Origin of the sequence: Pseudomonas subflava (assembly GCF_023823685.1) — a bacterium.
Classification (GTDB): domain Bacteria; phylum Pseudomonadota; class Gammaproteobacteria; order Pseudomonadales; family Pseudomonadaceae; genus Aquipseudomonas; species Aquipseudomonas subflava.
On sequence record NZ_JAMXBF010000006.1, the window covers coordinates 389,199 to 478,085 of the forward strand.

The 88,887-nt window shown below is 66.9% G+C and carries 79 protein-coding genes and 2 pseudogenes (1 of these 81 cut by a window edge); 30 read left to right on the forward strand and 51 right to left on the reverse strand.

What is annotated here, in order from left to right:
• From NF616_RS10990 to NF616_RS11000, 3 genes and pseudogenes are all read left to right on the forward strand, one after another.
• Positions 1 to 341, forward strand: partial view of a trimeric intracellular cation channel family protein gene (locus NF616_RS10990; RefSeq protein ID WP_252273307.1) — the 3' portion only. It extends 283 nt beyond the left edge of the window; only the last 341 of its 624 coding nucleotides appear in the window; its start codon lies beyond the left edge, outside the window; the stop codon is at positions 339 to 341.
• A 78-nt stretch (positions 342 to 419) separates the two neighbouring features.
• Complete coding sequence (locus NF616_RS10995) at positions 420 to 1,061, forward strand: paraquat-inducible protein A (RefSeq protein ID WP_252273308.1); 642 nt, start codon at positions 420 to 422, stop codon at positions 1,059 to 1,061.
• Positions 1,048 to 1,665 (forward strand): annotated as a pseudogene (locus NF616_RS11000) (paraquat-inducible protein A); the annotation flags it as partial. The gene NF616_RS10995 and the pseudogene NF616_RS11000, both read left to right, overlap by 14 nt.
• Positions 1,666 to 1,749: 84 nt before the next feature.
• Here the strand turns inward: NF616_RS11000 and NF616_RS11005 are convergent.
• Positions 1,750 to 1,920: a con-10 family general stress protein gene (locus NF616_RS11005; protein ID WP_252273309.1), complete on the reverse strand. Its 171-nt coding sequence runs from the start codon at positions 1,918 to 1,920 to the stop codon at positions 1,750 to 1,752.
• A 424-nt stretch (positions 1,921 to 2,344) separates the two neighbouring features.
• On the opposite strand from NF616_RS11005, the gene NF616_RS11010 reads away from it, so the two are divergent.
• On the forward strand, positions 2,345 to 2,788 hold the full coding sequence (locus NF616_RS11010; RefSeq protein WP_252273310.1) for a phosphotransferase system, HPr-related protein: 444 nt from the start codon (positions 2,345 to 2,347) through the stop codon (positions 2,786 to 2,788).
• Positions 2,789 to 2,790: 2 nt separating this feature from the next.
• On the opposite strand, the gene NF616_RS11015 is transcribed toward NF616_RS11010, so the two are convergent.
• Positions 2,791 to 3,159, reverse strand: coding sequence for a Rho termination factor N-terminal domain-containing protein (locus tag NF616_RS11015; protein ID WP_252273311.1), 369 nt, complete (start codon positions 3,157 to 3,159; stop codon positions 2,791 to 2,793).
• A 137-nt stretch (positions 3,160 to 3,296) separates the two neighbouring features.
• On the opposite strand from NF616_RS11015, the gene NF616_RS11020 reads away from it, so the two are divergent.
• The 7 genes from NF616_RS11020 (at position 3,297) to NF616_RS11050 (ending at position 12,364) form a co-directional block, all read left to right on the forward strand.
• Positions 3,297 to 3,473 carry a PSPA7_2676 family Cys-rich small protein gene (locus NF616_RS11020; protein ID WP_252273312.1) on the forward strand — a complete coding sequence of 59 codons (177 nt, stop codon included), beginning with the start codon at positions 3,297 to 3,299 and terminating at the stop codon, positions 3,471 to 3,473.
• Positions 3,473 to 3,961: an MgtC/SapB family protein gene (locus NF616_RS11025; RefSeq protein WP_252273313.1), complete on the forward strand. Its 489-nt coding sequence runs from the start codon at positions 3,473 to 3,475 to the stop codon at positions 3,959 to 3,961. The genes NF616_RS11020 and NF616_RS11025 overlap by 1 nt, the downstream gene beginning before the upstream one ends.
• Positions 3,962 to 3,973: 12 nt before the next feature.
• On the forward strand, positions 3,974 to 4,216 hold the full coding sequence (locus NF616_RS11030; protein WP_252273314.1) for a hypothetical protein: 243 nt from the start codon (positions 3,974 to 3,976) through the stop codon (positions 4,214 to 4,216).
• Positions 4,217 to 4,312: 96 nt separating this feature from the next.
• Entirely contained in the window at positions 4,313 to 6,304 is a 1,992-nt protein-coding gene (locus tag NF616_RS11035) for an alpha-1,4-glucan--maltose-1-phosphate maltosyltransferase (protein WP_252273315.1), read from the forward strand.
• Positions 6,305 to 6,316: 12 nt separating this feature from the next.
• Positions 6,317 to 9,610 carry a maltose alpha-D-glucosyltransferase gene (gene treS / locus NF616_RS11040; protein ID WP_252273316.1) on the forward strand — a complete coding sequence of 1,098 codons (3,294 nt, stop codon included), beginning with the start codon at positions 6,317 to 6,319 and terminating at the stop codon, positions 9,608 to 9,610.
• Positions 9,607 to 11,775: a 1,4-alpha-glucan branching protein GlgB gene (gene glgB, locus NF616_RS11045; RefSeq protein ID WP_252273317.1), complete on the forward strand. Its 2,169-nt coding sequence runs from the start codon at positions 9,607 to 9,609 to the stop codon at positions 11,773 to 11,775. The genes treS and glgB overlap by 4 nt, the downstream gene beginning before the upstream one ends.
• A 145-nt stretch (positions 11,776 to 11,920) precedes the next feature.
• Positions 11,921 to 12,364: a PA2169 family four-helix-bundle protein gene (locus tag NF616_RS11050; protein ID WP_252273318.1), complete on the forward strand. Its 444-nt coding sequence runs from the start codon at positions 11,921 to 11,923 to the stop codon at positions 12,362 to 12,364.
• A gap of 48 nt (positions 12,365 to 12,412) precedes the next feature.
• Here NF616_RS11050 and NF616_RS11055 read toward each other — a convergent pair whose 3' ends face one another.
• From NF616_RS11055 to NF616_RS11090, 8 genes and pseudogenes are all read right to left on the reverse strand, one after another.
• The gene (locus NF616_RS11055) at positions 12,413 to 13,744 is read right to left on the reverse strand and encodes a cation:proton antiporter (protein WP_252273319.1); all 1,332 of its coding nucleotides are present in this window, start codon (positions 13,742 to 13,744) and stop codon (positions 12,413 to 12,415) included.
• Positions 13,741 to 13,878 carry a DUF2474 domain-containing protein gene (locus NF616_RS11060; RefSeq protein WP_252273320.1) on the reverse strand — a complete coding sequence of 46 codons (138 nt, stop codon included), beginning with the start codon at positions 13,876 to 13,878 and terminating at the stop codon, positions 13,741 to 13,743. The genes NF616_RS11055 and NF616_RS11060 overlap by 4 nt, the downstream gene beginning before the upstream one ends.
• On the reverse strand, positions 13,859 to 14,866 hold the full coding sequence (gene cydB / locus NF616_RS11065) for a cytochrome d ubiquinol oxidase subunit II (RefSeq protein WP_252273321.1): 1,008 nt from the start codon (positions 14,864 to 14,866) through the stop codon (positions 13,859 to 13,861). The genes NF616_RS11060 and cydB overlap by 20 nt, the downstream gene beginning before the upstream one ends.
• Positions 14,826 to 16,273, reverse strand: a pseudogene (locus NF616_RS11070) (cytochrome ubiquinol oxidase subunit I); the annotation flags it as partial. The gene cydB and the pseudogene NF616_RS11070, both read right to left, overlap by 41 nt.
• A gap of 18 nt (positions 16,274 to 16,291) precedes the next feature.
• Positions 16,292 to 16,795: a DUF4142 domain-containing protein gene (locus tag NF616_RS11075; protein ID WP_252273323.1), complete on the reverse strand. Its 504-nt coding sequence runs from the start codon at positions 16,793 to 16,795 to the stop codon at positions 16,292 to 16,294.
• Positions 16,796 to 16,863: 68 nt separating this feature from the next.
• The gene (locus NF616_RS11080; protein WP_252273324.1) at positions 16,864 to 17,634 is read right to left on the reverse strand and encodes an alpha/beta hydrolase family protein; all 771 of its coding nucleotides are present in this window, start codon (positions 17,632 to 17,634) and stop codon (positions 16,864 to 16,866) included.
• The gene (locus NF616_RS11085; protein WP_252273325.1) at positions 17,618 to 18,718 is read right to left on the reverse strand and encodes a DUF3182 family protein; all 1,101 of its coding nucleotides are present in this window, start codon (positions 18,716 to 18,718) and stop codon (positions 17,618 to 17,620) included. Before NF616_RS11085 ends, NF616_RS11080 begins: the two co-directional genes overlap by 17 nt.
• Positions 18,715 to 19,143 carry a hypothetical protein gene (locus NF616_RS11090; protein WP_252273326.1) on the reverse strand — a complete coding sequence of 143 codons (429 nt, stop codon included), beginning with the start codon at positions 19,141 to 19,143 and terminating at the stop codon, positions 18,715 to 18,717. Before NF616_RS11090 ends, NF616_RS11085 begins: the two co-directional genes overlap by 4 nt.
• Positions 19,144 to 19,292: 149 nt before the next feature.
• Between NF616_RS11090 and NF616_RS11095 the strand changes: the two genes are divergently transcribed.
• Positions 19,293 to 19,622: a DUF2513 domain-containing protein gene (locus tag NF616_RS11095; RefSeq protein ID WP_252273327.1), complete on the forward strand. Its 330-nt coding sequence runs from the start codon at positions 19,293 to 19,295 to the stop codon at positions 19,620 to 19,622.
• 13 nt (positions 19,623 to 19,635) lie between these two features.
• Positions 19,636 to 22,074, forward strand: a complete 2,439-nt coding sequence (locus NF616_RS11100; RefSeq protein WP_252273328.1) for a glycogen/starch/alpha-glucan phosphorylase — start codon at positions 19,636 to 19,638, stop codon at positions 22,072 to 22,074.
• A 16-nt stretch (positions 22,075 to 22,090) separates the two neighbouring features.
• Here the strand turns inward: NF616_RS11100 and NF616_RS11105 are convergent, their stop codons facing one another.
• The 10 genes from NF616_RS11105 to NF616_RS11150 all read right to left on the reverse strand — a co-directional run bounded on the left by NF616_RS11105 (position 22,091) and on the right by NF616_RS11150 (position 29,292).
• The gene (locus NF616_RS11105; protein WP_252273329.1) at positions 22,091 to 23,200 is read right to left on the reverse strand and encodes a hybrid sensor histidine kinase/response regulator; all 1,110 of its coding nucleotides are present in this window, start codon (positions 23,198 to 23,200) and stop codon (positions 22,091 to 22,093) included.
• Positions 23,190 to 24,953, reverse strand: a complete 1,764-nt coding sequence (locus tag NF616_RS11110) for an ATP-binding protein (RefSeq protein WP_252273330.1) — start codon at positions 24,951 to 24,953, stop codon at positions 23,190 to 23,192. The genes NF616_RS11105 and NF616_RS11110 overlap by 11 nt, the downstream gene beginning before the upstream one ends.
• A complete protein-coding gene (locus NF616_RS11115) occupies positions 24,946 to 25,920 on the reverse strand; it encodes an ATP-binding protein (protein WP_252273331.1) in 975 nt (324 codons plus the stop codon). Before NF616_RS11115 ends, NF616_RS11110 begins: the two co-directional genes overlap by 8 nt.
• On the reverse strand, positions 25,917 to 26,315 hold the full coding sequence (locus tag NF616_RS11120) for an ATP-binding protein (protein ID WP_252273332.1): 399 nt from the start codon (positions 26,313 to 26,315) through the stop codon (positions 25,917 to 25,919). The genes NF616_RS11115 and NF616_RS11120 overlap by 4 nt, the downstream gene beginning before the upstream one ends.
• Entirely contained in the window at positions 26,275 to 26,700 is a 426-nt protein-coding gene (locus tag NF616_RS11125; RefSeq protein ID WP_252273333.1) for an STAS domain-containing protein, read from the reverse strand. Before NF616_RS11125 ends, NF616_RS11120 begins: the two co-directional genes overlap by 41 nt.
• Before the next feature lie 10 nt (positions 26,701 to 26,710).
• Entirely contained in the window at positions 26,711 to 27,553 is an 843-nt protein-coding gene (locus NF616_RS11130; protein WP_252273334.1) for an STAS domain-containing protein, read from the reverse strand.
• Positions 27,554 to 27,746: 193 nt separating this feature from the next.
• On the reverse strand, positions 27,747 to 28,142 hold the full coding sequence (locus NF616_RS11135) for a hypothetical protein (RefSeq protein ID WP_252273335.1): 396 nt from the start codon (positions 28,140 to 28,142) through the stop codon (positions 27,747 to 27,749).
• Between the two features lie 89 nt (positions 28,143 to 28,231).
• Complete coding sequence (locus tag NF616_RS11140; RefSeq protein WP_252273336.1) at positions 28,232 to 28,474, reverse strand: hypothetical protein; 243 nt, start codon at positions 28,472 to 28,474, stop codon at positions 28,232 to 28,234.
• A 12-nt stretch (positions 28,475 to 28,486) separates the two neighbouring features.
• The gene (locus NF616_RS11145; protein WP_252273337.1) at positions 28,487 to 29,077 is read right to left on the reverse strand and encodes an NAD(P)H-binding protein; all 591 of its coding nucleotides are present in this window, start codon (positions 29,075 to 29,077) and stop codon (positions 28,487 to 28,489) included.
• 2 nt (positions 29,078 to 29,079) lie between these two features.
• Positions 29,080 to 29,292, reverse strand: a complete 213-nt coding sequence (locus NF616_RS11150; protein ID WP_252273338.1) for a hypothetical protein — start codon at positions 29,290 to 29,292, stop codon at positions 29,080 to 29,082.
• 146 nt (positions 29,293 to 29,438) lie between these two features.
• Here NF616_RS11150 and NF616_RS11155 point away from each other — a divergent pair, with 146 nt between their 5' ends.
• Genes NF616_RS11155 through NF616_RS11170 form a run of 4 tightly spaced genes read left to right on the forward strand, consistent with a single transcriptional unit; the run spans position 29,439 to position 33,961 of the window.
• Positions 29,439 to 29,579, forward strand: coding sequence for a PSPA7_2676 family Cys-rich small protein (locus NF616_RS11155; RefSeq protein ID WP_252273339.1), 141 nt, complete (start codon positions 29,439 to 29,441; stop codon positions 29,577 to 29,579).
• Positions 29,580 to 29,638: 59 nt separating this feature from the next.
• A complete protein-coding gene (gene ku / locus NF616_RS11160) occupies positions 29,639 to 30,520 on the forward strand; it encodes a non-homologous end joining protein Ku (RefSeq protein ID WP_252273340.1) in 882 nt (293 codons plus the stop codon).
• A 10-nt stretch (positions 30,521 to 30,530) separates the two neighbouring features.
• A complete protein-coding gene (ligD, locus tag NF616_RS11165; protein WP_252273341.1) occupies positions 30,531 to 33,086 on the forward strand; it encodes a DNA ligase D in 2,556 nt (851 codons plus the stop codon).
• A 17-nt stretch (positions 33,087 to 33,103) separates the two neighbouring features.
• On the forward strand, positions 33,104 to 33,961 hold the full coding sequence (locus NF616_RS11170; RefSeq protein WP_252273342.1) for an SDR family oxidoreductase: 858 nt from the start codon (positions 33,104 to 33,106) through the stop codon (positions 33,959 to 33,961).
• A 248-nt stretch (positions 33,962 to 34,209) separates the two neighbouring features.
• On the opposite strand, the gene NF616_RS11175 is transcribed toward NF616_RS11170, so the two are convergent.
• Together NF616_RS11175 and NF616_RS11180 are read right to left on the reverse strand one after the other, a co-directional pair.
• Positions 34,210 to 34,983: an SDR family oxidoreductase gene (locus NF616_RS11175; protein WP_252273343.1), complete on the reverse strand. Its 774-nt coding sequence runs from the start codon at positions 34,981 to 34,983 to the stop codon at positions 34,210 to 34,212.
• A complete protein-coding gene (locus NF616_RS11180; protein ID WP_252273344.1) occupies positions 34,980 to 35,309 on the reverse strand; it encodes a nuclear transport factor 2 family protein in 330 nt (109 codons plus the stop codon). The genes NF616_RS11175 and NF616_RS11180 overlap by 4 nt, the downstream gene beginning before the upstream one ends.
• Positions 35,310 to 35,426: 117 nt before the next feature.
• Between NF616_RS11180 and NF616_RS11185 the strand changes: the two genes are divergently transcribed.
• Positions 35,427 to 36,326, forward strand: a complete 900-nt coding sequence (locus NF616_RS11185) for a LysR family transcriptional regulator (RefSeq protein WP_252273345.1) — start codon at positions 35,427 to 35,429, stop codon at positions 36,324 to 36,326.
• A gap of 15 nt (positions 36,327 to 36,341) precedes the next feature.
• Here NF616_RS11185 and NF616_RS11190 read toward each other — a convergent pair whose 3' ends face one another.
• Positions 36,342 to 37,781 (reverse strand): HD domain-containing phosphohydrolase, encoded by a 1,440-nt coding sequence (locus NF616_RS11190; RefSeq protein WP_252273346.1) that lies wholly within the window; start codon positions 37,779 to 37,781, stop codon positions 36,342 to 36,344.
• 89 nt (positions 37,782 to 37,870) lie between these two features.
• Here NF616_RS11190 and NF616_RS11195 point away from each other — a divergent pair, with 89 nt between their 5' ends.
• Positions 37,871 to 38,644 (forward strand): alpha/beta hydrolase, encoded by a 774-nt coding sequence (locus NF616_RS11195; RefSeq protein ID WP_252273347.1) that lies wholly within the window; start codon positions 37,871 to 37,873, stop codon positions 38,642 to 38,644.
• Between the two features lie 61 nt (positions 38,645 to 38,705).
• Positions 38,706 to 40,244, forward strand: a complete 1,539-nt coding sequence (locus tag NF616_RS11200) for a GMC family oxidoreductase (RefSeq protein WP_252273348.1) — start codon at positions 38,706 to 38,708, stop codon at positions 40,242 to 40,244.
• 72 nt (positions 40,245 to 40,316) lie between these two features.
• On the opposite strand, the gene NF616_RS11205 is transcribed toward NF616_RS11200, so the two are convergent.
• The 12 genes from NF616_RS11205 to glgA form a co-directional block, all read right to left on the reverse strand.
• Positions 40,317 to 41,300: a lysylphosphatidylglycerol synthase domain-containing protein gene (locus NF616_RS11205; protein WP_252273349.1), complete on the reverse strand. Its 984-nt coding sequence runs from the start codon at positions 41,298 to 41,300 to the stop codon at positions 40,317 to 40,319.
• Complete coding sequence (gene clsB, locus NF616_RS11210; RefSeq protein ID WP_252273350.1) at positions 41,297 to 42,508, reverse strand: cardiolipin synthase ClsB; 1,212 nt, start codon at positions 42,506 to 42,508, stop codon at positions 41,297 to 41,299. The genes NF616_RS11205 and clsB overlap by 4 nt, the downstream gene beginning before the upstream one ends.
• Entirely contained in the window at positions 42,505 to 43,287 is a 783-nt protein-coding gene (locus tag NF616_RS11215) for an endonuclease/exonuclease/phosphatase family protein (protein ID WP_252273351.1), read from the reverse strand. Before NF616_RS11215 ends, clsB begins: the two co-directional genes overlap by 4 nt.
• Positions 43,284 to 44,183 (reverse strand): DUF72 domain-containing protein, encoded by a 900-nt coding sequence (locus tag NF616_RS11220; protein WP_252273352.1) that lies wholly within the window; start codon positions 44,181 to 44,183, stop codon positions 43,284 to 43,286. Before NF616_RS11220 ends, NF616_RS11215 begins: the two co-directional genes overlap by 4 nt.
• 8 nt (positions 44,184 to 44,191) lie before the next feature.
• Positions 44,192 to 45,502: a zinc-dependent alcohol dehydrogenase gene (locus NF616_RS11225; protein WP_252273353.1), complete on the reverse strand. Its 1,311-nt coding sequence runs from the start codon at positions 45,500 to 45,502 to the stop codon at positions 44,192 to 44,194.
• 7 nt (positions 45,503 to 45,509) lie between these two features.
• On the reverse strand, positions 45,510 to 45,923 hold the full coding sequence (locus tag NF616_RS11230) for a CBS domain-containing protein (RefSeq protein ID WP_252273354.1): 414 nt from the start codon (positions 45,921 to 45,923) through the stop codon (positions 45,510 to 45,512).
• A gap of 62 nt (positions 45,924 to 45,985) precedes the next feature.
• Positions 45,986 to 48,112 (reverse strand): glycogen debranching protein GlgX, encoded by a 2,127-nt coding sequence (glgX, locus tag NF616_RS11235; protein WP_252273355.1) that lies wholly within the window; start codon positions 48,110 to 48,112, stop codon positions 45,986 to 45,988.
• An 8-nt stretch (positions 48,113 to 48,120) separates the two neighbouring features.
• A complete protein-coding gene (locus NF616_RS11240; protein WP_252273356.1) occupies positions 48,121 to 48,396 on the reverse strand; it encodes a DUF2934 domain-containing protein in 276 nt (91 codons plus the stop codon).
• A complete protein-coding gene (locus NF616_RS11245; RefSeq protein WP_252273357.1) occupies positions 48,393 to 51,194 on the reverse strand; it encodes a malto-oligosyltrehalose synthase in 2,802 nt (933 codons plus the stop codon). Before NF616_RS11245 ends, NF616_RS11240 begins: the two co-directional genes overlap by 4 nt.
• Positions 51,187 to 53,250, reverse strand: coding sequence for a 4-alpha-glucanotransferase (malQ, locus tag NF616_RS11250; protein ID WP_252273358.1), 2,064 nt, complete (start codon positions 53,248 to 53,250; stop codon positions 51,187 to 51,189). The genes NF616_RS11245 and malQ overlap by 8 nt, the downstream gene beginning before the upstream one ends.
• Positions 53,247 to 55,001, reverse strand: a complete 1,755-nt coding sequence (gene treZ / locus NF616_RS11255) for a malto-oligosyltrehalose trehalohydrolase (RefSeq protein ID WP_252273359.1) — start codon at positions 54,999 to 55,001, stop codon at positions 53,247 to 53,249. Before treZ ends, malQ begins: the two co-directional genes overlap by 4 nt.
• Entirely contained in the window at positions 55,001 to 56,539 is a 1,539-nt protein-coding gene (gene glgA, locus NF616_RS11260; RefSeq protein ID WP_252273360.1) for a glycogen synthase GlgA, read from the reverse strand. The genes treZ and glgA overlap by 1 nt, the downstream gene beginning before the upstream one ends.
• 267 nt (positions 56,540 to 56,806) lie before the next feature.
• Between glgA and NF616_RS11265 the strand changes: the two genes are divergently transcribed.
• On the forward strand, positions 56,807 to 57,289 hold the full coding sequence (locus NF616_RS11265; protein ID WP_252273361.1) for a CinA family protein: 483 nt from the start codon (positions 56,807 to 56,809) through the stop codon (positions 57,287 to 57,289).
• A gap of 21 nt (positions 57,290 to 57,310) precedes the next feature.
• Here NF616_RS11265 and NF616_RS11270 read toward each other — a convergent pair whose 3' ends face one another.
• From NF616_RS11270 to NF616_RS11295, 6 genes are read right to left on the reverse strand one after another with little or no spacing between them, the layout of a single operon-like run.
• The gene (locus NF616_RS11270; protein WP_252273362.1) at positions 57,311 to 58,435 is read right to left on the reverse strand and encodes a mechanosensitive ion channel family protein; all 1,125 of its coding nucleotides are present in this window, start codon (positions 58,433 to 58,435) and stop codon (positions 57,311 to 57,313) included.
• Positions 58,428 to 59,552 (reverse strand): lactonase family protein, encoded by a 1,125-nt coding sequence (locus tag NF616_RS11275; RefSeq protein ID WP_252273363.1) that lies wholly within the window; start codon positions 59,550 to 59,552, stop codon positions 58,428 to 58,430. The genes NF616_RS11270 and NF616_RS11275 overlap by 8 nt, the downstream gene beginning before the upstream one ends.
• Positions 59,553 to 59,556: 4 nt before the next feature.
• Entirely contained in the window at positions 59,557 to 61,920 is a 2,364-nt protein-coding gene (locus tag NF616_RS11280) for a glucose/quinate/shikimate family membrane-bound PQQ-dependent dehydrogenase (RefSeq protein WP_252273364.1), read from the reverse strand.
• A 13-nt stretch (positions 61,921 to 61,933) separates the two neighbouring features.
• Positions 61,934 to 63,343 carry a homospermidine synthase gene (locus NF616_RS11285; protein ID WP_252273365.1) on the reverse strand — a complete coding sequence of 470 codons (1,410 nt, stop codon included), beginning with the start codon at positions 63,341 to 63,343 and terminating at the stop codon, positions 61,934 to 61,936.
• Positions 63,340 to 63,987, reverse strand: coding sequence for a phosphoribosyltransferase (locus NF616_RS11290; RefSeq protein ID WP_252273366.1), 648 nt, complete (start codon positions 63,985 to 63,987; stop codon positions 63,340 to 63,342). The genes NF616_RS11285 and NF616_RS11290 overlap by 4 nt, the downstream gene beginning before the upstream one ends.
• 1 nt (position 63,988) lies before the next feature.
• Entirely contained in the window at positions 63,989 to 65,323 is a 1,335-nt protein-coding gene (locus NF616_RS11295; protein ID WP_252273367.1) for an erythromycin esterase family protein, read from the reverse strand.
• A gap of 132 nt (positions 65,324 to 65,455) precedes the next feature.
• Between NF616_RS11295 and NF616_RS11300 the strand changes: the two genes are divergently transcribed.
• On the forward strand, positions 65,456 to 65,683 hold the full coding sequence (locus NF616_RS11300) for a PLD nuclease N-terminal domain-containing protein (RefSeq protein ID WP_252273368.1): 228 nt from the start codon (positions 65,456 to 65,458) through the stop codon (positions 65,681 to 65,683).
• 37 nt (positions 65,684 to 65,720) lie between these two features.
• On the opposite strand, the gene NF616_RS11305 is transcribed toward NF616_RS11300, so the two are convergent.
• The gene (locus NF616_RS11305; RefSeq protein ID WP_252273369.1) at positions 65,721 to 66,272 is read right to left on the reverse strand and encodes a DUF4142 domain-containing protein; all 552 of its coding nucleotides are present in this window, start codon (positions 66,270 to 66,272) and stop codon (positions 65,721 to 65,723) included.
• 163 nt (positions 66,273 to 66,435) lie between these two features.
• On the opposite strand from NF616_RS11305, the gene NF616_RS11310 reads away from it, so the two are divergent.
• Entirely contained in the window at positions 66,436 to 66,906 is a 471-nt protein-coding gene (locus NF616_RS11310; protein WP_252273370.1) for a PA2171 family ribosome-binding persister protein, read from the forward strand.
• A 17-nt stretch (positions 66,907 to 66,923) separates the two neighbouring features.
• Here the strand turns inward: NF616_RS11310 and NF616_RS11315 are convergent, their stop codons facing one another.
• The gene (locus NF616_RS11315; protein WP_252273371.1) at positions 66,924 to 68,039 is read right to left on the reverse strand and encodes a carboxylate-amine ligase; all 1,116 of its coding nucleotides are present in this window, start codon (positions 68,037 to 68,039) and stop codon (positions 66,924 to 66,926) included.
• Between the two features lie 113 nt (positions 68,040 to 68,152).
• On the opposite strand from NF616_RS11315, the gene NF616_RS11320 reads away from it, so the two are divergent.
• The 3 genes from NF616_RS11320 (at position 68,153) to galU (ending at position 71,446) form a co-directional block, all read left to right on the forward strand.
• Positions 68,153 to 69,505, forward strand: coding sequence for an iron-containing redox enzyme family protein (locus tag NF616_RS11320; protein WP_252273372.1), 1,353 nt, complete (start codon positions 68,153 to 68,155; stop codon positions 69,503 to 69,505).
• 2 nt (positions 69,506 to 69,507) lie between these two features.
• A complete protein-coding gene (locus NF616_RS11325) occupies positions 69,508 to 70,449 on the forward strand; it encodes a methyltransferase (RefSeq protein WP_252273373.1) in 942 nt (313 codons plus the stop codon).
• Between the two features lie 106 nt (positions 70,450 to 70,555).
• A complete protein-coding gene (galU, locus tag NF616_RS11330; RefSeq protein WP_252273374.1) occupies positions 70,556 to 71,446 on the forward strand; it encodes a UTP--glucose-1-phosphate uridylyltransferase GalU in 891 nt (296 codons plus the stop codon).
• Between the two features lie 58 nt (positions 71,447 to 71,504).
• Here galU and NF616_RS11335 read toward each other — a convergent pair whose 3' ends face one another.
• From NF616_RS11335 to NF616_RS11345, 3 genes are all read right to left on the reverse strand, one after another.
• The gene (locus NF616_RS11335) at positions 71,505 to 72,464 is read right to left on the reverse strand and encodes an HlyD family secretion protein (protein WP_252273375.1); all 960 of its coding nucleotides are present in this window, start codon (positions 72,462 to 72,464) and stop codon (positions 71,505 to 71,507) included.
• A gap of 3 nt (positions 72,465 to 72,467) precedes the next feature.
• On the reverse strand, positions 72,468 to 72,830 hold the full coding sequence (locus tag NF616_RS11340) for a DUF3302 domain-containing protein (protein WP_252273376.1): 363 nt from the start codon (positions 72,828 to 72,830) through the stop codon (positions 72,468 to 72,470).
• 100 nt (positions 72,831 to 72,930) lie between these two features.
• Positions 72,931 to 73,932, reverse strand: a complete 1,002-nt coding sequence (locus tag NF616_RS11345) for an acetoacetate decarboxylase (ADC) (RefSeq protein ID WP_252273377.1) — start codon at positions 73,930 to 73,932, stop codon at positions 72,931 to 72,933.
• 263 nt (positions 73,933 to 74,195) lie between these two features.
• Between NF616_RS11345 and NF616_RS11350 the strand changes: the two genes are divergently transcribed.
• The 4 genes from NF616_RS11350 to fhuB all read left to right on the forward strand — a co-directional run bounded on the left by NF616_RS11350 (position 74,196) and on the right by fhuB (position 80,325).
• Positions 74,196 to 76,460: a tetratricopeptide repeat protein gene (locus NF616_RS11350; protein ID WP_252273400.1), complete on the forward strand. Its 2,265-nt coding sequence runs from the start codon at positions 74,196 to 74,198 to the stop codon at positions 76,458 to 76,460.
• Positions 76,461 to 76,688: 228 nt separating this feature from the next.
• The gene (locus NF616_RS11355) at positions 76,689 to 77,456 is read left to right on the forward strand and encodes an ATP-binding cassette domain-containing protein (protein ID WP_252273378.1); all 768 of its coding nucleotides are present in this window, start codon (positions 76,689 to 76,691) and stop codon (positions 77,454 to 77,456) included.
• Complete coding sequence (locus NF616_RS11360; protein WP_252273379.1) at positions 77,456 to 78,313, forward strand: ABC transporter substrate-binding protein; 858 nt, start codon at positions 77,456 to 77,458, stop codon at positions 78,311 to 78,313. The genes NF616_RS11355 and NF616_RS11360 overlap by 1 nt, the downstream gene beginning before the upstream one ends.
• Entirely contained in the window at positions 78,310 to 80,325 is a 2,016-nt protein-coding gene (gene fhuB, locus NF616_RS11365; RefSeq protein WP_252273380.1) for a Fe(3+)-hydroxamate ABC transporter permease FhuB, read from the forward strand. Before NF616_RS11360 ends, fhuB begins: the two co-directional genes overlap by 4 nt.
• A 279-nt stretch (positions 80,326 to 80,604) precedes the next feature.
• On the opposite strand, the gene fhuF is transcribed toward fhuB, so the two are convergent.
• From fhuF to NF616_RS11390, 5 genes are all read right to left on the reverse strand, one after another.
• A complete protein-coding gene (fhuF, locus tag NF616_RS11370) occupies positions 80,605 to 81,354 on the reverse strand; it encodes a siderophore-iron reductase FhuF (protein WP_252273381.1) in 750 nt (249 codons plus the stop codon).
• 16 nt (positions 81,355 to 81,370) lie between these two features.
• Entirely contained in the window at positions 81,371 to 82,663 is a 1,293-nt protein-coding gene (locus NF616_RS11375; RefSeq protein WP_252273382.1) for a lysine N(6)-hydroxylase/L-ornithine N(5)-oxygenase family protein, read from the reverse strand.
• Between the two features lie 151 nt (positions 82,664 to 82,814).
• Positions 82,815 to 83,813 carry a GNAT family N-acetyltransferase gene (locus tag NF616_RS11380; RefSeq protein ID WP_252273383.1) on the reverse strand — a complete coding sequence of 333 codons (999 nt, stop codon included), beginning with the start codon at positions 83,811 to 83,813 and terminating at the stop codon, positions 82,815 to 82,817.
• Complete coding sequence (locus NF616_RS11385) at positions 83,803 to 85,950, reverse strand: TonB-dependent siderophore receptor (RefSeq protein ID WP_252273384.1); 2,148 nt, start codon at positions 85,948 to 85,950, stop codon at positions 83,803 to 83,805. Before NF616_RS11385 ends, NF616_RS11380 begins: the two co-directional genes overlap by 11 nt.
• Positions 85,951 to 86,059: 109 nt before the next feature.
• Positions 86,060 to 88,887: condensation domain-containing protein (locus NF616_RS11390; RefSeq protein WP_252273385.1), on the reverse strand; the 2,828-nt coding region annotated here is incomplete at its 5' end.

Genomic DNA, 88,887 nt, shown 5'->3' on the forward strand with positions numbered 1-88,887 from the left:
CCGACGCCTTCGGCCTGGCGGTGTTCACCGTGATCGGCACCGAGGTGGCGCTGCAGCACAACGTCCCGTACAGCACCGCGGTGATCATGGGCGTGATGACCGGCGTGGCCGGCGGGGTGATGCGCGACGTGATCTGCAACGAGATCCCGCTGATCTTCCAGAAGGAGATCTACGCCACCGCCTGTATCCTCGGCTCGCTGGTGTTCATCGCCCTGCGCGAACTGCAGACGCCGCATTGGCTGGACACCGGCATCGCCATGTTGACCGTGTTGCTGACGCGCCTGGCCGCCATCCGCTGGCACCTGTCGCTGCCGCGCTTCCACCTGCTGGACCGCGACTGACCGAGCGTTGGCCTTTCGCCGGTCACTGGCGCTAATCTGCGTTGTCCAACTCGAGCATTAGCCGACGCGAGGTACGGGATGACTCAATCGCTGCCGCCACTGGAAGAGCTGATCGCCTGCCATGAGTGCGATCTGCTGATGCGTCACCCGCGCGTCGGCCTTGAGCAGAAGGCCTGCTGCCCGCGCTGTGGCTTCGAGCTGGTCACCCACCGCTCGCACATGCGCCGTCGTTCCCTGGCCCTGGTGCTGACCGCGCTCATCCTGTTCGTGCCGGCCAATTTCCTGCCCATCATCAGCCTCAATCTGCTCGGCCAGAACGCCGTGGATACGGTCTGGAGCGGGGTGCTGGGACTGTACAACGCGGGCATGGAGGGCATCGCCCTGGTAGTGCTGCTGTGCAGCATGTTGGTGCCGCTGATGAAGCTGCTGTGCCAGCTGTTCGTCCTGCTGGCGATGCCATACGCCGAGCTGCGCCCTGCAGCCTGCTATTGGTACCGGGTCTACCACCACATGCGCGAGTGGGGAATGCTTGAGGTCTATCTGTTCGGCATCCTGGTGTCGGCGGTCAAGCTGCTGGACATGGCCGAGCTGCATCTGGGCGTGGGCCTGGGCTGCTTCGTCGCGCTGATGCTCACCCAGGTGTGGCTGGAGGTCACCATGTCGCCGCACCAGGTGTGGGACGCCCTGAGCGAGAAGGAGGACGGCCATGCGCGCACTTGATGCCGGCATCATCGTCTGTAGCGAATGCCACAAGCTGGAATACCTGCGCCAGGGCGAGGTTCAACACTGCACCCGCTGCGGGGCGCGCCTGCATGCGCGCAGGCCCGACAGCATCGCGCGCACCTGGGCGCTGCTGGTGACCGCCGCCATCCTCTATATCCCGGCCAACGTGCTGCCGATCATGACCGTGAATTTTCTCGGCAAGGGCGCGCCCTCGACCATCATGGCCGGGGTGCTGGAGCTGGTGCACGCGGGCATGGTGCCGATCGCGCTGGTGGTGTTCGTCGCCAGTATCCTGGTGCCGACTTTCAAACTGGTCGGCATCGCGTTGCTGCTCTATTCAGTGCAGCGACACCAGCCGATGTCGGCCCGGCAGCGCATCCTGATGTACCGCTTCATCGAATGGATCGGCCGCTGGTCCATGCTCGACATCTTCGTCATCGCCATCCTCGTGGCGCTGGTCAACTTCGGCAATCTCGCCAGCATCGAACCGAACCTGGGGGCGGCGGCCTTTTCCTGCGTGGTGATCCTGACCATGCTCGCGGCAGTCACCTTCGACCCGCGACTGATCTGGGACAACACGTTCGGCGAAGAGGAGATCGAGAGAGAAGAGGGGGAACCGGTGTCTGGGGACAATGACACCGGCCGCGAGAGCGAAGCATCTGCTCCGCCCTCGAACTACTAGGACTCAGTTACGGCCGCCGTGGCTGTTCTGGCCACCCTTGCGACCGGCCTCAGAGGCGCGCTGAGGATCGTTTCTGAAGTTGCCACCGCTCATGCTCCCGCCTTTCTTGCCGGCTTCAGAAGCGCGCTGCGGGTCTTCAGCGAAGTTACCTTTACCACCTCGATGTTCAGCCATTTTCATACTCCTTGAGAGTCTTTGAGAATGAGCGCCCCGGAAGGGCTCCCTTATTCGGAGGCGATTGGCTGAAGAGGTGTTCCTTTTTTTTTGATTACTTAAAAGCATAAGGAAAGCGGCGTCGGCCCATGCGGCGTGACGTACCGGTCATAACACCTTTGGTTTGGGCCTAACCGGCCGCCTTGCTAGTCCGAATCGGCATTTATCCCTGCCGGATGGGGCACAAGGCCAGCATTGGCAGACGTTCGCCTGCGCCGGGAGTCGCTCCATTTCTGCATCTGCGAACCACCGATCCAGCGCACCGAGCACTGCATTCGGGAGAGCGCTCGCCCGCCCGCCGAGCAACTGCGCGCGGCAAAAGCTTGAATCATCGTCCGGCAGGCAAGTCGACAGGAAGACCACGCCTGGAAAGGGGAGTTTGCAGATGAACAAGCACAGAACAGTCGAGATCGACGATACCGAAGATCGCATGGGCTCCATGCGCGAGCTGGATTTCAGTGAGGAACGCGACGAGCGTCAGGGGCGGGTAGGTGACGAGCGTCCGCTCGAGGAGGTAGGTCAGGAATTCCCCCGTGATCGCGAAGCCCAGGCCGGCCTGAGCGGTGGCGAAGCCCTCACCGACAGCACCCACGAAGACAACGTGACCCTGGACGATCTGAGCCCCGATACCCTGTTCGACGAGACCGGCGGCTATTCACCCGACGATCACAGCGCCAACCATCCCATCGACAAGGAGTTGAGCGTGGTGGATGAATCGCAGATCGGCGGCGGCATCGGCCTCGACGAGGCCGAGCTGGCGCGCTCGGCCCCGCTCGACGGCAAGCCCTGGACAGACCAGGTCACCCCCGAGCGGGACGAGCGCGACTGACCTCAGCGCAGCGCGGCGATGAGCTCGTCCTTGCGCATGGTGGAGCGCCCGCGGATGTCGCGCTTGCGGGCCATGTCCAGCAGCTCCTGCTTGTTCATCGACTCCAGCTTGTTGCCCGGCCGCGGCGAGCCCTTGCGGGTGGCCACGGCCCTGCGAGCCGATGACTTGCGCGAGGCCTGCTTGGCCTGCGGGCTCTTGCTCTGGCCCGAGCCGCCCTTGCGCTCGCCGCCGCCGGACTGCTTGTTCACCGTGGCCCAGGCGCGCGATTCCGCCTCGCCCTTGGAGACACCGCGGGACTCGTAGCTTTCCTCGATGTGCTCGGCTTTACGCTTCTGCTTGTCGGTGTACTTGTCTTTGCTACCGCGTGGCATGGTCTTCTCTCCGATGGCGCCGCCGCAGCGGCCTGTTCAGTAAAGAAGCGCGGTATGGCGGTTAGTTCGAAATTTCCTCAAAACCTTCGGTGGGGCGCAGCGGTCATTTGCTAGAGACCCTGTGGAGCGAACCCGCCATGACTCTTCTGTGCCTGATTTCCGGCTGCCATTGGTTCCCGTCCTGTGCCGAAGCGGTGCGCCTCGGCGGCTCCGAGCTGCTGCACGAAAGCTGCAGCCGCTGCGGCACTCGTCGATATCGGCGCCCGGGTGACGATGCGCCGTTGTTCAGCCTGCGCCCCACGCGCATCCGCTGATGGAGCTGAGCGCGACACTGTCGGTGATGTTGCAGCAGGAGTTCGCCGACCTAGACAACACCCAGCAGATGCTACGCGCCGGGTTGCGCCTGTTTACCGCGGCGCTGCTCGGCGGCCTGCTCGGCTTCGAGCGCGAGGCCAAGGGCAAGGCGGCGGGCCTGCGCACCCACATGCTGGTCACCCTCGGCGCGGCCATGTTCGTCATGCCGCTGCAGATGGAAAACGCCGAGCACGATGCCCTCAGCCGGGTCGTCCAGGGCATTGCTGCCGGCATCGGTTTCCTCTGTGCCGGCACCATCCTCAAGGGTGATCGCTGCAGCCAAATCAAGGGCCTCACCACCTCGGCCTCGCTCTGGTTCGCCACCGCCATCGGCATCACCGTCGGCCTGGGGCATGTCGGCACCGCCGTGCTCGGCGTGCTGTTCGCCCTGATCATCCTGCATGCCCTGCCGTTCCTGGAACGGCCGGACAAAGAGACACCGCGTTAAGAGGACTGCCTCATGTTTCGCGAATTCGAACACTGCACGGCCTGGACCGACTCCATGTACAGCGGAGCCGGTTTCGTCGGCCTGATCGAATACCAGCCCAAGCGCTACGGCAGCGAGGTCACCGTGCTCTGGGTGATCGACCCGACCTGCCTCTGCGAGCGCGAGGCCGAGAACTCCGCCGAACGCATGCTGCAGGCCATCCTCGACATCCATCCGGACCGCGGAGTGCTCTACGCCGACGGTATCCCGCTGTAAGGCCGCCTGAACTTTTGTCTTCGCGCCGGGCTCGGAGACAGAGGGGCCCGAGGCCTCCCTCCGTTCCTCAATCCAGGCCCAAGGAGAGCCGTCGCGATGCCTTCGATTCACCAGGCCGACCCGCATACCAGCGCCACCCACGCCGCCGCCGTCGCGCGCATTGCCATCGAATCCGTAGCGCCCCAGGTCGAGGGCGGCCGCTTTGCCGCCAAGTGCCTGGCGAACGAGGCGCTGGAGGTGACCGCGGTGATCTTTACCGATGGCCATGACCAAATCGCCGCCGCGCTGCTGTGGCGCGGCCCCGACGAGGCGGAATGGAACCGTGTGCCGATGCGCGCACAGGGTAACGATCACTGGCAGGCATGGATGGTGCCGGGCACCCTGGGCAGGACGGAGTTCTGCATCGAGGCCTGGCAGGATGTTTACGCCACTTACCATCTCGAGCTGAAGAAGAAATACGCGGCCGGCGTTCCCGTGACGCTGGAGGTGCAGGAGGGCGAGCAACTGCTGCGCCGCATCGCTGATGAGGCGCCGGAGCATCTCGGCGAGCGCTTCGACGCGCTGCTGACACGCTTCGCCGACTGTGAATCCCTGGAGCAGCGCGTGGCCGTGCTGCTCGACCCGCTCACCGGCGAGCTGATGAGCAAGGGCGAACACCGCCCGCACCTGACCCGCAGTGCCATCTACCCGCTGGACGTCGACCGCTCGCTGGCCCAGTTCGCTAGCTGGTACGAGCTGTTCCCGCGCTCGGAGAGCGGCGACCCGCATCGCCATGGCACCTTCAAGGATGTGCACCGGCGCCTGCCGGACATCGCCGCGATGGGCTTCGACGTGCTGTATTTCCCGCCGATCCACCCCATCGGCAGGACCCACCGCAAGGGCCCGAACAACAGTCTCAAGGCCAGCGCCGGCGACCCCGGCAGCCCGTATGCCATCGGCAGCGAGGAGGGCGGGCACGAGGCGGTCCATCCCGAGCTGGGTACGCTCGAGGACTTCCGCGAGCTGGTGCAGGCGGCCCGCCAGCACAATCTGGAAGTGGCGCTGGACTTCGCCATCCAGTGTTCGCCCGACCATCCCTGGCTGAAGCAGCATCCGGGCTGGTTCAGCTGGCGCCCGGACGGCACCATCCGCCACGCCGAGAACCCGCCGAAGAAGTACGAAGACATCGTCAACGTCGACTTCTACGCCGAGGCGGCCGTACCGGATTTGTGGCTGGCGCTGCTGGACGTGGTGCTGGGCTGGGTGGAGCAGGGCGTCACGCTGTTTCGCGTCGACAACCCGCACACCAAGCCGATGCCGTTCTGGGAGTGGCTGATCGCCGAGGTGCGTCGCGAGCATCCCGAGGTGATTTTTCTCGCCGAGGCCTTTACCCGTCCCGCGATGATGGCGCGCCTGGGCAAGCTCGGCTTCGCCCAGAGCTACACCTACTTCACTTGGCGCAATACCAAGCAGGAACTGGCCGAGTACTTCACCGAGCTCAACCAGTCGCCCTGGCGCCACTGCTACCGGCCGAACTTCTTCGTCAACACGCCGGACATCAACCCCTATTTCCTGCAGCGCTCCGGCCGCGCCGGATTCCTCATCCGCGCCGCGCTGGCCACCATGGGCTCAGGCCTGTGGGGCATGTATTCCGGCTTCGAGCTGTGCGAGGGCGAGCCGGTGCCGGGCAAGGAAGAGTACCTGGACTCGGAGAAGTACCAGTTGCGCACCCGCGACTACCACGCGCCGGGCAACATCGTCGGCGAGATCAGCCGGCTGAACCAGATCCGCCGCGACAACCGCGCGCTGCACACGCATCTCGGCTTCCAGGCCTACAACGTCTGGAACGACAACATCCTCTACTTCGGCAAGCGCACTGCCGAGGGCGACAACTTCATTCTGGTCGCCATCAGCCTCGACCCGCACAACGCCCAGGAGGCGAATTTCGAGCTGCCGCTCTGGGAATTCGGCCTGCCCGACGATGCCCCCCTGGAAGGCGAAGACCTGATGAACGGACACCGCTGGACCTGGCACGGCAAGGTGCAGTGGATGCGCATTGAACCCTGGCATTTGCCGTTCGGCATCTGGCGCGTGCGCCCGGTGCGCTGATAGGAGCTACGCATGGCCCGAGCCAAGCCCTTCCTCGACGACCCGCAGTGGTACAAGGACGCGGTCATCTACCAACTGCACGTGAAGTCTTTCTACGATGCCAACAACGACGGCATCGGCGACTTCGCCGGCCTGATCGACAAGCTCGACTACATCGCCGACCTGGGCGTGAACACCCTCTGGCTGCTGCCGTTCTACCCCTCGCCGCGACGTGACGACGGCTACGACATTGCCCTCTACAAGGGCGTGCACCCGGACTACGGCACCCTGGCCGATGCCCGGCGCTTCATCGCCGAGGCGCACAAGCGCGGGCTGCGGGTGATCACCGAGCTGGTCATCAACCACACCTCCGACCAGCATCCCTGGTTCCAGCGCGCGCGGCGCGCGAAGAAGGGCTCCAAGGCGCGCGACTGGTACGTGTGGTCCGACACCGACGACAAATATCCGGGCACGCGCATCATCTTCCTCGACACCGAGAAGTCCAACTGGACCTGGGATCCGGTCGCCGGCCAGTACTTCTGGCACCGCTTCTATTCGCACCAGCCGGACCTCAACTTCGACAACCCACAGGTGCTGCGTGCCGTGCTCGGGGTGATGCGCTACTGGCTGGACATGGGCGTGGACGGGCTGCGCCTGGACGCGATTCCCTACCTGATCGAACGCGACGGCACCAACAACGAGAACCTGGCCGAGACCCACGTGGTGCTCAAGCGCATCCGCGCCGCACTGGACGAGCGCTATAGCGACCGCATGCTGCTGGCCGAGGCCAACCAGTGGCCGGAAGATACCCGCCCGTACTTCGGCGGCGAAGACGGCGGCGAGGGCGATGAATGCCACATGGCCTTCCACTTCCCGCTGATGCCGCGCATGTACATGGCCATCGCCCAGGAAGACCGCTTCCCGATCACCGACATCCTGCGCCAGACCCCGGAAATCCCGCCCAATTGCCAGTGGGCGGTGTTCCTGCGCAACCACGACGAGCTGACCCTGGAGATGGTCACCGACGACGAGCGCGACTACCTGTGGAACTACTACGCCGCCGACCAGCGCGCGCGCATCAACCTGGGCATCCGCCGACGCCTGGGGCCGCTGGTCGAGCGTGACCGGCGCCGGGTGGAGCTGCTCAACAGCCTGCTGCTGTCGATGCCCGGCACGCCGGTGCTGTATTACGGCGACGAGATCGGCATGGGCGACAACATCTACCTGGGCGACCGCGACGGCGTGCGCACGCCGATGCAGTGGTCAATGGACCGCAACGGCGGCTTCTCCCGCGCCGACCCGGCCAAGCTGGTGCTGCCGCCGATCATGGACCCGCTGTACGGCTACCAGACCATCAACGTCGAGGCCCAGTCCCGCGACAACCATTCGCTGCTCAACTGGACACGGCGCATGCTTGCCGTGCGTAACCAGCAGAAGGCCTTCGGTCGCGGCAGCCTGAAGATGCTCGCGCCGAGCAACCGGCGCATCCTCGCCTACCTGCGCGAATACCGTGGGCCGGACGGCCGCGAAGACAGCATCCTGTGCGTGGCCAACCTGTCCCGCGCGGCCCAGGCGGTGGAACTGGAGCTGGCCGCCTACGACGGTCGGGTACCGGTGGAGATGGTCGGCGGCGCCTCGTTCCCGCCGATCGGCGAGATGACCTATCTGCTGACGCTGCCGCCTTACGGCTTCTATTGGTTCTACCTGGCCGACGCCTCGCAGATGCCCAGCTGGCACGTGGCGCCGGTGGAACGCATGCCGGAGCTGCCGACCCTGGTGATCAAGCGTGACCTGCAGGAACTGGTGCAGGCGCCGGCGCGCCGCGTGCTGGAAAACGACGTGCTCGCCACCTACCTGGGCAAGCGCCGCTGGTTCTCCGCCCACGCCGAGGCGAGCGGCACACCGACCCTGGACTACGCCTTGCCCTTCGGCGACCTGCGCGCCCTGGCCGAGGTCACGCTGGGCGGCGAGCGCTACCAGCTGCCGCTGGCCTATGTCGACGAAAAACCGAGCGGCAGCCCGCTGCCGCAGCAGCTGGCCCTGGCGCGTCTGCGCCGCGGCCGCCAGGTCGGCCTGCTGACCGATGCGTTCAGCGTGCCGGACTTCACCTACGAGGTGCTCGCTCACCTGCACGGGCACCAGGTGCTGCCGGCCGGCGATGGCGAGATCCACTTCCTGCCGACGGCGAAGTTCGCCGAGTACCCGGCGGTGCCGGGCGAGGAGGTGCAGGTGATCTCCGCCGAGCAGTCCAACAGCTCGGTGATCATCGGCGAGCGCATGGTGCTCAAGCTGGTGCGCCGCCTGTTCCCGGGCGTGCACCCGGAGGCGGAGATGGGCGGCTTCCTCACCGCCCGCGGCTACGCCAATGTCGCGCCGATGCTTGGCGAGGTGCGTCGCGTGGACGCGCAGGGCCAGCCTCACACGCTGATGATCCTGCAGGGTTACCTGAGCAACCAGGGCGATGCCTGGAGTTGGACCCTGAACAACCTCGAGCGGGCCATTCGCGACGAGCTGAGCGGCGGTGGCGCCGGCGAGCACGAATACGACGCGCTGGCCGAGCTGCAGACCTTCGCCGCCGTGCTCGGCCGCCGCCTGGGCGAGATGCACCAGGCGCTGGCCCAGCCCAGCGACGATCCCGCTTTCGGCGCGCGGCCCAGCGACGAGCAGGACAGCGCGCAGTGGGGCGAATCCATCAGCGCCCAGCTGCAGCAGGCGCTGGACGCCCTCGACCGCGGCCGCGAACACCTCAATGAGGCCGACATGGCCGAGCTGGACGGGCTGCTGAACCAGCGCGAGGCGCTGCAGCGGCTGGTCACCGACCTCGCCAGCCTGGCGGCCGGCGGCATCCGCATTCGCGTGCACGGCGACCTACATCTGGGCCAGGTGCTGGTGGTGCAGGGCGATGCCTATCTGATCGACTTCGAGGGCGAACCGAGCCGTACCCTGGAGCAGCGCCGCGAGCGCCACAGCCCGATGAAGGATGTCGCCGGCATGCTGCGCTCCTTTGACTACGCCGCGGCGCTGGCGCTGCGCAATGCCCAGGGCGCCGACTCGTCGGCGGAAACCGAGCAGCTGCGCCAGCGCCTGGTGGCGCGTTATCGCAGCGAGGCACGCACGGCCTTCTACGACGCCTACCGCCTGGCGGCCGCCGATCTGCCGCACGAGTGGCATGCGCGTGAGGGCGAAGGCGCCGCGCTGGCGCTGTTCAGCCTGGAGAAGGCGGCCTACGAGGTGCTCTACGAAGCGGCCTATCGCCCCGACTGGGTGGGCGTGCCGCTGCATGGATTGCTCGAACTGATTCATCAATTGCAAGGACATCGTCGATGAACGATTTGGAACGCCTGCGCCGCGCAGAGCACGGGGACCCGTTCAGCTATCTCGGGCCCCAACGCGACGAGCAGGGGGCGCTGGTGCGCGCGTGGCTGCCCGGCGCCCTGGCGGTGGAACTGATCGCCGCCGACAACGGCGAAGTGATCGGCGCCATGCGTCTGGAAGACGCCGCCGGGCTGTTCAGCCTGCGTCTGGACGAGCCGCGCCGTTATCGCCTGCGCATCCACTGGCCGGAGAGCGAGCAGGAGATCGAGGACCCCTATTCCTACGGCCCGCTGCTGGGCGATATCGACCTGTACCTGTTCGCCGAAGGCAACCACCGCGACCTCGGCCGCTGTTTCGGCGCCCAGCTGACGGAAATCGACGGCGTGCCTGGCGTGCGTTTCGCCGTGTGGGCGCCGAATGCTCGGCGCGTCTCGGTGGTGGGTGGCTTCAACGGTTGGGACGGCCGTCGCCATCCGATGCGCCTGCGCTACCCGAGCGGGGTGTGGGAGCTGTTCATCCCGCGCCTGGCCGTGGGCGAGGTGTACAAGTACGAGATTCTCGGTAGCGACGGCGTATTGCCGCTCAAGGCCGATCCGCTGGCGCTGCAGGGCGAGGCGCCGCCGGCTACCGGCTCGCGGGTCGCGGCGCCGCTGCAATTCGAATGGCACGACCAGGACTGGCTGGCGCGGCGCAAGGAGACGCAGGGCCACGACCGTCCGCTGAGCATCTACGAGATGCACGTGGGCTCCTGGCAGCATGTGGACGATCGCCCGCCGAGCTGGGCCGAACTGGCCGAGCGGCTGATCCCGTACGTGCAGGACATGGGCTTCACCCATATCGAGCTGCTGCCGATTATGGAACACCCGTTCGGTGGCTCCTGGGGCTACCAGCCGCTGTCGATGTTCGCGCCGACGTCGCGCTACGGCTCGCCAGCGGATTTCGCCGCCTTCGTCGATGCCTGCCACCAGGCCGGCATCGGCGTCATCCTCGACTGGGTGCCGGCGCATTTTCCCACCGACGAACACGGCCTGGCGCGCTTCGACGGCACGGCCCTGTACGAATACGCGCACCCCTTCGAGGGGTTCCACCAGGACTGGGATACCTACATCTACAACCTCGGCCGCACCGAGGTGCACGGCTTCATGCTGGCCTCGGCGCTGCACTGGCTGCGCATCTATCACATCGACGGCCTGCGCGTGGATGCGGTGGCCTCGATGCTGTACCGCGACTATTCGCGCAAGGACGGCGAATGGATTCCCAACCGCCATGGCGGCCGCGAGAACCTGGAGGCCATCGAGTTCCTCCGGCGCCTCAACGACGTGGTGGCCAGCGAGGCGCCGGGCGCCCTGGTGATCGCCGAGGAATCCACCGCCTGGCCGGGCGTGAGCCGGCCGAGCGGCGAGGGCGGGCTGGGCTTCGCCTACAAATGGAACATGGGCTGGATGCACGACAGCCTGGCCTACATCCACGAAGACCCGGTGCACCGCAGCTTCCACCACCACCAGCTGACGTTCGGCCTGATCTACGCCTTCTCCGAGCATTTCGTCCTGCCCATCTCCCACGACGAGGTGGTGCACGGCAAGGGTTCGCTGCTGGGCAAGATGCCCGGTGATCGCTGGCAGCAGTTCGCCAACCTGCGCCTGTTCCTGTCCTACATGTGGATGCACCCGGGCAAGAAGCTGCTGTTCATGGGCTGCGAGTTCGGCCAGTGGCGCGAGTGGGACCACGACCAGCAACTGGACTGGTACCTGCTGCGCTATGGCGAGCACAGCGGCGTGCAGACGCTGGTGCGCGAGCTGAATCGTTTGTACCGCGAGCGCCCGGCGCTGCATCGCCAGGACAGCCGCGCCGAGGGCTTCCAGTGGCTGATCGGCGACGACCAGCGCAACAGCGTGTTCGCCTGGCTGCGACACGCCGAGGGCGAGGCGCCGCTGCTGGTGGTGCTGAATTTCACCCCGGTGCCGCGCAACGGCTACCACGTCGGCGTGCCGCAGCGTGGGCGCTGGCAGGTGCTGCTGAACAGCGATGATGAACGCTTCCTGGGCTCCGGTGCCGGCAGCCGTGGCGAGCTCGATTGCTCGATAGAGGCGGCCCACGGCCAGGCCCAGTCGCTGAACCTCGATCTGCCGCCGCTGGGCCTCCTGGTGCTCGCGCCGATGCCCGAGCACAACGGCTAAGTGCTTGATCTAGAGGCCCTACCGCCCATCGGGTAGGTGGAACGTCCATCGAAGCGGCCGAGTCGATTCCTTCAAGCGGCGCAGGCAACTGCGCCTCTCCAGTCATCCAACCAGCCGCCGGCAAGCCCGGCAAAGGAAGAGAGTGATGAGCGACACCATCAAGATCCTCAACAACCTGATCGAGACCAGCAAGGACGGCGAGGCCGGTTTCCGCACCTGCGCCAAGGACGTCAAGGACACGCAGCTGCAGTCCCTGTTCAACAACCGCGCCCGCGAGTGCGCCGCTGCCGCCGGTGAGCTGCAGGGCCTGGTGCTCGAGCTGGGCGGCAAGCCGGAAGACAGCACCAGCGTGGGCGGCGACATGCACCGCCGCTGGGTAGACCTCAAGTCGCTGATCACCGGCAAGAGCGACGAGGCCATCCTCAACGAGTGTGAGCGTGGCGAAGACGTGGCCAAGAAGCACTATGCCGAGGCCCTGGAAAAGGATCTGCCGCCGAATGTGCGCGAAGTCGTGCAGCGTCAGTACGCCGGCGTGATCCGCAACCACGATCAGATCAAGGCCCTGCGCAACGTCGCACGCGCCAGCTGATCGAACCTGCGGTAACCAAGGCCCATGAGCTTCGGCTCATGGGCCTTTTTATTGGCGCCGTTCGTAGAGCCCGAGCAGCGGCTGGGTGGTCAGGCCGTGCAGCAGGATACTCAGCGCCACCACGCTGAGCACCAGGTCGGTGGCCTCGCGGCCGCTCAAGGGCGGCAGGTCATGGTTCACGGCATAGCTGAGGTAGTACAGGCTGCCGATGCCGCGAATGCCGAACCAGCCCACGAAGAGGCGCTGGCGCAGCGGCAGCAGGCGCTCGCGGACCAGCAGCACGACCATGGCCGGGCGCACCAGGCAGAACAGCGCGAGACCCAGCGGCAGGGCGCGCCAGTCCCAGTGCTGGACCAGCAGTGCGCCGAGCAGCGTGACCATGAACACCTCCAGCAGGCGCTCGAGCAGCCCGCCGAAGGAGAGGATGTCGGCCATCACCGCGCCCGCGGCGATCTGCGGGTGTTCGCCGGGGTTGCTGCCGAACTCCACTACCGGGGCGGCCTGGCCTTCCTCGCGCAGGGTGCCGGAGGCGGCTTCCTCGGCCGGCACGGCGTCGTGGCCGCTGGTGTCCACCTCGGCATGGCGCAGGCCCACGCCGGCGCAGAAGGTGGCGAGAAAGCCCCAGGCGCCGATGGTCTCGGCGCAGGCGTAGGAGATGGCGATCAGCGCCAGGGCGAGGAAGTCGTTGGCGCTCACCACCGTGTCGTTGTGCCGGGCGCGCAGATAGATCACCAGGCGGCCGGTGCCGCGGCCCAGGAGGTAGCCGAGCAACAGCGCGGCCGGCACGGCCCAGAGCACGTCCTTGGCGAACCAGAACAGCCACTCGTTGGCATTCGGGCTTTCGAACTGCAGCAGCATGATGCCGGCGATCACGAAGGGAAAGGCGACGCCATCGTTCAGTCCGGCCTCACCGGAGATGCTGTAGCGCAGGCGGTCGACATCCCCCGCGCCACTGACCTGCACCAGGCTGGCCAGCACCGGGTCGGTGGGCGAGAGGATGGCAGCCACCAGCAGCGCAAGTCCCCAGCTCATGTCGAGCAGCGAATGGCCGATCAGCGTCAGCCCGAAGATGGTGCCGACGAGCACGGGCGCCGCCAGCAGGTAGGCGGTCCGCCATTCCGGCGCCCGCAGTGGCAGGCGCAATTTGAGGCCGCCGATGAATAGCGAGATCAGTACCGCCGATTCCGCCAGGTGCTCCAGCCAATGGCTGATGTCGCCGATATCCTGTTGCCACAGGCCGAGGCCGATCGGCCCCACGCCCAGGCCGAACAGCAGGTAGAGCACCGAGGAGGAGACGGGCAGCAGACGCAGATAAGCCGAAGCCAGGGCAAGCACCAGTAGCAGGGTGCCGAGCACCAGCAGCCACTGGCTGAAGGTCATGGCGTAGTCAGGCCCGCGGCGCTCATGAACTGACGCAGCAGCCAGGCGAACCCGGCCAGGGTCAGGACACTGGCGGTCCAGATGCCCAGCAGCCAGGCCAGCCGGCGCAGGGTTTCAGTGGTAGCCCTGGTCATGGGTCACCTTGCCGCGGAAGACGTAATAGCTCCAGGCCGTATAGCCGAGAATGAAGGGGATGATCAGCAGCGCACCGACCAGGGCGAAGCCTTGGCTCTGGGGCGGCGCGGCGGCGTCCCAGAAGGTCACGTCCGGTGGCACGATGTTCGGCCACAGGCTGATGCCGAGGCCGGCGTAGCCGAGGAAGATCAGCACCAGCGTCAGCACGAAGGGCTTGGCGTTGTCGTAGCGCGCCACCGAGCGCAGCAGTTGTTGAAAGGTCAGCAGCACCAGCAGCGGCACCGGCATCAGCCAGAACAGGTTCGGCAGGCTGAACCAGCGTTCGGCGATGGCCCCGTGGGCCAGCGGCGTCCACAGGCTGACCACGCCGATCACCGCCAGCAGCACCAGCGCCAGCGGCCGGGCCAGGTCATGCATGCGTTCCTGCAGCGGACCTTCGGTGCGCATGATCAGCCAGGTGCAGCCGAGCAGCGCATAGGCCGCCACCAGGCCGAAGCCGCAGAAGATGGGGAAGGGCGCCAGCCAGTCCAGCGAGCCGCCGGCGAACTGGTCGCCTTCCACCGGCAGGCCGTTGATGAAGGCGCCGAGCACCACGCCCTGGGCGAAGGTGGCGACCAGCGAGCCGCCGATGAAAGCCTTGTCCCACACGTGGCGCCAGTGTTCCGAGGCCTTGAAGCGAAACTCGAATGCTACGCCGCGGAACACCAGGCCGATCAGCATGAACATCAGCGGCAGGTACAGCGCCGAAAGCACCACCGCGTAGGCCACCGGGAAGGCGCAGAACAGCCCTGCGCCGCCCAGCACCAGCCAGGTCTCGTTGCCGTCCCAGATCGGCGCCACCGTGTTCATCATCACGTCGCGGTCGCCGCGCTCCCGGAAGAACGGGTAGAGCATGCCGATGCCCAGGTCGAAGCCATCCATCACCACGTACATCATCACGCTGAAGGCGATGATCACGGCCCAGATCAGCGACAGTTCGATGCCCATGCGTCAGCCCTCGTCCACGCGTTCTTCGGGGGCCGACAGCGGCCGTGCCGGCGTGCGCGGCCGACCGGCGCCGCCATCGTTGGTCTCGCGGCCTTCGTGCGGCACCGGCCCCTTGCGCACCAGGCGCAGCACGTAGACCAAGCCGATGCCGAAGACGAAGAAGTACACCACCACGAAGGTCACCAAGGTCACGCTCAGCTGCGTCACGCTGTGCGCCGACACCGCGTCGCGGGTGCGCATCAGCCCATACACGATCCAGGGCTGGCGGCCGATCTCGGTGGTGAACCAGCCGGCGAGGATCGCGATCAGGCCGCTGGGACCCATGGCCAGCACCAGACGCAGGAAGGCACGCGACTGGAACAGGCGTCCGCGCCAGCGCAGCCACAGGCTCCACAATCCGGTGAAGATCATCAGCAGACCGAGCGCGACCATGATGCGGAAGGTCCAGAACACCACGGTGGAGTTGGGACGGTCTTCCGGCGCGAAATCCTTCAGGGCGGGAATCGGCTCGGTCAGGCTGTGGTTGAGGATCAGGCTGCCGAGTACCGGGATCTCCACCGCGAAGCGCGTTTCCTCACGCTCCATGTCCGGCCAGCCGAACAGGATCAGCGGTGTGGGCCCGGGCTCGTCGTTGCTCCAGTGGCCTTCGATGGCGGCGATCTTCGCCGGCTGGTGCTGCAGCGTGTTGAGGCCGTGGGCGTCGCCGATCACTGCCTGAATCGGCGCCACCAGCAGGGCCATCCACATGGCCATCGAGAGCATCTTGCGCACGCCGGGGTTGTCGTTGCCGCGCAGCAGGTGCCAGGCGGCCGAGGCGCCGACGAAGAACGCGGTGGCGAGGAACGCCGCTACTGCCATGTGCGTCAGTCGGTACGGGAATGAAGGGTTGAAGATCACCGCCAGCCAGTCCACCGGAATGACCCGGCCATCGATGATCTCGTAGCCCTGGGGCGTGTGCATCCAGCTGTTGGACGCGAGGATCCAGAAGGTCGAGATCAGCGTGCCGATGGCCACCATCACCGTGGCGAAGAAATGCAGGCGCGGGCCCACGCGGTTCCAGCCGAACAACATGACGCCGAGGAAGCCGGCCTCGAGGAAGAAGGCGGTGAGCACTTCGTAGGTCAGCAGCGGTCCGGTGACGCTGCCGGCGAAGGTGGAGAAACGGCTCCAGTTGGTGCCGAACTGGTAGGCCATGACCAGGCCGGAGACCACGCCCATGCCGAAGTTGACCGCGAATATCTTCAGCCAGAAGTGGTAGAGGTCGCGGTAGACCTCCTTCTCCGTCTTCAGCCAGAGCGCCTCGAGCACGGCCAGGTAACTGGCCAGCCCGATGGTGATGGCGGGGTAGAGGATGTGGAAGGAGATGGTGAAGGCGAACTGGATTCTTGCCAGGTCCAGGGCTTCCATGGAGTGCTCCCGGAGCGGCTATGGGCGGTTTCGTGCCAGCAGGCGGGCTGTTTGCAATTGAGCCTTGAGCACTGGCAGCTTGGTTCGGGCAAAAGATTGCAGTTCGGTATCGCCCTTTTCGGCGGCCTGGCTGAACAGTTCGACGCGCTGTTCGTAGCTGCGCACCTGCAACTCGGCGAAGCGCGCATCGAAGTCGTCACCGTCGAGCTGTTTCACCTCTTCCTTGGCGGTCTTCTGCAGCTGCTCGTCGCTGGGCAACTGCAGCTGCCGTTCACGGGCGAAGGTTTCCAGGTCGGCATTGTTGCGCGGATGGTCGGCGACCACGTCCTGGGCGAAATCCTTGATCTCGGCCGATTCGCTGGTGCGCAGCGCCACCTCGGCCGCCTCGTTGGCGGTGAGGTTGGCGGTGACGGCTTGCTCGACGAAGCGCTGTGCGTCGACCTCGTCGGCCGCGGCCAGAGGGGCAAATAGAGACAGCAGCAGCCAGATACCGACGCCGCGTGGAATGCCCGAAAGAACCATGGCAATGCCTCCTCCGTTGTTCATTGCAAGGACTGTGACGAGGGCGAGCGGCCAGGGTTCAACGTTTCTCAGGAGTAGATCGCCAGGTGATGCGGGTAATCGCCGATGCGCGCGCCGATGACCATCTCGCTGATCCAGGTGGTGAGCACGGTCGTATAGGCCCGCTGGGCGCTGTCGCTGCTCAGGGAGTGATCGGCGCCATCGACGATGCGATGGGTCAGCGAATGGGCCTTGATGAAGGCCGCGCGATAGCTCATCAGCGTGGTATGCGGCACGAAGTCGTCGTGCTCGGACTCCACCAACAGCACGTCGCCCTCGAATTCCGAGCAGGCCGACAGGGCGCGGTTGCCCTGGGGCGGGACGAAGGTGTGGCGGTACTCGGCCAGGCGCTGGCGGTCCAGGCTGTCCTTGGGCGCGTCCCATTCCTCGTCCCAGTACAGCGCCGGCACCCGCAGTGCCAGCCATTTGACCGGGCGCAGGGTGCTGAGGATGGCGGACAGGTAGCCACCGTAGCTGGTGCCGATCACGGCGATCGACTCGATATCGGTGGCCGGGTGGCTGGCGAGGCGGTCATAGGCGGCCAGGATGTCGGTGAGATTCTGCTCGCGGGTCACGCTCTGCTTGCGGTCGCGGGTCAGCTCGTGGCCGCGCAGGTCGAAGGTCAGGCACACGCAGCCGAGCCCGGCAATGCCCTTGGCCCGCGCCAGGTCGCGCTCCTGGCTGCCGCCCCAGCCGTGCACGAAGAGGATGCCGGGGACCTTGGTCCTGGGCGACACCATGGTGCCGGCGATCACTTCCTCTTCCACCTGGATCTCCACCTTTTCACTGCAGGATGTCATGGGACTCCACCTTGACGTATTTGCCGAGCAGACCGACTTCCGGCTCCTCGCCGCGATACAGCAGCAGGGCGTCGTCCGGCGGCGTGCTCTCTCCGTAACATTCGTAGGTCGAGGCGCGCAGGCTTTTCAGCTGCGGGTCGGCGGCGAAGGCCTCGAGGGCGAAGATTTCCGCCGCACTGGCGCCGCCGATGCGCCACGACTGCTCCAGTACGCCGGAGCGCTGCCGGCCTTGGCAGTCGACGCCCTGGGCCACGTCATAGTTGCGCCGCGAGGCGAGCAGGCCGAAGGCGTCGATGGCCGCGCGTTCGTACAGCTGCGCCTGGGACACGGCCAGGCGGATGGGCTCGGGCATGTCCAGGCGCATCAGCTGCGCGTAGTCGCCGCGTACCAGCGTCAGGTCGGAGCCGCCGTACACCTCGGCGCCGGTATTGTCGCGAGTCAGGCGCTGGCTGCCGTAGTAGCTGGCGACCAGGCCGGCGACATGCACCTGGCCGACGCTGTAGGTCACCACCTCGGTGAGGTTCTCCTCCAGCACCAGGCCCCAGGTCGCGATCTCGTTGGCGTCCTGCTCGGCCAGGCACTCGGCCAGTTCGGTGGCGTTGCGGATCACCTCCTGGCCGCGCCCGGCCTTGCCGCGCACCGGCTTCAGGCGGATGGCGCCCTGTTCCAGCAGGCGTTCGCCGGCGCGCTGAGCGTGCTCCAGGTCGAACAGCGTGCTGCCGCCGAGAATGGCGCCCGCCACCTGCTCGGAAAACGCCTTCGACCAGCCCGGCGGTTCCCGACCGTCGGCGGCGAGCGGGTGGCTGATGGCCTTGGTTCCCATGAATGGCTGCTCCACCATGCCGCCAAAGAAATCCTCGACGCCACCGATGCCCAGCTCGCGACAGCGTCGTGCGCCTATTAGCGTCTCGCTCGGAATCCAGTAGAAGGTGCCGCCGGCCCCGCGCCCGGCCTCGTGCTCGCCGAGGAAACGGGTGCCGAGCAGGGCCGCGATCTTGCGCCCCAGCACCTGATGCACGGCCCGCTCATGCTGGCTTACGCCGGCCTCGTCGGGCAGCAGGAGAACGCCGTCCCTATGCTTCATCGATCTTTCCATTCGCCCCCGCTCACTTCGCAGTCCTTACGGGCCTGGGTGCGATCCTCCAGGCCGTAGTAATAGGTAACCACCTGGGCGTCGTCCGGCACGTTCGCCTCGTTGGGCTCCGGGTTGTTGCTCGACGACTTGTGGTTGGCGAGCGCTTCCTGGGTCAAGGCGGCGGTGCAGCTGGCCTTGTAGTCGCCCTCGCATTGGGCGACCTTTTCCTTGCGGCTGCCGAGGGTCGCCTGACTCTCGTTGCTGCACGACCAGTTGATCGAGCCCTCCGGCATGCCCTTGAACTCGTAGCAGCTCTCGGTTTCGACGGGCTCCACGCCGGGGCTGGCGGAGCGGGTTAGGATGTGGCAGCCCTCGGCCATGGCCAGCGGGGCGAGCATGCTGCCGATCAGCAATAACGCGGTCTTGGCGATCATTCGATGCCTCCGGTTCGGTACGCGGTCCTAAGGTTGTGAGCCGGACGGCGCTTCGGGAGTTCCGCCTTTCTGGCCGCGCGCAGAAAGGTGGAACTAAGCGGGCCCGTGCGCACCCTTAGCTCAGTAGTACCTGAGGAGGGAACGCCGTAATGAAGAGAGACAAGCAATTGATCAAGGCCCTGCTGCTGGAGATCGAAAGCCGTGACCACGGCCATTACTTCGAGCCGCAGGCCTTTGCCGGCCACGACATCGATTCGGTGAAATACCACCTGCACCTGCTGCACCAGGCCGGGTTGGTGGAGTGCGAGCTGGAGCAGACCTGGGACGGCGAGCCGGCACTGATCGCCCACAACCTGACGTTGCCCGGCCACGATCTGCTGGACAGCCTGCGCGACGACGACGTGGCCAATGCCCATCCGGCGCCGCTGATGACGCAACCGGCCGACGCGGCTCGGGAGTCGCTGCGCCGCATCGCCTGAGGAGGAGGTGGCCATGGCTGCGGAGAACGAGGTCGCCGCGTTCAAGCAGAGCATCCTCGCCAAGCTCAAGTACGCGGTGGGCAAGGACGCGGGTAACGCCTTCGATCACGACTGGTTCGAGGCCATCGCCCTGGCCGCCCGTGATCATGTGATCGACCGCTGGGAGGAAGCCTCGGCGCAGATGGACCGACGCGGGCAGAAGCGCGTCTACTACCTCTCGCTGGAGTTCCTTATCGGCCGTTTGCTGGTGGACAACCTGAGCAACCTCGGCCTGCTCGAGGTGGCGCGCAAGGCTCTCGACGAGCTGGGTGTCGACCTCGAGCGCATCCGCCAGGTCGAGCCGGATGCGGCCCTCGGCAACGGCGGCCTCGGCCGGCTGGCGGCCTGCTTCATGGAGAGCATGGCCACCCTCGGTCTGGCCGCCCACGGTTACGGCATCCGTTACGAACACGGGCTGTTTCGTCAGGCGCTGGCCGATGGCTGGCAGCTAGAGCAGACCGAGACCTGGCTGGACTTCGGCAACCCGTGGGAATTCGAGCGTCCCGAGGTCGCCTACAACATTGGCTTCGGCGGCGCGGTGCTGAGCCAGCCGGACGAAGACGGCGTTCCGCACCATGTCTGGCAGCCCCTGGAGACCCTGCGCGCCATCGCCTATGACACGCCGGTGATCGGCTGGCGCCGTTCGGCGGTGAACACCCTGCGCCTGTGGCGGGCCCGTGCCGAGGAAGATCTGCAGCTCGACCGCTTCAACGCCGGTGACCATATCGGTGCGGTGGTCGACGTGGTGCGCGCCGAGAGCATCTCGCGGGTGCTGTACCCGGCCGACAGCACCGAGGCGGGCCAGGAGCTGCGCCTGCGCCAGGAGTTCTTCTTCGTTTCCGCCTCGCTGCAGGACCTGTTGCAGCGTCACATGCGCGAGCACGGCGACATTCACCAGCTGCCGGAGCGGGCGGCAATCCAGCTCAACGACACCCACCCGGCGATCGCCGTGGCGGAGCTGATGCGCCTGCTGGTCGATGAGCATCGGCTCAGCTGGTACGACGCCTGGCAGCTGACGGTGGCGACCCTGTCCTACACCAACCACACGCTGCTGCCCGAGGCCCTCGAGTCCTGGCCGGTGTCGTTGATGGAGCGCCTGCTGCCGCGGCACATGCAGATCATCTATCTGATCAACGCGTATCACATAGACGCGCTGCGGGCCCAGGACATCCATGACTTCGACCTGCTGCGCTCGGTATCGCTCATCGAGGAAGACCACGGCCGCCGCGTGCGCATGGGCAACCTGGCGTTCCTCGGAGCGCACAGCATCAATGGCGTGTCGGCGCTGCACACGGATCTGATGCGCAAGACGGTGTTTCGCGACCTGCACGACCTGTACCCGACCAGGATCAACAACAAGACCAACGGCGTGACCTTCCGCCGCTGGCTGTTCCAGGTCAATCCAGGGCTGACCGGGTTGCTGGTCGAGACCCTCGGCGAAGAGGTGCTCGATTCGCCGGAGACCGTGCTGCGCGGGCTGGAAAGCCACGCCGGCAAGAAGACCATGCACAAGCGCTATGCCGCCCTGCGCCAGCAGAACAAGGCGGCCCTGGCGGCCGTGGTGCAGGATCGTCTCGGCGTAGTGCTGGACACCTCGGCGATGTTCGACGTGCAGGTCAAGCGCATCCATGAGTACAAGCGCCAGCTGCTCAACCTGATCCACACCGTGGCGCTGTACCAGGCGATCCGCAACGAGCCGACCACCGACTGGGTGCCGCGGGTGAAGATCTTCGCCGGCAAGGCGGCGGCCAGCTACCACCAGGCCAAGCTGACCATCAAGCTGGCCAACGACATCAGCCGCACGGTCAACGACGACCCCACGGTGCGCGGCCTGCTCAAGGTGGTGTTCATTCCCAACTACAACGTCAGCCTGGCCGAGACCATCATCCCGGCGGCGGATCTGTCCGAGCAGATATCCACCGCCGGCCTCGAGGCCTCGGGCACCAGCAACATGAAGTTCGCCCTCAACGGCGCGCTGACCATTGGCACCCTGGACGGCGCCAACGTGGAGATGTCGGAACTGGTTGGGCGGGAAAACATGTTCATCTTCGGCATGACGGCGCAGCAGGTGGAGATGCGCAAGCGTTCCGGCGAGCTGAACATGACCTCGGTCATCGCCGGCTCCGAGCGGTTGTCGACGGCGCTCGAGGCGATCCGCTCCGGCGTGTTCTCGCCGGACGACCCGGCGCGCTACGTCGGCCTGATCGATGCGCTGGTGTACGACGACCGCTTCATGGTCTGTGCCGACTTTGACGACTACTGGGACACCCAGCGCCGGGTAGACGAGCTGTGGCAGGACCCGGCCCGCTGGTGGCGCGCGGCGATCCTCAACACCGCGCGCATGGGCTGGTTCTCGTCGGACCGCACCATTCGCGAGTACGCCAAGGAAATCTGGCGCGCCTTGCCCGGCTGAGTGCCGGGCAGGGCCGTCAGTCGCCGACGGCCAGGGGCAGCAGCACCTCGACCCGTGCCTGCTCGCCCTCGTTGCCGAAGCTGACCTGGCCGCCGAAGCTCTCGGTCAGTGCCTTGACGATCGGCAGGCCCAGCCCCCAGCCCTTGGTATCGCTCTGGCTGGAGATGAAGTAGGGCGTGGCCAGGTTGGCCAGCACCTCGGCCGGGAACGCGCCGTGATTGGTCACCACCAGCTTGATGGCCTTGTCTTCCAGGCTCTGCTCGATGCGAATGGGGGCCTCCGCCTTGCCGTGCTTGGCCGCGTTGCCCACCAGGTTGTCGAGGATGCGCAGGAAGGCCGAGCGGTCCCAGACCACCTGCGCGCCGGACTCGTCCATCTCCAGCTCGAGCGGATTGTTGAGCTGCAGGGCGAGATTGGCCACGGCGTCGCGCAGCAGGGTGGCCAGGTCCATGGGCTCGCTGATCAGGCGGATGCCGCCGCCCACACTGACGTGGGAGATATCCAGCAGGTTGGCGACCATCTGGTCGATGCGCTGCAGGTTGTCCTGCAGCACGCCGAGCAGTTCCTCGGTACGACGCTCGGGCTTGCGCTGCATCAGCCCTGTGGCCATCACCGCCGCCGACAGCGGCGAGCGCAGGTCGTGGCTGAACGAGCGCATGAAGCGCTCGAGCATGATCTTTTCCTTGCTCAGCTGCTCGTTGCGCGCCTCGGCCCAGTTGCGCTGGCGTTCGACGCGCTCGAGGCGGGTATTGCTCTTCATCAGGCTGGCGATGGTCGCCAGTACCTCGTCCGGGTTGATCGGGTGGGTGAGGTAGGCGCGGGCGCCGGTATTCAGGCCGGTGGCCTTGTCCTTGCCGCTGACGAAGGTGGCTGAGATGTTGATGATCGCCGGCAGTCGCGCGGGGCCGAGGGTCTGCTCGGCCTTCTGGATCAGCTCGAAGCCGGTCATATCCGGCAGGTTGATGTCGAGGATCACCAAATCCACGCCGTCGATCATCAGCGCCAGGCCCTCGGCGCCGGTGCCCGCTTCAAGAACCTGGAAGTTCGACTCGCTGGACAGAATCCTGCGCAGGACATAGCGGTTGGCTTCCATGTCGTCGACGATCAGGATCCGTCTAGTGCGCATCGCGTTGCTCCTCGGTCAGACGCCTCACCTGGTTCAGGACCTGTTCAGCGTAGTCGGGATGGGACTTGTGCAATATCGCCCGGCTCTGCCGTTGCAGGCGTTCGAGCAGCGGGCCTTCGAGCGGTTTGGCGGTGTTGATCAGCACCCGCGCGTGCATGCTCCAGTCCATGCTTTCGAGCAGGTCCTCGCCGGAAATATCCGGCAGGTCCAGGTCGAGGAAGATGATGTCCGGCCGGATGGCATGCAGCTTGTCGATGCTGGACGTGGCGCTGACCGCCTCGATGATTACCGGGTGGTAGGGCTGCAGCAGGCGCGACAGCAGATAGCGGTCGGCCTCATTGTCGTCAATCAGCAGCACGTTGATGCCGCTCAGGTCCAGCGGCGCCGGCTCCGCTCCGTTCTCGTCGTAGCGGCGGGCGAATCGCAGCAGGAAACGGCTGCCGCGTCCCAGCTCGCTGTCCAGGCTGATCTCGCCGCGCAGCAGCCCGGCCAGGCGCCGCGCCAGCGGCAGGCCTAGCCCGGTGCCCTGTACTTGGGACATGCCGGGGCCGCGCACCCGCAGGAACTCCTCGAACACTCGCGCATGGTTCTCCGGCGCAATGCCGACGCCGGTGTCCTCGACCATGAATTCGGCGCTGTGCTCGTCCGGCAGGTAGGTACGCACGACCACCTTGCCGGCCGGGGTGTACTTGAAGGCGTTGCCGATCAGGTTGCGCATGATCTGGAACAGGCGGTGGCGGTCGGTCTCCAGCGCCACTTCTTGGGAGGCGCCGACGATTTCCCACTCCACGCTCGGATGGCGCAGGCCCAGCGCGCCGGCGAACTGGCGCAGCTGCTCGACGAAATCGGAGAGTTCGAACTTCACCGGGGTGATCTCGATCCGGCCGGATTCGGCCTCGGAGAGGTCGAGCAGTTCGTTGACCAGCTCGGACAGCTCGGCGGCAGCATCGCTGATGAACGCCACCTGCTTGTACTGCTCGGGATTGAGCGGTCCGTCCATGCCCTTGAGCAGCAGCTTGCTGATGTTCTCGACGATGTTGATCGGCGTGCGGATCTCGTGGGTCATGTTGGCGAAGAAGCGGCTCTTCGATTCGCCGGCCTCGCGCAGTTCCTCGGTGGCCTTCTCCAGCTCCGAGTAGAGCGCGACCACGCCCTTGTTGGTGTTCTCCAGCTCGACGTTGGTGGCCTCCAGCTCCAGCTGCTTGCTCTGCAGCTCGGCGGTGGTCAGCAGCAGCTCCTTGCCGCGCACCTGTAGCTCGACGTAGGGATCGGCCACGCCGTCGCTCTGCAGCTGCTCGCGAATGGCCTTGAGCGAGGCGGGCGAGGGGAAGGGGCGCGGCGGGTGGATCGCCTTGCGGCCGCGTATGTGGGTGCCGGCGGCGGAGGTCTTGATGTCGAAGTCGTCCATCAGCCGCTGCGCGCCGCGCAGGCCGACGCCCATGCCAGTCGGCGAGACGTAGCTGCCGTCGAGGATCTGCTCGATGTGGGCGATGCCCGGGCCATGGTCTTCGGCGGTGAAGGTCAGCGCGCAGAGCTGTTCGACGGCGTTCTGCGCCAGGTCGAAATGGAAGAAGCCGCTGCCGGCGTACTGATAGATGTTGCGCGCCAGCTCGGAAACCGAGGTGGCGAAGCGGATCTGCTCCAGCTGCGACAGGTCGAGCCAGGCGGCAATGCGCTTGGCGCTCTGCCGGCAGTTGACCACGTCGACTTCTTCACGGATCTCGATCGAGACTATTCGCCTCGTTTTATGCATGTCTCACCACCACCAGGGTTGCGTCGTCGTTGTGCCGACGGAAGTCGCGGTGCAGCACCGCCGCGATGACCGCCGGATGGCGCCCGGCGAGGCGCGGATAACTGCCCAGATCGTGACGCGTGCTGATGCCGTCCGACGACATCATCAGCAGCGTCGTCGGCGACCAGGGGTAGCTGAAGCTCTGGATGCGGCCGATGCGGTAGCCTACCGTGCCGTTGCCGGACACCATGCTGCGGCTGCGACCGTCGTGCAGCACCCCGGCGATATTGCCCATGCCGCAGAAACGCACCTGGGCCTGCTCGGGCTGGATTTCCGCCAGCGCCACGGCGCCGCCGCGGGTCGGCATCAGCGCACGGTGCATGCGCTCGAGCAGGGTTTCCAGCGGCAGCGTGTCGTCGTGGTCGAGGAACAGGTCGCGGGCGCGGCGGCTGGCCTCATGGGCGGCATGGCCATGGCCGAGGCCGTCGCAGACCATGATGCGGTTGTCGCGGATCGCCCAGGCGTCGCCGCAGACCTCCTCGCCGGGGTAGGGCGTGCTCACGCCGGCCGAGATCAGCGGGCTGGTGGCCGGGTTCAGGCGGAACTGGGCGAACACCACGGTGCCCTGGCCTGGCTGGGAGTAGATGTCGAAGTGGTCGGACAGCCGGCTTATGGCGCCCAGGCCGGCGCCCATGGTGCCCTTGGAGGAATAGCTGTCGGCCAGGCAGCGAGCCACGTCGTCCATGCCGGGGCCCTTGTCGACGGCGAGCAGATCCAGCCGCTCGTCGTCCTGATAGAAGAGCAGCTCGCCGCCACCGGCATGCAGCACCAGGTTGCGCGCCATCTCCTGCACCACCACGCTCACGCGCCCCAGCAGGGTCTCGTCGGTCGTGAGCCGGCTGGCCTCGCGGATGACGACCCGGCGCGCGGCGTCGGCATGGGCGGTGTGGCTGACCGCATAGGAAAACTGCTTGATAACCTCGGTCATTTCCACTTCCACAGTTCCACCGTCGTGCCGGCGCCGGGCTGGCTCTTCAAATCGAATTCGTCAACCAGGCGGCGCGAGCCGCTCAGGCCCAGGCCCAGGCCGCTGCCCGATGTGTAGCCGTCGACCAGCGCGCGCTCGATATCGGCGATGCCCGGGCCCTGGTCGGCAATGACCAGGCGCACGGCCGCGCGACCGTCGCGGTTGGCGAGCTCGATCAGGCATTGGCCGCCACCGCCGTAGATCAGCGCATTACGCGCGATCTCGCTGGCCGCGGTGACGATCTTGGTCTGCGAGACCAGGCCCAGACGGGCTTCTTCGGCCGCCTTGCGCACCCGCTGGCGGATGATGACGATGTCAGTTTCCTGTTTCAGAGGGAGCGTCTGTGTCTTCGTCACTCTCGGGCTCCCCGGCGATTTCATCCTCGTTCACGCTGTTTTCCAGCCAGCGCATGCCTTTCTCGATATTCAGCGCGGTGGCGATGCCCTCCAGGGACAGGCCCAGTTCGACCAGGGTGATGGCCACGGCCGGTTGCATGCCCACCACGATCACCTTGGCGTCGAGGATGCGCGACACGTTGGCGATATGGGACAGCATGCGGCCGATGAAGGAGTCGACGATCTCCAGCGAAGAGATGTCGATCAGCACGCCCTTGGCCCTGTGGCGCACGATCTGCTCGGTGAGGTCTTCCTGCAGGTCCAGCGCCAACTGGTCGTGCATGTCGACCTGAATGCTGAGCAGCAGGTATTTGCCCATCTTGAGGATTGGAATGCGGTCTACCATGGCCGGGTCCTCAGCGCGCGTTGCCGACCAGACGGACGTTCAGCTCCTTGAGCGACAGCTTGAAGGCGTCGGCCAGGGAGGACTTGGTCACCACGTCGCCCAGTTCCACGCCCAGGTGGACGATGGTCGCGGCGATCTGCGGACGGATACCGCTGATGATGCAGCGGGCGCCCATCAGCTTGGCGGCGGTAATGGTCTTGAGCAGGTGCTGGGCGACCATGGTGTCCACGGTCGGCACGCCAGTGATGTCGATGATGGCGATGTCGGACTCGGTCTCGACGATCTTCTGCAGCAGCGATTCCATGACGATCTGGGTGCGGTTGCTGTCCAGCGCGCCGATCAGCGGCACGGCCAGCACGCCGTCCCACAGCTGCACCACCGGTGTGGAGAGTTCCAGCAGGCTTTCCTGCTGCTCGCGGATCACCGCCTCACGGCCGGCCATGTAGTACTCGACGCTGAACAGGCCGAGCTTGTCGACCAGCTTGTTGACCAACCAGACCAGATCGACTCTGTTGTCGTATTGGCTCTGGTTCTGGATCAGCTCGAACAGCGGCTCCTTGAGCGAAAACACGAAGGTCGCCGTCTCGGAGGCGGAGAAGCCCTGCCTGGCCTGGGTGCGGGAGAGTCGCTCAAGCTGTGCCTTGAGCGGCTTCCAGGCCGGCGCGTCGAAGTCGTCCGCGTCTTGTGCTAACGCCATGATCACGGCCTTGAGCAGGTCCCTGGAGTTGTCCTGGACATTGCGTTCGTCGATCAGGTCGAAGCGGATCCCAGCGGCGCGCTGGGCGCTCAGCCACTTGTCCAGGATCTGTTCTTCGTTCTGTTTGAGTAGCTCGGCAAGCTGAGAGACGGACATCGCTGATTTCCTTATGCGGAAGGTAGATTGAAACGCTAGTCAGGCCAGGCCCCTTATAACCGTATCAGGGGAAATGATCTATCCAACGGCAATATGAGATGGCTCAGGGACCGGCTGCCAGGGAAGGGAGTTCAACCTTTTCAGCGAAGCGGCGCAATGATCGGGGGCAGCCGTTCGGCGGCTGCGCCTCTGTTCAGATGAATCCGGGCTGATGTCGTTCGGCAACATAGTCCAGCGGCAGGGCGGCGGCCTTGATGAAGAAGGCGGCCAGTTCGGTTTCTATCAAGGTGTCGTTGATCGAGTCGAGCGCCGCCTGCAGACGCTGAACCTCGGCGCCGTAGGTCTTCTCGTGCAACACCAGACGGCTGTCGGGCACGGCGCGGATACGGTAGCAGCAGGGCGTGTTGTCGCTGGGGCGGCGCAGGGTCAGGCACAGTTCCAGGTGCTCGCCGTTGCGCAGTTCGGTGCTGGCCTGCAGGCCGTTGAGGTGGGCGTAATCCGCCGCCTGCTCGAAGTGCTGGGCGGCGCAGCTCACCAGGACCTGCAGCAGGGCATCGCGGAAGGCCGGCTCGGTCGCGGGTTGGTTCATGGTCGATTCCTCGTCTACATCGGTTCGACGTACGACCGGCGCGGGCGAGGGCGAGTGCCGGACATTTTTTGCGCGTGTTTTATAGGCGCTCAGCGGTGGGCGAAACGGTGTGCGGCGCGGTAGGCGGGGGCAAAGGCCGGGCGCGGCTGCTTGTGCCGGCGCGGCTTGCTGCGCCGCGCGGGCGGCGGCGCCAGACGCACCAGCGTCTCGGCCTGGCGCTCGTCGGCGTCGCGCGCATGGCGGCGGGCGATGCGCAGCATGCCCCAGAGCATGGCGGCGGCAACCAGGAACCAGGATGAAATGGCGAGGAGAATGACGGCTTCGGCTTCCATCGACCTTTCCTCCTACAGATCTATCTGCAGTCGTTGGTGGTGATGCAGCGCCAGGTCCAGCTCGTCGAGCATGGCCATGGCGAAGCGATGAAGGGGCAGGGCGGACGCGCCCGGCTGCTTGAAATCGTCGATGCCGAGGTCCTCATCGGACGACGGCGGCGCCTGTACCAGGGTCCAGGCTACCCTACTGGCCTTCAGCCGGTCGGTCAGGTGATGTACGGGCGACTCGGGCGCCAGGTCGCGGTCCAGCCAAGCGAAGTCGTCGACCACCATCAGGCGCTTGACCCCGGCGGTCTCCAGCCCGTCCAGCAGCGCGATCAGCGTGTTGAAGCGCAGGGCGAAGTCGTCCTGATCCTTCAACGCCACATCCAGCAGGCAGATGACGCCGTGCATGCCGGCCACGCTGCGGCTGACCTCGATAGGGTCGCTCAGCCCGCCACTCTTGGCCCGCAGGCCCGGTCGGGCGCGCTGCTCGTTGAGGTCGTCGAGCACCGCCGTGGCCTCGAACTGGCGGTGCAACGCCTCCGCCAGAATCGCACTGCCGAGGCTGCTGTCGCCGCCATAGACCAGCAGCTTGTACGTCGGGGTTTCCATGTTTCTCATGGTCAGGGCTGCTGGTAGTGGCCCGGGGTGAAGGCGGTGCGCTCGGGGTCGATATGGGTCACCTGCACGTCGGTGATCGTGGCGCCGCCGTGCTGCGTCTGCAGTCGCGCCAGCGCCTGTTCCGGCGTCATCGATTCGGCCTCATCCTCCACCGTGACGGACTGCGGCTGGTTGTCGAGTATGTAGCTGACCAGAAAGGCATTTTTCTTCGCCATTGCACTTCTCCCTGATGGCACGTAAGCGGTAGACCGTCGAACGGGCGCGCAGGGTCCATCAATTTATGGATAAAACCTTCGGCCGCGCCGCAGGGTCGATTGCGATAAGGAAACCTGGCGGCGCGTGCCGCGAAGGAGACTGGCAAATGAAACTCGCATGTCTGATCAACGGGTGTACATGGACCGCCGGCACCCTCATGGATATGGGCAAGGAAACCTTGCTGTGCCAATGCTGCAGCCGCTGCGGCAGCTTCCGCTATCTGCCGGGAGGCGACGCCTCCAGTTAGGTGAAACTTTCCCAGGCGGCGGCGGGTCGGCCATGTAGGTATCCCCAGGAACTACCGCCATGGCTCGAGCAATCTGGAAAGGCGCGATCAGTTTCGGCCTGGTGCACATTCCCGTCGCACTGGTGTCGGCCACCTCCTCGCAGGGCGTGGACTTCGACTGGCTGGACAAGCGCAGCATGGACCCGGTCGGCTACAAGCGGGTCAACAAGGTCACCGGCAAGGAGGTGACCAAGGAACACATCGTCAAGGGCGTGGAGTACGAGAAGGGCCGCTACGTGGTGCTGAGCGAGGAGGAAATCCGCGCCGCCCACCCGGAGTCGACCCAGACCATCGACATCTTCGCCTTCGTCGACAGCCCGCAGATTCCCCTGCAGAACATCGATACACCCTATTACCTGGCACCCGACCGGCGTGGCGAGAAGGTCTACGCGCTGCTGCGCGAGGCGCTGGCCTCCACCGGCAAGGTTGCCCTGGCCCATGTGGTGCTGCACACGCGCCAGTACCTGGCGACGCTGATGCCGCTGGAGTCGGCGCTGGTGCTGGTGAAGCTGCGCTGGCCCGCCGAGGTCCGCGGGCTGGAGTCGCTGGAACTGGGCCCGGCGGTGACCAAGGCCAAGCTGGCCAAGAGCGAGCTGGACATGGCCAAGCGCCTGATCAAGGACATGAGTGGCGACTGGCAGCCCGAGGAATACCAGGACAGTTTCCAGGACCGCATCCTCGAACTGGTTGAGCGCAAGGCCAAGGCCGGCAAGATCGAGGAGGTCGAGAAGGTCTCCGGCGGCGAAGAGCGCCGCAGCGCCGACGTCATCGACCTCACCGAACTGCTGCGGCGCAGTCTCGGCGGTGGTTCCGACGAGGAAACCAAGAAGCCCGCCCGCCGCCGTTCGACGACGGGCTCCGCCAAGACCACCAGCAAGACCGCCAAGACGGCGCGCAAGTAGGGGACCCTAGATGGCCAGGGCGCAGAGCGAATACAACCGCAAACGCAACTTCGAACAGACCAGCGAGCCCCGCGAGCAGCCGCGCAAGCGGCGTAGCAAGGCCGGTGCGCTGCGCTTCGTGATCCAGAAGCACGACGCCCGGCGCCTGCATTACGACTTTCGCCTGGAACTGGACGGCACGCTGAAGAGCTGGGCGGTGCCCAAGGGTCCGAGCCTGGACCCGCGCGACAAGCGCCTGGCCGTGCACGTCGAGGATCACCCGCTCGATTACGCCACCTTCGAGGGCAGCATTCCCGAGGGCAACTATGGCGCCGGCGACGTGATCGTCTGGGACCAGGGCATCTGGCAGCCTCACGGCGACCCGGCGGCGGCGTACAAGGCCGGCAAGCTCAAGTTCGCCCTGGTGGGCGAGAAGCTGTCCGGCGACTGGAGCCTGGTGCGCACCCACCTGCGCGGCAGCAGCGACAAGGAACAGTGGCTGCTGATCAAAGAGCGCGACGACATCGCCCGCCCCTCGGAGGAGTACGACATCGTCGAGGCGCAGCCGCAGAGCGTGATCAGCGGCGCCCTGGTGGGCGGGCCGAGCAAGAAAGCCACGCGGCAGGCCGCCAGCGTCCGCGCGGCGAGCAAGCCGAAGGCCGCCAAGCCCAAATCCAAGGCCACGGCGGAATTTCCCGACACCCTGGCGCCGCAGCTGGCCATCCTCGCCGAGCGCCCGCCGGAAGGCGACTGGCTCTACGAGGTCAAGTTCGATGGTTACCGCGTCATGGCGCGCATCGCCGACGGCGAGGTGCGCCTGTTCACCCGCAACGGCCACGACTGGACCGCGAAGATGCCAAAACAGGCCGAGGCCCTGGCCAAGCTGGACCTGCGGGACAGCTGGCTGGACGGCGAAATGGTGGTGATGAACGAGCAGGGCTTGCCGAGCTTTCAGCTGTTGCAGAACGCCTTCGAGATCGGCCGCAGCCACGACATTCTCTATTACCTGTTCGACGCCCCGTTCATCGACGGCGAGGACCTGCGCCAGACCCCGCTGGAAGAGCGCCGCGCCAGGCTCAAGCAGGCGCTGGGCTCGACCCGCGGCACTCCGCTGCGCTTTTCCGCCGCCTTCGCCGCCCAACATCAGGACATCGTCGAAAGCGCCTGCGCCATGTCGCTGGAGGGCGTGATCGGCAAGCGCGCCGGCAGCCTCTACGTGTCGCGGCGCAGCCAGGACTGGATCAAGCTCAAGTGCCGTCTGCGCCAGGAATTCGTGGTCATCGGCCACACCGCGCCCAAGGGCAGCCGCAGCGGCTTCGGTGCGCTGCTGCTGGCGATCAACGACGACCAGGGCCTGCGCTATGCCGGCCGGGTGGGCTCCGGCTTCGGCGAGGCGATGCTCAAGGATCTGCATCAGAAGCTGCGCCAGCTGGCGCGGGACGACTCGCCGCTGGCCGCGCCCCTGCGCGGCCCGGACGCGCGTGGCGTGAGCTGGGTCGAACCGCAGCTGGTGGCTGAAGTCGAATTCGCCGAATGGACGAACGAAGGCATCGTCCGCCAGGCCGCTTTCGTCTCCCTGCGCAGCGACAAGTCGGCGAGCGAGATCGTTCGCGAGCGGCCACGCCAGCCCGAGCAAGCGACGAAAAAGCCCGCCAAACCGGCGGCCAAGGCGAGCAAGGGCAAGCCCGGTCGGCAGGACATCGCCGGCGTGTCGATCAGCAACCCGCAGCGGGTCATCGACCCGGAGAGCGGCTCCACCAAGCTCGAGCTCGCGCAATTCTACGCGGGCGTTGCCGACTGGCTGCTGCCGTACCTGGACAACCGCCCGGTGTCGCTGGTGCGCGCGCCGGACGGCGTGGGTGGCGAACAGTTCTTCCAGAAACATGCCGAACGCCTGGCCATCCCCAACATCAAGCACCTGGACAAGAGCCTCGACCCCGGCCACGCGCGGCTGATGGAGATCGACAGCCTGCCGGCGCTGATCGGCGCCGTGCAGATGGGCACCATCGAGCTGCACACCTGGGGCGCCACCAGCGACCGCATCGATACGCCCGACCACTTCGTGCTCGACCTCGACCCGGACCCCGCGCTGCCCTGGCGCAGCATGCAGGAGGCGACCCGGCTGACGCTCACGGTGCTCGATGAGCTGGGCCTGCAGGCCTTCCTCAAGACCAGCGGCGGCAAGGGCATCCACATCATCGTGCCGCTGGCGCGCCGCGCCGGCTGGGACGAGGTCAAGGGCTTCGCCAAGGCCGTCGCCCAGTTCATGACCCGCCAGCTGCCGGAGCGCTTCACCGCCACGTCCGGGCCGAAGAACCGGGTCGGCAAGATATTCATCGACTACCTGCGCAACGGCCGCGGCGCCAGCACCGTGGCCGCCTATTCGGTGCGCGCCCGTCCGGGCCTGCCGGTGTCCGTGCCCATCGCCCGCGACGAGCTCGACGGGCTGCGCAGCGCCCAGCAATGGACCATCCACAACCTGCAGGAACGTCTCGACGGCCTGCGGGACGACCCCTGGAAGGGTTACGCCAACCGCCAGCGCCTGACCCGCGCCATGTGGCAGCGGCTGGACGCCGACCCCTCCTGAATCGAGAGGAAACTTTCATGATCGAAAAACAGAACATGCCCGCCCAGCACCAGGACATCCCCCACGGCAGCGAGGCGCACATGCACCCGAAGCCGATCTACATCGACGAACGCTACCGCGGCTCCGGCAAGCTGGAGGGCAAGGTGGCGATCATCAGCGGTGCCGACAGCGGCATCGGCCGCGCCGTGGCCGTGCACTTCGCCGAGGAAGGCTGCGACATCGTGCTGCTGTACCTCGACCGCGACGAAGACGCCAGGCTGACCCAGGCGGAGATCGAGAAGCGCGGCCGCCAGGTGCTGCCGCTGGCCGGCGACGTGGCCGATGCCGCGTTCTGCCAGAAGGTGGTCCGCGAGACCATCGGCAAGTGGGGCCGCCTCGACATCCTGGTCAACAACGCCGGCGAACAGCAGCCGCAGGAAGGCCTCGAGGACATTCCGCAGGAGCAGTGGGAGCAGACCTTCCGCACCAACATCTTCGCCATGTTCCAGCTGACCAAGGCGGCGCTGCCACACCTGGAGGAGGGCGCGGCGATCATCAACACCACCTCGATCACCGCCTACAAGGGCAACGCCATGCTGCTGGACTACTCGTCCACCAAGGGCGCCATCACCACCTTCACCCGTTCGCTGGCGCTGAACCTGGTCAAGCGCGGCATCCGCGTCAACGCCGTGGCCCCAGGGCCGATCTGGACGCCGCTGATCGTCTCCACCTTCCCGGCGGACAAGGTCGCCGGCTTCGGCTCGGACACCCCCATGCAGCGCCCCGGCCAGCCCTCGGAGGTCGCACCGGCCTTCGTCTACCTGGCCAGCAACGACTCCAGCTACGTCAGCGGCCAGGTGTTGCACGTCAACGGCGGCACCGTGGTCAACGGTTGAGCGGCAGATACCAGAACAGGGCGACCTCTCGGGTCGCCGGGTTCAGGCCGCATCCGCGAAGAGAACGAATGACAGGACAACCGTCCTGCATGAGTGCAGGCCGAGGGCGCCTAGATAAATGGTCTTCCGCGGCCATCGCCTTATCTCGATGCCTTCCGGGGCACAAGGCGATGGCTTGGTGCGAATGCTGCAAAGGCATACCGCGCAGGGCCTGCGGCAATGCTCCACTGTGACCTCAAGTAATACCCCTATACCGTTGGCACCGTTCCGCCATCGATTACGAACTCACTGCCCGTGATGGCGGCCGCGCGGGACGAGGCGAGGAAGGCAATGAGGTCAGCCACTTCGTCCGGTCTGGAGGGTCGTCCAAGGGGAATGCCGCCCAAGGCCTGCATGATGATTCGCTTGCCGCGTTCATAGTCGGTACCTGCTTCCTGCGCCAGCCGTTCGGCCAGGGCGACCGACGCGTCGGTTTCGACCCAGCCCGGTGACACCCGAACCACACGCACGCCTTGTGGCGATACCTCCTTCGACAGGCTCTTGCTGTAGGTAGAGAGCGCCGACTTGGCTGCGGCATAGGCGGTGGTGGCTTCCGGCAGCGGCAGACGGTTCTGAATGGAAGTCACATGGATGATGACGCCCGCTTTGCGTTCGAGCATCTGCGGCAGCAGGGCGCGGTCCAGGCGCACGGCCGGGAGCAGGTTGAGGTCGAACTCGCGCTGCCACTGCGTGTCGTCCAGCGCGGCGAAGCCACCTCCGGGGGCCGACGAGCCGCCCAGCACATGGACGATGATGTCCACCGTGCCCAGGCACTGCCGGGTCGCTTGCACCAGGGTGTCGCAGCCTTCACGGGTCGACAGGTCGGCCTGCACGAACAGCTCGCTCGGCAGGTCTGCATCCGCCTGCCGTGCCGAGGTCAGTACCGTCGCGCCTTCCGCGAGAAAGCGGCTGACCACCGCGCGACCGACGCCTTTGGTGCCGCCTGTGACCAGTACGTGCTTGCCAGTGAGGTCGAGGTTCATGGGGCGATCTCCAGCGAGCGGATCTGCCCGTTCTGCAACACGAACACATGCTTGAGCTGCACCGGGCTGCCAGGGAAGTCGCCGACCACGCGGGCGGTTACGGTCAGTGCGTCGTCCTGCTGCGTGGTGCCCTGGGGCTCGACGCGGTAGCTGAAGGCTTGCTGCGCTTCCCGGTGCCAGGCTTCGATAGCGGCAAGGCCCTGGTGCGTGCGGTTCTCGTCGGTCACCGTGGCGTCCGGACAGAAGCAGGTGGCAAGGCGCGAGGCGTCGCCGCCATTGCTGATATCGAAGTAGGTCTCTACGGCTTCAGGCAGGTGCAGGTTCATGGCCTATCTCCTCTCTCACAGGTGGGTGGGGTTTACGGCTGTGATCTTGCCGCTCGCAGGATAATTTGCTCAACTGGGACAGAATTAACGACCTATCCTGAATTTCAGGACAATCCGATGGCCGACCCACGACTGGGCCTCAACGAACTGGAAGCGGTGCTTGCCGTGGCGCGCCGGGCGTCGTTCCGGCAGGCGGCCATCGACCTGGATGTGTCCACTACCGCATTGAGCAACACCATCGCCAAGCTGGAGGCGAGCCTCGAAACGCGCCTGTTCAATCGCACTACCCGCAGCGTGTCGCTGACCGAGGCCGGGGCGATGTACCTGGAGCGGGTTGGGCCGGCGCTGCAGGACGTGCGCGCCGCGCTCGAAACGGTGCGCGCGCACAGTGCCGGGCCGTCGGGCGTGCTGCGCATCAACGCCTTCGCCAGTGCCGCCCGTTCGACGCTGCTGCCTCTGGTGCTGGAATTTCTGCGGCGCTACCCCAAGGTGCACATCGACCTGGTGACCGAAGGCCGCCTGGTGGACATCGTCGCCGACGGCTTCGACCTCGGGGTGCGTTCGGCGAACCTGGTCCCCAGCGACATGATCGTGATTCCCCTCGGCCCGCGGCAGCGCTACGCCGTGGTCGGCACGCCGGGCTACTTCGCGCAGCACGGGCGGCCGCGCACGCCGGCTGATCTGCTGCGGCATGCGTGCATCCGCGTTCGCCTGCCGAATGGCGCGATCTACCCCTGGCATTTCGAGCGGGCGGGGGAGGTGACGCGGCTCGATGTCAGCGGGCCGCTGACCCTCGATGAGCCCGGCGTGGTCAAGGCCGTGGTGCAGGCCGGCGTGGGGCTTGGCTTTTTCATGGAGCAGGACGTGCAGGCGGAAATCGAGGCCGGTCAGTTCGAGCGGGTCCTGGACGACTGGACGCCGCCTCGGGACAGGCTGTGCCTGTACTACCCCAATCGCCGCAATCCGTCCGCCGCGCTCAAGGCCTTTACCGCCCTGGCCCGGGGCAACCTGGCCTGAGGGCCGGCCCGGGCGTCAGGCGATCAGGCCCAGGGTCAGGCCCTTCAGCGTGGCCGCCGCGCGGGTGGAGCAGCCCAGCTTGCGGAAGATGCTTTCCATATGGGTGCGCACCGTGCTCGGGCTGATGTCCAGCCGCCGCGCCACTTCCTTGTTGCTGGCGCCCCGGCTGATTTCCAGCAGGATGGAACACTCGCGGGCCGTCAGCAGCGTGCTCTTGGGTTGCGGCAGCCGGCGTTCGCCCCTTGCGGCAGCGATTACCGCCTCGCAGATGTCGGCGTCGAACAGCCCGCGGCCGGCATCCTGTTTCAACAGCCGCGCCGCTTCCGATTCGCTGTGGGCCGGGCGCCAGGGCCGGTCGCTGCGCAGCGCCACCCAGGCGACCGAGGCGGCGAGCAAGCGGCATTCGGCGCATTGGGCATCGCCCAGGGCGCCGCGAAAGTAACCGCTGCCGTCGAGCCGTTCGTAGGCGTGGGCGGCGATCTCGCCGGGCGCCGTCAGCTCACTGATCTGCCGTGAAGCCTTCTGCGTCCAGTAGGGCACCAGGTGGATGCGCTCGGTGGCGCCGTAGGGCAGGGGGCCGGCGGTGTTCCACAGCTGGTTGGACACCGCCGCCCGGCCCAGGCCGTGGATCAGCGCCGCCTTGCCGAGGTTGCTCCGGGTCGCGTCGGGCAGCCCCCACAGGCGGGCGGCCTCCACGGCGAGCTGCGACACCTGCCGCGAATAGCCCGCCAGCCACGGCAGCTTGAGGTCTATCACATCACCCACCAGGGTCAGCGACACCGGGCGTTCGATGGCGCTGGTGCTCACCGCGTCGGGTGTGGCCTGCAGCTCCGCCAGCCAGTCCTTGGCATGGTGCACCAGCAGCGCGGCGAGGGCGGCGGGGTAGCGGCGGTCGGACTGCTCGCGGATCCAGTTCAGCGCAGCGTCCACGCCGTGCGCGCGGCTGAGAATGTCCAGGTCCCCGGCCAGCACCACCTGGTAGGCCACTTCCGGGATGTGCTCGTGGGTCAGGCCCAGCGGGCGGCCGGTGCCGTCGTAGGTTTCGAACACCCGGCACAGGCCGGACTCCACATCCGCACCCAACTCCAGGGTCCTGGCGATTTCACCGGACACCTCGCAGTGCACCACCGCCAGCGGCGTGGCCTTGTGCACGGCGTTCATCGCGTCGGCGCCCAGGGTCAGGTCGAGCATCGCGCGGCGGCCGTCGACGTCGTCACCCAGCAGGTGGGCGAAGCCATCGGCGTTGGCGGTGCACCCCGACCAGCGCAGCAGCGCCACCTGCTCCGCGACCTGGAGGTGTTCGCCGGTGCCATGCCCGGCCTGGGCCAGCAGCCGCGCCAGCCGGGCAACCCGCTGGGAGTGGCCCAGCGGCTGCCCCATGCTCAGGTCGCCGACCTGGGAAATCGCCGCCAAAGCCCCGCTCAACGAAATGTCGAATCGCACCGCGCCATCCATGAAAAAGTCCCCGGGTCGGATAAATGACCGATACCCGCCAGGCAGGCCCGTCAGCAGAATTTGAACTCCAAACACAGGAGTTCACTCCCATGAAAACCTTCAGCAAGCACCTCATCACCGCCGCTTTTGCCCTGACCAGCACCTTCGTGGCCGGTGTCGGCCAGGCCGACGATACACTGCCTTCGGTGGTCATCGTACATGGCGCCTTCGCCGACGGCTCCGACTGGGCCAAGGTCGTACCTTACCTGCAGGCCGAAGGGGTTTCGGTGACGGTGGTACAGAATCCGCTCACTTCCCTGGCCGACGACGTGGCCGCCACCCAGCGCGCGCTGAACAACCAGCAGGGCGACGTGGTGCTGGTCGGCCATTCCTGGGGCGGCACGGTGATCAGCGAGGCCGGCGCCCATGACAAAGTCGGCGCCCTGGTGTATGTCGCCGCCTTCGCCCCCGATGCCGGCCAGTTCAGCGGCGAGCAGGGCAAGGGCGCACCGACGCCGCCGGGCATCAGCCAGATCCAGGCAGACAGCAACGGCTTCCTGTACATGACGCCGCAAGGCATGGCCAAAGACTTCGCCCAGGACCTTCCGGCCGAACAGACTGCCGTGATGACCGCGACCCAGGGCCCGATCAAGGCGTCCGCCTTCGATGACCGCACCACCGTCGCCGCCTGGAAGACCAAGCCGTCCTGGTACCTGCTGGCCAGCGAAGACCGGATGATCCACCCCGACGTCCAGCGCTCCGCCGCCAAGCGCATCGGCGCCACCTTGACCGAACTGCGCACCAGCCACGTGCCGCAGCAGTCGCAGCCGGCCGCCGTGGCCAAGGTGATTCTCGAAGCGGTCCGCAGCGTCGATGCGCAGTGAGAGCGGCCCGTCGACACCCTGAACGGCCTTGGCTTTCACCCGCTGCAGATGGAAGGGACGCATGAACCAACAGAGTTACGACTTCATCGTGTGTGGCGCCGGTACGACGGGCTGCGTGGTCGCCGCCCGCCTTGCCGAGCAACCGGACGCCCGCGTGCTGCTGATCGAAGCCGGCGCGGGCTACACCGGCCCCGAGGTCGTCGAGCCGGGGCAATGGCCCCTCAACCTGGGCTCGGCGCGGGACTGGGCCTTCGAAGCACAACCCACCGCCCAGCTGAACGGCCGGCGCCTGTCGTTGAACATGGGCAAGGGCCTTGGCGGAGGATCGAGCATCAACGTCATGGTCTGGGCCCGCGGGCACCGCTCGGACTGGGAACATTTCGCCGCCGAGTCCGGCGACCCGGCCTGGGGCTACGAGTCGGTGCTGGGCTACTACCGGCGCATCGAAAGCTGGCAGGGCAGCCCCGACGCCTGGCGCCGCGGTTCGAACGGCCCGGTGCATGTCGGCCAACCCGCTGCACCCCAGCCCCTGGCCTGGGCCACCCTGAAGGCCGCCGGCCAGCTGGGCATTCCGCGCTTCGACAGCCCCAACGGCGAAATGATGGAAGGCCCCGGCGGCGTGGCGATTGCCGACCTGCGCATTAACCAGGGCAAGCGCGAGTCCGTCTACGACTCCTACATCGCACCGCGCCTGCACCAGCCGAACCTGACGGTGCTCACCGGTGCCCTGGTAGCCCGCTTGCTGTTCGAGGGCAAGCGGGCAACGGGCGTCGAGGTGCTGATCGACGGCCAGCGCCAATGCTTTTATGCGGCAGGCGAAGTGGTGCTGTCCCTCGGCGCGGTGAACACGCCCAAGGTCCTGATGCAATCCGGCATCGGCCCGGAAAGCGAGCAGCGCAGCCATGGCATCGAAGTGATCGAACACCTGCCCGGCGTGGGCCAGAACCACCAGGATCACGTGGCCTTCGGCTGCACCTGGGCATACCGGCAGCCGCAGGACGTGGGCGGTGGCGGTTGCGAGGCCACGCTGTACTGGCGGAGCGATGCGCGCCTGGATTACCCCGACCTGCTGCACTGCCAACTGGAGTTCCCGGTGCCGTCGCCAGCCGAGGTTGGCATCGCGCCGCCGGCGCATGGCTGGACCATGTTCGCCGGCCTGGCCAGACCGCAGAGCCGAGGGCGCTTGCGCCTGTCCGGCGCCGGGCCGCTGGACGCCATGCTGATCGAGCCGAATTCACTGAGCGCCCCCGAAGACATGGCCGCCGCGTTCGCCTCCGTCGAGCTGTGCCGCGAGCTGGGCAACCACGGCGCCTTCGATGCGCTGGTCCAGCGCGAGGTCGTGCCCGGGCCAGGGGATCGCCGGGCGATGGAGCAATTCATCCGCAACTCGGCCGTGACCTACTGGCACCAGTGCGGTACCGCGAAAATGGGCCGTGACGCGCTGTCAGTGGTCGATCACCAGCTCAAGGTGTACGGCATCGAGCGACTGCGTATCGCCGATGCCTCGATCATGCCGCGTATCACCGTCGGCAACACCATGGCGCCCTGCGTGGTGATCGGCGAGCGCGCGGCGGACATGATCCGGGAAGCCCACACCTAAGAGAAGCAAGGACGGTAGAGAGCCGATGAGCCCGGTTCCCATACGTCCTCAGCTAGCTGAGCTGGGGTGACGTCACGCCCCCTCGGTCTTCAGCCGGCCGGCCTGTTCGGACTTTTGGCGCAGTTTTTTCGCGCGTTTTTCCAGTACCAGATAGACCACCACGGCCACCAGCAGCGGCAGCAGCAGGTAGATGGCGCGGTAGCCGATCAGGGCGGCGAGGACGGCGCCTTTGGAGGCCTGGCCTTCGAGCATGGCGATGAACACCGCCTCCAGCACGCCCAGGCCTGCGGGGATGTGGGTGACGACGCCGGCGATGCTGCTGACCAGCATGATGCCGAGCACGGTGGGGTAGTCCACGCCCTTCGGCAGCAGCAGGAAGATCAGCAGGCTGGACAGCGACCAGTTGCACATGGACATGCCCGCCTGGGCCAGCGCCAGTTTCAGCGAGGGCAGGGTGACTTCGTGGTCGCGCCAGGACCAGGAGCGGCGGCGGGCGAAGCGGCAGGCCAACAGGTAGGTGGCGCAGACCAGCAGCAGGCCGATGCCGATGGCCTGTAGCGCGGTGGCGCCGATCTGCCAGTTCTCCGGCAGTTGCACCAGGCGCAGGGAGAAGACGATGCCGGCGAGGATCATGTAGCCCAGCCAGTTGGTGATCAGGCTGAAGGTGAGGATGCGCGTCACGGTCGCCACGCCCAGCCCCAGCCGCGAATACAGGCGGTAGCGCAGGGCGATGGCACCGACCCAGGAGCTGAGGTTGAGGTTGAAGGCGTAGCAGACGAAGGTCAGCGGTAGGATCTGCTTGGCGGGCAAGTGATGACCGGTGTAGGCGCGGCCGAGCAGGTCATAGCTGGCGAACAGCGTGAAGCTGACGGCGGTGATGCCGACACAGGCCAGTAGCATGGGCATGCTGTAGCTCTGCAGGGCCTGGACCACCTCGTTCCACTCCAGGTTCTTCACCAGCATGAACAGCAACACCGGCACCATGATGAAGAAGAACACGGTGAGCAGGCGCTTGCCCCATTTGATCCAGGGTTTGGGCTGGTTTTGCTGGGTCATGAGGTCTTTCCCTGATCACAGAAGGCTTGGCTGTTCTCTTCGAGGTGCGGTCGCAGCGATTTGAGGCGCGGCGAATGGGCCGGAAACTTGCCGGCGATGGCGGGGAAGAGGCGGGTGAAGTGGAAGCACAGGAAAATCAGCGGCGCACGCCACCAGTAACCGCGAACGGCTTTTTCCAGGTCGATGCGCTTGCAGTGTTCGTCGGCCAGGCCGTTCAGGTGCTGATATAGCTGCTGGTTGAAGCGCGCGTCGCGGATGACCAGGTTGGCCTCGAGGTTGAGTGCCAGGCTCAGTGGGTCGAGATTGCTCGAACCCACGGTCGACCACTCGCGGTCGATCAACGCCACCTTGCCGTGCAGCGGACGCTGGCAGTACTCGAAGATCTCCACACCATCGCGCAGCAGGTAGTTGTAGAGCATGCGCGAGAAGCCGCGGGCCCAGGGCATGTCGGGCTGGCCCTGGAGAATCAGGGTGACGCGCACGCCACGGCGGGCGGCGTTGCGCATCTCGCGCAGCAGCCGGTAGCCGGGGAAGAAGTAGGCGTTGGCGATGATCAGCCGGTAGTTGGCTGCGCGAATGGCCTGCAGGTACTGCTGCTCGATGTCACGGCGGTGCTCGGTGTTGTCGCGCACCGACAGCAGCATGCGCGCGTCGCCGGCCGGGCGTGCGACGGGGCGCACCTGGCTCGGTTCTTCCAGCGCCGGGCGCATGATGCGCAGGCTGGAGGCGTGGATGTCGGCGACGATCGGGCCGACCACTTCCACCGCGTAGTCCTGCTTGGCCATGGGGCCGAAGTCGCCCAGGTGATCGGCGGAATAGTTGATGCCGCCGATGAAAGCGCGCTCGCCGTCGATCACCACCACCTTGCGGTGCAGGCGGCGGAACAGGTTGGTGCGCATGCCGAGCCAGCGCGGCGCCGGGTCGAAGATGTGGACGTGGACGCCGGCGCTGGTCATCGCCGCGACGAATTCCGGGGTCAGGTCGGCGGTGCCGTAGCCATCCGCCGTCAGCTCTACCCGCACGCCGCGGCTGGCGGCCTCGATCAACACCTGCTGCAGTTCCTGACCGACCTTGTCGTCGAAGATGATGAAGGTCTCGATCAGCACCTCGCGGCGCGCCGCACGGATGCACTCGAACACCCGTGGGTAGAACTCTTCGCCGTTGATCAGCAGGTTGACCTGATTACCATCGCGCCATTGGTACTTCATATGTGGATCTCCACGGCCAAGGGAGCATGGTCGGAGAGGTGCGACCAGGGACGGGTGGACAGCACGGTCGGCTGGTGGCTGGTGACGTTGCGCACGTAGATGCGATCCAGGCGCAGCAGCGGCCAGCGCGCCGGGAAGCTCTTGGCCGGCTCGCCCAGTTCGCTGGCGAACACCTCGTGCATGCCCTGTTCGGCGAGCACGCCGCTGGCGCGCAGGCGCCAGTCGTTGAAGTCGCCGGCGACGATCACCGGCTCGTCCTTGGGCAGGCCGTCCAGCAGCTTGCACAGCAGGTTCAGCTGCTGGCGACGGTGCACCTCGCGCAGGCCCAGGTGCACGCAGATCGCATGGATGTTGCGCGGCCCCGGCACCTGCAGCGCGCAATGCAGCAGGCCGCGCTGCTCGACGACGCCGATCGACACGTCGAGGTTCTCGTAATGGCTGATCGGAAACTTGCTGAGCAGGGCGTTGCCGTGGTCGCCGTCCGGGTAGACGGCGTTGCGCCCGTAGGCGAACTGCGGCCACATGCTGTCGGCGAGGAACTCGTATTGCGGCGTTTCCGGCCAGTTGCGGTGGCGCTTGGCGTGGCGCTGGTGGGTGCCGAGCACCTCCTGCAGGAACACCAGGTCGGCTTCCGTGGCGCGCACGGCTTCGCGCAGCTCGGGGAGGATGAAGCGCCGGTTGAGGGCGGTGAAGCCCTTGTGCATGTTGATGGTCAGAATTCTCAGGCGGTGAACCGCCGGAGCGCTTTCCACGGTCATGATCTGAGCGGGCTCGGTCATGCAATGGCCTCCTGGCAATGGTCGGGGGCGACGCCCAGGCCTTCCATCAGATGGCGGGCGTCGTAGGGCGCGCGCACCTTCACATCGTTATCGAAGTAGCAGTACAGGTCGCGCGGGCGTCGCGCGGGCTTGTGTGCGGGGTCGATGAGCTGGGCGTCGTCGGGCTGCTCGCCGGTGGTCCAGGCCTCGATGCGCGCCTGCCAGCGCTGCAGGGCCTCGGGCGAATAGCCGCTGGTGTAGAGCTTCACGTCGCCGTGCAGGCGCAGATAGAGGAAGTCGGCGGTGATGTCCTCGGCGTAGGGCCACTTGCCGGCGGTGTCGGCCACCACCAGCGCCACGCCGTGGCGGCGCAGCTGTTCGACGAAGGCCGGGCAGCGGAAGCTGTCGTGGCGAATCTCCACCGCGTGGCGCAGTTTCTGTCCCTTCGCCGCCTCCAGATAACCGGGCTGGTGCAGGCGGGCCTCGGCGTGGCGGGCGCAGCTGCGGGCCTGCTCGGTGTCGTGGGGCAGGTGGGCGAGGAAATCCTCGAATAGCGCCTCATCGAAGCGGAAACTCGGCGGAAACTGCCAGAGGAACGGGCCGAGCTTGTCCTTGAGCTGCAGCGGGCCGGAGGCGAAGAAGTTGGCCAGCGGCTGCTCGATTTCGCGCAGGCGCTTCACATGGGTGATGTAGCGCGGCGCCTTGACGCTGAAGACGAAGCCCGGCGGCGTGGTGTCGTACCAGCTGGCATAGCGCTGGGGCGTCTGCAGGCCGTAGAAGGAGCCGTTGATCTCGATGCTGCCGACCTGGCGCGAGGCGTACTCGAGCTCCCGCCGCTGGGGCAGGCCCTTGGGGTAGAAGTCGCCACGCCATGGGCCGTAGCGCCACCCCGAAATCCCGATGCGGATGTCGCTCATGGATCTCCCTAGGAGCGCTTGGGCACCGTCATGGCCGGCGGGTCGCTGGCCGGAAAGGAATCTTCGATGGCCTCGTCGAGCCGCTCGTCCTCGGTGTTGTCCGCCTCGCCGATGCCAATCTGCATCTGCGGGTGCAGCTCGACCTTGACCCAGCCCTCGTCGCGCCGGTCAAAGGCCTTGAAGGCGTCGATCGCATCGCTCATCGGCCGAACCTGCGTGAGGATCTTGGTCGGGTTGATGCGCCGTTGCTGGATCAGCTCGATCAGCCGCGGGATGTACTTGCGGTGGTGGCAGTTGCCCATGTTGATGGTGAGGTTCTTGTTCATCGCAGCGCCGATGGGGAAGCTGCGCGCCTGCTGCGGATACACGCCGATGATCGACAGGGTCCCGGCCTTGTCCAGGGCTTCCACCGCCCACTGCATGGCCTGGCTCGGTGCGCTGCCCGGATGCCAGTTGGAGCCGTCCGGATGGGTCTTGGGGGTGATCGCCGCCATTTCCTGATGGAACTGCGCGGCCTGGGGCTGCGCCGTGTGGCAGGGGCACTCGGCATCCACGCCGACGGCATCGATGGCGCGGTCCACGCCGATGCCGTTGGTCAAGCGGCGCAGCGTTTCGACCGGATCTTCCCGATCGAAGTTGATGATCTCGGCGCCTTGCTTCTGCGCCATGCGCAGGCGATCGTCGAGGCGGTCGATGGCGAACACCCGGGCCGCGCCCAGCAACTTGGCGCTGGCGATGGCGAACTGGCCCACCGGTCCGCAGCCGAACACGGCCACGGTGTCGCCGGGCGTGACCTCCGCCATCTCCGCGCCGAAGTAGCCGGTCGGGAAGATGTCCGAGAGCAGGATGGCCTGGTCGTCGCTGATCTCGCTGGGCAGCTTGACCAGCCCGACATGGGCAAAGGGAATGCGCGCCTTCTCCGCCTGCAGCCCATGGAAGGGCCCGGTGGGCTGCGGGCCGCCATAAAACGCCGTGCCGGCTTCCTTGCCGTTGGGGTTGGCATCGTCGCACTGGGCGTAATAGCCGGCACGGCAGTAGGAACAGTTGCCGCAGGCGATGGTGGACGGGATCACCACCCGGTCGCCGACCTGCAGGTTGCGTACGTCTTCGCCCAGGGCCTCGACGATGCCGACGCCCTCGTGGCCAAGGATGGTGCCGGCGGCCATGCCCGGAACCGTGCCGCGCACGAAGTGCAGGTCGGTCCCGCAGATGGCCGAGGCGGTGATCCGCACAATGGCGTCGGTGGGCGCCTGCAGCACCGGCTCCGGCACGTCGTCGAGGCGGATGTCGCCCACGTCATGGAAGACTACGGCTTTCATGGGCGCCTCAATGGGCCTGGGCCACACCGCGCAGCACGGTGCTGCTGGTCGTTTCGCTGCGGGCGCTGGCGATGTTGCCGAGCGAGACCACGCCGATCAGGTGCTTCTCGCGGCTCAGCACCGGCAGGCGGCGCTTCTGGATATCCGCCATGTTCTGCGCCACGTGCTGCACGTCCTCGTCCTCGAAGCAGTAGCGCACGTTGCCGCTCATTACCCGGCGCACCGGCGTATCGCCGTCGAGGCCTTCGGCCACGGCGCGGATGGTGATGTCGCGGTCGGTGACCATGCCTACTAGGCGATCATGGTCTTCCACCAGCAGGGCGCCACTGTCGATGCGCGCCATCAGCGAGGCGGCCTCGCGGATGGTCTGTTCGGGGCGGACGGTCTGTACGTTGCGGGTCATGATGTCGCAAATCTTCATGCTGTCCTCCTGGGCGTTGAAATCAGCCTACTGAGGTTGGGACTGGAGGCGACCAGGCCGGTTCAGGCTTTTTTCCCGCCACCGGTCTGCAGCTCGAACAGCAGCAGCGAGCGCGGCGCCACGTCGTACAGGCTGCCGAACTCGAAGGGCTCGGTACCGCGCAGCTGCGGCTGGCTGCTGTCCAGCAGGCATTGCCAGGCCTGGCCTTCGGCCACTTCGGGCAGGAGGAACTCGAGGTCCTCGTGGTGCGCGTTGAGTACCAGCAGCAGGGTGGCCTGCTCGCCGCGGCGGCGAATGCCGGTGGGCTGGGCGCGGCCGTCCATCAGCATGCCCATGCAGCGGGAGCCGGGGTCGTGCCAGTTTTCCTCGCCCATCTCGCTGCCGTCCGGGTTCAGCCAGGTCACGTCCTTGACCCCCAATTCCTCGTTGTAATGACCGACCAGGAAGCGCCCGCGGCGCAGGATGGGGTAGGCGCGGCGCAGGGCGATTACCCGGCGGGTGAACTCGATCAGCCCGCGGCCTTCCTCGTCGATGTCCCAGTTCACCCAGCTCAGCTCGGTGTCCTGGCAGTAGGCGTTGTTGTTGCCGTGCTGGGTGCGGCCGAACTCGTCGCCGGCCAGCAGCATCGGCGTGCCCTGGGCGAACAGCAGGGTGGCCAGCATGTTGCGCATCTGGCGCAGGCGCAGCTCGCGGATCTCCGGGTCGTCGGTAGGGCCTTCGCAACCGTGGTTCCAGGAGATGTTGTTGTCGGTGCCGTCGCGGTTGTCCTCGTCGTTGTCCTCGTTGTGCTTGTGGTTGTAGGAGACTAGGTCGCGCAGGGTGAAGCCGTCGTGGGCGGTGATGAAGTTGACCGAGCTGAACGGCCGGCGGCCGCGCTGGTTGTACAGGTCGCCGGAGGCGGTGAGGCGGCTGGCCAGCTCCGCCAGCTCGCCCTCGTCACCCCTCCAGAAGGCGCGCACGTTGTCGCGGAACTTGTCGTTCCACTCCGCCCAGCCGGGCGGGAAGCCCCCCACCTGGTAGCCGCCGGGGCCGCAGTCCCAGGGTTCGGCGATCAGCTTGACCTTGCTCAGCACCGGGTCCTGGCGACAGGCGACGAGGAAGCTGTGGCGTTCCTCGAAGCCGGTGGCGTAGCGGCCGAGGATGGTCGCCAGGTCGAAGCGGAAGCCGTCCACGCGCATCTCGGTGGCCCAGTAGCGCAGCGAGTCGGTGACCATTTGCAGCACGCAAGGGTGCGACAGGTCCAGCGTGTTGCCGGTGCCGGAATCGTTGATGTAGTAGCGGCGGTCATCCGGCATCAGGCGGTAGTAGCTGGCGTTGTCGATGCCGCGCATGCACAGGGTCGGGCCGCGTTCGTTGCCCTCGGCGGTGTGGTTGTAGACCACGTCGAGGATCAGCTCGAGGCCGGCGTCGTGCAGGTGCGCGACCATCTCCTTGAACTCGCTGACCTTGCCGCTGGCGAGATAGGCCGGATGCGGCGCGAAGAAACCGATGCTGTTGTAGCCCCAGTAATTGTTCATGCCTTTTTCCAGCAGGTGCTGGTCGTTGACGAAGGCATGGATCGGCAGCAACTCGATGCTGGAGACGCCGAGGGAACGTATGTGGCGCAGCAGCTCCGGGTTCATCAACCCGGCGCAGGTGCCGCGCAGGTGCTCGGGTACCGCTGGGTGCAGCATGCTGATGCCGCGCAGATGGGTCTCGTAGAGGATGGTGGAGTCCCACGGCACGCGGATCGGCGTCTGCTCGCCCCAGGTGAAGGCCGGGTCCAGCACCTTGCACTTGGGCACGAAGGGGGCGCTATCTCGCTCGTCGAAACTGAGGTCGCCATCCGGGTGGCCGATGGTGTAGCCGAACAGCGCCTCGGACCACTTCAGCCGGCCCACCAGCTGCTTGGCGTACGGGTCGATCAGCAGCTTGTTGGGGTTGAAACGGTGGCCGGCCTCCGGCTCGTAAGGGCCGTGGACCCGATAGCCGTAGACCTGGCCGGGATGGGCGTCGGGCAGGTAGCCGTGCCAGATTTCGTCCGTGTATTCGGGCAGCTCGATGCGTTCGAGCTCGGTCTCGCCTTTCTCGTCGAACAGGCAGAGCTCGACCTTGGTGGCGTGGGCCGAGAATAGGGCGAAGTTGACGCCCAAGCCGTCCCAGGTGGCTCCGAGGGGAAAGGGGTGACCTTCGGCGATGCGTGAACCCATGATTGACCTCAGAGTTTCGGAGTCTTGGTGCTGGCGCGCGGCGCGCGGGGCTTCTTCAGCAGGGCTGGTTTCTCGGCCTCGGCTTCCGCCTCGGCCAGGGTCACCGCCTTGGGCTTGCTGATGCGCTTGGGCTTGAGCGGCTGCTGCAGCTGGTCGCCGGCCTTCTCGGCTTCGGCGAGCTTGCACGCCATCTGCCAGTGGCGCTCTTCCTGGCCGGCGGGGCGGCCTTCAGATTCCCAGATCTGGTAGGCGAATTCGCGGATGCGCTGTTCATCGGTGTTCATGACGAGGCTCCTGGGGCAGGGAGGGGTTTGAGGCAGAAGAGATTGACGGGGAAATCCGCCAGCACCTCGGCCAGCGGCAGTTCGCCGCGGCTGTCCGGCTGGTGGGGTGGAAAAATGCCGGTCAGGTGAAGGTCGGAGAACTCCGGCGGCAGTACCACGCGGGTATCGCCCCAGCGTTCGGCGGGCACATGCGGAACAGCGCGGTTACCCAGCAGGCCCGCGGCCAGGCGCGGCACCACGGCCACCAGGTGCACGTCGCCCAGGCTGCGGGAAAAGGCCAGCACCCGGTCGGCCTGTTCGCCGACGACCTGCAGCGGGCGATAGTCGCCCTCGGTGAATAGCTGGGGCCGGGCATGCCGGATGGCCAGCAGATTGGCGATCAGCCATTGCTTGATGCGACCGTCGCGCCATTGCCGCAACAGCTCGCCCGGCTCTTCCAGGCCGCTGAGCGAGTCCACCCGCGCGTCGAAGTCCACCGGCCGACGGTTGTCCGGGTCGACCATGCTGAAGTCCCAGTATTCGCAGCCCTGGTACAGATCGGGCACGCCCGGCGCGCTGAGGCGCAGCAGGCATTGCACCAGCGAATTGAGCGCGCCGGCAGGCGCCAGGCTGTCCACCGCGGCGACCAGTTCCCGGCGCAGCTCGAGGCCCTCGGGCGCGGTCAGCAGCCGCTCGAGGAAATCGCCGCAGGCGGCCTCGTGCTCGGCATTGGGCGCGCTCCAGCTGCTGTTGAGCTTGGCCTCGCGCAGGGCCTTCTCCTGCCAGCCGCGCATGCGCTGCAGGTAGGCCTGCAGGCCCGCCTCGTCGTCGGCGCCGAGTTGCAGCGGCCAGCTGCCGAGCAGGGCCTGGTAGAGAATCAGTTCCTCACCGGCGCTGGGTGCTTCGGCGCTGGTGCGCAGCGGCTCGGCCAGTTGCCGCCAGTGGCGCACCCGCTCGGCGAACCAGTCGGCGCGCTCGCTGATCACGGCGAGCCGAGTTCGGCTGTCCTCGCCACGCTTGTGGTCGTGGGTCGCGGTGCCGAGCAGGCTGGTGGGAAAGTGCTGCGCGCGTTCCTGGCAGCACTGGTGGAAATGCTCCGGCGGGCGGCTGAAATGCTCGGCCTCGAAGCCCACGTCATAGCGCGACAGCAGCAGGCCGCTGCGATAGAACGCGGTGTCTTCCACGGCCTTGGCGGCCACCGGCGAGGTCAGCTGCTGGAAGCGGCCCATCACCCGGGCGCGCAGCTTGCGCGGGCGGCCCGGCGGCAGTTCGAACAGCGGCTGGCCGCCGAGCCAGCGGTCCAGGTGATCGAGCATCGGCCAGTCGGTTTCGGCCAGGGTCTGGCGTGCGCCGTCCAGCGCCTGCTGGAAGATGCGCTGGTCCTGCTCGGAGCGGCCGCAGGCGCTGACGTAGGTGCGGTACACCGGGAAATGCACGATCAGTTCGACGAGCGCGCGGCGAATCGAGCCGAGGGTCAGGTCGCGGGTGGCGATGTCGTTGCGCGCCACCTGCAGCAAGCCTTGCGCCACTTCCTCCAGGTCGCCGGCCAGGTTGCTGCCCAGCACTAGGCGTCTCGCTTCCAGCACTTCCTCGGCGAACTCCGCGGTGCGGCCGCTCAGCTCGCTCCACAGCGCGCGCAACGTTTGCTCGCCCTGCGGGTCGTGCTGCAGCAGCGACACCTGGTTCATGAATTCGTAGCCGGTGGTGCCGTCGACGTTCCAGTCAACGGGCAGGTGCTCGCCGGCACCGAGGATCTTTTCGACGTAGATCGGGAAATGCTGGCCGAACATCGCCTGCGGGCGCTTCTCCAGCAGCCCGTCGATGCGCCGGCGCAGGCGGCGGCAGTAGGCGCGCGGGTTGGCCAGGCCGTCGACGTGGTCAATGCGCAGGCCGTCGACCAGGCCGCGCTCGACCAGCTCGAAGATCTTCTCGTGGGTCAGCTCGAAGACTTCCGGCCGCTCGACGCGCAGGCCGCCCAGTTCATTTATGTCGAAGAAGCGCCGCCAGTTGATGTCGTCCGCCGCGGTGCGCCAACTGGCCACCCGGTAATGCTGGCGCTCGAGCAAACGGTGCAGGCGTTGCAGACCTTCCTCGCTGTCGCAGCGGTAGCGCGCCAGGGCCCGCGGGATGGCGTCGCCGGTCACGTCCGGGGAGCCGAGCCGGCTCAGTTCGGCGAACAGTTCGTGGGCATTCTGCCAGGCGTCCGCCGCGCCGCGCAGGGCGTCGAAGCGGCCGGCCAGTTCGCTCAGCTGCGGCTGGTCGGCGCCGCGCAGGATCTCGCCGAAGCTCGGCGGAGTGATCGGCAGGCGATGCTCGAAGTGCTGGGCATAGAAGGCGCCGCGGTCGCGGTCGAAATGCAGGCCGATGCTGCCCTCGCTCAGCGCCTGGCCGTAGTCGCAGCGCAGGAACGGCACCAGCAGCTGGCCGGCCAGCAGCGGGTCGTGGGAGTGCCACTGGATGTCGAAGAACTTAGCGTAGGGGCTGTTCTGGCCCCATTCCAGCAGGTCCAGCCACCAGGGATTGGCGTCGCCGCCGACGGCCATGTGGTTGGGCACGATATCCAGGATCAGGCCGATGCCGCGGCCGTGCAGCGCCTCGACGAAACGCAGCAGCCCGGGCTCGCCTCCCAGCTCGGGGTTGATCCGGGTCGGGTCGACCACGTCGTAGCCATGCATCGAGCCGGGGCGGGCGGTGAGCAGTGGCGAGGCGTAGACGTGGCTGATGCCCAGGCGCGAAAAATAGGGCACCAAGGGCACCGCGTCGTCCAGGGTGAAGCCCTGGTGGAACTGCAGGCGCAGGGTGCCGCGCAACTCAATCATCGACGGCCTCCTTGCGCACCTTGGCCAGCAGCTCCAGGCGCTGCAGGGTCGCCGGCTGCTCGAGCAGCTCGCGGGCCGGCAGCTCGTAGCGCCGCCGCCAGTTGGGATGGTCGTCGCCGGGGCCGGGCAGGTTGGGTTGCTGATCCAGGCCCACGGTATCCTCGAGCGGCAGCAACACCAGCGGCGCCGGCGTACTGCCGATGTAGGCGATGCCCGCCTGCAGCGCCTGCTCGGCATCGTCCTTCTGATCGGCCTGCAGCAGGTCGGCGTCATGCATGGCCTGGCGCAGCGCGTCGGTCTCGCGGCGGCGCTCGGCGCGGTCGTCCTGTTCCTGCTCGGGGCGGCTGTGGCCGGCGCGCAGGCGCCAGTCGATGTCGTGGCCGGCGAACCAGCCCTTGAGGCTGGGCAGGTCGTGGGTGGCGGTGGTGGCCAGGGCGTCGCGCGGCCAGTGCCGCGGCGCGATGAAGCGCCCGTCCTGCTGCTCGAAAAGCAACACGCGCATGCCGAGGATGTTGCGCCGCGCCAATTCCTCGCGCAGCCCTTCGGGCACGGTGCCGAGGTCTTCGCCGATGATCAGCGCGCGATGCCGGTGGGACTCCAGGGCCAGCAGGCGCAGCATGTCGTGCAGCGGGTAGCGCAGATAAGCGCCGTCCTGCGGCTCGCCGCCCTGGGGAATGACCCACAGGCGCTGCAGGCCCATGACGTGGTCGATGCGCACGCCGCCCGCGTGGGCCAGGTTGGCCTGGAGCATCTCGATGAAGGCGCGGAAACCGTGGCGGCGCAGCCCCTCGGGCGAGAAGGCGGAGACGCCCCAGTTCTGCCCGTTACGATTGAGAATGTCCGGCGGCGCGCCGACCGTCACCTCCGGCAGCAGCTCGTCCTGGCGGGTCCAGGCCTGGCTGCCGGCCACGTCGGCGCCCACCGCCAGGTCGGCGATCAGGCCGATGCCCATGCCCGAGCCGCTGGCTACCGTCTGGGCGCTCTCCAGGCCACGGGCGATCAGCCACTGGCCGAAGGCGTGCAAGCCCACCTCGTCGGCATGCTCGGCGGCGAAGCGGATGACCTCGGGATTGCGCGGGTCGCGCAGGGTTTCCGGCCAGTTGCGCCAGTCGCCGGACTGCCCGCTGCGCAGCATGTGCCCGTGCAGGGCCTCGAAGCGGCAGTGCTGCAGCAGCGCATCGCCGCCCACGTCGCAGAACGCGGTGAAGTCGCCGAGCAGGGCGCCGTCGCCCTCGCGGAAGTCGCGGTACAGCTGGCTCAGCAGGCGCTGACGGGTGGCGGTCACGCCCGGCCAGTCGATCAGATCGAGGCGCTCCAGCCGCGCCATTTCCTCCTGCAGGCCGCAGGCCGCCACGGCGCGGGCCACGGCGTCGCTGCCCAGCAGATTGGCCGGGGCCGCGTGCAGCACGTTGAAGAACAACCGACTGGACGGCGAGTAGGGGCTGTAGCGGTCGGGCGCGGCGCCGAACATGGCGTGTACCGGGCTGATGGCCAGCGCGTCGGCGCCAAGGTTGGCGGCATGACGGGCCAGGTCCTCCAGCGCGCGGGTATCGCCCAGGCCGCCGTCGCCGTGGCGGCGCAGGCCGTAAAGCTGAGTGGTCAGACCCCAGGCGTGGGGCTTGCCACAGAGGTCTTGCACGCTGCGGCAGTTCGGCGGGGCCACCGCCAGGGTCAGGCGTACATCGCCGACTTCCAGCAGGTGATAGCCGGGGACATCCGGCACCGGCAGGCCGCCGTCGCTGTTCAGCCGACCGGTCAGGATCTGGCCGTCTTCGCGGGTCAGCTTGTAGGCGGCGTCGGCCTTCTGTCCGGCGATGGCCGCTACGCTGCCCAGTTCCAGGGGCAGCAGCGGGCTCTGTTGCGGCTGATCGGCGGCGTGACGCAGCGCGCCCAGGCTGGCCTGGATCTGCTGCGGGCTCTGCGCCGGATAGCCGAGCGATTCCAGCAGGCGGCGCTGGGCCTCGGGCGTGACCCGTTGCGGACGGCCGTTGGCGTCCACCCAGTCGACGGCGATGCCGGCGGCAGCCGAGAGTTCGGCGAGCAGGGCGTCACTCATGGCGCCACCTCCAGCGTCGCGATGGCGCTGCGTGCCGGCAGCAGGCCGCGGCGATATTCCTCGTCATTGACCCGGTGCGCGGCGATCAGCTCGGCAGCCGGTGAGCGGGCACCGGTCTCCAGCGCCGTTTCACTCAGGTTGAGGTCGATGCGCAGCACGCGGCGGTCGCCCAGGCGCCAGCTGGCGGAAAGCGCGCCCGGAGCGAGCATCTCCACGCCGAGGGCGTGCGCGCCGGGCAGACCGGGCACCACATGGCGTTGACGCAGGCGCAGCAGGCTGCGGTAGAAGCTCAGCCACTCGCGCTGGCGTGGTTGGGCTGTGAGGTTCAGGTCCGGCTGCGAACGATTGAAGGTGTCCGCATCGTTGGGATCGGGGATGCGCAGCAAGGTGGCCGGGTCGGAGAAGCGCGAGAACTCGGCGAACTCGCCGCGGCGGCCATCGCGCACGGCGTCCGCCAGCTTGTCGTGGTAGTCGGTGAAGAACAGGAAGGGCTGGATCGAGCCCCATTCCTCGCCCATGAACAGCAATGGCACCTGCGGCGACAGCAGGAGCAGCAGCGTGGCGGCCTTCAGCGCGTCTTCGTCGACCATCGCCGCCAGGCGTTCGCCGAAGGCGCGGTTGCCGATCTGGTCGTGGTTCTGCAGGAACAGCACGAACGAACTGGGCGGCAGATGGCTGCTGGGCTCGCCACGCGGCTGGCCTCGGCGGTTGACCTGGCCCTGGTACACGAAGCCCTGGGCCAGGCAGGTAGCTAGCTGGGCCGTGGGGTCCTCGGCGAAGTCGGCGTAGTAGCCCTCGACTTCGCCGGTCAGCAGCACGTGCAGGGCGTTATGGCCATCGTCGTTCCACTGGGCGTCGAAGCCCTGCCGCAGCAGGCTGGCCTGGTTGTGCTCGTTCTCCAGCACCAGGTGGATCTGCCGCTTCGAGCCGACGGCGGAGCGTGCGCGCTCGGCCAGTTCGACAAGGAAGCTGCTGTCGCCGATGGCGTGTACGGCATCCAAGCGCAGGCCGTCGACGCGGTAGTCGAGCAGCCACATCAGGGCGTTTTCGATGAAGAAGTCGCGCACCTCGCGGCGGCCAAAATCGATGGCGGCGCCCCAGGGGGTGTGCTGGTCCTGGCGGAAGAAGCTGCTGGCGTACTGACCCAGGTAGTTCCCTTCGGGGCCGAAGTGGTTGTAGACCACGTCAACAAATACCATCAGGCCCTGGCCGTGGGCGCTGTCGATCAGGTGCTTGAGGTCGTCCGGGCTGCCATAGCTGCCGTCCGGGGCGAAGGGCAGCACGCCGTCATAGCCCCAGTTGCGCCGGCCGGGGAATTCGCCCAGCGGCATCAGCTCGATGGCGGTGACCCCAAGCTGCACCAGGTGCGGCAGCAGCGCCTCGACGCCGCTGTAGCCGCCGAGCAGGCCCACGTGCAGTTCGTAGATGGCCGCCTCGTGCCAGGGCCGACCCGACCACTCGGGGTAGCGCCAGGCATACGCGCCGTGGTCGACCACCCGGCTGAAGCCGTGCACGTCGCCGAACTGCCGGCGCGACGCCGGGTCCGGCACGCGCGACTGGCCGTCGATCACGTAGCGGTAATAAGTATCCACCGGGCACGCCAGTTCCAGGGCGAACCAGCCGTCTTCGCCTGGCTGCAGGGGGTGCATGGCACCGTCCTGCAGCTCCAGTACCACCTCGCGGGAGTCCGGCGCCCAGAGCGCGAAGCGCGTGCGTTCCCCGTCCAGCCGATGCGCACCATGGCGGTACATCAGAGCGGGTCCGCCGCGACCGCTCGGGTGGCGCCCAGCAACTGCTGGTAGAGCCGGTCGTAGGGCTCGACCAGTTGACGCCAGCTGGGCGGCGCGGCCATGGCGCGGCAGCGCATGGCGTTCAGCAGTTTTTCGTGGGCGTAGACGCTGAAGGCGCGCTGGATGGCTTCCAGATAGCTCTCCACTGTCGGCTCGTCGAACAGGAAGCCGGTGACGCCGTCCTCGATGGTGTCCGCCAGGCCGCCGGTGCGACGGGCGATGGGCAGCGAGGCGAAGCGCTGGGCGTACATCTGGCTCAGGCCGCAGGGCTCGAAGCGCGAGGGCATCAGCAGGAAGTCGCTGCCGGCGAACATGCGCCGCGCATCGGTCTCGTTGAAGCCGACGTGCACGCCGATGCGCCCCGGATGGCGGCGACCCAGCTCGGCCATGGCGGCTTCCAGTTCCGGCTCGCCGCGACCGATCACCGCCAGGCGGCCGCCCCGGGCGACGATTTCCTCGGCGACGCCGAGGGTCAGGTCGATGCCTTTTTGCTGCACCAGGCGCGAGACCACGGCGAACAGCGGGCCGTCGGCCTCCAGGCCGAACAGGCGCTCGACGTACTCGGCATTGGTGCGCTTGCCCTGCCACTGGTTGGCGGCGAAGCCCTGGATCAGGTGCGAGTCGTTGCGCGGGTCCCAGCTCTCGTCGATGCCGTTGATGATGCCGCTGAGCTGCCCGGCCAGGACCTTGGCCTGAAGCATGCCGTCCAGACCGCAGCCGAAGGACGGGGTGGTGATTTCCTGGGCATAGGTGCGGCTGACGGTGGTGACGTGGTCGGCATAGACGATGCCGGCCTTGAGAAACGACAGCTTGCCGTAGAACTCCATGCCTTCGCTGTCGCAGGCCTGGGCGGGAATGCCCAGCTCGGCGTTGCACTGCAGGTCGCACAGGCCCTGATAGGCCAGGTTGTGGATGGTCAGTACGGTCGGCGTGCCGACCTTGCGCCAGGCCATGTAGGCCGGTGCCATGGCGGATGGCCAGTCGTTGGCGTGGACCAACTCCGGGCACCAGCGGATGCACGCCGTGCCGCTGGCGATCTCGGCGGCGGCCAGGCCCAGACGGGCGAAGCGGATATGGTTGTCCGCCCAGTCACGGCCGTGCGGATCGCCATAGGGAGTGCCGTCGCGCTCGTACAGTTCGGGGTTGAGCAGCACGTATACGATCAGCCCGTCGGGCAGATCCATGCGGCCGATCTTGCAAGGCGGCAGGGCGGCCATGCCGGCGACTTCGCCAACCACGCGGATGGGGTGGCCGCCATTGATGACCTGGGGGTAGCCGGGAATCAGCAGGCGCACGTCGTGCCGTTCCATCAGTGCGCGCGGTAACGCCGCGGAGACATCGCCCAGGCCGCCGACCTTGATCAGGTCGGCGAACTCCGAACTGACGAACAGGATGCGTTTCTTCTGTTCATGCAGGCTGCCGACATGCAGCTGCGGGTGCAGCGGTGCCTGAGCCAGGGTCTGCGGGTCGATTCGGGCGGTCACTGCGGCATTTCCCATGTCAATCTCCGTGAGGTGATGCGGCGCTCGGATGGCTGCCGCTGCGCATGGGGCATGGCGCGAGACAATCCCGCCAATCCGATGCCATCCGATTGGCTGGAGTGGTCTGCTGGCGGACCTACAACCCCATACTCCTGTGATGACTGGCGGGCGTTACGGAAAGTTTCGGCTTTTTTTGCAGGTTGCCGGCGGGCTGGAAGCCGGAACTTTGGGCGGCTGGCAGCCTTCCATACGGCATGGACAATTCCGCCATGCAGAGGTGCATAGATGCAAAGCGTCGAACAGGTCGTGAACTTCCTGGAAAAGTACCGGTTGACCCTGAGTACCGCCGAGTCGTGCACCGGCGGACTGATGGCGTCGCTGATGGCGGAAATTCCCGGTAGTGGCGCGGTGCTCGACAGCGGCTTCGTGGTCTATTCGCCGGAAGCCAAGCAGCTGTGCCTGGGCGTCAACCGGGAAACCATCGAACGCTTCGGCCTGACCAGCGAGGAGGTGGCCCGGGAAATGGCCGTGGGCGCCCTGAAGATGGGCCGCGCCGACATCGTGCTGGCCAACACCGGGCTGGCCGAGGCGGACGGCCCGATGGACGGCGTGCAGTGCTTCGCCTGCGCCATGCGCATCAACGACCACGAAGGTGTGGTCAGCGAGACCCTCAAGTTCGAGGGCGAGCGCAACGAAGTGCGCTACGCCGCGGCGCGCTACGCCCTGTTGCAGCTGCCGTACTACTACGAGCGGCTGCGCAACCTCTGATGCCGGCCCGCCGGTCGCACCTCAGACCGGCGGCTGGCGTTCCGCTTCCACTACCGTGCCCTCCGGGACCGTTTCCAGGCTGGGGGTGGCGGCCACGCTGCCCAGCGACGCGCGCAGTTGCGGCAGGCTGGCCGGGTAGTGACTGCAGATGAAGTTCACCAGGTTCTCGCGGATGTAGCAGCGCAGGTCCCAGTTGCGCGAGGAGTCGCCCGAGCTGACCAGCGCCCGTAGCTGAATCGCGTGGTCGTTGGCATCCACCATCTGCAACACGTTGACCCGCCCGTCCCACAGGTGCGGCGCCTCGTTGCACAGGCGCGTCAGCTCCTCGCGCAGCGGTTCCAGCGGGGTGGCGTAGTCCACCCAGATCACCACGGCACCGGTCAGCGACGACGTGCTGCGGGTCCAGTTCTGGAACGGGTTCTCGATGAACCATTGCAGCGGCACGATCAGCCGGCGGTCGTCCCAGATACGCACCACCACGTAGCTGCCGGTGATCTCCTCGATGCGGCCCCATTCGTTCTCCACGATCACCACGTCGTCCAGGCGGATCGGCTGGGTCAGGGCGATCTGCAGGCCGGCGATCAGGTTGCCCAGCACCGGCTTGGCGGCGAAACCCACCGCCAGCCCGGCCAGACCGGCGGAGGCCAGCAGGCTGGTGCCGAACTGGCGCGCGGCGGGAAAGGTCATGAGCATCGACGCGGCGCCGAAGATCACCACGAACACGCCCAGCGTGCGCACCAGCACCCGAGTCTGGGTCTGAATGCGGCGGGCCTGCAGATTGTCGACCACGTCCACCGGATGGCGCGCGACGATGACCCGCTGGATGCCATCGGCCAGGCGCAGGCCCAGCCAGGTGAAGGACGCGATCATCGCCAGCGACACCAGGCGGCGGGCGCCGTCGATCAGCATGAGGTCGTCCGGCGCGCTGCTCAGCACCGCCTGCACGCCGAACAGGGGCAGCAGCAGGCGCAGCGGCTCGCGGGCGCGGCGCAACATTTCTGCGGCGAAGGGCAGGGATGCGGAGAGGCGGGTGAGCAGGCGCAGCAGGTTGCTGCCGATCAGGTGGGCCAGTGTCGCGGCCAGCAACGCCACCAGCACGGTGCGCAACTCGGGCCAGGGCAGCAGCTGCAGCCACTGGTCAATCATGGGTACCTCCTTCGATGAACTTCAGAGCCGTAGGGGTGGACAGCCGCAGCGCCTGTACTTCTTCCCCGAGCAGGCCGCTTTGCGGGTCGCGGCGCAGCACGGTGAGCCGGTCGCTCTGCTGGTTGGCCACCAGCAGGAAGCGGCCATCCGGCGCCAGCGCGAACTCCCGCGGTTCGACGCCGCCGCTGTCGCGGCGCTGCAGTTCGCGCAGGCCGCCGTCGTCGCCGACCGCGTAGACCACCAGCTGGTTCTCCACGCCGCGGCGGCTGACATAGAGGAAGCGTCCATCGGCGGACAGGTGCAGCGCGCCGAGGCGACGATCGCCGGCGGCGAACGGCGGGTCGAGGTGGTACAGCTCGCGCAGCTGCAGGCCGCGCGCGCCGACGTCGAGCAGGGCGACCTGGTTGGACATCTCCAGCGTCAGGTAGGCGTGGCGCCCGGCGGCGTCGAAGCGCAGGTGCCGCGGCCCGCTGCCGGCCGGCAGTTGCAGGAAAGGTGGCTCGGCCGGCGCCAGCGGCTGGTCAGGGCGTTGCGGGCGGTAGTCGTAGGCGTAGATACGGTCGGCGCCGAGGTCGCAGGCATGGGCCCGGCCATCCGAGCCGAGCATCACCGAGTGCATGTGCGACGAGCCCTGGCGTTCGGAGCCGGGCCGCGTGAACGCCTCGACGATCCGCTGCACGACGGGACGCAGCCCATCCGCCACCAGCAGCACGGAAAGCGAACCGCCCGGTTGCGGCTTGCTGGAGTAGTGCGCCACCAGCAGTTGGCGGCCGTCGGCGGTGAGACTGGCGTGAACCGCCTCGGCGCCCTGGCTGGGCTGCTGGCCGAGCTCCTCGAAACGGCCGTCGACGCCGCGCTGGAACAGGCTGATGCGATCCTCGCCGATGGCAAACAGCCGACGGCCATCGGCCGACAGCGTCAGCCATGAGGCCTTGCTGGCGGGCAGCACTTGCAGCGGCGCCTCGCGCAGCAGACCGGTGGCGGGGTCGAAGCTCAGGCGCAGTACGCCGGCGCAGGCCGAGCAGCCCACCAGCAGCTCGTGCCGCGGCGCGGGTGCGGGGCCGCCGGCGCAGCCGATCAGTGCGCTGGCGCAGAGGGGCAGGACCAGGCGACGCATGATGTCAATCCTCCGGCAGGGCATACGCCATCACGAAGTCGCCCTGGCGGGTGCCCAGCGATCCATGCCCGCCGGCGACCACCAGCACGTACTGGCGACCGTCCGCGCCAGCGTAGGTCATCGGGTTGGCCTGGCCGCCGGCCGGCAGACGAGCCTCCCACAGCTGCTCGCCGGTAAGCACGTCGTAGGCGCGCAGGTACTGGTCCAGCGTGCCGGAGAGAAACGCCAGGCCGCCGGCGGTGACCACCGCGCCGCCCAGGCTCGGCACGCCCATGGGCAGCGGCAGGGGCAGCGGCGAGCTGTCGCGCACCGTGCCGTTCTTGTGCATCCACTTCACTTCCATGGTCTGCAGGTCCAGCCCGGCGACGTAGCCCCATGGCGGCGCCTGGCAGGGCAGGCCGATGGCCGACAGCAGCGGCTCCAGCACCACGCCGTAGGGCGCGCCGCGGTTGGGCTGCACGCCCTCGATCTCGCTCTTGCGCTCGATGTTCGCCTGCACCTTGGCCGCCGGGATCAGGGTCGAGGTGAAGGCCATGTAGCTGGGGTTGAGGAAGGCCACCTGGCGCACCGAATCGACCGCCAGGCCGCCCCAGTCGAACACGCCGAAGTTGCCCGGGTAGACCAGGCTGCCCTGCTCGGACGGCGGGGTGAAGATGCCCTCGTAGCGCAGCGAGCGGAAGCGGATGCGGCAGAGCATCTGGTCCACCGGCGTGGCGCCCCACATGTCCTGCTCGCGCAGCGGTGGCGGCGTCAGGTTGAGCTGCGAGACCGGCTGGGTCGGCGAAGTCCAGTCGCCTTGCGCGGCGCCTTCCGGGGCCGGCATCTCGCGCACCGGCACCACGGGCTTGCCGGTGCGGCGGTCGAGCACGTAGATGCTGCCCTGCTTGGTCGAGGCCATCAGCGCCGGGACGATACCGTCGCGGCGCGGCAGGTCGATCAGCGTCGGCTGGCCGCCGACGTCCATGTCCCACAGGTCGTGGTGGGTCATCTGGTAGGTCCAGCGTACCTTGCCGGTCTCGATCTCCAGCGCGGTCACGCCGGAGCTGTACACCTCGCTCTGCGGCGTGCGGTTGCCGCCCCACTGGTCCGGGGTCTGGTTGCCCATGGGCAGGTAGAGCAGTCCCAGGCGTTCGTCGAGGCTCATCACCGACCACATGTTCGGCGAGTTGCGGGTGTAGGTCTGCCCCGGTGGCAGCGGCTCGGTCTGCTCGGGGTTGCCGCTGTCCCAGTTCCACACCAGATGGCCGTCGTAAGCGTCGTAGGCGCGGATCACCCCGGACGGCTCGTCCACCGAGGCGTTGTCGGTCACGTGGCCGCCGATGATCACCAGATCGCGGCTGACACCCGGCGGTGAGGTGGAGTAGTAACCGCCCGGGGTGAAGCTGCCGATGCCGGTGGTCAGGTCCACCGCGCCGTTGTCGCCGAAGCCCGGGCAGGGCTTGCCGGTGTCCGCCGAGATGGCCATCAGACGGGTGTCGGCGGTAGGCAGGAACAGCCGGCGCGGGCATTGCCCGGCCTCGGCGGCGCGCTCCTCGCGGGTCTCGTGGTAGGCCACGCCGCGGCAGGTCATGTGCGTCCAACCCTTGAAGCTGTCGGCGTTCTGCGTGCTCAGCTTGGGATCGAAGCGCCAGATCTCCTTTCCGCTGTCCGGGTCCAGGGCGATGACCTGGCTGTGCGGAGTGCACACGTAGAGCATGCCGTTGACCTTGAGCGGGGTGTTCTCCGCGGTGGTCTCGTGGGGATCGTCCGGGCCGGGGATGTCGCCGGTGCGGTAGCTCCAGGCCAGTTCCAGGTTCTTCACGTTGCTGGTGTCGATCCGCTTCAGCGGCGAGTAGCGGTCGCCGAAATGCGTGCGGCCCCATGCGGGCCAGTCGCCTTCCTCGGCCGGCGGCGCCGCCGATTGCGCCAGCTCGCCGTTGCGGGCGATGTGGCCGGGCACTTCCCAGCCCCGGTCGAACAACGAATAGAGGGCGACGGAGCCGGACAGCAGCAAGGCGAGCATCAGGCTGCCGCTGCTAGCACTGCGCTCGAGAGTGCTGTTCAGTGCGCGGTTGACCGGCAGCAACAGCACGCCGATGGCGAACCACAGCGCCAGGCGCGGCACCAGTTGCCACCAGTCGAGGCCGACCTCGATCAGCGCCCAGAGTGTCGACAGGGCCAGCATCAGCGCGTAGACCACCAGTGCCTCGGCCCTGCGCAGCAGGAGCAGGGCGCCGATCAGCAGCAGGCTGAGCCCGGCGAACAGGTAGTAGTGCGAGCCGCCCAGGTCGCTGAGGCGGATGCCGCCAGCGACCAGGGCGATGCCGGTCAGGGCCAGCAGAAAGCCCAGCAGGCGGGCCAGCAACAGGAGCTTGGGTGAAGCGGTCATCGTCGTTCCTCCGTTAATCGACGCGAACATTGCCGAACTGCCAAGGGTCGTCGCGCACCAGGTGTTCATCGAACAGGCGTTCGCGGTCCTGCAGGGGCGTCCAGTCGCTGTAGACGCCCACCACGTCGCCAAGATAGGGGCTGCACAGCGCGAGAATCTCGTCGAAGGGCAGCTGGTCGGGCTCGAGAATGCCCCGGTCCGGATGGGCCATGGCCCAGATCACCCCGGCCATCACGGTTGCCGTGACCTGCAGGCTGGTGGCGTTGTTGTGCGGGCACAGCTCGCGCGCCCGTTCGATGCTCAGGCGCGAGCCGTACCAGTAGGCGCCACGCGGATGGCCGAGGAGCAGCACGCCGAGCTCGTCGAAGCCGCCGACGATGTCATCGTCGAGCAGGCGCTGGCGCGGCTGCGCCTGCCAGCTGCGCCCGGCCAGTTCGTGCAGCGAGAGCAGGGCGTCGTTGCAGGGCTGGTAGGCGTAGTGGACCGTGGGCCGGTACTCCGGCGCCTCGCCCTGGCCGACGGTGAAGTAATCGGCAATCGAGATCGCTTCGCTATGAGTGATGAGGAAGCCGTGGATGGCACCGGACAGCGGCGTCCAGGTGCGTACCCGGGTGGCCGCGCCGGGCCGCTCCAGATAGATGGCGGCCTGGCAACCGAAGGCATGGCGGCGGCCATCGTGCGGCAGCGTTTTCTCGTGGCTGCCCCAGCCCAGCTCGGCCGGCTGGCAGCCCTCGCCGATGAAGCCGTCCACCGACCAGGTGTTGACGAACTCGCCGTCCTCCTTGCGCCGCGACGACTGCTGCGAATCGCGCTCGGCGATGTGGATGCAGCGCACGCCCAGACGCTGGGCCAGGGTGGCCCAGCCGAGGCGGTCCTGCGGCGCAGCCTGGGCCATGCCGCAGTCCTCGGCGAGGTTGAGCAGCGCCTGCTTGAGCAGGTGTGAGACCAGCCCGGGGTTGGCGCCGTGGGTGATCAGCGCGGTGCTGCCGCCGGGCTCTCCGCGCCGCCGCGCCAGCAGGCGCTCGCGCAGCGCATAGTTGCTGCGCTCGGACGGCGACTGGTTGGCATCGACATAGGCGCCGGCCCAGGGCTCGGTGCAGGTATCCAGGTACAAGGCGCCGCGCTCTTGAGCCAGTGCGATCAGCGCCGCGCTCTCCACGTCCACCGAGAGGTTGAGGAGAAAGTCGCCGGCGCCGAGCAGCGGCTCCAGTTCGGCGCGGTAGTTGTCCTCGGTCAAGGCCTGCGCGCGGAAGGGCACGCCATGGCGGTCGGCAACCTCGCGGTCGTCCTCGTCGGGGCTGATGATCTGCACCTGCTGCGGCTGCAGGTCGATATGGCGCAGCAGCAACGGCAGCACGCCGCGGCCGATGCAGCCGAAGCCGATCAGCACCAGGCGGCCGTCGAAGGGGTAGGGTGCGTTCATCCTCGGGCTCTCGGTGCCAGCAACTCCACCACTTCCTGATCCGACACCTGGCGGAAGTCGCGGTAGTGGTTGCCCACGGCGCGGAACGGGTCGGGCGTCTCCAGGCAGACCAGTTCATCGACCAGCGGCCGCAGGCGCTGCACCGTTTCCAGCGGGCCCACCGGCACCGCCAGCACGATGCGCCCGGCGCCGCCGCTGCGCAGCGCCTGGATGGCCACCCGCGCGGTGCTGCCGGTGGCCAGGCCGTCGTCCACCAGCAACAGGTCGCGGCCCAGGAGCACCGTTGGCAGGCGCGCGCCACAGTACAGGGCGCGGCGGCGCTCGATCTCGTCCAGCTGTTCGGCGACCTTGCGCTCGAACCAGCCCGGCGGCGGATCGAACAGGCGCATCATGTCCTCATCCATCACCCATTGCGGTTCGGCGCCGCCGACCACCGCGCCGAGGGCGAATTCCTCGTTGCCGGGCGCACCGATCTTGCGCACCAGAAGCACGTCCAGCGGCGCATTCAGGGCCCTGGCCACCTCGTGGCCGACGGGCACGCCGCCACGCGGCAGGGCCAGCACCACCGGACGCTTGAGGGGCAAGTCGCGGAGCTGCTTGACCAGCGCCTGGCCGGCGTGTCGACGGTCACGAAAGGCATCCATCTCAGACTCCAAAGGGAAAGGTTTCCGCTGCGCCGGCGCGCGCCTCGCCGCCGTCCAGCGGCGTCACCGGCGTGGTGTTCTCGAACCACAGGTAGGCGTCGAACTGCTCGCCCAGCACGCTCTCGAAATAGTGGCTGCGGCGCTCGGTCTGCGGCCGGTAGATCACGCCGATGGCACGCTGCAGCAAGGGCTCGCACAGCGCGTGACGCAGGGTGGTCTTGCCGGCTCCGCGCCAGTCGAACAGCGCCGGCGACTGGCCGACGCGCAGGAAGATGCGTTCCCAGCTGTCGTCCCGCGCCGGTACGATGTCCTTCATCTGTACGGGCCCGCCCCAGTCGTCGGCGGCGGCGACCCGGCCGCGGTCGGTGCCCATGCCAATCAGCACGGCGTCGTCGCCCCAGGCCACGCGGCACAGCTGGCCGAGGTTGAATTCGCCCTGCCAGCCCATCGCCGTCGCCGCGGCATCGCCGATGTGCGAGTTGTGCGCCCAGACCACCGCGCGGGCCTCGCTGCCGCGGTGTTTGAGCACCTGCTTGAGGGTGTCGAACATGTGGTTGTCGCGCAGGTTCCAGGACGACACCGAGGCGCGGTACATCATCCGGTAGTACTGCTCGGCGGCGCGCACCACGCGGGCGTTCTGCGCCGCGTCGAACAGGCCTTCGTCACGCTCCAGGCTTTCCAGGCGGGCCCACAGCAGTTCGCTCAGCTGTTCGATCACCGCCTGTTCGCAGGAGTCGCCGCCGCCCCATTCGACCCGCTCGCCGTAGCCGGCCGGATCGTTCTGCCAGGGCGTCAGGCAGGCGTAGCGCTGGCGCGCCTCGGTCGCGCGCTGGGGGTCGTTCTCGTCGAGGTAGCGCAGCACCGAGTCGATCGAGGAACCCAGGCTATAGATGTCCAGGCCGCGCATCTCGACCCGCCGGTCCTGCGCCTGGGTGGCGTTGTGCAGGCGCAGCCAGCGAACGAAGTCCGCAACTTCGCGGTTGCGCCACATCCAGGTGGGGAAGCGGGAGAACGTCGCCAGATCCGCGGTGGCGCCGTCCAGATGGCGAACGTGGCGGTCGATGGCGGCCACGTCCGGCCAGTCGCCCTCGATGGCGACGATATTGAAGCCGTGCTGCTGAATCAGCCGCCGGGTAATGGCCGCACGGGCGCGGTAGAACTCGGCGGTGCCGTGACTGGCCTCGCCGATCAGCACCACGCGGGCGTCGCCGTAGCGGGAGAAGGGCGCGCCGAACTCCATCGCGTCCATGTCATCCGGCAGCGGCTCGGCACTGCGCCGCAGCAACTGGATCAGTTCGTCGGGAGAGCGCTCGGCGTGGCGCTGGGCGGAAGGCATGGCGTCACCTCGGATTCGTCAGGGTCTGCTGCATTCGAGGGGAGGTGCGTGAGGCCGTTCAGTCTCATTTCGCCTGAACCCGGGCCGGTGCGGCGCGGCCAGAACAGAGAGACCCCACTGAGGAGTACAACCATGTTCGGCGAATTCATGTTCCTGTTCATCGCCCTGGCGGCGATCATCATCCTGCTCGACGTCTGGGCGATCGTGAGCGTCTATCGCAGCAACAAGGGGGTGAACAGCAAGGCGCTGTGGTCGTTGCTGATTGCCTTGTTCCCGGTCGTCGGGCTGGGTATCTGGGGTGTGTTCGGCCCGCGTGGTGTAGCCGAGCCGCCGTCCTCGCCGGAGCACAGCAAGGGCTGAAAAAGGCGAGCCCGGCGCAGGCCGGGCTCGTGCTCGATCAATTTTCCGGCAGCTTGGAGTTGATCTCCTTGGCCATCATCAGGTGATGTTCCAGCTTGGGCAGGGTTTCCTTGGCGAAAGCGGCGATCTCCGCGTCCTCCGAGTTCACGGCCTTGTTGAACAGCTCGATGGTCTGCTCGTGAGCCACCACCTGGTTGTTCATGTAGGCCTTGTCGAACGAGGCCTCGCCGCGCAGCTTGAGGATCATGGCCTTGGCCTGATTGATCAGCTCGGCGTCGGTGGAGACTTCCAGCTGCTTGTTCTTGGCCAGAGTGGCCAGCTTCTTGTTGGCGGCGGTGTGGTCGTCGACCATGGTCTGGGCGAATTTCTTCACCTCCGGTGTGGTGCCTTTTTCCAGCGCCAGCTTACCGGCCTCGATTTCGGCGATGCCTTTGGCCGAGGCCTCCTCGACGAAGTTGCGCGGCGAGACCTGTTCCATGTCGGCGTTGGCGTTGGCTGCGGTGTTGGTGGTTTCGGCGGCGTGCAGGTGGCCGGCGGCCAGGGCGAGCGCTGCGAGGGTGGCGATGGAGAGTTGTTTGAGACTTTGCATGGGGCGTTTCCTCCGATGGAAGTTGCTAGGAGTAGAAGCGGCGGGGCGCCCGGTAGTTCAGGTAAATGTTCGAGGCGTTCATGACCCGAACTCGGGGTGCGCTTGCGCAGTCACTGCTAATGCCTGCCCGTGAGCGGGTACCGTCCATAGCCTGGAGAAAGACATGAACGCCGTAGAGCTACTCAAGCAGGACCACCAACTGGTGAAGCAGCTTCTGGAAAAACTCACGTCCACCACCGAGCGCGCGGTGAAGACCCGTCAGGAACTGCTCAATCGCATCAACCTGGAGATCGCCATCCATACCGACCTCGAGGAACAGATCTTCTACCCGGCCTACCAGCAGGCCGGCGGCAAGGAAGAGACGGTGATGATGGCCGAGGCCAAGGAAGAGCACCGCACCGTGGATGCCCTGGTGCTGCCGGACCTGATGAAGACCAGCCCGTCGTCGCTGTCCTTCTCGGGCCGCGCCAAAGTGCTCAAGGAGCTGCTGGAGCACCACATCGAGGAAGAGGAAAAGGAGATGTTTCCCAAGGCTACCGAGCTGCTCGGCAAGGAAAAGCTGGAAGAGCTCGGCGCGCAGATGGAAGCGCGCAAGCGCAGCCTCAAGCAGTCGCTGGCCAGCCAGGCGGCCTGATGCGGATCGGCCCGTTCCTACGCGGAGCGGGCCGCCGTTTCCTCGAGCAGGCTGTCGACCACGCGCATCAGCGCCTGTCGCGCCTCCACCCCGTTCTCCACCGCCTGTAGCAGCACCCGACGCTGCCGGTCCGCACTGTTGCCGTCGCGCAGAATCTGTCGGGCCCGGTCGAAGGTTTGCGCCTCGCCGTGATCGCCCAGCTGCCGCTCCAGGCGCTCCAACCACGTTGACGCATCCAGCTCGCCGTGCCCCTCGGCATCGAGGAAGCGCGCCGCGCTGCCGTGACGTCGCGCCCGCCAGTAGTTTTCCTCCAGCACCAGGCGCTGCAGCTCGGCGTCGGCGGTGTACTGCGCCTCCAGCGCCCAGGACACCAGCGCGCGGAACAGCCCGGCGATGCACAAGACGTCGTCCACGGCGGGGCAGGCGTCGGTGATGCGCAGCTCCAGGGTGGCGAAGCGCGCGGAGGGACGAATGAACCACCAGAGATCGCCCCGCCGGCGCAGCGCGCCGGTGGCGAGCAGCAGGTCGACATAGGCGGCCAGCGCGGTATCGTCCGGCAGGTGCTCGGGAATGCCCATCCTCGGCCACTCCCCGCAGAGGGTGCGGCGATGGCTGGCGAGCCCGGTGTCGCGCCCGCCCCAGAACGGCGACGAGCAGCTCAGGGCCAGCAGCAACGGCAGCCAGCCCAGCACCCGGTTCATCACCCTGACGCGGTCGCATCCTTCGGGCACGCCGACATGCACGTGCAGGCCCGATACCAGGCTGCGCTGGGCGATGTCGCGGTAGTCGGCGAACAGCTGGCGATAGTGCTCCGAGTCGGTCGGGCGCTGCTCGCGCCAGTCGGCGAAGGGGTGCGCGGCGGCGCCCAGCACGCCCAGGCCGAACTCGCCGGCCTGGCCGGCCAGCTTGCCGCGGCTGTCGCGCAGCCAGACGTCGGCTTCGCCCAGGTCGTGCAGGATAGGGCTGACCACCTCGATCTGGCTCTGGAACATCTCCGCGGCGAGCTGGGTGCCGAACGTCTGCCGGTACGCGTCCAGCAGCGCGGCGGGCGGTTGTGGCGGTATGTCCCGGGTGACCAGGTCGACCAGAAAGAACTCTTCTTCGATACCGAAACTCAGGCTGTTGTGTGGCATGGCGTCCTCCTGAACAAGGGACGGGTGCCGCCTCGCCGGAGTTCAGCTTGTAAGTGGAATCTTTCGGGTTCGCTGGCACTCCCAGCAGTACGACCCCTTTCGAGAGTTTTTCCATGACGACCACCTCCAGTCCGTTGAGCGCGGTGGATTGCCATCCGGTACGCGATACCTACGACGCGCTGATGCAGCCCGCGCCGTCGACCGCCGCGCTGGCGCGTGCGGGTGATTTTCTCGACACCCAGCTGGCCCTGGCCGAGCGCCTGCCCTGCGACCTACCGAGCGATCCCCTGCGTCTGCTGGAGTGGGTGAGGACGGGTGCCAAGCGCACCACCGAGGCCTATTCGACGTATCTGCAGGAGCGTCGCCAGGGCGCGCCGCGGCGCTACTTCGGCAGCCGCGCCCATGCGCTGTATTTCCTGCGCGCGGTGGCGCCGACCAAACTGGTGGACGGCGCCTGGCTCTATGGCGTTCTGCCGCACTGGCAGGACCTTCGCTTCCGCCCGCTGGTACAGACCTACCTGGAAGAACTGGGCAACGGCGTGCCCGCGCAGAACCATGTGGTGCTGTATCGCCGCCTGCTGGCCGAAAACGGCTGCGACGACCTCACCGGCCTGAGCGATGCCCACTACGTCCAGGGCACCCAGCAGCTGGCCCTGGGCCATCTGGCCGAGCGCTACCTGCCGGAGTTGATCGGTTACAACCTGGGCTATGAGCAGTTGCCCCTGCACTTGCTGATCTCCACCTACGAACTGGGCGAGCTGGGCCTCGACCCTTACTATTTCCAGCTGCACGTGACCATCGACAATGCCGGCAGCGGCCATGCCCAGCAGGCCGTGCAGGCGCTGCAGGACAACCTGCCGGTGGTGGGTGATCGCCAGGAGTTCCTGCGCCGGGTCAGCCTGGGCTACCGCCTCAACGATCTGGGCCTTGGCAGCACCAAGGTGATCGCCGAGTTCGATCTGGAGCGCGAGCTGCTGGCCATGCTGGAGCGCAAGCGCCAGGTCGCCGGGCGCGTGCACTCGGACCACTGCCGGATCGACGGGCGCACGGTCAACCAGTGGCTAGCGGTGCCCGGGCGCATGTCCGGCTTCCTCTCCGCGCTGCAGGCCCATGGCTGGGTGCGACGCAACCGCGACCCGCGCGACAGCCAGTTCTGGAACCTGATCGACGGCCAGCGCGCCGCCATGTTCGGCGTCTTCAACCCCTACGAGCGGCAGCTGCTGCACGACTGGATCGCCGGCGACTGGCAGGCGGAGCAGGGCGCCGATAGGCCGAGCCATGCGCAGATTGAAGAGCCCCCGGCCCAGGGCGACTTCGCCAGCGAGACCCGCGCGCTGCTCTGCGAACTGGAAGACCTGTCCATTCGCAAACGCTCGGAGAGGCTCATCCAGCTGATGTCGCCCGCCCTGCACCACAGCCCCGCCGGGCTCCTCGCCACCCGACTCTTCGCCGCCAGCCATCATTGATCATGACCCGACTGAACCGCCCACTCCTGCGTCTCGGCCAGGCGCTGCACGCTCGAGCCTACAGATTCACCAGCGTCACTCCGCTGACTCAACAGCGCGTCAACGCGCGCCCGGAAAACGCCTGGGCCAGCGACCTGGCCGGCGTCTTCGGCTGGAGCCGCCCGTTTTGGCCCGAGACGGTGGGCGAAGAGCTGTTCGGTCTGATGGACAGCGCCGGCGTGCTGCTGGAGTCGCCCGAGGGCGGCTGGCTCAGCGCGGTACGCTGGTCCAGCCTGGGCGACGAGCTGTTCGTGCATTCCCGCTACCCGACGCTGGAGCCGGACGCGGTGTTCTTCGGCCCCGACACCTACCGCTACGCCCAGGCCATCGAGCAGCTGCTGCAGCGACGCCCGGCGGAAACGCTGCACCGCGCCCTCGACATCGGTTGCGGTGCCGGCCCCGGCGCCGCGTGGGTGGCGCTGAACTGCCCGAGCGCGGAGGTGTTGGCGGCCGACATCAACCCGCTGGCCCTGGAGTACACCGAGGTCAACGCCCGCCTGGCTGGCATCGGCAACCTGCGCCCGCAGCGCAGCGACCTGCTGTCGGGCGTCGGTGGCCAGTTCGACCTGATCGTCAGCAATCCGCCTTACATGCTCGACCCGCACGGCCGGGTCTACCGCGACGGCGGCGGTGAGCTGGGCGCGGGGCTGTCGCTGGCGATCATCGACGAGTCCTTGCCGCGCCTGGTGCAGGGCGGCAGTCTGCTGCTCTACACCGGCGTGGCCATGGTCGGCGGGCGCGATCCGCTGCTGGAGTACTGCAAGGCGACGCTGGCCGACCAGGACTTCACCTGGCACTACCGCGAGATGGACCCCGACGTATTCGGCGAGCAGCTGCTGGAACCGGGCTACGAGGCGGTTGAGCGCATCGCGGCCGTGGTGCTGACCGTCACCCGGGTGGGGTGAGATTCGGTATCCGAGCGCGGGGAGGGCACGGCGCGGAAAAACCTTGAACCGGCAAGCGGCACGGCGAGTCAGCACTGTGTAATCCCCCCTATTCGGTACTGACCAGATGATCAAGAAATGCCTTTTTCCCGCCGCCGGTTATGGCACCCGTTTCCTGCCCGCGACCAAGTCCATGCCCAAGGAAATGCTGCCGGTGGTGAATACGCCGTTGATTCAATACGGCGTCGAAGAGGCCTTCGAAGCAGGCCTCAATCAGATCGCCATGGTCACGGGACGCGGCAAGCGCTCGCTGGAAGATCACTTCGACATCAGTTATGAGCTGGAGCGCGAAATCAGCAACACCGACAAGGAAAATGCCCTCAAGGGCATTCGCCGCCTGATCGACAACTGCACGTTCTCCTATACCCGCCAGATCGAGATGAAGGGCCTGGGCCATGCCATCCTCACCGGCCGCCCGCTGATCGGCGACGAGGCCTTCGCCGTGGTGCTGGCCGACGACCTGTGCCTGAACCCGGGCGGCGACGGCGTGCTGACCCAGATGGTCAAGCTCTACAACCAGTTCCGCTGCTCCATCGTCGCCATCCAGGAAGTGCCGCCGGAGGAGACCTCCAAGTACGGCGTGATCGCCGGCGAAGCCATCCGCGACGACATCTTCCGCGTCGATCGCATGGTCGAGAAGCCCAAGCCGGAGGACGCGCCGTCCAACCTGGCGATCATCGGCCGCTACATCCTGACCCCGGACATCTTCGATCTCATCGAGCAGACCGAGCCGGGCAAGGGTGGCGAGATCCAGATCACCGACGCGCTGATGAAGCAGGCCCAGGCGGGCTGCGTGCTGGCCTACAAGTTCCAGGGCCAGCGCTTCGACTGCGGTTCGGCCGAGGGGTACATCGAGGCCACCAACTTCTGCTACGAGAACATCTACAAGGCCGAGCTGGAGCGTCAGCGCCGCAAGCCCCTGGAGGCGGTGGAACTGAAGGAAACCTCGGTGGCCTGAGCAGGCGCCGTGAACAAAAAAGCCCCCGCAATCGGGGGCTTTTTCATTCTGGCCTCGGTCAGTGGAAGGGGAAGATGTAGTTCATCCAGGAGGCCATGCGCAGCAGGATCTTGCGCATGATCGCCACGTGGTGGAAGTGCTCCGAGTACAGCGCGGCCTGGCCATAGGCGCCGCCGGGCATGAGGTCGCGGTACTGGTCGAAGTCGGGATCGATCACCTCCAGCACCACCGGCACCCGCCCCGGCGGCGGCGAGCCGGTGAAGCCGATGAGGTTGCCGCTGGGTTGTACCTGGCCTTCGGCGATCACCGGCATGACCATCTTCACCCGCGCCTCGAACACCTCGCCGGGAATGCCGTCGAAGGCGATTTCCGCCTCGTCGCCCAGGGTCAGGCGCAGCTGGCTGTTTTGCCGCATCCAGGCCACGTAGGCGTAGTCCTCCTGGGGCACGAAGACCATCGCCGGGCGCAGCGGCATCTTCACCGCATAGATACCGGGGCGCAGCGACACCTGGGTGACGTAACCCCTGGAGGGCGCCCGCACCGTGGTGTTGTCCAGGTCGAATTGGGCGATGGCGAGTTGGGCGTTCAGGTCTTCGACCTGCGCGCGGGTGATGTCCACATCACGCCGGTTGCCGACGTTGCGCCGCGCCAATTCGCTGGCCCGGGCGAGGTCGGCGCGGGCCGAGACCAGCTGGGCCTTGATCGACTTGACCCGGTTCTCGAACGGCGTCGGGTCGATGCGGAACAGCACGTCGCCTTTCTCCAGCATCTGATGGCCCCTGACCGGCACCTCGACGACCTGGCCGCTGACCGCCGGCACGATCGGCGTGCTGACAAAATAGCTGCGCGACACCTCGGAGTAGGGGTGGTTGTAGTTCATCAGGAAGATCAGCGTGCCGATCAGCACGATGCCGCCGAGCACCGCGGTGGGTACCGTCCATTTGTTCAGCGGGATCCTGAAGATCTTGAAGATGGCGACGCAGATGGCGGTGTAGGTGAGGATGAGCAACAGGTCCATGGCTCAGTCCTCCCGCCGCGGTAGTTCGGAAACGGGTTCGGCCGCAGGCATCGCCTCCAGCTGTGCCAGGCGCGCCTGCAGGTCGCCGAGCTGCTGCTCCAGGGCATGCAGTCGCTCGTCCTCCGCAGGCGGGCTGGAGAAACCCCAGCCCCGGTCCTCGCGGTAGAGCGTTGCCCAGATCCACAGGAACGGCCAGATGGCATGCAGCGTGAACAGGCTGATCCAGCCCGCCACGTGGATGGCATCCTGCTGCGGATGATTGCGGTGTACCGCGATCTCGTACGGGATGTCGTGAATCGCGATCACCCCGTAGAACAACACGATGCCAACGAAGAACAGAATCCCCAACGCGACGTAGTCCAGCATCCCAGCCTCCCCAACGACGAGCCAACCTTCGCAGCAGGCTAGCAGCGCCAGCGAAGCGCTGCCATGTACCCGACGTACCGGCGGAGGCGGGCGCCGGTGGTCAGTCGTCGGCCAGCAGGGTTTTCAGCGGGGAGGGCGCATACAGCGCGCTCTGGAAGTCCGGCACGTACTCGTACTTGACCATTTCGCCCAGGTCCAGCGACGCGATGTACTGCGACAGGCTGCCTTCGCCGAGCACCAGCTTGACCTTGTCCTCATCGCCGCTGGAGGCATGGCTCAGCTGGCGCGATACCGCGTAACCGTAACTCAGCTCACCGCTGTGGCCGATGTTGGTGAAGCTGTTGCTGACCAGTTCGGGCTCGTTTGAAAGATCGCTCAGTTTCTCGGTCTGCAGGGTGACATCGAGTTTCCCCGTCTGGCTGTCGGCGATCTCGAACACCACCGAGGTGTCGGTTTCCCGGTAGCCGATGCCGGTCAGCCACTTGGGCAGGTTGTAGCCCACCACGCCGCGGACCCGGGCCAATTCGGTATTGACCGGCAGCTTGAGTACGTAGCCCCAGAAGTCCTTCGACATCGACTGGCCGACCAGCGTGACCGGGCCGAGATTGGCGTCGCCCGGCTTGTTGGTGACGATGGACAGGGCGATCTCGTTGTAGCTGTCGTTGTCGCAGTAGTGGTAGGCGTAAGCCGTCAACGCGACCAGGCCGCGGCCGGGCCAGACCTGCAGCGGTTGCATCTGTTCCAGCACCTCGGCGGGCATCAGCTCGCGCAGCCGGTCCAGGTCTGCGGTGTATACCGCCGTCACCCGACTGTTGCGGTAATAGAAGTTGGGCGAATAGGACTCGAAGCCCATGTCGACCTTGGTTTTCTTCAGGCCGCGGAACCAGCTCAGATCGACATCCGGCGCCTCGGCGGCAATCACTGAGAGCGGCGGGTTGGAGTGGTAGCGGTCATACAGCCCGCCCGCGACCACGGGAATCGCCTCGCCGGCGATGGTGGTGGTGTTCGTCGCCCGTTCCGTATCGGGCAGGCTCGTCGCCCAGGACGCCGACGCCAGGGCCGTCAGAACTGCGCCGGTTGCCGCAAGGATGCTGAATTTCATGTGTTCGTCTCCGCGTGGTGATGGGCCGAAGCCCGAGTCGCCAGCCATGAGAAAGGCCGGGCGCGGAAACCCTAACGTTTAACTTAACTTTAAGGTCAAGCGCTTGTAGAGACGATTTCGCTGGCGCACATTTTCCAGTCGCGATCAGGCAGCGAAGCGGAGAAAATGCGCCCGGCATGGGCACTGGCCCGGCTGGACTCGATCGTGGAGAGAGGGGAGTGAGATACCGAGACATCGCAGCTTTGCTGTTCCGAGGCACGGTTATCGCCGCCCTTGTCCTCGCTCGTCCCGCCTGGGCCGAATCGGCGCAAGGCGGTCGCGCACCCGCGCAAGCCCCCTCGAGCGAAGGTTACGCCGCTGCCGATAGTTGTTTCGGCTGTCATGCCGAGCAGGCCGCGCAGTGGCAGGACTCGGATCACGCCTGGGCCATGCGCGACGCAACCGAGGACAACGTGCTGGGCCGTTTCGACGATGCGGTGTTTGACGAGGCGGGCGTCAAGGCTCGGTTCTTCCGCAGAGGGGACGTCTTCCTCGTCAATACCGAAGGGGAAGATGGCAAGCCGGCGGACTTCCGGATTCTCTACACCTTTGGCTTCCATCCGCTGCAACAGTATCTGGTTGCATTTCCCGGCGGCCGCCTCCAGGCGCTGACGGTCGCGTGGGACAGCAGGTCGAAGGAGGAGGGTGGCCAGCGCTGGTTCTCGCTCTATCCCGGCCAGCGCTTCGCTCCGGGCGATCCACTGCACTGGACAGGGCGCTACCAGAATTGGAACTCGATGTGCGCCGATTGCCACTCTTCGCGCCTGCTCAAACACTACGACGACCGGAAAGACAGCTTCGCCAGCACCTGGCAGGAGCAGACCGTCGGCTGCCAGGGTTGCCATGGCCCGGGGCAGGCACACGTCGAATGGGCGAAGCGGGCGCCGGCGGACGGAACGTCCCACACCTCTGACAGAGAAATCGGCCTGAACGTGGATTTCAGGGCACTGGGAAGTCACGGACAGGTGGAACAGTGCGCGTTCTGTCATAGCCGCAGACAAAGCCTCGGCGTCGGCCAGATGCCGGGGCATCCGCAGCTGGATCAGAGCCTGCCGGCCGCCTTGCGCGCGGACCTCTACCATGCCGACGGCCAGATTTCCGGCGAGGTCTACGAGTTCGGCTCGTTCACGCAGAGCAAGATGTACGCCGCCGGTGTGGCCTGCACGGACTGTCACGATCCGCACACCAGCAAGGTGCGAATCGAGGGCAACGGGCTTTGCCTGCAATGCCACAATCCGACGCCGCCGGTTGCACGGTTCCCCGGTCTGCAGGCCAAGAACTACGACAACGCGGCGCATCACCATCACACGCCCGGCTCCGCAGGCGCGCAATGCGTGAACTGCCACATGCCAGAAAAGACATACATGGTCGTAGACCCGCGCCGGGACCACAGCTTCCGCATACCGCGCCCGGACCTCGCCGTGGCGACCGCCAGCCCGGATGCCTGCACCAGTTGCCACACCGAAAAGAAGCCGGTTTGGGCAGCCGAGGCCATCGAACGCTGGTTCGGCGAACCCAAGCGGCCAAATCACTATGGCGACTCCTTCCACGCCGTACGCAGCGGGCAGGGCATAGCGCTCAGCCTGCTGGGCAGACTGCTGGCGAACGACGAGAGTCCATCCATTGTCCGTGCGACGGCGGCGGACGAGTTGGCGGATATCGGCCCGGCGGCAATGCTGAACCTGAAATGGGCGCTCAAGGACAGTAACCCGATGATCCGCGCCTATGCTGCCGCGGGATTCGAAAGTGTGCCCGCGACGGAGCGACTGAAACCGTTGCTGCCGCTGCTCCAGGACCCGACCCTGGCGGTACGCGACCAAGCGGTGTACGCGCTGGCAGACGTTCCACCGCAGCAGTTGCCTGAGGCGCAGCGAGATCGATTCGAGACGCTCCTGGCCGATTACGAGCGTCGCCTGCGTGGCAATGCGGACCTACCCGGAGGAAGGCTCAATCTGGCTGTTTACCTGTCGCGCCGCGGTCGTGAGAGTGAGGCCATGGACGAGTACCGCCAGGCCCTGCGGCTCGATCCCTATTTTTCACCGGCGCGCGTCAACCTGGTCACGCTGGCTAACGATGCGCAACAGCCTGAGGTCGCCGAGCAGCTTCTGCGGGAAGGATTGGCGCTGGAAAAAATGCCGACGCTCGATCACGGCAACCTGGCCTATATGCTGGCGTTGCTGCTCGTCGAACACGGGCGAGCCGAGGAAGCACTGGCCTGGCTGGAAACGGCAGCGCGAGAGTTACCGCAGAATGCGCGCGTTCGCTACAACCAGGGACTGTTGCTCGCACAGATGCAACGCAGGGATGAGGCAGTCATCGCATTGCGCAGCGGCCTCGAGCAATCGCCGGAAGATCCCGATTTGTTGTATGCGCTGATTTATCTGCATGCGCTGGCCGGAGAGCGTAGCGAGGCCGTCGAATACGTTGCACGCATGCGCGAGGCCGCGCCGGGTGATCCACGTTTGCGGGCGATAGAGCCGAGCCTGTGATGAGCACAGCCAATCGAAGACGTGCGGCGGACAGCCTAAAGGTGTTCCCGGATATTATGCGATTAAACATAATATACATTATGCGAATCCTTGGCTGGTAAGTAACGGCTCGTTCCCGCTACGCATATAGGATCTTCCGTTCAATCGGCTCGAGCTGAATCACTCCTGTTTGCACCGAATTATCATCTTCTATACAGTTCCCCGCCTGCCTGGACGCAAGGATTGCCCATGTTCCGACTCGACGCGGTCAGCTTCAGCCTGCCGGAGCGCACGCTCCTGCATCCGCTCACGCTCGACATTCCCCAGGGCCAGATGGTCGGCCTGATCGGCCACAACGGTTCCGGCAAATCCACGCTCCTGAAGATGCTGGCTCGCCAGCAACCGGCCAGTTCCGGGCGCGTACTGCTTGACGACAAAGTCGTGGATGACTGGAAGGATCGCGACTTCGCCCGCCAGGTCGCCTATCTGCCACAGCAGCTGCCAACCGCCGACAGCCTGACGGTACGCGAGCTGGTCGGTTTCGGCCGTTATCCCTGGCATGGGCTGCTCGGCCGCTTCGGTGTCGAAGATCACGCCAAGGTCGACGAGGCCATGGAGCTGACCGACACCTCGCGCTTCGCCGAGCGCATGGTCGACAGCCTGTCCGGTGGCGAGCGTCAGCGCGTGTGGCTGGCCATGCTGCTGGCGCAGAACAGCCGCTACCTGCTGCTGGATGAACCCACTTCGGCCCTCGACATCGCTCACCAGGTCGACGTGCTCGGCCTGGTGCACCGGCTCAGCCAGCAACTCGGGCTGAGCGTGATCGTGGTCCTGCATGACATCAATATGGCGAGCCGCTACTGCGATCGCCTGATCGCGCTGCACAGCGGCCGGCTGTTACTGGACGGCAGCCCGGCCGAGCTGATGACCGACAGCAACCTCGAGGCCATTTACGGCCTGCCGATGCAGGTGCTCAGCCACCCGCGCGGCCAGCAACCCATCGCCGTGGTGATCTGATGCGCTGGCTGTTGTGCGCGCTCGCGCTGGTGGCGAGCCTGACCCACGCCGAGATGCGCCAGCCGCGCATCGCGGTGATCGACTGGGGGCTGACGGAAACCCTGCTGGGGCTTGGTGTGACGCCGATCGCCGTGGCCCAGACTGAAGGCTATCGGCGCTGGGTACAGGCGCCCGAGCTGCCCGCCGAGGTGATCGACCTCGGGCTGCGCGTCGAGCCCAACCTCGAGCTGCTCAGCCAGCTCAAGCCGGACATGATCCTGATCACCCCGCAGTTCGCCGCCAGCCGCCCGCAACTGGAGCGCATCGCGCCGGTGCACACGCTGGCCATCTACACGCCCGAGGCCGAGGCCTATGTCGGCGCGCAGCGAGTGACCCGCGAGCTGGCAGCGTTGCTTGGTCGCCTGGTCGAGGGCGAAGCGATGATCGCGCGCATCGACGCCAACATGGTGCGGGTGAAGCAGCGCCTGGCCACGCAGGCATTGCCACCCTTTTATGTGATGACCTTTCTCGACCAGCGCCACGTGCGCCTGTTCGGCAAACAGAGCATCTATCAGGGCGTGCTGGACCGCGTCGGCCTGCGCAACGCCTGGACCGGTCCGACCAACTACTGGGGCTTCACCCAGCAAGGCATCGAGCGGCTGGCCGAGGAGCCCACGGCCGCCCTGCTCTATCTCGAACCCATGCCGCCCGGCACGGCCGATGGCCTGGCCAGTAGCGCCCTATGGCAACAATTGCCGGCGGTGCGCGAGCAGCGTCTGTACGGCCTGCCGCCGGTCTGGAGTTTCAACGGTCTGATGGCCGCCGAACGCTTCGCCAACCTGCTGGAGGCGCGTCTGGTGTCGGAGAACGAGCGATGACCGACCTGCTGGCCCAGGGGCCGCTGCCCACCCGCGAGCGCCGCGGTTTCTCCAGCCACCCGATCTGGCTGTGCGGTCTGCTGCTGGCCCTGACATTGGGTCTGGCATTGACCGACCTCGGCCGACGCCTGCCCACCGGCGAATGGCTGCAGGGCATTGCCAACCCGGTCGACGGCGACATGGCGCAGCTGATCCTGCATTACAGCTGGCTGCCGCGCCTGTGCATGGCCCTGCTCTGCGGCGCCGTCCTGGCCCTGGCCGGCACCCTGATGCAACAGGTGCTGCGCAACCCGCTGGCGTCGCCCACCACCCTGGGCGTATCCAGCGGCGCCCAGCTCGGCCTGCTGGTGGCCACGCTGTGGGCGCCCTGGGCGCTCGATTACGGCCGTGAATGGGTGGCGCTGGCCGGAGGCGGCGTGGCTGCGCTGCTGGTGTTCGCCCTGGCCTGGCGCCGCGGTCTGGCGCCGCTGACGCTGATCCTCGCCGGTCTGGTGGTGACGCTTTACCTCAGCGCGCTGAACGTGACCCTGATGCTGATCCAGCAGCAGGACCTCAATGCCGTGTTCATCTGGGGTTCGGGCTCGCTCAGCCAGAACAGCTGGGGTGGCGTGGAATTCCTGCTGCCGCGCCTGGGCCTCGGCCTGCTGCTTCTGCTGCCGCTGCTGCGCCCGCTGGCCCTGCTGGAACTGGACGACAGCGGCGTGAAGAGCCTCGGCGTGCCGCTGCGATTCCTGCGCTTCGTCACTCTCACCCTCTCCGTCTATCTGGCTGCCTGCGTGGTCAGTGTCGTCGGCGTGATCGGTTTCATCGGCCTGGCCGCGCCGGCGCTGGTGCGCCTGCTCGGCGCCCGTACCTTCGCCCAGCGTTTGCGCTGGGCTCCCGTACTGGGTGGTCTGCTGCTGTGCGTGACCGACCTCGGCATCCAGCGCCTGGCCGGCAACCTGGCCGAGCTGGTGCCCACCGGCGCCGCCACCGCCCTGCTCGGCGCCCCGCTGCTGCTCTGGTTGCTGCCGCGTCTGCGCCTGGCTGGCGGGCAGCCACAGAGTGCCGACAGCCAGCACTTCGAGCGCCATCCCTTCCCCGCTCGCCGCCTGGCGCCTTTGGCATTGCTGCTGGGCGGCGTGTTGCTGATCGCGCTCGGCCTGGGCCGTGGCCTGGAAGGCTGGCAATTCAGCCTCACCGACATCGCCGTGCTCGAGTGGCGCTGGCCGCGGGTGACCGCCGCGGCGGCGGCGGGCTGCATGTTGGCCCTGGCCGGCTGTATGATCCAGCGCTTGACCGGCAATCCCATGTCCAGCCCGGAGGTGCTCGGCATCAGCGCCGGCGCTGCCCTGGGCCTGATCGCCCTGCTCTTTCTGTTGCCCTATTCCGGCCCCTTGGCTCAGTTGGCCCTGGGCGGACTGGGCGCCGGCCTGACCCTGCTTCTGCTGCTGGGACTGTCGCGCCGCTCCGGATTCGCTCCGGAAAAGGTGCTGCTGATCGGCATCAGCATCACCGCGCTGTTCGATGCGCTGCAGGTGATTCTGCTGGCCGGCGGCGACCCGCGCGGACAGAACCTGCTCAGCTGGATGTCCGGCTCGACCTATTTCGTCGGCCCGCAGATGGCGATCTGGGTGCTGGTCTGCAGCCTGCTCCTGCTGGCGGCTTCCCTGCCCTTCGGTCGCTGGCTGGAGCTGTTGCCGCTGGGCGACGGTACGCCGCGTGCGCTCGGCGTGCCGCTGGGGCGTAGCCGTTTCGTGCTGCTCTTGCTGGCCTCGCTGCTGACCGCCGGCGCGACTCTGATCGTCGGGCCGCTGAGTTTCGTCGGCCTGCTCGCGCCGCATCTGGCGCGCCTGCTGGGTCTGGCGCGCGCGGTGCCGCAGCTGCTCGGCGCGGCGCTGCTCGGCGCGTTGGTGATGGTGGCGGCGGACTGGCTGGGGCGCACCGTATTGTTCCCCGCGCAGCTGCCGGCGGGACTGCTGGCCTCGCTGCTGGGTGGGGGCTATTTCATGTTGTGTCTGTATCGGCGGTGACGGGGCGGCGGTTGGGCTGATGGTGGGCTGTTCGCTGCGCTCCTGAGCCCACCCTACGTGCTGCGGGTGAGCTTCCGAGGCCTAGCTAACGCCCGTGAACGCCACTCATAGCGCGGCAAACCAAGGTCGCGGGGCCTTTGTAGCCCGGATGCAATCCGGGAGCCGGGCCGCCTGCTTCCCGGATTGCATCCGGGCTACGAACTAGCTCACCCGAGCCATTGTTCGGCTGAGCAACGACCTAGGGTGCACTCGTCCGCAGGGCGGTACGCCGATAGAGCATCAATCCAGAACGGCCGTTCCTTCCGCCGGCGGCTCCTCGAGCAGCGGGCAGTTGTCGCACATCGCCATGCCCAGCTCGTTGCGGATGCAGCACAGCTTGCGCTGGCGCCAGGGCGCGCAGCCCTCGCCCTGCGGCACGTAGCTCACCGGCTCGAACAGCGGGTTGCGAGTGCCGTCCGGGCGCAGCTTGCTTTCCAGCACCTCGAATCCCTGGGCCAGCATCGGTTTGGGAAACGGCAGGCCGCCGAGGGTCGACATGAACCACTCGAAGTAGTTGCCGGCATTGCTCCACAGCACCCGCGCGGCGATCTTGCGGTGGGCGCGCAGGGCGTCGATGAAGGGCAGCAGGTTGTCGTCCAGCAATCCGCCAAAACGCTCGAAGCCGCTGGCCGGCGCGGCGCTCCAGCGCTCGCCGGCATGCGGCAGCTTGAAGGCCTCGGGCAGGCCGTCGGCGCCGACCACCACCTGGATCTCGTCAAACTCCAGCGGCAGGCGCCAATTAAGGATCAGTCCTGCCGCCAGCACCGGCGGAATCAGGCGCAGGAAGTAGTACTTGGACCACAGCGACATCAGCGCCCGCCGATCCCCTTCGGCATGCTCGGGGCCGAAGCGCAGCATCTGTTCCTCCAGACGCGCGGCGCTGACGAACTCACGCCCGGGCAATGCCGGGCGTGGGTCATCCGCAAGGGTGAGTACATCGCGGTAGTGGGCGAAAGGCCCTTGGAACAGCGGGGCGATGGCCGGGATCATCGGCCCCCCGCCTGGGTCAAGCACATGCGCTGGCGACTCCTGTCGATTGGCGGTGACGGCTGTTGTCCAGCAAGGCGTCGACCACTTCCTGCGAGCGAATGGCCAGCACCGACAGCAGCGTATCGCTCAGGCCGTGGCTGGCCTCGCAGCAACCCTGCAGGTAGATACCGGCGCTCATCTGCGGCTGGCAGCACAGACGATAATCGCGTTCCACACCGTCGCCAAGATGCTCCTGCAGCCCTTCGAGCAGGCGCTTGTAGCCGTCGCGGCGGTAACCGGTGGCCAAGACCACGGCATCGAACAGGCGCTCCTCGCGCCCTTCCGGCCCCTGCAGCGTCAGACGGACTCCTTCGGCGCCGGCCTGCACGGCCTCGATGCTGCGCTGCGGCAGCAGGTTGTGCGGCGCGTGGCCGGTCACTTTTTGCAGATAGAGGCGATGGTAGATGCTCTCGATCAGGTCCAGATTGACCACCGAGTAGTTGGTCTGGGCGTTGGCCTGGATGAAGGCGTGACGCTCTTCCGGGGCCTGGCCATAGACCAGGTCGGTGTAAGCCGGATCGAAGATCTCGTTGACGAAGGGGCTGTCGTCCGCCGGGCGCAGCGCCTGGCTGCGCATCACCATGCTCACCTCGGCGGCCGGGAAACGCCCGCACAGGTCACTGAAGATTTCGGCCGCACTCTGCCCGGAGCCGATCACCGCCACGCGCCGGGGCGCGCAGCCCTGGATGCGCTCCAGGTAGTTGGAGGAATGGATCACCCGGCCGTCGCCGCGCAGCGGGCGGAACATCTCCGGGATCACGGGCTCGCCGCCGATGCTGACCACCAGATTGCGGGTAATGCGCGCACGGGTGCGGCCATCGGCCAGGCGCGAGATCACCCTGACCCGGGTCACGTCGCTGCCATCGAGCACCGGCTCGACGCCGATGACTTCCTCGCCGTAGTGCACGCGGTCGGTGAAGTGGCCGGCGGCCCAGGCCAGGTAGTCGTTGTACTCCAGGCGCGAGGGCGTGAAGGTGCTGATGTTGATGAAGGCTTCCAGCCGACGCTTCTGATGCAGGTAGTTGACGAAGGTGTAGCGGCTGGACGGATTGCGCAGCGTGGCCAGGTCCTTGAGGAAGGAGATCTGCATGCGGCTGTCGTCCAGCAGCATGCCGCCGTGCCACTCGAAGGCCGGCTTCTTCTCCAGGAAGCAGTAGCGCAGACCGTTCTCGCGTACGCGGCGGTCCTCGTCCAAGGCCACCGCGATGGCCAGGTTGGCGGGCCCAAAGCCCAGCCCGATCACGTCGTATTCCAGTGTTTCTATGCTCATGTCAGGCCCCGATCCTCTGCGGATGGTTCGTGTGAAGGCCAAGTCAGCCTCTGGAGGCGCTCGCCTCGCCCAACCTCATCAGTTCACGGCCACGCTCGGGCGCGGCTCTGTTGTTCTATGGTCTCGCGGCCGGGGCCGCGAGCCTTACTGCTCATGCCAAGCGGCAGCGCTCGAAGAACACCTCGCGGGACTGCACCATGAGTGCCGCGCGCTTGTGCGGAAAATCGAATTCCTTGGCCTTGTGGTATCCCTGTGCCTGCATGTGCCCGATCATCCGGGCGTTGTCGGCGCGAGGCTCGGCGACCACCCGCTGGGTACGCGGGTCGTCGAGGAACAGGTAATGGGTCAGCGCGCTTAGCCAGCTGGCCACCTTGTGCGGGCCACGATGGCTCTCCTCGCCCACCAGCATATGGATGCCGCGGTCGTAGTCGCCCACCTCGTAGAACGGCGCGATGCGGTCTTCCTTGGCCCAGTAGGCCTCGTAGTAGGCGAAGGGCTCGTCGTCGAAGCAGCCGATCAGCGTCAGCACGCGCGGATCGGCGGCCAGCTCCTCCAGATACTGGCGGTGCTTGGCCAGGTCGCCCTCCTCCTGCCAGAAAGCGGCCACACGGGAACTGTTCTGCCAGCGGTTGAAGCGCGCGAGGTCCTCGTCGATGTCCAGGGTGCGCAGGGAGATCCAGGCGCCCAGGTTGGCATCGAAACGCCGATAGACCTCGCCCGAAGGCTTGGGCGCGCGACGCGGATGGCGGCGGCCGGTGGCGTGCATGACCATCTGCTGCGGATAGCCGGCGCTGCCAGCAGCCCGCAGAAATGTGGCCGGCAGTTGCCAGAACAGCGAACGCTCGATGCGCAGGTTGCCGCCCTCACCCACCAGCAGGCCGCTGGCCAGCAGCGCCGGGTCGACCTGCTCCAGCTGCAGGCGCAACGCCTGCAGGTCGGGATTGTTGGCGAAGCACCAGTAGGCGAGTGCCCACAGGGCCTCGGCCTGATGCTCGACGGCCAGCTCCAGCGGTATCAGCAGCTCGCCCTGACGACGGGCGCGCAACAGCGCGCGCTCGTCCAGGTGCAGGGCCAGGCTGGCGCCATCGTCGCGGGCGCTGAGCTGCCGGCCATCGGGCAGTCGCAGCTGGGTTAGCTTGTTAGAACTCATAGGTGGCACTGGCGATGACGTTGCGGCGGTTGCCGTACCAGCAGTAGTACTCGCACGCGGCGATGTATTCCTTGTCGGTCAGGTTGCTCGCGTTGAGTTGCAGGCGAATGTCCTGGATGCGGTAGCCGATCATGGCGTCGACCAGGGTGTACGACGGCACTTCCAGGGTCTCGGTGTTATCGCCGTAGCTGGAGCTGGTGTGGCGCACGCCCGCACCGAATTCCAGACCGTCGAGCGCACCGCCGATGAACTGGTACTTGCCCCACAGGGAGGCCATCTCGTCGGCGACGTTGGCCGGGACCTTGTCCTTTTCCGCCGGGACCGAGGTCTTGGTGGTCTCGGGGTCGAGCTTGGTGTAGCTGGCGATTAGGCTGATGTTCTCGGTGACGTTGGCCTGGGCCTCCAGTTCGATACCGCGGCTGCGCACTTCGCCCAGCTGGGTGGGTACGCCATTCTGGGTCTTGGTGACGTTTTCCTGGGTCAGCTCGAATACGGCCGCGGTGAACATCGCGTCCAGGCCCTGCGGCTCGTATTTCAGACCGATTTCCTTCTGGTCGCCTTCCTGCGGCTTGTACGGCTCGCCCGTGACGCGGTTCAGATCGGTCACCGGCAGGAAGAACTCGGAATAGCTGATGTAGGGCGTCAGGCCATTGTCGAAGGTGTAGGCGACGCCACCGCTCCAGGTGAAGTTGTCGTCGCGCACGTCGTGCTTCTCACCAGTGGTCTGGTTGTCGAAGTCGGTACGCGAGCGGTCGTAGCGACCGCCGAGCAGGAACACCCAGTTGTCGAACTTGAACTGCTCCTGCACGTAGTAGCCCATCTGGTCGGCGCGGGTGTCCTTGTCTTCCAAGGCGAAATCGCCGATGGGCAGGCCGTACTCGGGATCGTAGATATCCAGCAGCGGAATGGCCGGGAAGGTCGGATAGCCGCTGGGGCTGCGGTCGTTGATTTTCAGCTGCTGGTAGTCGACGCCGATCAGCAGGGTGTTCTCCCAGCGGTCGCCGAACCAGTTGCCGAGCAGGCGGTTGTCGACCGACAGGTTGTCGGCCTTGCCGTCGTTGTAGGTCAGACCACGGGCGATGAGGCGGTCGGTGACGTCGCCGTAATAGAACAGCTGGCGCAGCTCCAGATCCATGTGGCCGTAGCGCAGGTTCTGCTGGAAGTCCCAGTTGTCGCTGAGGCGGTGGTTCAGCTCGTAGCCCAAGGTGTACTGGTCGCGCTCGAAGGTCTCGTAGCTGGGGTCGCCCACGGCGGTGTCGGTATCGATGTCGCCGTTGGGGTTGTTCACGATGGTGCCGCTGGACGGCAGGAACTGCAGCTGGGGATCGGAACGATCCTTCTGGATGCTGGCCAGCAGGGTCAGCGAGGTGTCTTCGTTGAAATTGATGGTCATGGACGGCGCCAGCAGGATGCGCGCGGCGTCCACGTCGTCGACCTGGGTGCCGGTGTCGCGGCTCAGCGCGACCACGCGGTACATCAGGTTGCCCTCTTCATCCAATTGGCCGCCGACGTCGGCATTGATCTGCTTGCGGTCGAAGCTGCCGTACTGAATGCCGATCTCGTTGCGGCCTTCGGCGTTCGGGCGCTTGCTCTGCAGGTTGATCAGGCCGCCCGGCGGGGTCTGGCCGTAGAGCACGGAGGACGCGCCCTTGAGCACCTCGATGCGCTCGAGCATGTAGGGGTCGATCTGCCAGCTGTAGAAGGCGCTGGAGTAGATGCGCGAGCCGTCCATGAACAGGCCGTTGTTGGCCTGCTTGAAGCCGCGAATGATGAACCAGTCCTGCTTGTTGTCCTCGCCGTAGAAGCCAGCCTGTACGCCGGCCGAATAGCGCAGGGCCTCGCTGATGGTCTGGACGTTGCGATCCTTCATCTGCGCATCGGTCACGACCGAGACGGAGCGCGGGGTTTCGCTCAGGGGGGTGTTGATCTTGGTGGCGCTGCGGCTGTTCTTGGCGACGTAGCCTTCATCCTCGCCGACCGGGCTGTCCAGCTCGCCGCTGATATTGGCGGCATCCAGCTGTACGGCTTCCTCGGCGTGCAGGCCAAAGCTGAAGGCGCTCAGCGCGCAGGCCATGGCCAGCGGCAAACGGGCCTTGGCGAACGGGACTCGGGCCAGGTTCTTAGCTTGCTGTTCCATCAACACTCCCCAAAGAAATCAAATTAGAAGAATTCGCATTTATATGTCTCGCCTGTTCAAGACGAACGAGGGTCGGGAAAATTTAGCAGTCATGGCGAATTCTTCCGGTTCAGGTCGCCAACAGCGCCGTCAGCTCCTGCAATACCTGCGGGTGACGGACGATGCCCTGGTGGTCGGTGTCGACCAGGCGATGACTGGCCGCCCTGCCCTGCACCCGCTCCAGCCCACTTTCCAGCAGGGCCGCGCGACCGACGGGCTGCGCTGCCCACCAGCAGTGCGGCTGCACCTTGACCTTCGGCAGCGAATAACCGGCACAGAGCCGGCGCATGTGCTGCTCCAGCGCCCAGGCAAACAGCAGCTCCTCCAGGCTCTGGCGGGTCATGCCATCCAGCGGCTGGCCGGCGAACCAGCTGCCGCAGGCCTGCGGCCAGTCCAGTGGCTCGAGCTGCAGCAGCTGCTCGAACAGGCCGTCCCAGGCCTTGGCCGCCAGCTCCGGGGCCAACAGTTGCAGATGCTCGACCAGCTTGGCCCGCGCCTGGGGATGACGGGCGTCGTCGCCGGCAATCTCGGTACCCGGCACGTAGCAGTCGAGCAGTCCGAGGAAGGCCACTTCCTCGCCATGAGCCTCCAGGCGTGCCGCCAGCTCCAGGGCCAGGCTGCCGCCCAACGACCAGCCGACCAGACGGTACGGCCCCTGCGGCTGCTGCTTGAGCAGTGCAGCCAGGTAGGCGTCGGCCATCTCGCCCAGCGACGCATCGCGCCAACTCGGATCGAGGAAGCTGCGGCACTGCAGGCCGAGGACTTCGCGCACACCGTCCAGGCGCGCCGCCAGCAGCTGATAGCCGGTGACCCGGCCGGTGACCGGATGCGGGCAGAACACGGGAGCCGCACCGGCCTCCTGACGGGTCAGGCGCAGCAGCGGCGACGGGCCCTGCACGGCCTGGCCGCGGGCCAGTTCCAGCAGGCCGAGCAACTCCCGGCGATAGTCCGCGGCCAAGGCCTCGATGGTCTCGGCGCGGTACTGGTTGGCCGCGTATTCCCAGGAAAGCTGCAACTGGCCATCGAACACCTGGCCGTTGACCGCCAGGCGCGCGGCCAGCGGATTGCTCGCCGCCACCGCCGCACCACCGCCGGCAGCCGGGCGGAACCAGTCCGCCGCCGCGCCGGCCTGGTACTGGCCGAGGTAGTTGAAGATCACTTCGGCGCTCGGCACGGCGGCAAGTGCCGCTTGCGCCGCGGCCGAGCCCAACCAACGCAGCACGCCGTAACCCTGGCCGCCATGTTCGATCTGCTGCAGGCGCTGCTGAATCTGCTGCAGCTGCTCGGCCGCCGCGTCGAGTTGCGGCAATTGCAGCGGATACAGGCTGGTGAACCAGCCGACCGTGCGCGACAGATCCAGCTCGCCGGCCAGCGCCTCGCGGCCGTGGCCTTCCAGATTGACCCGCAGCCCCGGCTGGCCGCTCCAGCGGCACAGGGCGCGGGTCAGCGCGGTGAGCAGCAAGGCATCGATACGCACGCCGAGCTGCGCCGGCGCCTGTAACAGACGTTTGGTCTCGCTGGCATCCAGGGCCAGGCGCACTTCGCGCTTGTCGCCATGGCTGGCGCTGGCACCGTCGAGTTCACGCGGCAAGGCCAGCGCAGGGCCGCTCAGGCGGCTGCACCAGGCGTCCAGCTCGACTTGCGCCGCTGCACTGTTCGACCACTTCTGCAGGGCCTCGCTCCAGCCTTTGTAGGACTGGCTCTTGCCCGGCAGACGCACGGCCTGGCCGGCTTCCAACTGGCGATAAGCCGCGAGGAGGTCTTCCAGCAGGATGCGCCAGGACACCCCGTCCACCACCAGGTGGTGCACGGCCAGTAGCAGACGGTCGGGCTGGCCGGCCTGCTTGAGATGAAGCGCGCGCAACAGCGGGCCGGCGGTCAGGTCGAGACTCTGCTGGGCCTGCTGGCAAAACGCTTCGGCTTCGGCAGCGCTGCTCGCCTCGCGCAGCCACAGCAGTGGTTGCGCGGCATCCACGTCGGCGTAGCGCTGGCGCCAGACGCCCTGCTCCTGACTGAAACGCAGGCGCAGGCCGTCGTGATGGGCCACCAGCGCCTGCAGCGCCTGCTCCAGCAGCTCTGGATCGAGCGGACGCAGCAGTTCCAGATTGAGCGCCTGGTTCCAGTGCGCCGGCTCGACCTGGCCCATGGCGAAGAAATGCGCCTGAATCGGAGCCAGCGGCAGCTCGCCGGTCACCGGTTCCTGCGCCACGTCTTCACCGGCGACGCGGGCTGCCTGGGCCAGTTCGGCCAGGCGCGGGAATTGGAACAGCGCTCGCGGCGCCAGTTGCAGGCCTTGCTGGCGTACGCGACTGACGACCTGTAGCGCGACAATGGAGTCGCCACCCAGCTCGAAGAAGTGATCCTGGCGCCCTACCCGTTCCACGCCCAGCACCTCGGCCCAGATGGCGGCGAGGATGCGTTCGTTGTCGGTCCGTGGCGCTTCGTAGGACTGGCTCTGCCAGGTCGGCTCCGGCAGCGCGGCACGATCCAGCTTGCCGGCTGGAGTCAGCGGCAGTTTGGCCAGGGCGATGATCTGCGCAGGAACCATATAGTCCGGCAGGATCTTGGCCAGCTCTGCGCGCAGTGCAGTGGCGTCGGTGCCGTCTTTGGCCACCATATAGCCCACCAGTTGCTTGCCTGTCTGAGTCTCGCGGGCAATTACCGCCGCTTCCTGCACGCCTTCCAGAGCCAGCAACTGGCTCTCGATCTCGCCCAGTTCGATACGGAAACCGCGGATCTTCACCTGATGATCGACGCGACCGAGGTAATCCAGGGTGCCGTCTTCGCGCCAGCGCACCAGGTCGCCGGTGCGGTACATGCGCTCGCCAGCAGCACCGAACGGATCGGGCAGGAAGCGCTCGGCAGTCAGCTCGGGGCGTTGGAAGTAGCCACGGGCCA

Bases quoted from the DNA above. Each gene is read 5' to 3' on its own strand.
- NF616_RS11180 (WP_252273344.1), bottom strand. From the start codon at position 35,309: ATGAACCTGCACCTGCCTGAAGCCGTAGAGACCTACTTCGATATCAGC.
- NF616_RS11230 (WP_252273354.1), bottom strand. From the start codon at position 45,923: ATGAAGATTTGCGACATCATGACCCGCAACGTACAGACCGTCCGCCCC.
- glgX (WP_252273355.1), bottom strand. From the start codon at position 48,112: ATGGGTTCACGCATCGCCGAAGGTCACCCCTTTCCCCTCGGAGCCACC.
- NF616_RS11315 (WP_252273371.1), bottom strand. From the start codon at position 68,039: ATGCCACACAACAGCCTGAGTTTCGGTATCGAAGAAGAGTTCTTTCTG.
- NF616_RS11280 (WP_252273364.1), bottom strand. From the start codon at position 61,920: ATGACCGCTTCACCCAAGCTCCTGTTGCTGGCCCGCCTGCTGGGCTTT.
- NF616_RS11060 (WP_252273320.1), bottom strand. From the start codon at position 13,878: ATGACCAGGGCTACCACTGAAACCCTGCGCCGGCTGGCCTGGCTGCTG.
- NF616_RS11175 (WP_252273343.1), bottom strand. From the start codon at position 34,983: ATGAACCTCGACCTCACTGGCAAGCACGTACTGGTCACAGGCGGCACC.
- NF616_RS11050 (WP_252273318.1), top strand. From the start codon at position 11,921: ATGAGCGACACCATCAAGATCCTCAACAACCTGATCGAGACCAGCAAG.
- NF616_RS11325 (WP_252273373.1), top strand. From the start codon at position 69,508: ATGACCCGACTGAACCGCCCACTCCTGCGTCTCGGCCAGGCGCTGCAC.
- NF616_RS11360 (WP_252273379.1), top strand. From the start codon at position 77,456: ATGCGCTGGCTGTTGTGCGCGCTCGCGCTGGTGGCGAGCCTGACCCAC.
- NF616_RS11155 (WP_252273339.1), top strand. From the start codon at position 29,439: ATGAAACTCGCATGTCTGATCAACGGGTGTACATGGACCGCCGGCACC.
- NF616_RS11170 (WP_252273342.1), top strand. From the start codon at position 33,104: ATGATCGAAAAACAGAACATGCCCGCCCAGCACCAGGACATCCCCCAC.
- NF616_RS11090 (WP_252273326.1), bottom strand. From the start codon at position 19,143: ATGATCGCCAAGACCGCGTTATTGCTGATCGGCAGCATGCTCGCCCCG.
- treS (WP_252273316.1), top strand. From the start codon at position 6,317: ATGGCCCGAGCCAAGCCCTTCCTCGACGACCCGCAGTGGTACAAGGAC.
- NF616_RS11140 (WP_252273336.1), bottom strand. From the start codon at position 28,474: ATGGAAGCCGAAGCCGTCATTCTCCTCGCCATTTCATCCTGGTTCCTG.
- NF616_RS11015 (WP_252273311.1), bottom strand. From the start codon at position 3,159: ATGCCACGCGGTAGCAAAGACAAGTACACCGACAAGCAGAAGCGTAAA.
- NF616_RS10995 (WP_252273308.1), top strand. From the start codon at position 420: ATGACTCAATCGCTGCCGCCACTGGAAGAGCTGATCGCCTGCCATGAG.
- glgA (WP_252273360.1), bottom strand. From the start codon at position 56,539: ATGGGAAATGCCGCAGTGACCGCCCGAATCGACCCGCAGACCCTGGCT.
- NF616_RS11375 (WP_252273382.1), bottom strand. From the start codon at position 82,663: ATGAGCATAGAAACACTGGAATACGACGTGATCGGGCTGGGCTTTGGG.
- NF616_RS11335 (WP_252273375.1), bottom strand. From the start codon at position 72,464: ATGGACCTGTTGCTCATCCTCACCTACACCGCCATCTGCGTCGCCATC.
- NF616_RS11095 (WP_252273327.1), top strand. From the start codon at position 19,293: ATGAAGAGAGACAAGCAATTGATCAAGGCCCTGCTGCTGGAGATCGAA.
- NF616_RS11270 (WP_252273362.1), bottom strand. From the start codon at position 58,435: ATGATTGACCAGTGGCTGCAGCTGCTGCCCTGGCCCGAGTTGCGCACC.
- NF616_RS11150 (WP_252273338.1), bottom strand. From the start codon at position 29,292: ATGGCGAAGAAAAATGCCTTTCTGGTCAGCTACATACTCGACAACCAG.
- NF616_RS11305 (WP_252273369.1), bottom strand. From the start codon at position 66,272: ATGCAAAGTCTCAAACAACTCTCCATCGCCACCCTCGCAGCGCTCGCC.
- malQ (WP_252273358.1), bottom strand. From the start codon at position 53,250: ATGAGTGACGCCCTGCTCGCCGAACTCTCGGCTGCCGCCGGCATCGCC.
- NF616_RS11245 (WP_252273357.1), bottom strand. From the start codon at position 51,194: ATGATTGAGTTGCGCGGCACCCTGCGCCTGCAGTTCCACCAGGGCTTC.
- NF616_RS11110 (WP_252273330.1), bottom strand. From the start codon at position 24,953: ATGCATAAAACGAGGCGAATAGTCTCGATCGAGATCCGTGAAGAAGTC.
- NF616_RS11340 (WP_252273376.1), bottom strand. From the start codon at position 72,830: ATGCTGGACTACGTCGCGTTGGGGATTCTGTTCTTCGTTGGCATCGTG.
- NF616_RS11220 (WP_252273352.1), bottom strand. From the start codon at position 44,183: ATGAGCGACATCCGCATCGGGATTTCGGGGTGGCGCTACGGCCCATGG.
- NF616_RS11310 (WP_252273370.1), top strand. From the start codon at position 66,436: ATGAACGCCGTAGAGCTACTCAAGCAGGACCACCAACTGGTGAAGCAG.
- glgB (WP_252273317.1), top strand. From the start codon at position 9,607: ATGAACGATTTGGAACGCCTGCGCCGCGCAGAGCACGGGGACCCGTTC.
- NF616_RS11380 (WP_252273383.1), bottom strand. From the start codon at position 83,813: ATGAGTTCTAACAAGCTAACCCAGCTGCGACTGCCCGATGGCCGGCAG.
- NF616_RS11145 (WP_252273337.1), bottom strand. From the start codon at position 29,077: ATGAGAAACATGGAAACCCCGACGTACAAGCTGCTGGTCTATGGCGGC.
- NF616_RS11085 (WP_252273325.1), bottom strand. From the start codon at position 18,718: ATGAAGCATAGGGACGGCGTTCTCCTGCTGCCCGACGAGGCCGGCGTA.
- NF616_RS11200 (WP_252273348.1), top strand. From the start codon at position 38,706: ATGAACCAACAGAGTTACGACTTCATCGTGTGTGGCGCCGGTACGACG.
- NF616_RS11130 (WP_252273334.1), bottom strand. From the start codon at position 27,553: ATGTCCGTCTCTCAGCTTGCCGAGCTACTCAAACAGAACGAAGAACAG.
- NF616_RS11320 (WP_252273372.1), top strand. From the start codon at position 68,153: ATGACGACCACCTCCAGTCCGTTGAGCGCGGTGGATTGCCATCCGGTA.
- NF616_RS11100 (WP_252273328.1), top strand. From the start codon at position 19,636: ATGGCTGCGGAGAACGAGGTCGCCGCGTTCAAGCAGAGCATCCTCGCC.
- fhuB (WP_252273380.1), top strand. From the start codon at position 78,310: ATGACCGACCTGCTGGCCCAGGGGCCGCTGCCCACCCGCGAGCGCCGC.
- ku (WP_252273340.1), top strand. From the start codon at position 29,639: ATGGCTCGAGCAATCTGGAAAGGCGCGATCAGTTTCGGCCTGGTGCAC.
- NF616_RS11135 (WP_252273335.1), bottom strand. From the start codon at position 28,142: ATGAACCAACCCGCGACCGAGCCGGCCTTCCGCGATGCCCTGCTGCAG.
- NF616_RS11020 (WP_252273312.1), top strand. From the start codon at position 3,297: ATGACTCTTCTGTGCCTGATTTCCGGCTGCCATTGGTTCCCGTCCTGT.
- NF616_RS11290 (WP_252273366.1), bottom strand. From the start codon at position 63,987: ATGGATGCCTTTCGTGACCGTCGACACGCCGGCCAGGCGCTGGTCAAG.
- NF616_RS11005 (WP_252273309.1), bottom strand. From the start codon at position 1,920: ATGGCTGAACATCGAGGTGGTAAAGGTAACTTCGCTGAAGACCCGCAG.
- NF616_RS11055 (WP_252273319.1), bottom strand. From the start codon at position 13,744: ATGACCTTCAGCCAGTGGCTGCTGGTGCTCGGCACCCTGCTACTGGTG.
- NF616_RS11010 (WP_252273310.1), top strand. From the start codon at position 2,345: ATGAACAAGCACAGAACAGTCGAGATCGACGATACCGAAGATCGCATG.
- NF616_RS11240 (WP_252273356.1), bottom strand. From the start codon at position 48,396: ATGAACACCGATGAACAGCGCATCCGCGAATTCGCCTACCAGATCTGG.
- NF616_RS11205 (WP_252273349.1), bottom strand. From the start codon at position 41,300: ATGACCCAGCAAAACCAGCCCAAACCCTGGATCAAATGGGGCAAGCGC.
- NF616_RS11345 (WP_252273377.1), bottom strand. From the start codon at position 73,932: ATGAAATTCAGCATCCTTGCGGCAACCGGCGCAGTTCTGACGGCCCTG.
- NF616_RS11195 (WP_252273347.1), top strand. From the start codon at position 37,871: ATGAAAACCTTCAGCAAGCACCTCATCACCGCCGCTTTTGCCCTGACC.
- clsB (WP_252273350.1), bottom strand. From the start codon at position 42,508: ATGAAGTACCAATGGCGCGATGGTAATCAGGTCAACCTGCTGATCAAC.
- NF616_RS11215 (WP_252273351.1), bottom strand. From the start codon at position 43,287: ATGACCGAGCCCGCTCAGATCATGACCGTGGAAAGCGCTCCGGCGGTT.
- NF616_RS11025 (WP_252273313.1), top strand. From the start codon at position 3,473: ATGGAGCTGAGCGCGACACTGTCGGTGATGTTGCAGCAGGAGTTCGCC.
- treZ (WP_252273359.1), bottom strand. From the start codon at position 55,001: ATGTACCGCCATGGTGCGCATCGGCTGGACGGGGAACGCACGCGCTTC.
- NF616_RS11385 (WP_252273384.1), bottom strand. From the start codon at position 85,950: ATGGAACAGCAAGCTAAGAACCTGGCCCGAGTCCCGTTCGCCAAGGCC.
- NF616_RS11285 (WP_252273365.1), bottom strand. From the start codon at position 63,343: ATGAACGCACCCTACCCCTTCGACGGCCGCCTGGTGCTGATCGGCTTC.
- NF616_RS11275 (WP_252273363.1), bottom strand. From the start codon at position 59,552: ATGCGTCGCCTGGTCCTGCCCCTCTGCGCCAGCGCACTGATCGGCTGC.
- NF616_RS11030 (WP_252273314.1), top strand. From the start codon at position 3,974: ATGTTTCGCGAATTCGAACACTGCACGGCCTGGACCGACTCCATGTAC.
- NF616_RS11035 (WP_252273315.1), top strand. From the start codon at position 4,313: ATGCCTTCGATTCACCAGGCCGACCCGCATACCAGCGCCACCCACGCC.
- NF616_RS11355 (WP_252273378.1), top strand. From the start codon at position 76,689: ATGTTCCGACTCGACGCGGTCAGCTTCAGCCTGCCGGAGCGCACGCTC.
- NF616_RS11075 (WP_252273323.1), bottom strand. From the start codon at position 16,795: ATGGTTCTTTCGGGCATTCCACGCGGCGTCGGTATCTGGCTGCTGCTG.
- NF616_RS11265 (WP_252273361.1), top strand. From the start codon at position 56,807: ATGCAAAGCGTCGAACAGGTCGTGAACTTCCTGGAAAAGTACCGGTTG.
- fhuF (WP_252273381.1), bottom strand. From the start codon at position 81,354: ATGATCCCGGCCATCGCCCCGCTGTTCCAAGGGCCTTTCGCCCACTAC.
- ligD (WP_252273341.1), top strand. From the start codon at position 30,531: ATGGCCAGGGCGCAGAGCGAATACAACCGCAAACGCAACTTCGAACAG.
- cydB (WP_252273321.1), bottom strand. From the start codon at position 14,866: ATGGGCATCGAACTGTCGCTGATCTGGGCCGTGATCATCGCCTTCAGC.
- NF616_RS11115 (WP_252273331.1), bottom strand. From the start codon at position 25,920: ATGACCGAGGTTATCAAGCAGTTTTCCTATGCGGTCAGCCACACCGCC.
- galU (WP_252273374.1), top strand. From the start codon at position 70,556: ATGATCAAGAAATGCCTTTTTCCCGCCGCCGGTTATGGCACCCGTTTC.
- NF616_RS11295 (WP_252273367.1), bottom strand. From the start codon at position 65,323: ATGCCTTCCGCCCAGCGCCACGCCGAGCGCTCTCCCGACGAACTGATC.
- NF616_RS11125 (WP_252273333.1), bottom strand. From the start codon at position 26,700: ATGGTAGACCGCATTCCAATCCTCAAGATGGGCAAATACCTGCTGCTC.
- NF616_RS11105 (WP_252273329.1), bottom strand. From the start codon at position 23,200: ATGCGCACTAGACGGATCCTGATCGTCGACGACATGGAAGCCAACCGC.
- NF616_RS11080 (WP_252273324.1), bottom strand. From the start codon at position 17,634: ATGACATCCTGCAGTGAAAAGGTGGAGATCCAGGTGGAAGAGGAAGTG.
- NF616_RS11185 (WP_252273345.1), top strand. From the start codon at position 35,427: ATGGCCGACCCACGACTGGGCCTCAACGAACTGGAAGCGGTGCTTGCC.
- NF616_RS11190 (WP_252273346.1), bottom strand. From the start codon at position 37,781: ATGGATGGCGCGGTGCGATTCGACATTTCGTTGAGCGGGGCTTTGGCG.
- NF616_RS11225 (WP_252273353.1), bottom strand. From the start codon at position 45,502: ATGAAAGCCGTAGTCTTCCATGACGTGGGCGACATCCGCCTCGACGAC.
- NF616_RS11300 (WP_252273368.1), top strand. From the start codon at position 65,456: ATGTTCGGCGAATTCATGTTCCTGTTCATCGCCCTGGCGGCGATCATC.